Below are 115,343 nucleotides of genomic sequence, written 5' to 3' on the forward strand. Positions count from 1 at the left end.
GCATGTAGACGTGTCGATTCAGCAGGTTGCTTTCAGCCGCAATTTCAACGGCGTGCTGGTCTGGCAGTTCGATCAGCGCAAGCTGGTGCGGGTCGGCGGTGCGCTCGTCTATGGGAAGGCCACCGTGCGCGCGATCTGGAAGCTTGCCGATGGCTGGTGCTTCCATTCGCTGATGACCGGTCGCCTCGGCGCGCCCGCCAATCAGGCGCTGTCGGATTGGATTGACGAAGTGGGGATGCCCAACCCGCTGGCGGGCACCGACTGGCTTTCCTACAACCGCTCGACGCTCCCCGCTGAAGCCCGCGCCGTGTGGGAAGCGGCCATGGCGGCGTTCTTCCTTTCCCGCACCAAGCACGAAATCGCCACCGAAGGGTTGCGTCGAGGCATCAACGCCTGCGTGGCCAACGAACCGGCAGATGTGCTGGCCGACCCGATCTGGCGGCGCGCGGCTTCTTCAATACGGCAGACGGCTTGCCGACGCGCTTCGCTACGTTCCGTGAAGGAACAGCACAAGTCGCCGCGCCCGCGATTCACACCGGCACCCGCCCCGGCCCGCTTTCAGGCGTGAAAGTGCTCGATTTTGCTTGGGCACTGGTGGGTTCCATCACCACCAAGACGCTGGGCGATCTGGGCGCGGAGATCGTCAAGATCGAAACCCGCACCCGCCCCGATCTGGCCCGGCTCGATGTGCAGGTCTCGGCCTCAAAGCCCGGAAACTGGGACGACAAGCCTTGGTTCGCGCACCTCAACACCTCAAAGCGCAGCCTTTCGCTCAACATGAAGAAGCCAGAGGCGCGCGAACTGATCGATCCGCTCATTGATTGGGCCGATGTGGTGGTGGAGAATTTCTCCCCCGGCACGATGGCCAAGCTGGGGCTGGATTACGATAGCCTCGCCGCGCGCAATCCCGTCATCGTGATGTTATCGGGCAGCGTGTTCGGCCAGACCGGCCCGATGGCACAGGAATAGGGCGTCGACGGCACGGGCGGCGCGCTTTCGGGGCGCACGTTCCTCACTGGATGGGCGACCCGTGACCCGGTAATTCCCGGCGCGGTGCCGTTTGGCGATGTGATGGTGCCCTATGTCATGGCGGGGCGGGCGTGGCAGGCGCGTTGCAGCATCGGCGCGAAACCGGGCGCGGGTGCCATATCGACGCTTCTATGTATGAAATCTGCGTGCAGCAGATGCGCGATTATCTGGCGCAAGCCAAGCGCGGCGAACGCCCGCAGCGCATGGGCAATGGCGATGCACGCGTGTTCTGCCAGGACGTTTTGCCCGCCGCCGGGGATGACCGTTGGGTTGCCATTTCGTGCCCGACGCAGGCTGACCACGCAAAGCTGCTGGCGCTGAGGGGGCCAGACATCGCCGCGTGGACCGCCGTTCGGGAAGACCATGCCATCGCCGCCGAACTGCAGTCGCACGGGATCGCCTGCGAGGTTGTGCAGGATTGCGAAGATATGATCGATCGTGATGCTCAACTGATCGGGCGCGGGGCGCTGGTCACGCTCGATCATCCGCTGCTCGGTCCCTTCGGCCACATCGCCACGCCGACCCGCTTTTCGCGCGATCGGTTCACCCCGCTCGGCGCGCCCGGCATGGGTGAGCATGTATCTGAAATCGCACGCGATCTTTGTGGCCTGTCAGAGGCCCGGATTGCCGAGCTAGACCAGGCAGGAGTCTTCCAGTGAGCGCCGCTACCCCGAAAACATTGGGCACCCCATCGGGCCAGCGCAGCCGCAAGGATCTGGCCTGCACCCCCGCTGCCAGCGCCTATCAAAAGCAGTTCGGCGCGGACCTTCGCCGCCGCGTGGTGGATGAAGGCGAACCCTTTGCCATCGTGCAGGCCGATACCCCGCACGAGATTTTTCACGTGATGGGCATCCCCATCATCACCAACCAGTGGTGGTCGGCCTACATTTCCGCTAAGCAGCTTTCCAACCACTATTTCGAGGTGATGGCGCAGGCCGGTTACCCGAAGAACAGTTGCAAATACTGCTCACTGGGCCTTGCCTGCACGCTGGCCAATGACCCAAAAACCGCGCCGTGGGGCGGCTTGCCCAAACCTACCGTGCTGGTGGCGCGGATGACCTGCGACTGCATCCAGCACGTGTTCGGCCAGTGGGCCGATCCGCTGGGCAGCGAGTTTTTCCCGATGGAAGCGCTCGCGAGGGAACACAAGGATCCGCGCTGGTTCGCCCATTCGAAGGACCAGTTGGAACAGGTCTACGACCCAGAACGTATCGCGCTGGCCGTTAGCGAAATGCGCGATCTCATTGCGCTGCTGGAAAACCGCACGGGCCGCAAATTCGACGAGGCCAAGCTGCATTACCTGATGGAGCCGATCAACGAGCAGGAAGGCTATATTTGGGAAGCCGCGCAGGTCATCGGCGATGCGCAGCCTTCCCCGGTTTCCATTGCAGAACAGATACCTAACACGATGATTCCGCAATGGCATCTCGGTTCCGACTGGGCCGTGAACCACGGCAAACGCTTCCGCGACGAGGTGATGGAGCGCATCGCTTCCGGCGCGGGCAGCGCTGCGAACGAGAAGATCCGCCTGATGTGGATCGGTGCGGGCGTGTGGCACGAGCCCGTCTTTTATCAAGCACTTGAAGGGCGAATGGGCGCGGTCTTCGTCTGGTCGATGTACATGCCTTTCACCAGCCCGCAATACATCCGCGAAGTGCAGGGGCGCCCGATGGAAGCGCTGGCCAGCCGCGTCTGTTCGATGAACGAAGTGCTGCACCTTCCGCCGTGGATGAACGGTTGGATGACGAGCGAGGCGGAGCGGTGCGGGATTGATGCCTGCGTGGTGCTGCTGCCGCTGGAGAACCGCCTGTCGCAATCGAGGACGAAAATCACGGCCGAGGCGTTGGAAAAGGCGGGCGTGTCGGTGCTGATGATCGATGCCGATATGGTCGATGCGGGCAACTAGGACCATGACAGGATGGTTGGCACGGTAGCGGGCTTTCTGGTGCAGCGGGGGCTGGCTTGAGACGCCTTGGTATCATCTTGGTGCTTCTAGGTGCACTTCAGACAGTACTGCTGTCTGGCTGCGCGCGCCCGGTGGAAACGGGCGTGACCGAGCTGGTCTCTGCCTCGCCCTACAGCCCCAATCACCCGTTTTCCAAGGCCGATCAGTAATGGATGGCCTTCGTCGAAAATCAATCTGGCGGGCGGTTGAAGATCAAGCCGGTATGGTCTGGCGCGCTGCTTTCGTCCGACATGTCGATGGAGGAACTGCGCCACGGCGTGGCCGATATCAGGCTGGTCACGCCGATTTATATGCGCGGCGCCACGCACCCGGTCAAAAGTCTGGACGATATCAAGGGCCTGCGCATTCGCGCGCCGACCGAACTGCTGAGCGTGCTGGATTCGCTGGGCGTGGTGCAGCCACCCCAGTTTGCGGCATTAGCGCGGATCATGGTGCGCGAGGATTGGTTGAGCGATCCGCAATTTGCCGCGTCCGATGCCCGGCGCGTCAATTTCGATGCGATGCACGCACAGCTTTCGGCGGTGTTCGCCACAGATACCGCTTCGGCGTGGGAAAAGCGGCTGAGCGACGCGGGCATTCCATGCGGCATGGTGCGCCGGGTGGATGAGGCGGCGGACCTAGCCGGAGACGCAGCGCTGATCGAACTGGCCATTCCGGGATTGCTGGAGGAGAAGGTGCGCATTCCGGGCGCGGGCTATCGCGTGGCGGGGCAACCAACGGTCCAAATCGGTGCGCCGCCGCGCCTTGATGCTGACCGGGCGAGCATTCTGGCGTGGCTGGCGGAGGGGTGCGAAAAGCCCTAACCCTAGCCAGCACTATCGCGTGCATTATGAAGGACTTGAATAGCGCAAAACGCGCGGAGGCGTGAAAATGCAAGCGCTTGCTAAAGCTGTCTATACGCGCTAGCTTGCCTACTATCATCACAACGATCGATCAGGGGAGGGCGTCTTGCGCCACACCGTGCTGGCAACCGGCGATCTTGCTATGGATCGTGACGATTATGACGCCTGTTTTGCCGGAACCGCCGATGTGCTGCGCGGTGCCGAGGTGGTGTTCGGGCAGCTTGAAACCAGCTTTGCCGAAAAGGGCGTGCGGCTGCCGCAGGCCCGCCATGCGGTGCTGGCCAAGCCCGATGGCGCGGCGGCGCTGGGGCGGGCGGGGTTCGATGTGTTATCGATGGCCGGCAATCATGTGATGGATTGGGGGCACGATGCCTTTTTCGAAACGCGCACACATATCGAAGCGGCGGGGATGAGCGTGGTGGGTGCGGGCGCGAATATTGCCGAGGCGCGCCGCCCTGTGATCCGCACGCTGCCCGATGGCACGCGGGTGGCATTCCTTGCCTATTCCAGCATCCTGCCGCATTCCTATTGGGCGGACGAGCGCCGCCCCGGCTGCGCGCCGATGCGGGCGTTTACGGTTTACGAACAGATCGAGCACGATCAGCCCGGCACGCCCGCACGAGTGCACACATACCCGCATCGCGAAGACCTTGCCGCGATGGAAGCCGATATCCGCGCGGCCAAGGCTGAGGCGGACGTGGTGCTGGTTTCGCACCACTGGGGCATCCATTTCGTGCGTGCGGTGATTGCCGATTATCAGCGCGATGTGGCGCGTGCGGCGATTGCCGCTGGGGCCGATGCGATCTTTGGCGGGCACGCGCATATCCTGAAAGGCTGCGAACTGATCGACGGCAAGCCCGTGTTCTATTCGCTGTGCAACTTTGCCACCGATCTGGCGATGGACGAGGCGCACGCCAATTCGAAGAGTTTCAATGAGATCCGCGTGCTGGCCGAGGAATGGGAGCCGGACTTCGGCAGTCTTTACAACTTTCCCAAGGCGGCGCGGCTTTCGATGATCGCCAAGCTTGAGATTGCGGGGGGCAAAGTGCTGCGCGCAGGGGTACTGCCGCTGGTGATCGGGCGCGATGCCGTGCCGCGTCTGGCCGAGCCGGGCAGTGAAGATCACGCCGCCGTGGTCGATTACCTGAGCGCGGTAACGCAGGAAGCCGGATTGAACGCGCGCTATCGGAATGCGGATGACATGGTCGTGCTGGAAGCGGCGGCGTGAAGGGGCGGGGTGCAGGCTTTCCGCTGGAAGGGTTCGTTTTCCTTTATCTGCTGGCCTATTTGCCCAATGTGATCGTGACGAAGCTGGTCACGTCGATGCCTCACGCGGGGCTAGGTAGGCCGCTGACCGGGCTGGAAACGCTGCCCGCATCGCTGATCATCAACATGGTGCTGACCTGGGGGTTCATCTGGATTTCGGGTTGGCACCGGGACGCCAACAAGGTTTCGGTGGGGCCGGTGCGGGTGCCGTTCCCCACGCGCTATACCTTTCTTTCAGGCATTGGCACGGCGTTGGTGCTGTTCACGGTGCCGCTCAGCTTTACGATTCCCGATGTGAGCATTCCGTTCATCCAGTTGATCATGCGCGGCGATATCCTGATCATTGCGCCGCTGGTTGATGTGATGTTTGGCCGCCGTGTGCGCTGGTGGAGCTGGACCGCGCTCGGACTGGTGCTGTTCGGCCTTGTCATCGCGCTGTCCGACCGGGGTGGTTTGAAACTGCCGCCCATCGCGATCCTTACCGTGGTGCTTTACACCGTGGGCTATTTCCTGCGGCTCTATGTGATGACCAAGATTTCGAAGAGCGGCGATCCGGCATCGGTGCGGCGCTATTTCGTGGAAGAGAAGATGATCGCGCTGCCGCTGTCGGTGGTGATCTTGGGGATCATCTCGGCCAGCGGAATTGGCGGGCACCAGAGTGGGCAGGCCGGCGAACTTGCGTGGGGCTTTATCGGGGTGTGGAGCGATCCGGTGCTGCTGGACCTGTTCTGGATCGGCGCGACGCTGACGGTGATATCAGTGCTGGCGATCATCATCCTGCTGGACCCGCGCGAGAATGCCTATTGCGTGCCGCTGGAACGCGCGGCGAGCCTTGTGGCAGGGATTGGCGGATCGGTGTTGCTGGCGTGGTTCTGGGGCCTGCGGATGCCGCGCGATGCGGAACTGGTGGGTGCGGGTGTTCTGGTTGCGGCTATCGTGCTGCTATCGCTCGCCCCGCGCTTTGCCGCAAAGCGTGAAGCCTTGAGCGAGGGCGCATGATGGCGGGTGTGAGCGATATCGTCGCCGCGCATATTGCCACGGCCCGATGGGACACGTTGCCTGAAGCGGCGCGGGAAGGCGCGCGGCGGGTGCTGCTGGATGCCGTGGGCGTGACCTATGCCGCCAGCGGGCTTTCGCCCGAAGCCGCGCCGTTTCTTGCGCTGGCGCGGACAAACGGGGCGGGGCCTTGCGCGATATTGGGCACGGCGGAGCGGGTGCAGCCGCTGGGCGCGGCGCTGGCCAATGGCGCACTGGCCCATGCGGTGGATTATGAGGATGCGTTCGACCGCGCGCCTGCCCATCCCAATGCTTCGCTGGTGCCGGTGCTGCTGGCTTTGGCGCAGTCAGAGGGCACGGTGGATGGGCGGCGTTTCCTGACTGCGCTGGCGGTGGGTGGCGATGTGGCGTGCCGCATTGCGCTGTCGCTGCGGCAGCCGATGGAGCAGGGCGGGTGGTATCCGCCGCCGATTGTGGCCGCGTTTGGTGCGGTGGCGGGGGCGGCGAACCTGCTGGGGTTGAGCGCGCAGCAGGTGAAGGACGCGCTGTCGCTTACCCTGTGTCAGGTGACGATGCCCGGTGAAATCAAGCACAGCCGCCGCACCGTGCTACGCGCGGTGCGTGAGGCTTTTCCGGCGCAGGCGGCGTTGACGGCAGCGTTGCTGGCGCGCGAGGGCGTGGCAGGGTTCGAAACGCCGCTTGAGGGCCAGTCCGGCTTCTACGCGCTCTATGCCGGTGGGCAGTTCGCGGCGGAAGACCTGAGCGAGCGGTTGGGCGCTCACTATTGGGGTGCCGAGTTGACGTTCAAGCCGTGGCCGAGTTGCCGGGGCACGCATCCGTTCATCGAAATGGCGCTCGATCTGGCGGGGCGGCATGGGTTTGGCGCGGGGGATGTGGCATCGGTGGATGTCATGGTCGATGATGTGCAGGCTATGCTGGTGGAACCGCTGGAGCGCAAGCAGGCCCCGGCGGTGGCGATTGATGCCAAGTTCTCAATCCCGTTCACAACCGCGTTGGCACTGGTGCGCGGGGGCGTGCGGCTCGATTCCTTCGGGCCGGAAAGCCTTGGCGATCCCCAGATTCTGGGGCTGGCGGCCAAAGTGCGGCCTGTGGCGGTGGCAAAGCCCGATTGGCAGCGCGGCGTGGGTGGGGCCATGCGCATCACGCTGAACGATGGCACTGCACATGAGGCGTTCGTTGCCAATGCGCTGGGGTGCCCGGACTGTCCGCTTTCGGACATGGCGCAGCGTGAGAAGTTCGTCGATTGCCTGTCGCGCGCAGCCATGCCGGTGGCGCGGGGAGCGGCAGAGGTTCTGGCGAACCGCATCCTGTCATTGCAGGATTGCGCGGACGTGGGCCGGCTGTTCTAGAAGACCGCGCGTATTTCCGCGCGGCGCTGGCTTTGCCACGGCAGGCCATCGGCTTCGGGTTCGTCGGTAGGCTGCGCAGCGACTTCCCACTTTGTTTCCACCGCCGTGCCGGGGACCAGCCTGCGCATGGTTTCGGCAATCGTTTCGGCGCGCTCCTGCGCGGCTTCGGGGCGTTCTGCGATGGTCACGCCGCTGACGGTTTCCGGCGCGGTCGCGGCAAAGCCCGTCACGATCAGCTTCTTCGGCTTTGCGGCCTTGATCCACGTTACGGCATTGTCGATCAGCCAGTCGTCATACTGGTAGACGAGGAAATCCTTGTCGAATTCGAAGTATACCGGGAACACGCGCTCGGCATAGGGGCCGGGCGGAACGGCGCGTGCAACCGATAGCGGCGCGATGTTGCGCCTTGGCAAGGTATAGCGACGGCCCGGAAAGCCTTCAGCCGGGATCATGTGCCGCGTGCAGGGAATGTCGAGCCGCGATGTGCGCACCGGATCGAGCGCGGGCGCGCCACAGGGCTGCGCGGCATTGGCCGAGGGGCGGCCTTCGACCAGCACAGCGAAGTTCCAGTCGGGTTTGTAGGGGCTTTCGGTTACGTCCCAGCGCTTGCCATTTTCGCGGTCATCGGCCAGCCAGCAGCCCGATTTGCGCCCCGCGTCGGTATCGCGATAGACCGGGCAGGCCACGAAGCGCACCAACCCGGCGGTATCCTGCGCGGCTTGCGCCGATGTGGCGGCGCAGAGCGCGGCGAGGAGGGTGAGGCGCTTCACAGCGCGCTCATCAGGTTGACGAGATCCTGCTTCTCCTGCTCGGTATAGCCGATGGAATAGCGCCGCTCGTAATAGTCCACCACGCCGCGCAGATCCTTTGCCAGACCGTTGGAGAAATAGGGCGCGCGGGCCGAAAGGCCGCGCATCGATTGCAGGGTGATCTTGCCGACATCGGCGCATTTGCCCGATGTGAGGGCGAAGCCCGGATCATAGGTGTAGATCACCTTGCCGTAGTGCGGATGAGGCCGTCCGGTGCAGGTGACCTTGAACAGGGGCAGATCGTCCCACGGATCGGCAAAGGGCAGGGTGGTGGTGCCGAGATCGACCTGACCGGGGGCCACGTCGTTGCCCATCTGGCTCATATTATGGCAGAAAACGCAGGAGTTGCGCACGGGGTTGCCGAACCCGATCCGCGAATTGATGCCCGCCGTATCGGTGATCAGGAACATCTTTTCGCGGAACACCTTGGCCCCGCGCGCGATGGACTGGCGATGGGCGAGTTGTTCGGGCGTCAGCTTTGCGGCTTCGTCCTTGGGGATGCTCTCCCACGCCTTGAATTCGCTCCACACTGGTTCACCGATAGACCCCAGCGCCCCGGGCTGGCTGTCACGCAGCCGCACGGGGCCACCCCTTGCGCCCATGCTGTCGAGCGCGCCGCCAGCCTTGCTGGTTTGCATCGCGCTGTAGACGCGCAGTTCGAAGTCTTGCAGCGTCTTGCGCTGGGCGGGCGTCAGCGCTTTCAGCATCTGAAGGTGCGTTGCCGCAGCGTCTTCCATCTGGATGCGCAGGTTGCCGGCGCGGTTATCGGCCATCAGGTTGCCCGACTGCGGCTTTCCGTCATCGGGATCGAGCGGGAGCGCATAGCCCTGCTTGGGATCGTAGGGGAAACCCACGGCCAGCAGGTACTTCATGTTCGCCACCGGGCGCGGACGGCGATAGACCGAGATCTTGCCCGCCGCCGGGCCATAGGCTGGTCCAGAATTGCAGCCATTGGGGTCGCGCACGACCTCGATGGTAAAATCGGGCGTTACCGGGTTGCCGTTGAAGCTTTTGGTCGGCCAGGGGCGTTCGACGCGGATCAGTCCGCGATCAAGCAGCAGTGAGTGGCTCTCGCGCCGGTCTTGCGGCAGCGTGGGGCAGTTCGAACCGTCGTAAGCGGCAAAGAGCGGGTCTTTGCCGTCGGTCCGATCCCATTGTCGGCGTGCGCTTTTCACCGAAAGGCTCATCGCATCGGAGGGCTGATGGCAGGTCACACAGGCGCGGCCATCCTTGCCCAGCGGTTCGAAGAAGGGATGGCCTGCGGTTTTCAACGGTCCGCCCACGGTCAACGTGCGTAAGGTGCCGTGATCGTTATCATAGTCCAGCGCCGCTGGCAGCACCCGGCCTTCACCGGGCGCCCACCAGCGGTCTGGCACATCCCCACCGCGCGCGCCGACCGAAAGGGCCAGCACCAACGCGGCGATGGGTAGGGCGAACGCCTTCTGCGGGAGGAAGTGCATCAGCCGTTCGCCCTTTCTCTTGTGGCTCAGTTGCCGATTTCCACCCGCAGGCGCAGGCCATAGGTGCGCGGCGTGCCATAGATGATGCCGCCATCCGCGCTGGAGCTGTTCTGGATTTGCGAGGCGATGTAGGTCTTGTCGGTCAGGTTGTTGACGAAGGCTTCCAGCTTCCATGCCTTGCCCATGTCGAAGGTGAGGCGTGCGTCAAAGATGTTGCGGCCCGGCACCAGCGTGTTCACGCTGGGGAATGGCGTGGCATACTGTTCAGACAGGTACGACCACTGCACGCGCGGCGTCACGTCAACCGAACCGAAGCCCACTGTGTATTGCACGCCTGCGTTTACCGTCCATTCGGGCGAGAACGGCAACACGCGATCCTTGGGCACGAAGCGCAGGTTGGTGGCGCAGCCGACATCGGTGCCCGGAGCGTTGGTATCTGAAATGCAGGCCGAATTTGCGAACTTGGAATCGAGATAGCCAAGGCCAACGTTGGCAGCGAGGCCACCGAACTGTGCGGTCAGTTCCAGTTCGCCACCCCACGATTTGCCTGCCAGCGCGTTTTGCGTGACCGGCAAGCCGCCGACGAGGCTGGAAAGCTGGATGTCCTTGTAATCCGAATAGAACACGTCGCCGTTCACGCGCAGGTGGCGGTCGAGCAGTTCGGTCTTGAACCCGGCTTCGTAGACGAAGTTGCGCTCAGGCTTGAAATCGGGCGTGTTGGGCGTGAGGTTTACGCCGCCTGCCTTATAGCCCTTCGAGGCGGTCAGGTAGATCATGTTGTCACCACCGAAGTGGTAATTCACGCCGATCTTGCCGGTAAGCTGCTGCGAAGTGACCTGGCTGGTGAAAGGCAGGGTAAAGCCCGCGCCCGGAACGGCAAAGCGGGTGTAGACCTGCTTGTCCCACGAATAGCGCGCACCCGCGAGCACTTCGATCGCATCGGTGAGGTAGTAGTTCACCTGGCCGAAGACCGACTGCGAGGTGTTCTTCGCCTCGGTGATGATCGAGCTGTTTGATTGCAGCACATCGAGCGTATTGCGATTATCGCGCAGCAGGGTGACGGGGACGGTTTCGTCCATCACGAAGCCACCGACGACCCACTGCAGCGGACTCTTGCCAGTGGACAGCAGGTTGAATTCCCCGATCAGCGTCTTGAACTGCGTGTCGCCATTGCTGACGCGGCCGGGATAAGTGCGGGTATTTGCAGTGTTCGCCGGAAGGTTGGCTGGAACGGCCAGCGCGGTGGCGGTGCGATCCCCATCGGTCTGATCGTGGGTATAGCCATCCTGCCAAGAAACCAGCCCGCGCGCCTGCACGCTGTCGCTCACATCATAGCGCGCTTCGGCGGACAGGCGATAACCCTGCTGGTTCTGGAACGAGAGCGCATCTTCCTGAATCACGAAAGGATCGGTGCTGACAGTATCGCCCCGGCGCTTGACGGCGTTGTTGTCTGACTTGACGTTGAAGTACTCGCCACGGACGTTGACGTTGAGCCTGCCGTCTGCACCGCGCAGGCGCAGATTGGCGCGCACGGCTTCCATGTTCATGTTGCCGGGCTGGCTTTGCGCATTGGGCGCGATGTTGCGCGTGAAGCTGTCACGCTGTTCGTGAACGCCCGCGATGCGCAGCGCCACGTTTTCACCACCCACGTTGACAGCGGCGACCGCACGATAGCGATCATAGTTGGCCACCGTAAAATCGCCCACAGCAAAGGTGCTGTCGAATTCCGGTTCGGGCGTGCGGACATAGAGCGCGCCGCCGGTGGAGTTCTGCCCGGTCAGGGTGCCCTGCGGCCCGCGCAGCACTTCGATGGTGCCGATATCGAAGAACGACTGGCCGATGAACTGTTCGTGCGGAATCAACTGGCCGTCGATGTAATAGGCGACGCCGGGGTTCGATGTGGGGGCTGACTGCGCGATGCCCACGCCGCGAATGTTGATAAAGGTCGAACGGTTGAACGTGTTGATCGCCACCGAAGGCGCAACCTGCTGAATATCGTTGAGGTTGACCACACCTTTGCGCTGCAATTCCTCGCCCGAAAAGACCGAGGCGGAAATCGGCACGTCCTGAAGGCTCTGTTCGCGGCGTTCGGCGGTGACGATGATCGCGGTCAATCCGCCGTTGTCCTCAGCCTCGGTCGCTTGCGGTTCTGCGGTTTGCGCGAAGGCCGGAGTGATGACTGCGGTGCTGCCCAGCAGCGCGCCGAGCATGATGGCCCTGCGGGTATTGATGACAGGCATGGTAATCCCCTCAATGAATTTTGCTCTAACGGATAACAATGCCCTTACAGCCGATGTAAGGGCTTGCAAAGCCCTAATTCGCAGGTCGGCTTTTGCGCGCACCGACTGCGCAGGAAAATGCGATGGCGGTGGAAATGGTCAGCGCGCCGGCCACGCGCAGCTGATCGAGCGGCGAAAACAGGCCCAGCAAAGTCATGGCCGATCCGCTTCCAAGCATTTGCAAAGCGCCTGCAACGCTGGTGGCGGTGGCGGCAAGGCCATTTTCGGCAAAGGCCACGGCATTGAACGCTACCGGCCCAGCCATCCCGGCTCCAAGGCCCAGCAGCGTAATCGGAGCGATCAGCGGCACCACACCTTCGATGCCTGCCAAAGCCAGTGCAAGCGCTGTAATTCCGCCGATGGCCGCGCAAGCGGTGCCGACTACCAGTGCGCTGAAACGCCGCTCCACCGGCACCACAAGCCTTGTGCCGCCAATGCTGGCAGCGGCAATGGCCAGCAGCGCAAGCCCGGCTTCGCTCGACGAAAGGCCATAGCGATGGACCAGCAGGAACGGTGCGGCGCCCAGAAACATGTAAAGCCCGCTGCTTGCCGCGCAAAGTGCAGCCGTGGTCAGCACGAAGGCCCGATTGCGGGCGAGTTTGGCATATGCGCTGAACAAATTTCGCGCTTTTTCGCCCGATGCCCGCGTTGTGCCGGTTTCGGGCAGGCGGTGCCATGCGGTGATGAGTGCTAACAGGCCTGCCGCCGCGAGCAGCCCGAACACCGCGCGCCAGCCTGCGATATCGGCAATGGTTCCACCGACGACCGGGGCGACCGCCGGAGATATCAGCACGATCATCATCAGCGTTGCCTGCACGCCTGCGGCGCGCGCCGGGCCGAACACATCGCCCACCATCACGCGGGCGGTCACCACGCCGCAGGCCCCGCCGCTGGCCTGAACCAGACGTGCCAGCAGCAGCCATTCGGGCCTTGGTGCAAAGGCGGCCGCGGCAGCGCCAAGGATATAGAGCGCAAGCCCTGCCAGCATCACCGGTCTGCGTCCCAGTCTGTCAACCAGCGGTCCAGCCACGAGTTGCCCGCCCGCAAGCCCGGCCAGATAGACGCTGACCACCTGCTGCGCCCGCGCTTCGCCAATGCCGAAGTCTTGCGCGATCAGGGGCAGGGCCGGAACCAGCATGTGAATCGCCATCGATCCCATCGCCGCGATGGCCGCCAGCGTCAGGATCGTGGTGCGATAGTCAGGTTCGGGCTTGCCCTTGTTCATCGCGAACCGCGCGCCGCCATATGCCGCGCAACCATTGTCAGACTGGCGCAAATCACCGCGATTCCCACTAGCAGCAGGGTGGGCGGGGTGAACGACCCGGTCGTTTGCCGCAGCCAGCCCATCAGTGGCGGCACGCTTGCCCCGGCAAGGCTGCCGGTCATGTTGATCACCACGATGCCCATTGCCATGCTTCCCGGCTTCAATAAGCGCGTGGGGATGGCCCAGAACGCGGCAACCGTGCAGCCGGTGCAGGCACCGCCGATGATCAGCGCGATCAAGCCCGGCAGGCCTGCGCCAAACAGGTTTGCCGCCAGCAATCCCGTTCCGCCCAGCAGGGCCGGGATGGCAACGTGCAGGTATCGTTCGCCCGTGCGGTCAGAATGGCGGGCGTTCAGGATCAGGCCAAGGCCGCTGGCTGCCCAAGGCAGCGCCACGATCAGCCCGGTTTGGGCAGACGTGAGGCCCGACAGGCTCTTCACCACCTGCGGCAGCCAGAACATGATGCCATAGTTGGACGCCAGAATGCAGAACCAGATCGCGGCGCAGATCCAGCCCATCGGGCTGCGCAGCACGGCCCAGCGTTCGCCATCGCCTTGCGCGGCAGAGGTTTTGCCTGCGCCCTTGACGTTGTGTTCGATCCACTGACGCTCGCTTGCATCAAGCCAGCGGGCGTCGTCGGGCCTATCGGGAAACCACACCCACGCAAAAATGGCGAGCGCCAGCGCGGGCAGGGCTTCCACCAGAAACATGAAGCGCCAGCTTTCCATGCCGAAGGGCTGGTCCAGATCGATCAGCATCCCCGAAATCGGCGCGCCGATGACTTGCGCGACAGAGATCGACACAATCGGAATGGCCAGAATCGACGCGCGATAGCGTTCCGGCGCCCACTGGCTGAGATAGAGCATCAGCCCCGATGACAGGCCGCCTTCGGAAAAGCCGATGGCCACGCGCAGCGCATAGAGCTGCCATTCGTTGCTGATTCCCGCCATCAGGCAGGAACACATACCCCATGCGGCGGTCACTGTGGCCAGCCAGCGGCGCAGGCCGACGGCTTCATAGAACAGCACGCTGGGATACTTTGCGATCATGTATCCCACGAAGAGTACGCCCGCGCCGAACCCGTATTGCGTGGCCGAAAGGCCCAGCGCGCGGTTCATCTCTATCGCGGCAAATCCCACGTTGGTGCGGTCTATCGCGCCGACAAGAATGTAGAGCGCTGCTGGGATGACCAGCCTGCGGATCACCTTGCCGCCGATAGTGCGTTCCAGCGCTTGTTCCCGTGTCGCAAGTTCTGCTGTCACGGTCTCTCCCCTTGGGTCATATCGTAATGATAGCGCTTGCATGGCGCAGCGCGGCTGCTTATGCAACCGGTCATGACTGATCTCGCACAGGATTTCGACCCGGAAATTTCCGAGGATTTCGACAGCCCCCATATCGAATACGCGCGCCTGCGCCGCGAATGCCCGGTGGCGCACACCAATGGCCTCGGCGGATTCTGGGCGCTGACCCGTTATGAGGACGTGAAGCGCGCGGCTTCGGATTCGTCCATGTTCATCACCTCTGTGCAGAATGTCGTGCCCAAGGTTGCCTATACCGGGCGGCGGCCACCGCTGCACCTCGATCCGCCTGAACACACGCCCTATCGCAAGGCGCTGAACCCGCTGCTTTCGGTCGAACGGTCGGAAATGTTCGCAGACCGTGCGCGCGAACTTACGCGCCACCTGCTTGATCCGATGGTCGCCAAGGGCGGGGGCGATATCTGCGTTGAACTGTCGAGCTATCTGCCCGTCCACGTCTTTGGCGAATGGATGCGCATTCCCGAAGACTGGCTGGATACGCTGCACGATGCCGGGCGCGCCTTCATTCTTGCGGTGCATTCGAACACGCCTGAAACGATGAAGGAAACCTCGCTCCGGCTTTATGACATGGCCCGTGCCCTGATCGCGCTGCGCCATGAACAGCCCCAAGATCCGGCTATCGATCCCACCAGCGCTCTGCTGGAAGCCCGGCACGAAGGGCAGCCTTTGCCCGATGAACTGCTGGTCGGCACCGTGCGGCAGGTGCTGGTCGTGGGCATGGTCGCGCCGATGGTGATGATCGGCAATATCTGCGTCCACCTTTCGCGCGACAAGGCGCTGCAACAGCAGTTGCGCGCCGATCCATCGCTGATTCCGGCAGCAATTGAAGAATTCCTGCGCCTTTACACGCCCTATCGCGGCTTTGCCCGCACGGCGGTGTGCCCGGTCGAAATGGGTGGCCGCACGATCCCGCCGGATGAGGCGATTGCCCTGATCTATGCTTCGGCAAACCGGGATGAAGAGGTGTTCCCCGAACCCGACAAGTTCATCCTTGATCGCCCCAACATTGCGCAGCATCTGGCCTTCGGGCGCGGGCCACACAATTGCCCCGGCGTTCATCTTGGCCGGATGCAGTTGCGCGTGGCGCTGGAGGAAATCCTTGCCGCCACCACGGAGTTCGAACTCAACGGCCCGGTTACGGTCAGTCGCTGGCCCGAAGTCGGCGCGCTCTCCGTCCCTCTGCGGTTCAGCTAAGCGGCAAGAGAGCGATTGCATGTGATGGCGTGGAGCGGCTAGCATCCGCGCCATGACTGCATCCGACGGGCCAATTGATCTGGAAGACCTTACCGGCAAAGCCGCGACGCTTGACGATGTGGCCAACCGAGCGGGCGTCTCCACCGCAACGGTCAGCCGTTTCATCAACAACCCGACCGTGGTCGCCAAGGCGACGGCGGAACGCATCCGCGAGGCGATTGCCGAAACCGGCTATATTCCAAACCTGCTGGCGGGCGGTCTTGCTTCCAGCAAGTCCAAAATGGTTGCGGTGCTGATCCCCTATCTTACGGATTCGATCTTCAACGACACGATCCAGACGATGGTGGAAGAACTGTCATCCGCCGGAACCACGGTCATGCTGGGGCTTACCGGCGTGTCCGAAGCGCGCACAGAAGACCTGATCCGCGCCGCCATAAGCCGCCGCGTGGATGCCATCATCTTTACCGGTCCGGTCACGCCCAATGTCGAACAGATGGTGCGGCGCAGCCCGGCCCTGTTCATTCAGGTGTGGGACTTGCCCGAAGATCCTATCGGCATTGCGGTTGGCTTCTCGCATCATGCCGCGGGGCGCGATATTGCCCGCTTCCTGATGTCGCGCGGCTATCGTCGGCCCCACGTCGTTACCGCGCAGGGCGCGCGTGCGCAGATGCGGCGCAATGGCTTTGTCGATGAATGGACTGCCAGCGACGGCATCGCGCCGACCGAGGCGCACGTGGAAGTACCATCGCGCTTTGGCCATGCTCGCCGGATCTTTGCAGAGATACGGCGTCTGGATCATATGCCCGATGTGGTGGTCTGCGGGTCAGACTATCTGGCGCAGGGTGTGATCGTGGAAGCGCTTGCTGCGGGGCTGCGGGTCCCTGAAGACATTGCCGTGGTTGGCTTTGGCAACAGTTCGATCGCGGGCGAGATGCGCCCCACGATCACGTCGGTCGAGGTCGATGGCGCGCGCATCGCGCGTGAGGCCATCGCCGCCATCCGCAATCGCAAGGGCACGGCTCTTCCGCCAGACCGCTGGATTGACGTGGGTTTCCGCCTTGTCGCCCGCGAAAGCGCCTGACGGTCAGAGCCAGATGACATCAAGTTGCACCGTCGTGACGGAGCCAATTTTGGCCCAGCGCGAGGAAAGAGGAGGGAGCCATGCCATCGCATAGTGACCGACGATTGACGCTGCGATGGGCCAAAAGCGGCCCGCCGCAAAGCGGTTGTCTCAGGAAGCCCCTCGGACAGCGTCGCGTCGCTTGTCCGGGCAACCAGCCCGGCCTGCGCAACGCTCCTTGCCGAGAAGCTTCCTGAGACAATCCCGGCGATGCAACTTGATGTCATCTGGCTCTAACAAATCACCACGTTTAGTCCCGCCGCGCGCAGCGTTGCGGCCACGTCTGGCGCAATGTCTTTGTCGGTGATGATCGTGTCGATTTCGTCAAGTCCGCATACGATGGTGCCCGATTGCGTGCGGAACTTGCTGCTGTCCACCAGCAGAATCACTTCCTCGGCCCGGTCAATCAAGCGGCGTTCGGCGGCCACGAGCACCGGATCGGCCTGCATCGCGCCTTGCGGGCCAACGGCGGCCGCGCCCATGAACAGGCGCGGCGCATGGAAGCGTGGCATCGATTCCTCACCCGCCGGGGCAAGGATGATGTTCTGTTCGCGGAACACCGCGCCCGATGGCAGCACGATCCGCGTGCCGGTTTGCGGCAGCAGCGCATTCACGATGTGCAGCGAATTGGTCAGCACTTGCAGCCCCAGCCCATCCAGATGCGGGCACATCTGCAACGTGGTGGTGCCGCCATCGATCATCACGCCTTCGCCGGGAGAACACAGCGCCGCCGCCGCCTTGCCGATGGCCTGCTTGGCCGACAGGTGCTGCGTGATTGACTGGTCAAACGGCGTGCCCATCAGGCGGGGGGCGGCAGGCTCTTCGTCTTCGGGCAGTTTGGCCCCGCCGTGGACGCGCACGATCTGTCTGGCATCTTCAAGCCGTGCCAGATCGCGCCGGATGGTTGCGGGCGAGGCATCCAGCAACACCTCCAGATCACGATAGCTGACAAAGCCCGTCGGGCGCAGCGCTTCGAATATCCGTCGTTCCCGTTCCGCAGCGTGCATTGCGCCCTACCGTCTCCTTGCGGGGCGCTTATGCACCGGCATTGAGCATGTTGCCAGCGCCGATCACCACGGTCGCGCCCACCAGCAGGCCGATTCCGGTCCACACCAGACGGCGCGTGCGCTGCGATGCGCCAGCCCATTCCTTCAGCGCAAAGCCCCAAAGTGTTGAAAACAGGATGATAGAGGCCATGTGCAGCGTCCACGAAGAGAAGCCGTATTCGCCCATCTGGCTTTCACCCATCGTGTAGAAGAAAAACTGCCCGTACCACAGCGTGCCACCCAGTGCGGCCAGCAGCCAGTTGGCCAGCAGATTGGGACGCTCGCCGGGTTGTGCCTCGGGCGAAGGCGCGCCAAAGAATTGGCCGAAGCTGCGGTTCTTCCACAGCAGGTATCCGCACCACAGCGCATTGGTGGTAAGCCCGCCTGCCAGCACCACGCACAGCACCGGCAGACCTTGCGAGAGCGGATCGGTTCCGGCGGCCAGCGTCAGGTCACGAATGGGCTGGCCAGCGGCAAGGCCCCAAGCAAAGCAGCCCGACATCACGCCCGAAAATGTTGCGATAAACAGGCCTTTGCGCAAATTGAACTCAGCCACGCCTTCCGATGCTGCCCCGCCAAGGTCCGCCTCTTTGGCATTGCCTGCACGGGCGACGACGACGATGCCGACAAGCGTGATCAGAATACCCAGCAGCGTCAGCTTGCCGCTGGTCGTGGCGGCGATCTGGCCAATCGTGCCATCGAATATCGGCGGTCCCATCGTGCCGATCACGGTGGTCAGCCCCAGCGCCACCGCCATGCCGAGCGACAGGCCCAGATACCGCATGGTCAGGCCGAACGTCAGGCCGCCAAAGCCCCACATCGCACCCCAGAACCAGCACCACATAAGCGTTTCACGTGGGGTGGCGGACAATACGCCCAGCAGGTCTTTGGTCTGCACGCTGGCGAAGAACCACGGCGCTATGGCCCAGGAAAACAGACCGCCTGCCAGCCAGAACACTTCCCATGACCATAGCTTTATGCGCTTGTACGGCACATAGAAGCTGGCTGAGGAAAAGCCGCCAATCCAATGAAATATAACGCCCAATGCCGGGTTCGCGCCCATCGGTTCCTGTCCCTTTTCGTTATGGTTTTACGAGTATCGAGCGGTCGATCTCGCTGATGTTCTTCACGCCGGTCAGCGTCATGGCGACGCGCATTTCCGCTTCGATCAGGCGCAGCATGTGTTCGATGCCCGCTTGCCCCTGCGCGGCAAGGGCAAAGACCCATGCCCGGCCCAGCAGCACGCCCTTTGCGCCCAGCGCCAGCAGCCGCACCACATCGAGGCCAGACCGCACGCCACCATCGGCCAGCACGGTCAGGCGGTCACCCACCGCATCGGCAATGGCGGGCAGGGCGCACGCGGTGGAGGGCACGCCATCCAACTGACGCCCGCCGTGGTTGGACACCACGATGCCGTCCGCGCCAAGATTAGCCGCTTCCACCGCGTCTTCGGCATCGAGCAGGCCTTTGATGACCAGCGGGCCTTTCCATTCCGAGCGGATGAAATCGAGGTCTTTCCACGATATCGAACTGTCGAAATTCTCGCGCATCCACTTGAAGAAGTCTTCGATGCCGGTCTTGCCGTCCAGCTTGCGGATCACATTGCCAAGGCCGTGCGGACGCCCCATCACGCCCACGTCCCATGCCCATGCGGGCTTCATCGCGCCCTGCAAGGTGCGGCGGATTGCGCCCTTCATGCCCGCGGCACCGGCAAGGCCCGAATGGTAATCGCGATACCGGCTGCCCGGCACCGGCATGTCGACAGTGAAGACCAGCGTTGAACAGTTCAGTTCCACCGCTTCCTGCAACAGTTCACGCATGAAGCCCCGGTCGCGGGTCATATAAAGCTGGAACCAGAAGGGTTTGCTGGCTGCTTTTGCCACTTCTCCTAAGGAGCAGGCCGAAACGGTGGAGAGCGTAAACGGCACGCCCGCCGCCTCTGCCGCACGCACCGCCTGACATTCGCCGCGCCGCGCGTTCATGCCCGCAAGGCCGATGGGGGCAAGCGCGACCGGCAGGGCTTGTTTCTGGCCAAACAGTTCGGTCGAAAGGTCCAGCCCGGAAACATCGCGCAGCACCCGCTGGCGCAGGGCAATGTCGCGCAGGTCGTCCACGTTCCGCCGCAGCGTGGTTTCGCTATAGGAGCCGCCGTCGATATATTCGAACAGGAAGTGTGGCAGGCGGCGGCGGGCCAGTTCGCGAAAATCGGGAATGGAAGCGGCGATCATGCATCGGTTCCTAATGCAGCGGCTTGTACTTCGGCCTTCCAGCGATTGCGGTAGGTATCAAGGTCGGCGTCCAGCGGTTCGACCCGAACCAACGCGCCTTGCGGCCGCAGCGTGGGATCGATCAGCCGCAGCGCACCAAACGATACATCATTGTGGGCGTTGGCTGTGTAAACGGCAGTGTCGGGGCGCAGCGATGCCAGCGCGCGCACAAACACTTCCGCTTCGGCAAAGCGACCTTCCACCAGCAACCGGTCAGACGATCCGATCAGATCGAGCGACGTATCTGCCACCAGCGCGGCATAGAGACACGCAGCGGCGCGGCGTTCAAACCAGTCTTCGGGCCGATTGATCCATTCGAAACGGCTTTGCGGAAACGGCCCGAAGCCGCGCATCAGAGTGGGCAGGATCAGGCGGCCTTTGGCCAGCACTTCCGGCACGGCGGCCAGCAGTGCGGGTTGATCGGGCTTGATGTCTACGCGGCGCGTATCGATCTCGATCAGCGTCTCAATCTCGCGCCCGCCCATGAAACGGGCCGAAGGCACCGGGCGGCCATGCACGTCGATATTGACCAGGCAGTCACGCGCTTCGGGCAAGTCGCTCGTATCAACCGGCTTTGCAGGCAGGTGCATGGCGATGAACCATGTGCCCGTGGACAGCACCGTCGCTTCGTTATCGGCAATCTCGGCAAAGCCGCGCGCGGCCAACAGCGCCGCATTCGAATCGTGCAGGCCTGCCAGCACTTCCACATCGGGTGACAGGCCCGTTGCGGCGGCCACTTCCGGCTTCAGTGCGCCCACCACATCGCCAGCGCGCACCACCGGGGCAAACTGCGCCGCCCAGCCAAGCCGCTTCGCCATCGGTGAGAAATCGGCCTCCTGCGGGGACCACAGATCGGAATGACAGCCAAGGCTGGTCACCTCGCTCACCGCCTTGCCGGTGAGGAACCACGCCCAGTATTGCGCCCAGGGCAGCAGCGTGGCTCGACGCATCGCTTCACCATGAAGCTGCTCCATCCACCAGATCTGGCTGCCAAAGTTCAACCCATCGGGCAGGGCAGGCGATCCGGTAAGCGCAAAGGCATCCCGCTGCGCGCGATATTCGGCCATCACGTCATCAGGAATGGCCTGTTCGTAATCCAGCGGTGGGAACGCCATGCGCCCATCGGTCAGCGCCACGACGCCTGCACCATGCCCCACGGGAATGATCGTGCGCACGGGATGTTCGGCATAGGTCTTGATCGTTTCCAGCAGCCAGCGGCCCACGTCATCTGCATCAAGCCTGCGGGCGCCTGCCACTTCGACCGGCACGTTGGGGCGCACTTGCCGATCGATCATCCGGCCATCCAGATCCCACAGGCTGACCTTGCTCAGGGTCTTGCCCAGATCGATGACAATAGTGGTGCCTGTTGGCACGCCGCTCTCCCGTTCCTTAATTTTCCCAAATGCTCAATAACAATCATTATTGATCATTTCCAGTAGAAATGTTAGCAAGCTCCCCGAACGGCGCAATGCCGACGTGTTGATCCAAAGGGATGCCATGAACGCGCAAGTCTTGATTTCCTCCGCTGCCCTGCCGTTTGCCGTGCCGACGAGCCGGTGGGACGAATCGGTGGCTGCTACGCTTAGCCCTGCCGAACTGCTGCTCTATCGTTCGAACCTGCTAGGCAGCGACCTGACCGTGACCAATTTTGGCGGCGGCAACACGTCGGCCAAGCTGGAAGAGATTGACCCACTGACCGGTGAAAAGACCGAAGTGCTGTGGGTGAAGGGATCGGGCGGTGATATCGGTTCGATGAAGCTCGATGGCTTCGCCACGCTCTATCAGGCAAAGCTGCTCGGCCTTGAAGCGCACTATGCCGGGCCGGACGATGACGACAAGATGGTCGGCTTCCTGCCGCACTGTACGTTCAACCTGAACGGTCGCGCCGCCAGCATCGACACGCCGCTGCATTCGCTGCTGCCGTTTGCGCACGTCGACCACGTTCACCCCGATGCGATCATCGCGCTGGCCGCATCGTCGGGCGGTGAAGCGGCAACGCAGGAAATCTGGGGCGGCACGATTGGCTGGCTGCCGTGGAAGCGCCCCGGTTACACGCTGGGTGTGATGCTGCGCGATTACGTGAAGGCCAATCCGCACGTTCAGGGTGTCATGCTGGCCGGCCACGGGATCATCTGCTGGGCCGACAGCGCCAAGGCTTGCTACGAACACACGGTTGAACTGATTGCCGATGCCGCCAATTACCTGAACGCCAAGCTGGGCGGAAAGCCCGCTTTCGGCGGTCAGGCGGTTGCTCCCAACGCAGACCGCGCCGCCATTGCTGCCGATCTGATGCCTCGTCTGCGCGGTTTCATGACCGGTGCGCGCACCAAGCTGGGCCACTTTTCCGACGATGCCGAAGCGCTGGAATTTGTGGGCAGCGTCGATTTCGAACGCCTCGCCTCGCTGGGCACGTCCTGCCCAGATCACTTCCTGCGCACCAAGGTCGCGCCGCTGACGCTGGACCCGGCACGGCTGCAGGATGATGCCTATCTGGCGCAGAAGATTGCCGATTATCGCGATCTCTATGCCGCCTATTACGAACGCTGCAAGCGCGCCAACAGCCCGGCGATGCGCGATTCCAACCCGGTCGTCGTGCTGGTGCCCGGCGTTGGTCGCATCACCTTTGCCACTGACAAAACCACCGCGCGCCTTGCCGGTGAGTTTTATGGCAACGCCATCAACGTGATGCGCGGGGCCGAGGCGATTGGCGATTACATCGCGCTGGACGAACAGGAAGCGTTCGACATCGAATACTGGCTGCTTGAAGAAGCCAAGCTGCAGCGTATGCCCGCGCCCAAGCCGCTGGTCGGCAAGATCGCGCTGGTTACCGGCGGCGCTGGCGGCATCGGCGCGGCATCGGCTGCTCGCCTGCTCCGCGAAGGGGCCTGCGTGGTTCTGGCTGATCGTGCCGCTGATGCGGTGGAAGAAGTCCGAGCGGGCTTTGCCAAGCAGTTTGGCAAGGACGTGGTGCGCGCCGCCGTGTGCGACGTGACTGATGAAGCCCAGGTGCAGGCCGCCTTCGATGTGGCCGCGCGCGAATTTGGCGGGCTGGACATTCTGGTCGCCAACGCAGGCATCGCATCGTCCGCCCCGATTGAGGACACCACGGTTGAACTGTGGAGCCGCAATTATGACGTGCTGGCGCAGGGCTATTTCCTGACCGCGCGTTCGGCATGGCCGCTGATGAAGCGAATGAAGGATCAGGGCGGTTCGTCGGTGGTGTTCATCGGTTCGAAGAACGGCGTTGCCGCCGCCACCAATGCTAGCGCCTATGCCTCAGCCAAGGCGGCGGCGAACCATCTGGCGCGCTGCCTTGCGCTGGAAGGCGCGCCGTTCGGCATTCGCGTCAACACGGTGAACCCCGATGCGGTGATCAAGGGCAGCAAGATCTGGGACGGCGACTGGCGCAAGGAACGTGCAGGGGCACATGGCATCGACAGCGGCAAGGAACTGGAAGAGCACTACCGCCAGCGTTCGATGCTGAAGCGCGATGTTCTGCCCGAAGATATTGCCGAAGCCGTCTATTTCCTCGGCTCTGACATGTCGGCAAAGTCCACCGGCAACATGATCAACGTCGATGCGGGGAATGCGCAGGCCTTCACCCGCTGATCCGAACCGGGAGAGGATAATAATGAAAAAGACAGCACTGGTTGCCACGATGGCCCTGATGGTGGCCGCTCCTGCTTTTGCGCAGGGTGGCCCACCAGCTTCGGTTCCGGCGGCGGCTCCCGCTGAACCGGGGGCGATCCCGCTTTATGGCGACAAGACGCCAGGTGCGGCGGGCAGCGAGAACTGGATCAAGTTCGGCGGCAGTAGTCTTGCAGTGCGCAATGTCACCCGGCCCACGATCACCCCAGTCCTGCCCGATCCGGCCAAGGCCACGGGCGCGGCGGTGGTGGTTGCGCCGGGCGGTGCGTTCATGATGCTGGCGATGGACCACGAAGGCTGGGCCGTGGCCCGCGCGCTGGCCGACCGGGGCATTGCCGCGTTCATTCTGAAATACCGTCTGAACCCGACGCCCAAGGATGAAGCCGAAGCAGGCAAATACATGGGTGAACAACTCGCCAAGGAAGTCGGCCATCCGATGACCGGCGAACTGCTCGGCAAATCGATGGCCCCTGCCGACGGCAAGGCCGCGATTGAATGGGTGCGCGCCAATGCGGCCAGGTATGGCATCGATCCCGCGCGCGTTGGCATGATGGGCTTTTCCGCAGGCGCGATGACCGCGCGCCGCGTGGGGCTTGATGCCGATACGCCATCGCGCCCCGCATTCCTTGGCTACATCTATGGCCCGCAGGATGCCGAACCGGTCAGCGCCGATGCGCCGCCGATGTTCAATGCCATTGCGCTGAATGACAGCCTGTTTCCCAACAAGGGTTTCCCGATTGCGCAAGCTTATCTTGAAGCCAAGCGCCCGGTCGAAATTCACGGATACCAGACCGGCGACCACGGCTTCGGCCTTGGCGTGCCCGGCACCACGACCACTCTTCTGATCGATGAATTTACCGCGTGGCTCAAAATGCAGGGCTTCCTCACGCGAAAGGACAGCAAATGACTCTCCCTATTTCCGCCGACCTTATTGCAGAGCGCAACGCCGTCCACTCCGAAGCGATGGAGGAAGATTACGCTGCACTGGGTCGCAAACTGGCGCGCACCGGGATCGATATCGATGCGATTAAGGACCGCGTGGCGGGCTTTTCGGTGGCCGTGCCATCGTGGGGTGCCGGGCGTGGCGGCACGCGCTTTGCCAAGTTCCCCATTCCGGGTGAGCCAACCAATATCCATGAAAAGCTGGAAGACTGCGCCGTCATCCAGCAGCTTTCCCGCGTAACGCCGCGCGTATCGCCCCATTTCCCTTGGGATAAGGTCAGCGATTTCAAAGCGCTGCGTGAAGAAGCCGATGCCCTTGGCCTTGGCTGGGATGCGGTGAATTCCAACACCTTTCAGGATCAGGTCGGGCAGGCCCACACATATGCCAACGGCTCGCTTTCGGCGCAGGATGCCGCCACGCGCCAGCAGGCGGTGGACCACAACATCGAATGCATCGAAATCGGCCAGCAGCTTGGGTCTACCGACCTGACCGTGTGGGTGGGCGATGGCACCAACTTCCCCGGCCAGCAGGACTTGGGCCGCAGCCTTGACCGCTATCTGGAAGGCGCGGCCAAGATCTATGCCGCACTGCCCGATGACTGGCGGATGCTGCTGGAACACAAGATGTTCGAACCGGCGTTCTATTCGACCGTGATCAGCGACTGGGGTTCGTCGATCCTTGCCGCACAGGAACTGGGGCCAAAGGCCAAGTGCCTTGTCGATCTGGGCCACCACGCGCCCAACGTGAACATCGAACAGATCGTGGCGCGCCTGCACCGCTTCGGCAAGCTGGGCGGCTTCCACTTCAATGACAGCAAGTATGGCGATGACGATCTTGATTCCGGCTCGATCAACCCGCACCAGTTGTTCCTGGTGTTCAACGAACTGGTTGAGGCTGAACTGAACCCCCAAGGAAACAAGGGCGGTGACGGCTTCAACCCCAGCTACATGATCGACCAGTCGCACAACGTGACCGATCCGATTGAATCAATGCTGTCGAGCGCCGAAACCATCACCCAGTGCTTCGCCAAGGCACAACTGGTGGACCGTGCTGCATTGCACGGCGCACAAGACGCCAACGACACGATGATGGCGTTTCAGGCCCTGCGCCGCGCCTACAACGTCGATGTCGCGCCCATCCTTGCCAAGGCCCGCGCCGAAGCGGGCGGCGCCATCGACGTGCTCGAAGCCTATCGCCTCAGCCAATATCGCACCCGCAAAGCGCAGGAACGCAAGGCCGTGGGGCTGGGCGCGGGAATTGTCTGACCCTTAGGATGACATATAAAAACAAATAAAAACAAATAATTGATCTATCACTCATTGGGAGTTGAGCAGCATGAACCTTCGCCGGGGCCTTTCGGTCGTTTCCATCCTTGCCAGCACCACGCTGCTCACGCCTGCCGCCTTTGCCGATGAAGCGGCCCCGGCTTCCGGTCCTGCCGACGCCACGCTGGAACAACAGTTCGATAACCCACCGATGGAAGCGCGCCCGCGTGTGTGGTGGCACTGGATGAACGGCAATGTCACCAAGGATGGCATCGCCAAGGATATGGCGTGGATGAAGCGCGTCGGCATCGGCGGCTTGCAGAACTTCGATGCCGGTTTGGACACGCCGCAGATCGTGGACAAGCGGTTGGTCTATATGACGCCCGAATGGAAGGACGCCTTCCGCTTTGCCGCGACCGAGGCGGACAAGCACGGTCTTGAACTGGCCATTGCGGCATCGCCGGGCTGGTCTGAAACCGGCGGTCCGTGGGTCAAGGGCGAAGACGGGCTGAAGAAAGTCGTGTGGAGCGAAACCCGCCTGAAGGGGGGCAAGCGCTTTACCGGAAAGCTGGCCATGCCGCCGGTCAACACTGGCCCGTTCCTTGATATGCCCGATGCCGATCCGCTGGCCGCTGTAGTAGGCGATCATGGCTTTCATGCTCCCGAACTCTACAGCGACATTGCGGTTTTTGCGGTCGCTGATCTGGGCAGCATCGATCCGGTCCCGGCCTACAGCGCGGGCGGCAAAGCGCTTGACGCCGCTGCCCTGTCAGACGCCAGCCTCACGTCGGGCGTAACCCTACCACGCGGCAGCGCCGATGCGCCGACCACCATCGTCGCCAGCTATCCCAAAGCGCAGACCGTGCGTTCGGCCACGGTGTCGATCCCCGGTGCCAAGGGCACGTTCTCTGGCCCCACGGTCGACATGCGGCTTGAGGCGAGCGACGACGGGCGGGCATGGCGCACTGTGGGCACGTTCCCGGTCACCGCAGCTCCATCCACCATTTCGTTCGCGCCGGTCACAGCAAAGCATTTCCGTCTGGTGCTGGCTCCGCTGCCGTTCAACGGATCAAACATGGGCGATCCCATGCCTGGCCTTGCGCCCGCTGGCGGCTTCCTTGAAATGATGGCGGCGGCGGCCAAGGCTCCGTTCGATCTCAAGCAGTTCCGGCTGTCGTCCGAAGCCGCGGTGGACCAGTTCGAAAGCAAGGCCGGTTTCGCGGTCGTGCCCGATTACTACGCACTGGGCACGCCCGATGCTGCCACGGTGGGCGTCGATCCGGCCAAGGTCATCAATCTGACCGGCAAGATGAAGGCCGATGGCACGCTGGACTGGACCGCGCCAAAGGGCAACTGGCGGATCATCCGCCTCGGCTCCAGCCTGCTGGGCACCACGAACCACCCCGCGCCGCCCGAAGCCACGGGCCTTGAAGTGGACAAGTTCGATGGCGATGCCGTGCGCCGTTATCTGGAACACTACATCGGTATGTACAAGGACGCCGCCGGTCCCGAACTGGTCGGCAAACGCGGCGTCCGCGCGATCCTGACCGATTCCATTGAAGTGGGCGCGGCCAACTGGACGCCGAAGATGGTGGAACAGTTCAAGCGCCTGCGTGGCTATGATCCCACGCCGTTCATGCCTGCGCTGGCCGGAGTGCTGGTGGGCACGCGCGCGCAGTCCGATGCGTTCCTGCGCGATTATCGTCAGACGCTGGCCGATTTGATGTCGTCCGAACACTATGGCGTGGTCACCAAGGTGGCGCACGAACATGGGCTGAAGGTCTATGGCGAAGCGCTGGAGGACAACCGCCCGTCGCTGGGCGACGATATTGCCATGCGCAGCCATGCCGACGTGCCGATGTCGGCGCTCTGGACGTTCTCACGCAAGGCGGGGCCGAACCCCAGCTATCTTGCGGACATGAAGGGCGCGGCCTCCACCGCGCACATCTATGGCCAGAACCTTGTCGCGGCGGAATCGATGACCTCGGCGCTGGCGCCGTGGGCCTATGCGCCGAACGAGTTGCGCCGCATCATCGATCTGGAATTTGCCAACGGGGTCAATCGTCCGGTCGTTCATACCTCGGTCCATCAGCCGGTCGATGACAAGGTGCCCGGCATGTCGTTGATGATCTTCGGCCAGTTCTTCAACCGGCACGAGGCATGGGCGGAACTGGCGCGGCCGTGGGTGGATTACATGGCGCGTTCGTCGCTGCTGTTGCAGGCGGGCCGCAACGTGGCCGATGTCGCCTATTTCTATGGCGAAGAAGGCCCGTTGACCGCGCTTTACGGGCGCAAGCGCATTGCCGATGCGCCCACCGTCCACGCCTATGACTTCATCAACCGCGATGCGCTGTCCGATGCGGTCAAGGTCGAAGGCGGCGAAGTGGTGGCCAAGGGTGGCGCGCGCTACAAGGCGATCCAGCTTGGCGGTTCCAGCCATCGGATGACCCTGCCCACCCTGCGCCGCCTTGCTGCGCTGGTGGAAGCGGGCGCAACCGTGGTGGGCAAGGCCCCCAAAAGCTCGCCCGCGTTGAACGATGATCCGGCGGAATTTGCCGCGCTGGTGGCAAAGCTGTGGAGTAGTGCCGGCACGACAAAGGTCGGCGCGGGGCAGGTGATAGCCTCGTCCGATATCGACGCCGCGCTGGCTGGCGCGGGCGTTGCCCCCGATCTGGTGCTGGGCGGCAAGTCTGCCGATGGCGAAGTGCTGTTCGTCCACCGCGCGCTGGCCGATGGCGATGCGTGGTTCGTGAACAATCGCAAAAACGCACCCGAAACGCTGGAAGCCCGCTTCCGCGTGACCGGCAAGCAGCCCGAACTGTGGCACGCCGATACCGGTGAGGTAGAGGCGGTGTCCTATCGCATCGAAAATGGCCAGACCGTGGTGCCGCTCACTCTCGATGCCGAAGATTCGGTCTTCGTGGTGTTCCGCAAACCGGCCAAGGCCGATGCGCTGGCGATCAAGAAGCTGGCCCCGGTCCCAGTCGCCACGCTGAACGGCGCATGGAAGGTGGCGTTCCAGCCCGGTCGCGGCGCGCCTGCATCGATCAGCCTGCCAAAGCTGGCCTCGCTGACTGATTCCGCCGATGCCGGGGTGAAGTATTTCTCCGGCCTTGCGACCTACACCTCCAGCTTCACCCTGCCAAAGGGGGCGAAGCCGGGGCAGCCGCTGTGGATCGATCTGGGGCAGGTGGGTGAAATTGCCGAAGTTTCGGTCAACGGCAAACACGCCGGTTATGCCTGGCACAAGCCCTATCGCGTCAACATTGCGGACGCGGTGAAGCAGGGCGCCAACACCATCGAGGTGAAGGTGGCAAACCTGTGGGTCAACCGCCTGATCGGTGATGCGCAGGACGGTGCGACCAAGGTGACATGGACCGCCATCCCCACCTATTCCGCCACTGCCCCGCTGCGGCCTTCGGGCCTGATCGGGCCGGTCACGCTGCAGGCTGCGGGGAAGGATTGACCCTTCCCCCGGCACGCGCCAGACAAGACCGAATGACTGCCGCATCGCTCAACCGTCTCGATCCACGCGCCGTAGCCACCTTCTGGCGCGTGTGCGAGACGGGTTCGATCAGCGGCGCGGCGCGGGCGCTCAACCTCTCGCAGCCGTCCGTCTCGAACACGATTGCCCTCCTCGAACAGCGCCTTGGCGTCACGCTTTTCGCCCGTTCGCGCAGCGGCATCGTGCTCACCCGCGAGGGCGAAGTGCTGCGCGAACGCGCAGAGGCGATGGTGCGCCTGCTTGAAGCTGCCAGCATAGAGCTGGACCACGCAGCACGCGGCATATCCGGCCCCTTGCGCATCGGCGGCACGCCCGGCGCGCTGGTCAGCCTGCTGCCCGAAGCCGTATCGCGATTGGAAGAAGCGGTCGGCCCCTTTGCCCTCAGCGTGGTGGAACGGCCGGATTCGCAACTGTCCGACCTGCTGCGGTCAGGCGCGATAGACTTGGCGTTCGTCACCACAGAGATTGAGGCTTGCCCGCCCGATCTGGTAGAGATTACCGCCGCGCGCGATCCTTTCGCCCTCATCGTCGGCCGTCGTCACGATGATCTGGCCGATGCGGTGTCGCTGCGTGATGTAGCCAGCCTGCCGTGGGTTCTGCCCGAAGCGCAAGGCGCGTTCCGCCGTCAGGTCGATGCGCTGTTCCTCAACGCGGGCGTGCCGGTGCCCCAAGGCGTGATCCGCTGCGATTCCCTGCTGACGACCAAAGCGATGGTCCGCCTCAGCGACCGCGTAACCGTGCTGCCCCGCACCGTTGCCGGCGCGGAGCTTACCATCGGCGTGCTGCGCGCCATCACCATTGCCGAAGCCACGTTCGATCGCTCCATCGGCGTGCGCCATCTGGCCGACCGAAGGCTCCCGCCGTTGGGCCGCGCTCTGCTCCAGATTCTCGGCAATTTATAGCTTCAGGCTATAACGCTACAGCAATCGCATATTTTACGGCCCTGTCGGCACTCGCTACTCCTCGGATCAAGTATAGACCGGGAGAGAACGATGATTGACCGCCGCAGCCTGCTTGCCGCAGGCGTTGCCCTTGCTGCCACATCTGCCGCAACGCCAGCCTTCGCTGCGCGCAAATCGGCCAATCCCGCGTTCCCCAAAGGGTTCCTCTGGGGCGCTGCCACCGCCCCGCACCAGATCGAGGGGAACAACACCGCCGCCGATCTGTGGCTGCTCGAAAACCTGCAACCCACAATCTTTGCCGAACCGTCGGGCGATGCCGCCAACAGCCTGCTTCTATGGGAGCAAGACCTTGATCTGGCCAGCGACATCGGCCTGAACTCCTATCGCTTCGGCGTGGAATGGGCGCGGATCGAGCCGGAGAAGGGCCGCTTCAGCCAGGCCATGCTGGCCCATTACCGCCGCGTGGCCGAAGGCTGCCGCGCGCGCGGCCTTGCCCCTATCGTCACTTTCAGCCACTTCACCGCACCCCGCTGGTTCAGCGCGCAGGGTGGCTGGACCAACCCCGAAAGCGCCGAACTCTTCGCCCGCTATTGCACCCGCGTGGCAAAAGAACTTGGCGATCTTCCCCACGCCGCGATCACGCTGAACGAACCCAACATTCTCCTGATCCTGAAGCCCATGCTGCCCCCGCCCGTATGGGACATGCAGAAGCGCACCAACGAAGCGGCGGCAAAGCACCTCGGCGTCGAAAAGTTCGTCTGCGCCAACGTGGCCGGGATCGATGATCTGCCCGCGCTGCAAAAGGGCCTGCTCGCCGCGCACACCGCCGGTCGCAACGCGATCAAGGCTGTGCGGCCAGACCTGCCCGTGGGCGTCTCGCTCGCCATGCTCGATGATCAGGCGGTGGGCCGCAATTCGATCCGCGACAGCGTCCGTGCCGAACTTTACGGCGCATGGCTCGAACTCGCCAAGGCCGATGATTTCATCGGCGTGCAGAACTATGAACGCGCCATCTGGGGCGACAAGGGCCGGTTGCCTGCACCCGCTGGCAGCGCGGTCAACTGGTCGGGCGCGGAAGTCTGGCCGGGATCGCTGGCCGGTGCCGTCCGCTATGCCCATGCCGCCACGGGCCGCCCGGTTCTGGTATCCGAACATGGCGTCGGCAGCGATGACGATGCGGTGCGCGCCGCCTTCATTCCCCCCGCGCTCGCCGGGCTGAAAGCCGCGATGGACGATGGCGTGCCGGTTCTTGGCTATTGCCACTGGTCGCTGATCGACAATTTCGAATGGATCTTCGGCTACAAGCCCAAATTCGGCCTCGCCACGGTCGATCCCATCACCTTCGCCCGCACGCCCAAGCCCAGCGCTGCGGTCTATGGTGCCATTGCCAAGGCCAATGCCCTGAAATAGCGCGTAAGCCCTGCGTCACCCCGGCCTACCGGGGTGACGACCTGAAAATGTGTGGGCGTGGCTCAACAGCCCTCAACAAATCCCACAATCTCGTCCAGCAAACGCCGATCTTCACCGCCGATGTGCATTGCCAGCGTATAGTGGTTATGCCCCGGCACGATTGTGCCAACCGGCATCGTGCCGTGCAGCGCTAGCCGTTCCTGCATCAGGCCCAGAAACTCGGCCTGAAAGCGCTGTGGATCATATTGCGCGCAGGCCACGAACAGCGGAATTTCCGTCTGGGCCACGGCATCGCGCGGCATCCGCTGCGGATAATCGGCATCCGGTCCGTAATAAGGCTCATCGCGCTCATCCAGCGGGGTATAGCCATAAATGCCCGACAGCAGCACCGCGCCTGCAACCGGCAGATCGGGCCGCGACCGCAGCGCTGTGGCGATGTGGACCGACCCGGCTGAGGTGCCCACCACCACGATACGCGCCGGATCACCACCATGCGCCGTACAGTTCGCCCGCAGCCATTCCACGGCGGCAACCACATCCTCGCCGCCTTCGGGCCAGCGCGCATCGGGCAACAGGCGATAGCTCATCGCCGCGCCAACAAACCCGGCCTCAGCCATCGCACGCGCTACATTGGCCCCACCCGTCTTGTCGCCCATGCGAAAACCGCCGCCGTGGACGAACAGCACTACCGGAAGGCCATTTGCCTCGCTGGTTCGATAGAGATCGAGCTTCTGCCGCTCGTGCAGACCATAAGCGCAATCCGCCGCCAAAACTGGCACGCGCGCACCGATATCCGCATGGCTGTGCGCATAGAGCGCGCGGCAGGTTTCAACCACCTGCGGCCCCATTTCGCGGCCCATCTCGGCAATCTTCACTGCTGCGGCGTGGTCCATCGCTACGCTATCCTTGTCCATAAAGCCGCGTCAGCGCGCGGTGCGTGATCGCAAAGCCCAGCGCGCCACCATATACCAGTTTCACCGCAAACGCCTGTGCCCAGCCAATCGTCGCCCAAGGCCCGATCAGGCAGAGCGCCGCCAGCAGCACCGCGCTTACCAGCCCCAAGCCCACCATCCGCGCTACTTGTGCCAGAATTGAGCCTGTCGATGGCAGCCCCACCGTGCCGCACTTGCGCAGACCCTTGCGCACCAGCAACGCTGGAACCAGCGCCGCCATCAGCGAAATCGCCCCGCCTTGCGGCAGAAAATCCAGTGCGAAGCCATCGGGATCGGCAATCGTCAACGTGCGGTTCGTTGCACCGAACACGGCAAGAAAGAACGCCGCGCTCAACACCAGATTGATCCCCGTGCTGACCAGCCTTTCACGTTTGAGAACAGCGGCAAAGTCCACCACGTTTCCTCTCTGCTCGGCATCTCGAACCACGACGTTTAGCCCGTTGCCAACGTAAATACGCTGCCATCATCCTGAACTTGGTTCAGGATCCATTTTGCCAATCAAGCTGCCGTTGAGATGGAGAGATGGACCCTGAAACAAGGTCAGGGTGACGAACAAGGAATTGGCGTCAGCGGTCCCAAACCGATTGAGGACGCGGTCCCTCAGCATTCCTGCTTCCTGCCGCGTCCTCCCCGATCCCGAAATCAAGCCGAAGGTCAACCTTCGTCGATCACTGGGTTGGTCAATTTACCGATCACGCCGACAGACACTTCGCACACGTCGCCCGCCTTCATGTAAAGCGGCGGAGTGCGCTTGTCGCCCACGCCGCCGGGCGTGCCGGTGACGATGACATCGCCCGGAGCAAGCGGCGTAAAGGTGGAGCAGTATTCAATCACGAAGGCCACGTCCCAGATCATGTCGCTGATCGGCTGATCCTGCACCACTTCACCGTTAAGGCGGGTCTGCACGCGCTGGCTGGCAAGGTCGGGCACGGCGTCGGGCGTCACCAGCGCCGGGCCGAACGCGCCGGTGCCGGGAAAGGTCTTGCCCGGCGTGAACTGGATGTTGTGGCGCTGCCAATCGCGCACCGAACCATCGTTGAACACCGAATAGCCGGCAATGTGCTCCAACGCCTTTTCGCGCGGAATGCGGCGGCCACCCTTGCCGATCACCACGGCCAGTTCGCCTTCATAATCGAACCGCACCGATTCCTTCGGCCGCACCAGCGGTTCGCCATCGGCAATCAGGCTGTCGGCATAACGGGTGAAGATCGCGGGAAATTCCTTCTGCTCGCGCCCGGTTTCCTTGACGTGTGTGGCATAGTTCAGGCCCACGCACAGGATCTTGTCCGGGTTGGGCACCAGCGGCAGCAGGCTTACATCGGCGCGAGCATGGCTGGCCGTGGGCGTCAGTGCCGAAAGATCGCCGTCCAGCACATCCTTGAGCCAGGCAGGCGCACCCTGTGCGCCAAGATCGTGCACGGTATCGCCAACTATGCGGCCAAAGCTGGGCGTGCCGTCAGGGCGGCGGAAGCTGATATATTGCGTCATTCTCTTTTCTCCCCGTGGCCGTGTTGCCGCGCGTCCGCTAATCAAAAGTGTTGCGGACGCTGCGCCAACAAAGGCCCGTCGATCAAATTGCAAGGTCTTGGGGCTGCCAGTCGCGGCGGCAGCGGAACCGCTCTTCCGCCACGCGAAGTCCGGCAAAATCCTTGTCCGAAACGCCCCACTGGTCGATCCGCTGTTCGGGCCACGTCCAGTCGTCGGGTTCGCCCGCCGCGTAATCCAACGGCACCTTTTCAACGGCGGTCGAATATTCGATCACCGGGCCGAAAGGCGCGATATAATAGGCGTAAACATTGTCGCCCGGCCCGTGCCGCCCCGGTCCCCATGCGGGCGCAAAGCCGTTGTCGCGCATCCAGCCAATGCCGCGCATCACCGCGTCCAGATCTTCCATTTCGAACGCAACGTGGTTCAGGCTGGAAAAGCCCGCGCGCGCAAACGCAGTGGAATGGTGGCTGTCGTTGCAACGCACGAAGACCATGCCCTTGGTGCGGTCAGAAACCCGGAAATCCAGCACATCTTCTACCGCATGGCCCATCATTTCGGCATCGGCGGCGTTGAACACCACGTGCGTCAGCTTCACTGGCGACACGCGCTTGGTGGCCTTGGCAAAGCCTTCGATGGGCGCGACTTCGGTGGTTCCGGCCAGAAAACGCAGGATCGTGCCTTCGGGCAGCTCCACCAGCAGGCCCGCGCCGTCGCCCGGATCGGTTGAGGTTACCGGCTTTGCCGCCCAACCCTTTTCCGCCACGCGCGCGGTGATCGCTGCCAATTCCTCGTCCGAACAGACGAAGGTGGTGGACCGCACGAACTCATCGTCAGATTTTTCGAAGGCCATCAGATAGGTGAACGTGCCTGTTCCGCGCAGGTAATGCGTTTCGCCGCGCACGTCTGCCGCGGCAAGGCCCCAGATATCGACCATGAACGCCGCCGCGCCTGCGGGATCGGGCAGGGCCAGTTCGATGCTGCGCAGCTTCACTTTGCATTCTCCAGATTGAAACCTGCGGCGCGCAGGCCCGCCAGTGCGCACTCCTCATCGCAATCGCCGGTGTCGCCGCTTATGCCCACCGCACCGATAACTGCCGCGCCGTCGCGGATCAGCACGCCACCGGGCGAAAACGCAATGTTTCCGCCGACCACGGCCGTAACGCTTTGAAAGAACGCGGGGTTGCCTTTGGCGCGCTCGGCGATAACGCGGGTATCGTCACCCATGCCCAGCGCGCCGACGGCCTTTGCCCGCGCGATATCATGGCGGAACATCGTCGCGCCATCTTCGCGCGCAAAGGCAACCGGATGCCCGCCGGCGTCCAGCACGATCACCGCCAGCGGCTTGGCCCCGCGTGCGCGGGCTTCGGCAAGGGCCGCCGACGTGATCGTTTGCGCAGCGGAAAGGGTCAGGCTCATGCCGCAATCTCCTGCTTGAAACCCAGCAGCGCATCGCGCGCGGCGATCAGATCGGCGGGGTTGCCGGTCCCGAAAACGTAGTGATCCGGGCGCACCAGCACGGCATCAGCGCCGCGCGCTTCCAGCCACGCCAGAACCGCGCCGCCATCGGGAAGATCGCGCGCGCTGATCGCGCCATCCGGTCCCGCGTCACGCACGAACAGCCGCCAGCCTTGCCCCACCAGATCGTCCAGCTTGCGGCCATCGGCCAGCGCTGGCTGGATAAAGCGTTCGCCCGCAGCGGCAGTGCCTGGTGCGATGAAGCCGGTGGCGATTGCCGGGATCAGGTCCGCAGCCGTTTCCCCTGCCTTTTTCGCGGCTTGCTCCCGAATGTTCAGATCGCGTGCCAAGGCCTTTGCCAGATCGAGTTCGCAGATATAGCGCCCTGCCGCCACCGCCGCGCCGATCACGCCGCGCACATGCGGATCGCGTTCGGGCTGATAGGTATCAAGGATCGCCTCGTCCGCGCCATTGTTGGCAATCGCTGCCATTTTCCACGCAAGATTAGCCACATCGCGCAGGCCATGACACATGCCCTGCCCAAAAAACGGCGGCGTCTGGTGCGCAGCATCGCCTGCCAAAAACACCCGGCCCACCTGCCATTGTTCGGCCACCAGCCCATGAAAACGGTATGTCGCGGCGCGCACGATCTTGTGCGGCACATCCTTCATCCACGCACCGACCAGCGCGGAAACGTTTTCTTCGCGCATCATTTCGGCGTCATCTTCATGCGGCAGCAGCATGAATTCCCAGCGGCGGTGGTTGCGGCGGCCCGGCACGATCGTTGCGGGGCGGGCGGGATCGCACATCATCACCGAAAGGCGTTGCAGATCAGCGCCTTCGGGCACGCCGGTCAGCGGTGGGAAGGTGACGGGGCCGTCCACTTCGGCATCGACAACCAGCCACGGCTCTTCAAAATCGAGGTCGTCCAGCTTGACGCTCAGCGATTTGCGGACAGGGCTGCGCGAACCGTCTGCCGCGATGACCCAACGTGCGTTCAGGTGCTGCTCTGTGCGCTCTAGGTGCATCTTGGTGCTGTTCAGGAAATAGCGCACCGTAACGTGGCTATCATGCTGTTCCAGAGCGGAAAATTCGGCTCCCAACAGCAGGTTTATGTCGCCATTTTGCGCAAAGGCATCGCGCAGGTGCGCTTCGAATTCCGGCTGGCAAAAAAAGTAATCGTTCGACCATCCGAACGGCTTCGGCTTGCCCACGGTGCCCATGTAGCGGATGACGCCATGATCCGCGCCGATGTGCAGATGGCCATCGGTAGCGACCATATCGGGCGCAACGCGATCGATCACCCCCGCGCTCTGGAACAGGCGCATCATTTCATGGTCGAGATGGACCGCACGGGGGAGGGGGTAGTGTTCGACCTCTTTTTCCAGCACGACGACTGAAAGACCCTGCTTTCCCAGCAGGTTGGCTGCCAGCGCGCCCACCGGGCCGCAACCGATGATGGCAACGTCGATCATGCAGCAGGTGCCTTGTAAAGCGCGCCGCCCTTCATGATCATCCGAAGATTATCCTTGTTTTTCAGGGTCGAGATATCCTGCGTCGGATCACCATCGACCAGCAGTAGATCGGCAAGGAAGCCTTCCTTCACTTGCCCCAGTTCCATATCCATCAGCACACCGCCCAGCGCCGTGGCGGTGTGCAGCGCTTCGGCGGGGGTATAGCCGAACCATTCGACGAAAAGTTCCAGATCGCGGGCATTGAGGCCCACCGGATTCTGCGGAAAGCCATAGTCGCCGCCCGGCAGCGAGCGCACGCCGCGCTTGCGCAGCTCCTGACCCACGCGGATCTTGTGTTCCACGGCGGCGGCCTGTTCGGCCACCTGTTCTGGGCTGGCCATCATGCCGAACTTCGGCGCGCGATCACGGTCGGCTTCCTCGATGCCGGGGGCAAGGCCGACGAAAATGTCGCCCTTTGCCGCTTCGATCATGTCGAGCGCTTCATCATCGGCATAGTTGCAGTGATAGATCACGCGGAAGCCCGCCTTGATGGCGATCTTGATCGCATCGGCGGTGTAGCAATGCGCGGTGAGCCAGACGCCCGCCTTGCGCGCGGCTTCGCCGGCAGCGAGGATTTCGTCCTCATAGAACTGCTCGTTCATGTTCGAACCGGCGTCCATCGCGCTGACGCCGTTGAGCAGGAACTTCACCGCCTGAAGGCCAATGCCCGCCATTTCCTCGACAAAGTGGGTGACGGCGGCGGGATTGCTTTCGCGCACATCGCGTCCCGGAAACTTGAACAGCAGCCCCGGCATCCCGCCGGGCAGGCGTTCGAACGAGGAGGTGACAAGGCGTGGCCCTGGCACCTGTCCTTTATCAATCGCGGCCTTGAGCGCGATTTCCACACCGGGCGACGACGATCCGCCCGAATAGGCGCTGGTAAAGCCATGATCGAGCATCACCCGCGCACAATGGGCAGCGGTGAGGGCCAGCACATCGTCAGGGAAATTGCCCGGACGGCCCATGACTTCGACACTGGAGCCAAGGGCAAGGTGTGTGTGCGCATCGACAAGGCCGGGCATCAGCGTGCCGCCGTGCCCATCGATAACCCGCGCCGCATCGCAATCCGCCAGCGCACCTTCACCGGTGGCTATGCGGGCAATGCGATCACCCTCAATCAGCACGGCCCCGGTCTGGTCGGACAGGCTTGTGCCGTCGAAAATGCGCACATTGCGGATGAGAATTGTCATGCCCCGTTCCTCTCAGCTTGGCTGGCGGAGACGGGCAGGCGAATCCGGTCGATCATCTCCACTCCCCAACGTCTTCTGACTTGAAGCGGGTAATGGCGAAATGCGACCCTTATTGGAAATATGATTTCATTATAAATCCATAGTCACGCGCTATGACTCAGGGCGTATTGCCCGTAAAATCAGGCTCACATCGGGGCAGCAGGCAGCGGCGTGGCCGTGACGGTCATACGGCCAAGCTGCAAGGGCCGGTCTTCCCCGATGGTTGCATAAACCGCTGGCGCAGGCGTGGCGGCGCTCATCGTGCCGAGCGCCAGCGTGAGCACGGTGGTGGCGGCCAGTGCCAGACCCAGAAAGTTCCTCATGTCTATTCCCCTTGTCGTCATTACGCTGAAAGGGGAATAGTGCCGACCTGTCGCAGCACTTTGCCGCGCCTGCATTATAGCGTCCCGATTTGTATCCGCGCTGATGCAGGTTGGGGCAGGGTGGCTATTGCTTGCCGGCAATCCAGTCGTTCAGCACTTCGTGGAAGAAGCGGATGCGGGTTTCCTGATCGGAAAGGTAGGCATCGGTATAACCGCGCGAGTGCATACCGGCCTGCATGGCTTCGGCCAATTCCATATCCTGATAGACGATCTGGCCCGCCAGTTCGGGAATGCCGCGCCCGCCGTCGAACACGCGATGTTCGCATTCGGCCACTTCGCGCAGCGGCTTCATGCCCGCCATGATCGATTGCACTTCAGTTTGCCCTGCCACCGGGAAGGCCATGCACCACAGATCGAAATAGCACTTTTCCGGGTCGGTGGCGTGGGGTTCGCTGCGGAACAGGATCAGGTTATCGGGAAGGAAGCTGATGGTCACATTGGGGAACATCACCGTGTGCGGGCTGTCGGTGATTTCTTCATCGTCCATGTGTTCGTAATGCAGATAGCCCTTTTCGCGCCACAGTTTCTGCTTGGCGGCTTTCAGATCGAGCCAGCCCTGCATGGCGAACTCTTCATATGTGGCATAGCGCGCGGGATCGATGTCCCACTTGGCCATTTCGGCTTCGAACATGGCGTTGCCGCCGCCTTCGGGACGGTCTGACAGCGAGGGACGCATGGGCTGTACGGTGCGGCCATGTCCCTTGGGCCACATCTCGTGCCGGGCGGAATCGACGTCCTGATCGATCCACGGCGGCACTTGTGGGTGGGCAGTGCGGGTGTGGTAGCTTTCCGAAAAGTTGTCGGTCACGAACTTCCAGTTGGCGTTCAGTTCGATGCGATACCACGCCACGCGAACCGCCGTGTCCATTGGGTAATTCTTGTAGAGTTCGGGCATCGGATCGAGAAATTCGAGCAACGACGGGCTATCGTGCGACATCGAATACCACACGAAACCGCCCCACACATCGCAGCGCAGTTCCTTGAGCTTCAGTTTGCCGCAGGGGTTGCCCGCCTTGAAATCGACATCGGCATCCTGCGCATGGGCGAGCACGCCGTCGATGCCCCATTTCCACCCGTGGTAAGGGCAGTGAAACGCATCGACCGAGCTGGAATCGTGGACCATGCGCATCCCGCGATGGCCGCAGGAATTGTAGAACGCGCGGACCGAGCCATCGTCCTGACGGACGGCGATGACCGATTCCTTCATGAAATTGTGGACGAGGAAATCGCCCGCTTCGGGAATATCGGCGGTGCGCCCGGCGATGTGCCAGATGCGCGTCCACATATGATCCCATTCTTGCTGCGCAAAGTCGGCAGAGTAATAGCGGTCACCGGTGATCGCATCGCCGCGCAAGTGCGATGGATCGCGTCCATCCATCGGGGTGGGGATGGGGCCTCGCAGGCTCATGACGGAATCCTCTCCTCAGGGGTTTTATGGAATTGTGCGGCGGCCAGAAGCGCCAGCGAAAGCGCGAGCCACGCCGCCGAAAGCGTCCAGACAGCAGATACGCCCTGCGCGGTGACGACCGGCGCGGCCACCAGCGGGCCGATGACGGTGCCCGAAAGCTGCGCGGTGCCGACCAGCATCGCGCCCCGGCCCGATGGATCGACCGCCAGCACGGCGGGCATGTGGAACGGCGGCACGAATATCCAGACAAAGCCGAACAGCGCAGCGCCCGCCAGCATCAGGAAAGCAGAGCCGCCGCCGTTCATCAGTGCAATCGCGCCGATGGCGAGCGCTATGCCTGCGATCCACGCAGTGCGCGCGCCGATATGTGCGCCTACCAACGCGGCGAGCAATCCGCCCGCGATCTGTGCGGCAAGGCCCACCGACACGGCGCTGGCCGCTGTATCCGGGGCAAAGCCGCCTGCACCCAGCAGCGGCAGGAGATAGACCCACAGGCCCATGATCCCGGCAAGGAAGGCGGTCATCGCCAATAGCACGATCACGGCGCGAAGGCCCGGAAGCCCGCGCGATCCTTGTGCGGCAGCGTCGAAGCCATCGACCATCGCGGGCACCGCCAGCAGCATCAGCGCATTAAGGCCAAGCAGCAGGCCATAGGCCCCGACATGCCCGAAATCGGGCGCAACAAGGCCGCTGATCGCTTGGGACAGGCACAGGCCCAGCACCGATTGCGCGGTGACATAGATTGCGAAAAGCCGCGCCGGGTCTGGCGCGCGCGCGAGCATTCCCACCAGCACCCACAGCAGCACGCCCGCGCCAAGGCCGTTGAGAAAGCGCAAGGCAATGATCGCCCCGCCGCTGCCAAAAATCGTGCCGGTGTTGGCCAGCGCCATCGCGCAAAGCGCCAGCAGCGCCCATTTGCGCAAGTTTTGCAGTGGCAGGCACAGCGCGGCGAGCGTGACGGCAATCGCCATGCCCGCAGCCTCTGCCGTCGCGGCAAGACCCATTGCCGCGACATCGAGCTTGCCCGCCTTCAGCAGCAAATCCAGCAGCAGCGGCTGCAACCCCGATATGCAGCCCGCGCCCACGCCAAGGACGACGATGGGCAGCCATGCCGCCAGAGGCTGCCTGGGTGCCGCTGCGCTCACGTTCACTGAGCGGTCAGCCCGCCATCGACGGCGAGTTCCGCCCCGGTGATGTAACGCGCAGCGGGGGAGGCGAGGAAGGCCACAGCTTCGGCAATGTCGATGGGTTCGCCCATCTTGCCGGCAGGGATCGAAGCATTGATTGCTTCGTACTGATCCGGGTTATCCTTGATCGCCACTTGCTGCATATCGGTCCAGATCACGCCGGGGTGGACCGAGTTCACGCGGATGCCTTCGCCTGCGCATTCCATCGCCAGCGCCTTGGTATAAAGGCGCACGCCACCCTTGCTGGCGGCATAGGCCGAAGCGCCGGGAATGCCGACAAGCCCGGCAACGGATGAGATATTGACGATGGCGCCGCCGTTTCCGCGCGCGCGCATCCCGGCCAGCACGGCACGGCAGCCAAGATAGACGCTGGTCAGATTTACATCGATCTGACGCTGCCATTCGGCAGGCTCCAGATCAGGCGTCCAACGCAGCACCGCGATGCCCGCATTGTTGACAAGGATATCCGGCCCGGCACCATGCTGCGCCTCAATCGCGGCAAGTACCGCCTGCCAGCCATCGGCACTGGTCACATCATGGCCCATGCCGTGTGCGGCCAGGCCTTCTGCGGTGAGCTCTGCCGCCCGCGCTGCGGCTGCTGCCACATCGATATCGGTCAGCCAGACGTGTGCGTCGCGCTGCGCCAGAAGGCGTGCGGTGGCAAAACCCAGCCCTGCCGAAGAGGCAGCGCCGGTGACGAGTGCGATCTTTCCTGAGAGTGTCATGGGAATACTATGGGCGGCTTTTCGCCAGAGCACGCCCAGCCAAAATGTCAGGTCATTGCGCCATCGGCTGGGGCACCTCGATAGCCGCCAAGTTGAGCAGGCGTTCGGCGGCTCCGGCGAGATCCAGAACGGTGCAGGCGTGGCCATCGTTCAGCCGGATGGTGGGACCGGGCAAGCCGGGTGGCGTTGTGCGCGGGCGATCCGCCGTGCCTGTTTCCGTCTTGCCCGCAACGTCTTGCAAGACCTTGCGATCGACCGAATGCAACGCATCGACGCGATAGCCCGCACGGCGCAAGCCTTGCGGATGGTCGCTCCGCGTGACGATAATGTATGGCCCATTGCGCGTGGCGACATCGCCCAGAACATGCGTGAGGTCGAGCAACGGGACACAGTGCCCACGTGAGGTAAACAGGCCAATCATGCCGTTTTCCCCCGGCGGCATCGGCAGGATCGCCGTTTCGGCCAGAAGGATTTCCTCAACCATTTCCAGCGGCGTCGAAAAGCGCTGACCAGCGACCGAAAAGACAAGGAACGGCTTTTCGGCGGCTTGGGTGGCTACGCCATCGCCAGCGGCGCGGCGCGCAGTGGCGGCGATGGTTGCCGTTTCAGGCTGGTTGCGGATCACACCAAGGTTTCGCAGGCCTTCATGAGCGGCGATTTTTTCCGCATCGAGCAGCAGGCAGGCGCCTTCCGCCGTGTCCAGCAGGCCACGTGCAAGGCCTGCGCCGGTTATGGCGTCCTGAAGCAACGGGGCGAAGCAGCGTGCGGCAAATCGCCCGATATCGTCCACGCTATCGATCAGCAGCGCGACAAGGCCGAAAGGCTCGGCCCACTCGGAAGGCGGAGATGCGGGCAATTGCGTGCGAACCACGATGCTGGCGCCGCTGCGCCGCGCGGCAGGGAGCGTGCCGTGGCCAAGCAGGCGGAAAGTATCGATCACGGGAATTTCTGCGCCCTTGTATTCGCGTTGGGCGATCCACAGATCGGTTTCGGTGGGCGTGGGCAAAAGATCGGCGCGCGGCAGGCTGGCATCGACGCAACTGGCCGGTAGAGCAAGCCGCAGCCCGGCGATCGTGAAGACAAGGATAGGCTCATCGATCTGGCGTGCATCGTCCTTGCGAGCACTGCGACCGGTCGCGGTGACCATGCCGGGAAGCTCGGCTATCGCGGCCGGATCGAGCACCACGCCGTTGTGCGTTTCCACGCGGAAGGTGCGCGAAAACAGCCGACACTCCGTTTGTGTCCCGGTGTGGTTGAGGGGGCTGATTTCGCGCGTGGTAAGCGGCATGACGCCCACGATGCCATCAGCCTGAACGGCGAAGACATGCTGTTCGTGGCTCAGGATGACGATGATCGAAGGATCTTGTGCCTGCACTGCGCCGCGTTCCGCCGCAGTGCCGTTCAGGGCGCAGGACAGGTCGATCACAGGGATCACCTCGCCGCGGAGTTCCAGTGCGCCAAGGACATCGGCCCGCGCTGCCGGGAAAGGTTCAAGCCGGGCGGGGCACGGCACCACTTCGCGGATCGCGCCCACGGGCAGCGCGGCACATAGCCCGGCAAGGCGGATCAGGCCGAACAGCATATCGTGCGTGCCGGGTTGCAGAACCGCCGTCATCAAGGTCAGCTTGCGATGTTGGTGGCTGCAGAAAGCCGGGCGATCTGACCTGCGACGCTATCGGTCAATTGTGCCTGATTGGATGCGAGCCGCGTAATCGCCTCGATGGCCTGGTTCGTCTGCTGCACGCTCGATACGATGTCGGAGAAGGCGCTGCGTGCCATGCGTGAACGGTCGGTTCCTTCGCCAACTTGTGCGTTGGACTCATCGATCAGGCGCGAAATATCACGCGCAGCAGTGGAACTGCGCTCTGCCAGCTTGCGCACTTCGCCCGCGACAACCGAGAAGCCCACTCCGTGTTCGCCGGCGCGTGCCGCTTCGATCTCGGCATTAAAGGCGAGCAGGTTGGTTTGACCGGCGATCTCGCTGATGATGCGCACGATTTCCGAAATGGAGGCTGCCGATCTCTGGATCAGTTCGATGGATTCGATGGCCGAGCCAAGTGTTTCTTCACCCTGCTCGGCGTTGACGCGGGTTTGCAGCGACAGCGAAAGCGCCTGTTCGGTCGATCCGGTGATTTCGGAAATCGAGTTGCACAATTGTGTCGAGAGCTGGTTCATCTCACGTGCGCGTTCAGTGATTGCCGTCTCCATCTGCACCTGTTCTGTGATGTCGAAGGCATACTTCACGATCCGCACAGGATTGCCGAGAAGATCGAAGATCGGATTGTAGGTGGCCTGAATCCAGATATCGCGATCGTACTTGCCCACGCGATGAAACCGGCCCGAATGGAACCGACCGGCATTCAGCGTGATCCAGAAATCGCGATATTCGGAACTGCGGATGTAATCGGGTGAACAGAACATCGAATGATGCTGGCCGACGATTTCGCGCAACGAATAGCCGACCGTACGCAGGAAATTTTCGTTCGCGCTGATCACTTTGCCGTCGAGATCGAATTCGATCGTGGCAAGGCTGCGGCCGATAGCATCGATTTTGGCCGAAAACTCGTTGCTGCGCAGCTTTTCCTCGGTCACATCCGAAGCGAACTTCACCACTTTAACCGGTTTGCCGCTGGTATCGAAAATGGGGTTATAGGACGCCTGAATCCACACCTCCCGGCCGTCCTTGCGCACGCGCTTGTATTCGCCTGTATCGAATTCCCCCCGGCCCAGCTTGTCCCAAAATGCCCGATACTCTTCACCTTGGGTGGCGGCTACATCGCAGAAAATGCGATGGTGCCGCCCCCGGATTTCCTCGATGTGGTATCCCATCAGGTTGAGGAAGTTGGCATTGGCATCCAGCACATTGCCTTGCAGATCGAATTCGATCAGGGCTTGCGCGCGTTCAATCGCGCGGACTTTGCCTTCGAACTCGGCATCGCGACGGCGCTGATCGGTGATGTCATGCGCGTATTGCACGATCCGACGCGGCTTTCCGTCCAGGTTGAGGATCGCAGCATAAGACGCATGAATCCACACGTCCGCGCCGGAAAGGCTGCGGCGTTTGAATACCCCGGAAATGGCCTCACCCTTGATCAGGCGGTCCCAGAACACCGCATATTCCTCAGTCTGGGCAAAAGCCGGATCGCACAAGTCGCGATGGGTGAAATTGCATTCCTGACCCGGTTCAAAGCCTTTCATCGCACGGAACAGATCGTTGGCGGCGGTGATCTTTCCCGACAGGTCGAATTCCACCATCGCTTGCGCGTTCTCGATCGCCGCGAGTTTCCCGGCAGCGGCCAGTGCTGCAAGGCGCTGATCAGTGACGTCCATCGCAATTTTCACGATGCGTACGGTGGCCCCGCTTTCGTCCTTTACGGGGTTGTAGCTCGCCTGCAGCCAAACCTGGCTACCATCCTTGCGCCGACGGCAGAATTCGCCCTGCTGCACTTCGCCATCGGCAAGGTTCTTCCACAGTGTGCGATAGGACGCAGAGGCTGCGTATTGCTTGTCGCACAATTCGCTGTGATGCTGCCCAACGATTTCATCGACGGCATACCCCATCAGATCGAGGAAGCGGGTATTGGCACGCAGAATGGTGGCCGCGGGGTCGAACTCGATCATTGCAAAGGCGTGGTCGATCGCCTGGAGTGTCCGTCTGTCGTCTGTGTCTCCGGCAATGGCCGCAGCAACATCCACCTTTTCGATTTTCATCCCGATCAACCTTCTGCAGCGCTGAACTATGGTTGACGCATCGGCTCGCGCCGTGCGGCGCAACCCGTGCAGGCAGCGGTTAACATTGCCCCGGTTTGAAATTCGCGCCATTGCGCTCAGGGCGATTGCTTAGGCTGAGAAAAGGGTTCGCAATGAAGGCGCTTTTTCAGACCGCACTTCTGGCGGGGATGCTGCCGGGCGCTGTGATTGCAGCCCCGGTCGGCTCAGCCGCCGATGTGGCGCGGACAGCCGACGCCCGGTTCGAAGCGGTGTGGAAGGCCGAATACGAATGGCGCGAGGCGCAGCAGGGTCCGTTCGAGGATGTAACGGGCAAGGGTGCCAAAAGTTTGCCCGATCTTTCCGATGCGGCGCAGGCCGCAAGGCTGGCAAAGTGGGATGCCGTGCTGCGCGATCTGGCGGCCATCCCGGTTGATCGGCTATCGCCCGCGCGGCGGGTGGATTACGCGGTCTATAAGGGGCAGGTGGAAGCGCTGCGCAACGCGCAGTTCTATCGCGAATATGAAATGCCGTTCAATTCGGACAGCAGCTTCTGGGGCGAATTGATCGACCAGGCGCGCAGGCCGTTCAAGGACGAGAAGGCAGCGCGCATCTATCTGAAGTTGATGGGTGAACTGCCGCGCTATTACGATCAGCAGATTGCCCAGATGCGCGCCGGGCTGAAGCGCGGGTTCACCGTGCCGCGCGTGACCATGAAAGGCCGCGAAGTGGCGGTGGCGCAAGTGGCCGGGGCCAAGGACGCGGAAAGTTCAACCTTCTGGCAGCCCTTTGCCAAACTGCCTGCGTCGATTCCGGCAGCGGTGCAGGATGACCTGCGCAAGGAAGCGCGCGCAGCCATCGCGGGTGGGGTGACCCCGGCGCACCAGCGGTTGCTGGCGTTCCTGCAGAAGGAATACTTCACCAAAGCGCGCACCGGTATCGCGGCATCCGACTTGCCCGATGGCGGCGCCTATTACCAATCGAAGATCCGCGAATATGTGACGCTGGATCGCACGCCAGAGCAGATCCACCAGATCGGCCTTGCGGAAATGGCGCGTATCCGTGGCGAGATGGCAGACGTGATGCGCGAGGTGAAGTTCGAGGGCGATCTGAATGCCTTCCTGACACATCTGCGCACCGACCCACAGTTCTACCCGAAAAAGCCGGAGGAACTGCTCTATCGCGCGGCATGGATCGCCAAGCAGTTCGACGGAAAGGCCTCGCAATATTTCGGCCATCTGCCGCGCAGCCGCTTTGCGATAAAGCCGGTGCCCGATGACATCGCGCCGTTCTATACCAGCGGGCGCGGGGGGACGGGCGTCTATCTGGTCAACACCTATGACCTGCCATCGCGCCCGTTCTATGCACAAGTGGCGCTGACCCTGCACGAAAGCGCGCCGGGCCATGCCTTTCAGATGCCGCTGGCGGCAGAGAACAAGGATCTGCCCAAGTTCCGCCGTGACACCTATCTGTCCGCCTATGGTGAGGGCTGGGCGCTCTATTGCGAGACGCTGGGCGTGGAAATGGGCATGTACGAAACGCCCTATGACCGCTTCGGGATGCTCAGCTATCAGGCGTGGCGCGCATCGCGGCTGGTGGTCGACACTGGCATCCACGCCAAGGGCTGGACCCGCGAACAGGCCCAGGCCTATTTCCGCGAGAATACCGCGCTGTCTGACCACGAGATCGAGACGGAAGTGGACCGCTATATCTCATGGCCGGGGCAGGCGCTGTCATACTACATGGGGCAGCTTGCCATCCTTGAAGCACGGCGCAAGGCAGAGGCGGCGCTGGGCAGCAAGTTCGATATTCGCGCGTTCCACGATGCCGTGCTGGCGCTGGGCGGCGTGCCGCTGCCGGTGATCGACCAGCGCGTGGATCAGTTGATCGCGGACGGCGGCAAGGGGCCTTATCCGGGCGAGGAGTGATTAACGCTTAGCGCACATCCTCAAGGATCAGCTCTGCCGCGCGTTCGGCAACTGCCATTGCGGGGCCATTGGTGTTGCCTGAAACCGGCGTCGGCATGATCGAGCAATCGACCACGCGCAAGCTGCCCACACCATGCACGCGCGCGCGCGCATCGGTGACCGATGTAGCCCGATCGGTGCCCATTGAACAGGTGCCAGTGCCGTGCAGGCCAACTTCGACCATCTTGGCGAGTTCGGCGGTGATGGCCTCTTCGTCCTGCACGTCTGGTCCGGGCATTCGTTCGGTGCCGATGAAGGCTTTCAGCGGGTCCGAAGCGGCAATCGCGCGGAACAGGCGGAAGAGTTCGAGGCTCTTGGCCTTGTCATAGGGATCGGCCCAGATTGCCGGATCGACCACGGGCGCATCGCGGAAATCGGGCGAGGTCAGCCGGATGCTGCCCCGGCTGCGCGGGCGCAGGTGATAGCCTGAGAAGGTGAGGCCGGGATTGGGCGTCAGCGGACTGCCGGGCCGCGCGGCCATTTCGTTCACCGTGCGCATGGCAAAAGGCGCGGCGGCAACTTGCAGATCGGGCCAATCGGCATCCACGCCTTCGCTGGCGATCAGCCCCGTCAGCGGCATACCCACGCGGGCGAGGTGGCCGGTTCCGGTCAGGAAATACTGGATGGCATTGCGATAGAGCCGCCAGCCAAAGAATTCCCGATTGGTGCCGGGATGGTTGGCCAGATCGAACGAGACGCCGAACTTGGTATGATCGGCCAGTTGTCGCCCCACCATCGGCAGATCGCTGATCACCGGAAGCCCTAGCGCTTGCAAATCCGCACCCGCGCCGATGCCCGAAAGCTGGAGGAGTTGGGGCGAGCCATAGACGCCCGCAGAAACGATCACTTCGGCTGCGGCGGTGTGGATGCGCTCCTCACCGTGTGCCTCGGTCAACACGCCCGTTGCGCGGCCATTTTCGATCAGCACGCGCTTTACAGCCGTATGGGTGGCGATGGTCAGATTGCTGCGCGAAAGGATCGGCATGACGAAGGCCTTGTAGGCGCTTTCGCGCACGCCCTTGCGATCCACGGTATACTGGCTGCGCCCCACACCGTGCGTATTGGGCGTGGTGATATCGTCCAGCCACGGCATCCCTTGCGTGCCAAAGCCAGCGGCCAGCGCATCGAACACCGGCGATTCATAAGTCGACGCCGTTACCTGCAATTCGCCATCGCGCCCGCGCCCCGGATGCGCGCCGGGTTCGCGATAGCTTTCGAACCTGGCATAGCAGCGGGCGATTTCATCCCAGCCCCAGCCCGGCAGGCCGCGCTGCGTCCAGCCATCGAAATCCTTGGGCATTCCCGGCAGATACCAGGTGCCGTTGATGGCCGATGATCCTCCCAGCCCGCGCCCATAAGTATGGATGCCGGGGCGCATTCCCGGCCGCGCTTCCATCGGGAAGACGCGGAAGAATTCGGGGTTGCCCATGATCTTTACAAACCCGCCCGCCATCTTGATGAACGGGTGCTGGTTATCGCCCCCATCCTCGATCAGCAGAACGCGGTTGCGCGGATCGGCGGTGAGCCGGTTGGCCAGAACGCACCCGGCGGAACCTGCGCCCACGATGATATAATCGAATTCCGCCATGACCCCTTGGCACCTGTCCCGAAATTAAAATAGAACTAGAGTTCGTTTTTTATCTGCCGGGCGCTTGACCGCGTGTCAACCCACGATTAGAAAACATATTCTAATTGCAAAAGCGGGAGAGCAACGGTGCTGCCAGTCGAACGGGTTATCGGAGAAGAGGGGCTTGCCGCCACCAGCGGCGGGCTGAAACTGGCCATGCGCCTGCCGTGGTATCGCTCGCTGCCGTTCTCGGTGGTCGAGGTCGGATCGCTGGAGATTGACGGGAAAGCTGTGGATTTGTCGGACGCGCGCATCGAATACGATGGGGCGCAATGGCCGCTTTCCGAAAATGGCGAGAAGGTCGACACCTTCTGGTTCATTCGCGATTCGGCATTCCTGATCCTGCCTGCGCAGACCGCCGATGTTGGCAGCGACCATGAAGTGTCGCTCAACCTCTTCGTCAGCCCGCCCTACATTCCCGGCATGAAGCGGACCAATCCGCAGATGTCCACGCTCACTGTCGCTGCCTGAGAGAGGATCACCACGATGGCCACTACCTCAACCGGCCCGCAGGTCGGCGTTACGCTGTATTCTTTCACCAACGAATGGCTGACCCGCCAGTTCGAAGTCGATACCCTGCTGGCCGAAGTCGCCAAGCGCGGGCTTGGCCCGAACATCGAGATCATCGGCTTCCAGCAGTTCAAGGAATTCCCCGACGTTTCGGATGCCTATGCCGAAAAGTTCAAGGAAATGATCGCGGAAACCGGCCTGAACCCGGTGTCCTGCGCGATCAATTCGGACCGCTTCCTCAAGCCCGGCCAGCAGCCGATCGACGATGCCGCGCTGGTGGAATACCACAAGCGCCAGTTGCGCTCGGCCAAGAAGATGGGCTTCAGCCTCGTGCGTTATCAGTTCGCGCTGCCAGTGCATCTCCTGCCCGAAATCGCGCCCTATGCAGAGGAACTGGACATCCGCATGGGTGTGGAAGTCCACGCGCCGATGTGGGCGGGCCACCCTGCCGTGCAGGCCTATGGCGAGATGTACGACAAGCTGAACACGCCCTATCTTGGCTGGATTCCCGATTTCGGCGGCACCGCAAGCCGCATCCCTGAATCCATGCTCGATGCGGCGCGGGCAAAGGGTGCTTCGGAAGACCTGCTCGACAAGCTGAAAGAGGTCTGGCTGGAAGATGGCATGAGCCATGAAAAGGCCGGGCGCCTGCGTGAATGGGGCATGGCCCACGGCCACGCGCCGCTGCACATTCAGGCCGCGTGCCTCGCATTCTTCATTCTGTCCAACCACGATCCCAAAAGCTGGGCCGCGCTGGTGGATCGCACCATCCACATCCACGGCAAGTTCTATGGCGTGAGCGAGGATCTGGTCGAAGAAGCCATCGATTACGACACGATCCTGCCGCTGTTCAAGGACGGTGGCTTCACCGGCACGATGGTTTCCGAATGGGAAGGCCACGCCTATGACATGCGCGATGCCTTCGAACAGGTCCGCCGCCATCAGGCGATGGCCCGCCGCATCTGGGGGGCCTGATCGCGATGGCTTATGACCTTTCCGTCAATCTCGAATATGGCTTCACCGAAGCGGGCGAGAAGATCGAGGACCGCATCGCTGCCGCCGCAGCAGCAGGTTTCCGCAAGGTGGAACTGTTCCTGCTCAAGGGCCGCGATCTGACCGCGATCAAACGCGCGCTGGATGAAAACGGTGTCGAACTGATCAGCACCGTGGCCGATTACGTGACGCAACTGGTTGATCCAGCCACGCACGACGGCTTTTGCGATGTGTTCCACGATGCGGCCTCGGCGGCGAAGTTCCTCGGCTGTTCCAACGTGGTGGTCACATCGGGCCGAGGCGTGCCGTGGCTGAAGCGCCCGGTGCAGCTTGCCATCTTTGCCGATGCCTTGCGCAAGCTGGTACCGATTGCCGAAGAGCTTGACGTCACCATCCTGCTCGAATCCGCCAACACCCGCTTCGATCATCCGGGCGTGCTGTGTTCCACCACGCACGATAGCGTGGTGGTGGCCGATATGATCGATCACCCGCGCGTGAAGGTGCTCTACGATCTCTATCACTCGGTGGTTGAGGGCGAAGACCCTGAAACCGCACTGAAAGCGGCGATGCATCAGGTTGTTCACGTACAGGTGGCAGATGCACCGGGACGGGGCGAACCGGGTTCGGGCAAGATCGATTGGCCGGGTGCTTTGGCCATGTTCGAACGGCTCGGCTATGGCGGCGCGGTGGGGCTGGAACTGCAGCCCACCAAACCTTCGGCAGAGGCGCTGTCCTACATCCAGCAACTCTGCGCCGAATAACCGACCATTTGCACGGGGACCACGCTTGCGGTCCCCGTGTCATTTCCAGATCACACGGGTCGGCAAAGGCCTGGACATAAGGGAGCAGGACAATGAACAAAGGCATCGCGCTGGCTGGGGCCATCGTTCTTTCCGCAACCTCGCAAATCGCACTGGCACAAAGCGTGGTCACGACCGCCAATGGCGCGCTGCGCGGCGTGGACAAGGGCCTCGCCACAGCCTTCCTCGGCATCCCCTATGCCGCGCCGCCCATAGGTGAAAACCGCTGGCGCGAACCGCAGCCTGCCCCTTCGTGGCCGGGAGAACGCGATGCTTCTACATTCGGTGCAGTATGCCAGCAAGGCGTGCCCGCCCCTTGGGGACCATACACGGCGGAATTTCTGGCCGCCCCACCGATGAGCGAGGATTGCCTGACGCTCAATGTATGGAAGCCCAAAGGTGCGGCAAAGGCCCTGCCGGTGCTGGTGTTCATCCACGGTGGCGGCTTTGGCGGCGGGGCGGGTAGCCTGCCGATCTATGATGGCGCAAAGCTGGCAGCCAAGGGCGCGGTCGTGGTGACGATCAACTATCGCGTCGGCGTGCTGGGCTTCATGGCGCATCCGGCGCTGACGGCGGAATCGCCGCTTGGCTCATCGGGCAACTATGGCCTGCTCGATCAGATCGCCGCGCTCAAATGGGTAAAGGCAAACGCGGCCAGCTTCGGCGGCAATGCTGCCAATGTAACGGTATCGGGCGAAAGCGCGGGCGCGGCTTCCGTGGCGGACCTGATGGTTTCGCCGATGGCCAAGGGTCTGTTCGAAAAGGCCATCGCGTTCAGCGGGGCAAGCATGGCAGTGGATGTGCCGCCGCTTTCCGCAAACGAAAAGGTGGGCGCGGATCTGGCAGCAAAGCTCGGCACCAGCAACATCGCCGCGATGCGCGCGGTTTCGGCAGAAAAGCTGATCGAAGCCACCCGCTACGTCCCCGGCGCAACCAGCGGCCCGCCGCGTTTGATGTTCGTGCCCAATGTCGATGGCAAAGTGGTGCCGTTCGATCCGATCCGCGCCAGCGGCCCGGTGGCCAGCCCCGTTCCGCTTATCAGCGGATACAACAGCGCCGAAATGATCGACCCGTCGGTACGCACACCTGCCCAGTTCAAGGCCGCAGTGCAAGCCCGCTATGGCACGTTTGCCGAACGCCTGCTCGCGCTCTATCCCCACGCCACCGATGCCGAGGCCGTCGCCTCAAACGCACTGCTGGCGCGCGACCGCTATATGGCGGGCCTGCTGCTTTGGTCGCAGGAGCGCACCAGAACCGCACAGCAGCCGGTCTTCGCCTATCTCTATGACCATGCCTATCCGGTAGCCGACGGCGGGCAACCGTGGGGCGCGTTCCATTCGTCACACCTGCCTTATGTCTTCGGCAACATCGGCATTGGCGAACGCCGCTTCACCGCAGCCGATACCCGCGTGGTCCGCCAATGGCAGGACCTCCTGCTGGCCTTCATGCGCACCGGCACGCCGGGTAAGGGGTGGGCGCAAGTCACGAAAACCAGCGCGACGATCATGGGTCTCGGTGACCGTGAAGGTATGCGTCGCGCCGTCTCAACCCCCGCGCGGTTCGAAGCGTTCAAGGCCTATGCCGAAAGCGGAGGCAAATTGGGGTTGATGTAAGCGTTCTACGGGAGAATATCGGATGCTGACAATACGATGCGCCTGCATTGCACTGGCTTGTGGAACGCTTCCTTTGGCTTGGGGGGCAGCAAGCGCCCAACCTGCCTGGCGCGAGGCCTATCAATCCAGCCCGGCCACATATGAGGCTCCCTCGGAAGAATTCATCAAGTTTGCCAACCAGCATTGGAATGTTCCGGCAGAAAAGCTGCGCAGCGATCTCACGCCACAGCCTGTCAGCGGCACGATCCGCTACCGCGTCACATTGCAGGCATCCGGCTCCCAAATTCGAGTGCGGTTTTCGAATGAGGAAGTCGCCATTCCGTTGCGGATTGGCGCAGCCTCTGTTGCTCTTTCAGCGGGGGCATACGCCGCCAAACCAGATAGTCTCGTTGCACTGACGTTCGGTGGGGCCAAGGCCGTAACCGTGCCGGCGGGGGCACCGTTTCTCAGCGATCCGGTTACTTTGCCGGTAAAGTCTGGAACAGAACTTCTGGTCAGCATCGCCCTTGCATCACCGATCATGAATGAGGGGCGCGGCGGTGCAGGATTTTCCGTGGGGGCGGGCGATCAGGCGATGCAAGCCGTGCTGGACCGCCCAAGCGCACTTAACGGCAGACCGTTGGTGACAGGCGTCTCCGTTCTCAGCGATAAGCCGCCGCGTGTGATTGTCGCGTTTGGCGATTCAATTACCGACGGCAACCGGGTCAATCCGGGTGCGCTGCACGGCTGGCCTGAAGTGCTGGCCCAAAGGTTGGCTGCTCGCACCGGTGGGCAACGATATACCGTTGTCAATGCCGGGATCGCGGGCAACCGCGTGCTCGCGTCGGGGTGGGGCGCGGCCGCGCTATCCCGGCTTGATCGAGATGCTTTGCGTATTGATGGCATATCCCATCTGATATTGCTGGAGGGCGTCAACGACATCAACTTCTCAGGGAAAAGTCCCTTCGGCACCAACCCTGAGATAACGAGCGACGATCTTATCAATGGATACCGGCAGATCATCGCCCGGTGCCATGACCGGGGAGTCAAAGTCTACCTTGGAACGTTGACGCCAAATCCCGGCGATGCTGCCACGTCGACTGCAGCAAAGCGTGCGCTGCGGGATGACGTAAATCGCTGGATGCGCACGTCGGGCGAACCGGATGGCGTGATCGACTTCGATGCGATAGTGCGCGATCCTGCTGCGCCTTCACAATTCGCACCAGCTTTTGATTCAGGCGATCATCTTCACCCCAGCGATGCTGGCCACATGGCTATGGGCCAAGGAATAGATTTGGCGCTGTTTCCGTGATGCCGGATCACCATATCCGCCCCGGCTGCTGGCCAATGCAGCCGGGAGTGCAACATTGCTGCTCTATTTCGTCGGGTAATCCTTGGCCTCTTCCAGCACAGGCAGGGTGACCTTGCCCGTAGCCGCCCATTCGGTGCCGCGCAGGATCAGCGTTTGCAAGGGCTGGAAGTGCAGCGAAACCTCGTCGTGGCCCAGCGTGATCGAAAAGACGCGGCCTTTGCCATAATCGGCCGTCCAGACTTGCGGATGATCGCTATCTATCCCCTTCATCGCCTTCAGCTTTTCGGGTGTATAGGCGGCTGCGGGATACTTCGGCCCAGTCAGCTTCGGATCATAGGCCGCCGCCGCATCGTGCGCGGTGGCAAGGACGTGGATCTTCGCTTCCGGGTCCATCGCCATGTTGGTGTACATATCATCGTTATAAGTCCACACGAACTCGCGCATTCCCGCCGTGATCGGATGTGCGCGGTCAACGATGTGGACCGGGAAGGCTCCCGGCGGCGCGCGGCGGCTCGATCCCGGCTCCATCGCCGCGCCGATCAGGCGCTTGTATTCAGGAATATCGCGCCCCCAGGTAAAGCTGGAGTGATAGGCGACCAGCCCGCCGCCTTCGCGCACATATTGATACAGTGCCTTGAACGCGCCGTCCGACCAGACCTTCTGCACCGGATCGGCATAATTCCACCGGCTCGAATAGTTCAGCAGCACCACGTCATAGGCTTTGAGCGTTTCGAGCGTGCCATTGTCGAAATCTTCGGTCACGCGCACGTCGAAGCGTTTGGTGTCCTGCATCATGGTGCGCAGCATGTTGTTCACACCGGTCCAGTCGTGCTCGTAGGAATTGCGGCCCGATATGATCAGAACTTGCAGGCGCTTTTCCGCCGGGTTCACCGGAATGGCCACGCGCTGCACCGTTTCAGGCGGCCTATAGTCGATGGTGACGATCACCTGCGCGGCGGCAGGCACGGCGATGCAGGCCGCAAGCACCGCGGCGATGGCCTTCCTCATCATTCTCTCCTTATTCCGCCGGAGCAGGGCTGCGCCCGGCGATGTCATTGCGGATCGTTTCGCGCAGGCCATCCATCGGCCACATCAGCATGACCACGGTCTGCAGGCCCAGGAGCACAACCGCGCTACCATAATAGGCCCAGCGGATCGCATCGCGCGCGGTGTCGGTCACCGCATCAGGGGCATAACCTGCCGCGCTCAGCACAAAGGCAAAGCCCGCCGTGCCAATGGCCATGCCCACCTTGGTCGATAGGCTGATGCCCGCCGAAAGTAGGCCCTCACGGCGGGTGCCAAACTTCCATTCGTGGTAATCCACCGTTTCGGCAATCATCGCAAAGGCGGCGGTGATCGTGATCGACGTAGCAAGGCAGGCCGCGATATAAATCGACAGAAACAGCGGCACGCTGCTTTCTGCCAACGGCAGCAGTGCAAACAGCGCTGCCGAAAGTCCCAGCACGAATACGCAGCCGCGCCGGATGCCCGTGTGCGCCAGGATCGGCGGCGCGACGACCGAGGACAGCAGCAACATGCCCGATACCGCCGGCAGCATGATCGAAATCATCCACGGCTTGCCCAGCACGTCGATGGCGAAATAGGCCGTCGCGCTCATCATCAGGCCGAAGCGGATGAAATAGAGCAGGCACGATGCGAAGACGACCAGCCACGCCCGGTTGTGGAGCATCTCGCGCACGGCGGGCATGATCGCGAAATCGGGCGAGGACGAATCCTCGAACCGCTCGCGGCAGTTGCGAAACAGCGCCACGGTACAGACAAACCCGATGGCCGCAAACAGCATGGCCACCGACTGGAAGCCCTGCTTCTGGTCATTTCCGCCGAACAGGCCGACCAGCGGGAGCACCGCCGCCGTGCCCATCACCACCGAAATCGACGTGCCGATCCCGCGCATTCCTGAAAGCTTGAGCCGTTCGGACGAATCCAGCGTCATCATCGGCATCAGCGCGGTATAGGGGATCGCCTGCAACGACATCAGAATGCCTAGCGCCTTGAACGTGACGAAAGCATAGGCAAGCTGCGCCCCCTCGCTCCAGTCCGGCATATGGAACAGCGCCACGGTGACCAGCGCATAGGGCAGGGCGGTGAACAGGAAATAGCCGCGCGTACGGCCCCAGCGGCTGCGCGTCTTGTCCACAGCGATACCCACCACTACGTCGATCACTGCATCCAGCAATCGCGCAATCAGGAACACAGTGCCCACGGCGGCCGCAGGCAGCCCAACTACGTTGGTATAGTAGAACAGCAGGAACCCGCTCGCCATGTTATAGGCAAGGCTGGTGCCCATGTCGCCAAGGCCGTAGCTGAGGCGTTCAGTGAATTTGAGCTTGTTCGCCACATCCCTCTCCCGGATCGCAGCACAATTTTCTGTTAGAGCGCCAGCGTTTTGCGGGTCAGCTCAAGCGACTGGTCCATTGGCAGGGTCGGGAAATATTCCATCCCGATAGCGCCGGTATAGCCAAGGCTTTCCAGCGTGCGCATGACATGCGCCCAATCGACCGTCCCGGTGCCCGGCTCGTTCCGGTCGTCCATGTCGGCCACCTGCACATGGGCGACAAGGTGGACGCGGCCTTGCAGCACTTCGGCAATATCCTCGCCCATCACCGCGCTGTGCCACACATCGTAGAGCAGGCGCAGGTTGGGGCTGCCCACGGCCTCCACCAGATCAAGGCCCAGCGTGGTGCTGACCAGATACATGGCCGAGAACAGCCGCGTGTTCAGCGGCTCCAGCAGCAGCAGCACGCCTGCCTCTTCGGCCAGCGCGGCAGCGGCTTTTAGCGCAGCAACGGCATTGGCGAAGTGTTCCTCCTCGCTCATCCCCTCTACCCGAAAGCCCGATGCCACGATGAGCGGCGGCTTGCCGAGGCAGGCGGTGGCGGCAATCGTCTCACGCACCGCATCCACCATCTCGCCACGTTCGGCGGGGTCCACGATGGAACGGCGCGGATCGACGCACAGGCCGGTCAGTCCCACACCCGTATCGGCCAGCGCAGCAGCAATGGCATCAACCGGCTTGTCCCGCCACAAGTGGAACTCCACTGCCGCAAAACCCTCAGCCTTGGCGGCATGGATGCGCGCGGCAAGGTCTCCAGCTTCGGCAAACTGCCATTCGATGCACGATGAAAGCGTAAGGGCAGGCAACACGTCGATCTCCCAATCGGCGGCCCCGCGCAGCCCCAATGGCCGCGTTTGCCTGGCGACATCTGGCGTCGCTACTTTATTGGAATGTAGGTTCTCATTTATCCTGCCCCGCGTCAAGAGGGCTTGCCAGCCTCATCTTCACGCACCATGCGCGCCGCAACGGCAATGACGAAAGGCACCACGGCATGACACTGCGGCTCGAAACGGACGGCGCCATCGCCCGTCTGCTGATCGACCGCGCGGACAAGCGCAATGCCTTCACCTTTGCCATGTGGCAGCGCCTGCCCGAACTGCTGGCCGAAGCCGCCGCCGATCCGGCGTTGCGCGTCCTTGTCGTCAAATCGGCAAACGGCGGCGCATTCTGTGCAGGTGCAGACATTGCCGAACTGCTCGCTCGCAAGGACGATGCCCAGTGGCGCGCGGATAATCAGGCCGCGATCAACCGCGCGCAATACGAACTCACGCGCTTTCCCCTGCCAACCGTGGCAATGGTCGAAGGCGATTGCGTGGGTGGCGGCTGCGGCATCGCGCTCGCCTGCGATATCCGCGTGGCCGGACCGCAGGCCCGCTTTGGCATCACGCCGGCAAAGCTTGGCCTCGTCTATCCGCTGCACGATGTGAAGCTGCTGGTCGATCTCGTCGGGCCGGGGCAGGCGCGGCGGATGCTCTACACCGGGATGTTACTGGGCGCGGACGAGGCGCAGGCCATCGGCCTTGTCGAGGAACAGGCGCCAAGCGAAGACGCGTTGGTCACGCAAATCCTTGCCGCATCGCCCTTTTCCGCCCGCGCGCTGAAGCAGTTCGTCCGGCAGGTGCTAGATGGCCAAGTGGCCGAAGACGCGCAATCGCTGGATATCTTCGCGTCAGCCTTCACGGCTGCGGATTTCCACGAAGGCACCACCGCCTTCGTGGAAAAGCGCAAACCGCGTTTTTAAAACTCGGACCAATCGTTATCGAGCGCAAGGTTCCCGCTCACAACCGGCGGCGGCGGTGCCGTCCGCGGTGCCGATGCGGCAACCGGCAGCGGTGCCACCGGCGCGTTGCGACGGACAGGCGCAACAGCGCCACCACCAAATGCACGCGGCCGCTCGTCCCCGATCTTGAAGCTTGCAAAGGCGCTGGAAAGCTGACCCGCCTCCTGCGTCAGGTTCTTGGTCGCGGCATTGGTTTCTTCCACCATTGCGGCGTTCTGCTGGGTCATCTGGTCCATCGCGCCGATGGCCTGATTGATCTTGCGCAGCGCGACGCTCTGCTCACCCGCCGTTTCGGCAATGGTGGAGATCGATGCGGTCACCGTGCCAACCCGGCTGATGATCGTCTCCAGCGCCGATCCGGTTTCGTTCACCAAGGAAACACCCGAACGCACATGGCTGGTCACCGCTTCCACGCGCTGCTTGATCGCGTTGGCAGCCTCGGTCGCACGCTGGGCGAGCGCACGCACTTCGGAGGCGACCACGGCAAAGCCCTTGCCCGCTTCACCGGCACGGGCCGCTTCCACGCCCGCATTGAGCGCCAGCAGGTTGGTCTGGAAGGCGATGCCGTCGATCATCGTGGTGATGTCGGAAATTTCGGCGCTGGCCCGCGCCACGTTGTCCATCGCTTCGATGGCTTTGCCCACAACCTTGCCGCCATTCTCGGCCTCGCTGCGCGCTTCGACCATCGATCCGCTCACATCTGCGGCGATCTGGGCATAATCCTCGATCTGCGTGGTCAGGTGATCCATTGCCGATGACGATGCCTGCAGGCTCGATGCCTGCTGTTCGCTGCGATTGGCAAGGTCGGTGGTGGCCTGCTGGATTTCGCCAGATGTCAGGTTGATCGCCATGATGCTGTCCTGCACCAGCCCCATCGCCTGACACAGCCGCTCCATCGCTTCGTTGAAATCGCGCGCAACGGTCTGGAATGCAGGCGGCACATCGGTCAACCGCACCGAAAGATCGGCATTGGCCACCGCGTGCAGATGCGCGCCGATCTTGGCCATCGCCTGTTCGCGGTCCGCCACGGCCCGCGCGCGTTCCAGCGCGGCATCGCGGAAGAACCGCACGGCCTGCGCCATCGCGCCCAGTTCGTCGCTGCGATCCGTGCCGGGAATGGCGATATCGTTGTTGCCATCGGCAAGAGCCGACATCGTATGGGTAAGATCCGCAATCGGCGTTGCGATGGAATGCGAAAGCTTGCGTGAAAGCATCAGCGCCAGCCCGATCAGCAGCGCACCGCCCACGCCAAGCGCAATCCACGCAAACAGGACAGCGCTTTCCTGCCGTGCCGTATCAGCGGCAATTGCGTCGTGCTGCGCATCGCGAACCGCGCGCAGTGGCAGCACTGCATCGCTTACCAGCACCGCCTTGCCTGCGGCGCGGATGGCTTCCTGCGCGGCATCGCGCTGGCCGGATTTGACCACTGCGATGTATTTGTCGCCCCAGTTCTCACGCCATTTCAGCGTTTCATTGCGCGATGTGCGCACCAATTCCTGCAAGGCAGGGTCGTTCAGCCGAGCCTCCAGTGCAGCCGAAGCCTTGTCGTAATCGTCGCGCCCTTCGTAATAGGACTTGAGGTAGCTTTCATCGGCCGTCACCAGAAATCCGCGCAACTGGCTGTTCTGCCGCAGCAATGCGGTTTCCAGCGTCAGCGTATCAGCCAGCACGGCCTGACTTTCGGTATTGCGCGCGGTTACGCTCGATACCATCGCCAGACTTACGCCGAACACGATCATCATGATCGCGGCCGTAACGTTGAGCGCCACGAACGAAAGGCCGAGGCGGCGGGGAATGTTCATGCGTTCCAGCGCAGAATTGCTCAGCACGGTCAGGTTTCCTCGAACTTGAGGGCGCAGCCCGCCCCCCGCAGGGGTGGGGAGACGGGCCACTTGGGGATCAGAAAGCGTAACGAAGCGATGCGGTCACCGTGCGGCCATTCATGACCTGCGCGTTGGTAAGCCCGCCTGCGGGAATGGCCGCCGATGCGATCTGCACGATGGCCAGCTTGTCGAACACGTTGAAGGCATTCACGCCCAAGGTCACGCGGTCCACGGGGTGGAATTGCACGAACGGGCTGACCAGCACATAACCCGGTTGCTTCAGCACATTGCTGTCCTGCGCAAAGCTGCTGGTCGTGCCGTTCAGCACGGTGCCAAACGTAACCTTGTCCAGATTCACTTCAGGCCGCGCCTGAAACGAGAACGTCGGGATATGGCGTGGGCGATTGCCTTCCAGCGCCGGATCGGTGAAATCCTTGGTGATCGATGCATTGGTCCAGGTGGCACCCAGCGTGAGCGCGAACGGCCCTTCGCGAACCTCGCCTTCAAACTCGATGCCCTTGGCGCTGTAGGTGCGATTGATCGGGATCACCACCACCTGCCCGCTGGCATCCGCGCCGATCTGATAGTTCCGCTCACCGGTCGATGCCCAGAACCCGGTGACATAGGCGGTCAGCCCGGCCTTGCGGAACTTCAGGCCCACTTCGGCCTGCTTGACCACGTTATAGGCGGTCGATGGATCGATCAGCGCGCCGCTGTTGGGATCGAGCGAGCCTGCGCCCAGAATGCGCTCGGCATTGGCGCGCGCCCCCCGGCTGTAGCGGGCAAAGACCGAAAACGGCTCTGCCACGCGATAGTTCACGCCGGTCGAATAGGAAACGTAGTCATAGTCGTAATCCACCGCCGCAGGCTGCGTCAGCGGAAGGATCGCCACCTTGGTTTCCGCAACAGAGATCGTGCCATTGCGATTGATGTCGAGCGCCGTCTCTCCGATGCGCCCGCCACCAAGGCTGGATGAAAACACCCGGCCCTTCACCGAACCGCGATCCCAGCGCAGACTACCACCGATGGCCAGCTTGCCGATCTGGTAATTGGCCGAAGCATAGGGTGCCAGAACCTTGTAGTTCACATCATACCGCGTGTGATAGGCCGCCAGCGGCACGCCAAAGCCAAAGCCATAGGCATAGGTTCCACCATCGGTTAGCGGCACGCCGCCCGCGCTGGTCAGGTTGACCGGCGCATTGGCTCCGCCGCCTGCCAGATCGTTGATCGCATTGGCAAAGTTCCAGTACATGTCGACCGTCTGCGAAGCGTTATAGACGCCTGCCGTGGTCGTCAGCTTGCCTTCGCCCACCGTCCACACGCGGCTTGCGCGCAGGTCGTTCGTCGCGTTGTCCAACTGGTTTTGCTTCGCGTTGATGCGGATCGAATAAGCCAGCAGCCGCGCATCGCTGATCGCCTGCCCTGCCGATGGTCCGCCAGCATAAGCCAGCGTTGCACCCGGCCCGCCAAAAAGCCCGGCAACCATAGGGGCAGGGGCAGTGATCATCGGAATGCTTTCGTTGTACTCGCCGCCGATATCGGCAAAACGAAAGCGATTGCTGACCGTCCACCCTGCCACGTCGAACTGCGCTTCCAGCCCCACCGATTTCGTCACGCCGCGCAAACCGTTCTGCGCATCGAAGGTGGTCGGGTTGTTGTTCTGGTCCACGCCCAGATAACGTGGGGTATAGTGCGATTCAAAGGCATCGCTGCGGATGTCGTTACCCGGCAGATCGCTCACCTTGGGCGCATCGTTGGTGCCCGTCAGCAGGATCGGGAACAGCGAATAGTTGGGCTGCCGGTCGTCCATGTATTTGGCATAGAAACGGATGAAACCGCCCTCGAACGCCTTGGTCACGTTGGCCTTGATCTGGCCGCCTTTGAACCCGTCGTAGCCGATGGCGCGCGGCCCTTCGCCCTGCCGATAGAAACCACCCACATGGAACCGCCAGCCATCCCCCAGCGGGCTGCCATAGGCAAAATCGATGCGCTTCAGATCGTGGCCAATGCCGCTTGAAACCTGCAAAAGTCCGCCCGCCGTTTCACCGGTGCGCGAAATCAGGTTCACCACGCCGCCGGGCGAATTGGAGGCAAAGGTCGATGCCGAACCGCCCCGGATCGCCTGCACTTGCGAAAGCGTAAGGTCCGCGCGCAGGAACTGGTCGGCCGATGCGAAGTGCAGATCGCCAAACTCCAGAACCGGCAGCCCATCTTCCTGCAATTGCAGGAACTTCGATCCATCAGCCGAAAGCGGAAGGCCGCGCACGGTAATCGCGGAAAAGCCGTCAGTATCCGACGTTTCGGACCGGATGCCGGGGATGTTCTGCATGATGCCAGCGACCGAGCTGACCGAAAGCTTGGCAAGGTCTGCCTCGTCGATCACGCTGGCGGAAATCGCGGTGTCCAGCAGGTCACGCCCTTTCGCGACGCCCGTGCTGAAGGCTTTTTTGGCTGGAGCTGCCGAAGCTGCCTTTTCGTTTGCGCCACCATCAGGGGCAGGAACCCCATCGCCAGCCCACGCGGTGTGCGGCATGGTCGTGCCAAGCAGGGTGGCAGCAAGAAGCGAAAATTTGCGCATCGATATCCTCATGTCGACTTGAACGGGTCGATTTCTCGTCGAGGATCACCGATAGTCACCGGCCATTAACCCTGATGTTGTGCGGGGCTATGTAAAACTACCGATATTACAGATATTTGCATCACCTTACGCGCGATCTACGGACTTACCCCTATCCTGCATTGGCACCCTGTTCGGCATGAACGCCTATTTTCGGTCTAAGCATAATTATCGGTTTCAGCGAAAGTATCCGTTTTGCCCCTGTCCGCGCTACTTCCCACAGTTGATGAAACCTTGCGCGGGCCTGCGCCCTTCGGCACGGGTCGCGCCGAAGCGCAATTGCGGATCGAGGCAGAAAAAGCAGAAGGGTTCGGCAAGACCTTCATCGCCGCGCTCATGGAAAGCCTTGCCCGCGTTTTGCCCAATGCCCCGCAAATGCGCCAATGTATCGAACGCTGGCCCGGCGATATTGCTGGGGCAGGCGTGATCTTCCGCCTCAACGCCGGGCTGCACGCATTGGCGCGTTCGGGCAGGCACGGCGCATTGCAGCGGCTCTATCGCTCCGCCACCGCCGATACCCGGCCTGCACCCGGCTTGCTCGATCTTCTGCTGGCCGATGTGCTGGCGCACCATAGCGGCGAACTCATGGAATGGATGGCCGGTCCCACCCAGACCAACGAGGTGGCCCGCGTTGCCGGTTTCGTTGCGGCCCTGCTCGAACTGAACGCCGTTTCACCGTTGCCTTGCGAACTCCTCGAACTTGGCAGCAGTGCCGGGCTGAACCTCAATCTTGCGCGCTATGGCTGCGTGATGGGCAGGACGTTCAGCGGTGATGTTCACAATTCCGTGCAGATTGCGCCGCGCTGGCATGGCAGTTCCCCGCCGCCGGGGCCGCTGGCGATCGAACGCGCGGTAGGCGTCGATCTCAGCCCGCTTGATGCGCTTGACGATGCCGATTGTGAGCGGCTCCACGCCTATATCTGGGCGGGTGAGCGCGCCCGCAGCGTGCGCCTTCGCGCGGCCATCGCGGTTGCGCGGTCACACCCGCCGCAAGTCGCCGCCGGTCTTGCCAGTCGCTGGCTTGCCGCGCAGCTTGCCCGCCCGCAGCGTCAGGGCACGCGGCGGGTGGTGGTCCATTCGATGGTCGTGCAATATATGCCCGAAGTCGAACGCGCCGCCGTGGATGCGGCAATCAGCTTTGCCGCTCAGGCTGCCACCCCTTCGCGCCCGCTGGCCCGCATCGGCATGGAATGGAGCGCGGATCGCAGCGCTGTGGAGCTTCAGGTCACGCAGTGGGACGGCAGCAGTGCTTCTGGCCGCACGGTGGTGGCGGCGCACTGCCATCCCTATGCCGAATGGTTCGAATGGCACGGCCTGAACGGCGCTTTCTGAACTGCACCTAGATGCACCTACGCGCACCTAACCCCGTCTAAACCGCCACAAACACGGCCCAAGCCAGCAGCGGACCCACCCCTACGATCAGCGCGGCATAGCCCAGGAGCTTGCGCAGCATTGCCGGCCGTTCCGACTCTGGCGAATTGCCGACGATCAGCGCGCCGTTGGTTGAGAAGGGCGATGTGTCGACAATGGTGTTGGCAATGCACAATGCCGATATCACCGCCATGACCGAAAGCTGCGATCCCGCCAGCAGCGGCACCGCCAGCGGGATCATCACGCCCAGCAATGCGGTGGACGAAGCGAAAGCCGATACGACTCCTGCCAGATAGCACAGCAGCAACACCGCCAGCGCGGGCGAGCCGACTTGCCCGATCATGTCGCTGACAGCAGCCAGCGTGCCCAGCTTTTCCATCAGGCCGACATAGATGACGATGCCCGAAATCAGCAGGATTGTGGACCAATCCACCTGTTTGAGTGCACCCTCCTGCGTGCGCGGCGCAACTATGGCAAGCGCGAGGATCACCAGCAGCGCCATGAACCCGATGTCGATCTTGAACAGCAATGCTCCGATGGCGAGCGCAGCAAGACCTGCCAGCGTCCATGCACCATCGCGGCCCAGAACGGGCGGCGCTTCGGCCACGCCTTCGTGCGTGATGCCGCTGGCAGCTTCACGGCGCGCATAGAACGCCCAGATCACCAGCGCGAGAGCGGCGTTGAACGCGGCGCTGGCGAGAAACAGATACATTGGATCAGGCTCTATCCCGCTAGAGGCCAGAACCTTGTTGGTAATGCCGCCATAGATCGAGATGGGGGAAAACGCCCCGGCCTGCGCGCCGTGGACGACCAGCAGCCCCATCATCAGCGACGAAAATCCATGACTGCGGGCAAAGCGCAACGCAATTGGCGCGACCACGGCAACGGCGGCGGGCCCGACTGCGCCCAGCGCCGTCAGCACGCCCGCGACCGCAAAGACCAGCAAGGGCAGGAACGCCGTGTGCCGCCCCAGCATCCCGGCGGCGCGCGCCACCAGCCAGTCTATCGCGCCGTTGCGACTGGCGATGCCGAACAGATAAGTGATGCCCAGCAGCGTCAGGAACAGATCGGTAGGAAAGCCCGCGAGCACGTCCTTCACCGATAGTCCGCCAACGAAAACGCCAAGGCCCAGCGCGGCGGCAAGGCCGATCAGCCCCATGTTGACCGGCAGCCACACGGCGGCGGCAAAGATGACGATCAGGATCGCCATCGATAGCAGGATCATTGTTCTTATCCCCTCCCGACTTCGATCACTCGCTGAAGAGTTTCCCGTAAGTCTCCCGTAGCAGGGCTTTTTGCACCTTGCCCATCGTATTGCGCGGCAGTTCTTCGACAAAGACGACCGCGCGCGGCTGCTTGAAGCGGGCGAGGCTGTCTTTCAGCGCGGCCAGCACAGCAGCCTGATCAAGCGCTTCATTGGTGGATTTGACCACCGCGACCACCGCTTCGCCCATATCGGCGTGCGGCACGCCGATCACCGCGCTTTCGGCAATGCCGGGAAGTTCATCCAGCGCGGCCTCGACTTCGGCGGGGTAGATATTGAACCCGCCCGCGATGATCAGATCCTTGGCCCGGCCAACGATGTGGACATAGCCTTCAGCATCGATGAAACCGAGATCGCCGGTGATGAAGAACCCATCGGCGCGAAATTCCTGCGCGGTTTTTTCCGGCATCTGCCAGTAACCGCCGAACACATTGGGGCCTTTCACCTCGATCCCGCCAATCTCGCCCTGCGGCAGAACGGTGGCGGTTTCAGGATCAGCAATCCGGACGGCCACACCGGGCAGCGGGAAGCCGACACTGCCGGGCTTGCGCAAGCCGTCATAAGGATTTGACGTGTTCATGTTGGTTTCGGTCATGCCATAACGTTCAAGAATGGCGTGGCCGGTCAAAGCGCTGAATTCCTTGTGCGTTTCGGCAGAAAGCGGCGCAGAGCCGGAGACGAACAGGCGCATCCCGGCGGCGAGGTCACGTGTGAAGCCGGTGTGGGCGAGGAGCCGCGTGTAAAACGTGGGCACGCCCATCAATACCGAGGCTTGGGGCATCAGGCGAACCAGCGCATCGGCATCGAACTTCGGCAGGAAGATCATTGCCGCGCCTGCCGCAATCGTCACGTTGGTCGCCACGAACAGCCCGTGGGTGTGAAAGATCGGCAGCGCGTGGAGCAGGCGGTCCTGCGCGGTAAAACGCCAATATTCGCGCAGGGTCAGCGCGTTTGAGGCAAGGTTCGCGTGGCTGAGCATCGCGCCCTTGCTGCGCCCCGTGGTGCCGGAGGTGTAGAGGATGGCGGCGAGGCCATCGGCCTTTGCAGGTTCGGCGTCAAAAATTTCGGGCTGGCCCGCAGCGGCATCGATCAGCGTTCCGCCGGTGCCGTCAGCATCCAGCGTGAGCCATGCCGGCACCCCAAGATCGGCGCAGAGCGCAACCATCGCCGGTTCGTCATCCGGGCGGCACAGAACCAGCGCGGGTTTCGCATCTCCAAGGAAATAGCGCACTTCGCCAATCGTGTAGGCGGTGTTCAGCGGCAAGTAGACCGCGCCTGCCTGCAATGCGGCAAGATAGGTGAGCAGCGCGGTTTGCGACTTTTCCACTTGCACGGCGATCCGGTCGCCCGGCTGCACGCCCGATGCGCGGAAAGCGTGGGCAAGCTGCGCAGAACGGGCACGCGCTGCGGCATAGGTCAGCACGCTGCCGTTCTCGGCAATAAGGAACGGTGCCTCTGGCGATGCCCTGCAAGTGGCAAGGAACAGGGACAGGATAGAATGCGCGGCAGATTCGGCCAAAGGGGCACCCATGTTGATTGTGGTGAGCGACTGATGTGGTGACACCGGTTGTTTCCGGCCATCGTGTATGCAAGATTCGCGTATCCGCACATTTGGGAATGCAACACCTGTGAATGCAGAGCAAGACCCCTCAACCGTTCCGCTGCTGTCCGAACGCATCAGAATGGCGCTGGCCGACGAGATTACCGCAGGCTTGATCGCGCCCGGAACGCAGTTGGACGAACAACAGCTTGGGACGCGATTCGGGGCATCACGAACCCCGGTGCGCGAGGCTTTGCGCCAGCTTTCCGCATCGGGTCTGGTTGAAATGCGCCCGCGCCGCGGGGCCGTTGTGGCCGCGATGACCGCCGAACGCATCTTTGAAATGTTCGAGCTTTCCGCCGAGATCGAAGCGCTGTGCGTGCGCCTTGCAGCGTGGCGGATGACGCCGCTGGAACGCAACCGACTGCGGCGAATCCACGAAGAATCCGCCGATGCCGTGGCGCGCGGGGATATCGACGAATACGACCGGCTGAACTGGCGTTTCCACGATTCGATCTATGAAGGCACGCACAATGCCTTCATCGTGGAACAGGCCAAGGCCCTGCGCGAACGCATGGCCGCGTTCCGGCGGGCACAACTTCGTGAAGACGGACGCCCCGCCCTTTCACGCGAAGAGCATGGCGCACTGCTGGAAGCCATCATGCGCGGGGATGGCGAGGAGGCAGCCAAGCAGATGCGCGCGCACATGTTCAACGCATCGGGCGCGCTCGAACGGTTCGCATCGTTTGTGAACAGTGATCACAGGTAGCAAGCCGTGCATACCGAACTGTGATTTTCAATAGTTCTGGTATGCCGACATCCAAATTCGTTACACTTTGCCACATTTCTGGCTTGCGCTGTCAAAAGTGGTGTGTAAGACCGTGACCATAACGATCGGTGGCGAGCAAGGCCGCGGACGGGGAGGAGCCAGAATCGCTGCGCGGAAGCATACTTCCGGCGAATCTCTCTCCTTGGTGCCAACTTTGTTGGCAGCGCTGTCCACCGATCAACGCAGGTTGTTTCGAGGGAGAGAGTGCTATGAGGAAACTGCAATTTGCCTGCCTGGTGTCTGCGTTCGCGCTGACAGCAAGCCCGGTTATGGCGCAAGAAGCGCAGGATGCCGCAGAAAACCAGATCGCTGATGGCGATATTGTGGTGACGGCCAACCGCACATCATCATTGCTGTCGAAGACGCCGATCGCGATGTCGGCCGTGGCCGGTGACGATCTTATCGCATCGGGCATCACCAACCCGACCCAGCTTGAAGAAACCGTCCCCAACCTTTCGATCGTGCGCGGCAACGGCCTGCAGATCACGATTCGCGGCGTGACCAGCACCGACGGCACCGAAAAGGGCGATCCTTCGGCAGCCTTCATGGTCAACGGCATCTACATCGCCCGCCCGCAGGCGCAGGAAGTTTCCTTCTTTGACATCGAACGTATCGAAGTGCTGCGCGGCCCGCAGGGCACGCTTTATGGTCGCAACTCGACCGCCGGTGTGGTCAACATCATCACCGCACAGCCGAAGTTCGAATTCGGCGCACGCGCTGACGTTGTCTACGGCAACTTCGACGCAATCAACGCCACCGCATCGATCAACGTTCCGCTGAGCGACACCATCGCTTTCCGCGTGGCTGGCAACATGGACCAGCGTGACAGCTACCTGATCGACGGCAATGCCGCTGACGGCATCGGCATCGGCAAGTTCAAGAACAACAAGGCCGTCCGCGTTTCGGCCCTGTTCAAGCCGTCGCCCGATCTCAGCCTGCTGCTCATGGGCGACTATAGCTGGCAGAAGGGCAGCCCGAGCAACGGCGTGCCGGTTTCGAACTTCTACACCAACGTGGTGAGCGGTGCGCGCACGACCTTCGAACGCCCGACATATGTCGAACCCGATACCACTGCCGGGCGCACTCTTTCCGCACGTCAGGGCCAGTACGCCTTCCGCGACAACACCGATCGCGGCGTGATGGGCGAACTGAACTACACGATGGGCAACGTCACGCTGACCTACCTTGGGTCGTACCGTGAATCGGACCGCAAGGAGTTTAGCAACCTCGGTGCGACGGCAACGACGGCAGACTTCTACGGTTCGTACTGGCAGACCTCGCAGGAAGTGCGTCTTGCCTACGGCGGTGACGGTCCGCTGCAAGTGCAGGTTGGCGGTTATTACTTCAAGGAGAAGTCGGGCATCGCCTTCTTCATCAACAACCTGCTCGGCCCCAACACGCGCTTTGGTTTTCCGCAGAAGCCGACCATCGCCGAGAACAAGTCAGCCTTTGGGCAGGCCACACTTGAGGTCGCGCCAGATCTTCGCGTGACCGGCGGCGTGCGTTATTCCCACGATCTTAAATCGCGCGTGGGTGCAACTGTGCTCGATGCCTATTCGTTTGTTGGTGACTCGGCCAACATTGGCACTTTCCTTGGCCGCACCACGTTCCAGACCAACAATGCGAGCCGCACCTTCAGCAAGGTGACCTGGCGCGCTGGCGTGGATTACGACAGTGCATTGGGCCTGATCTATGCCTCGGTATCGACCGGATACAAGGCTGGCGGCTTCAACGACGGTTGCGAAGCTGGCACCGGACCGGGCTGCGCGCTGCCTGCCGCAGCGCTTTACTACGATCCTGAAACGCTGACCGCCTACGAAGCAGGCTTCAAGTTCAAGATCAGCCCCGAATTCCGCCTGAACGGCACTGTCTTCCATTACGACTATTCGGGCCTGCAGCTTTCGCAGGTTGCGAACGTCTGCGGCGGCCCCTGCCAGGTGACGACCAACGCGGCGAAGGCGAAAGTCGATGGCGTCGAACTGGATGCAACGCTGCAGCCGGTTGACAACTTCACCGTACGTCTTGCGCTGAACTATCTCGATGCGCGCTATGACCAGTTCAATCCGCAGCCCACCATCAGCTTTGCTGGTCGTGCGCTCAATCGCAGCCCGAAGTGGAGCTGGCTCGCGGGCGTGAACTACACGATCCCGGTCGGCGAAGGTAAGGTCGTTCTTGATGCGCAGACTTCGGCTCGTGGACAGTATGAAGTGACCGATCTCGCGAACTTCGTGTACTTCCAGCAGCCGGGCTACTCGAAGACCGACGCTTCGATCACCTACAACGCGCCGAATGACCGCTTCTACATCGCGGGCTTCGTCGAAAACCTTGAGGACAATCTCGTGGTGACGGGCGCAGGCGTAGGCGCGTTCGGCGCGATCAACTTCTCCGATCCGCGCACTTATGGCGTGCGCGCTGGCGTGAAGTTCTAAACACCTCTCCCTCGCCGGCCTGCTCGCTTCCTATCGGCAGGTCGGCAATCGGGCGGGCGGAATCCTTTCGGATCCCGCTCGCCTTTTTTTGGTTACGCCACTGAACGGTTGAGTTCGGTCACGGTACCGTCCGCCGACACATCAGCTTCCAGACATTCGCGGAAGCTTTCCAGCCACCACATCACATCGCGCTGGCGCACGTCTTCGATCATCGCGCTCCAGCGCATCTTGCGCTCGGTCAGCGACATGCGCAGCGCGCGCTGCAGCGCGTCCGATAACTCCTCGGCGCTATAGGGGTTGACGAGCAGGGCTTCCGGCATCTGCTCTGCTGCCCCTGCAAAGCGCGAAAGGATCAGCACGCCGGGATCGTCCGGGTCTTGGGCCGCGACATATTCCTTGGCGACAAGGTTCATTCCATCGCGCAAAGGCGTGACAAGGCCAATCTTCGCTGCGCGATAGACGCCTGCCAGCACATCGCGTGGATAGCCTTGGTTGACATAGCGGATCGGCACCCAATCCAGCTCGGCATGGGCGCCGTTGATCCGGCCCGCCAGCCCTTCCAGCGTCGACCGAATGCGCTGGTAGCTTTCCACCGCCCCCCGCGATGGCGGCGCGATCTGGAGCAGAACCAGACTGTTCCGCTCTTCCGGGTGCTCCTCCAAAAAGCGTTCGTAGCCCAGAAACCGCTCTTCCAGCCCCTTGGAATAGTCGAGCCGATCGACGCCCACGATCAGCGCCCGCCCGACAAGGCTGGCGCGCACTTTTTCATAGGTGCGGCGAGCAGTCAGGCCGCGGGCCATCTCTTCGAACGCGCTTGCATCGATCCCGATGGGACAGGCGACGAGGCGAACGCTGCGGCCGTTGCAGCGGACGACGCCACTTTCGTCCACCGTCGCGCCCATCTCTGCCTTGACGAAATCGACGAAGGAATCGAGCCATTCCTGCGTGTGGAAACCGATCACATCATAGCCGAACAGCGTCTCCACCAGCGCGGCAGCTTCGGGCAGCGTACCCAGCAGGCGGCGCGGGGGCCAGGGGATGTGCAGGAAAAAGCCAATGCGGTTCTTGATGCCCCGGTTGCGCAATTCGCGGCCCAGCGGGATCATGTGATAATCCTGTACCCACACCACATCTTCGGGTTCGATCAGCGGCAACACCGTTTCGGCAAAGCGCTGGTTCGCGCGCTCGTATCCCCCGGCAAAGCTGCGTTCGTATTCGGCCAGATCGATGCGATAGTGAAACAGCGGCCACAGGGTGCGGTTGGCATAGCCGTTGTAGTACTCCTCGACGTCCTGTTCTTCGAGATCCACCGTTGCGGTGGCCACGCCATCGGTGCGCTGGAAATTGATGTGGCCGGTGAAATGATCGGTCACTTCCCCCGACCAGCCAAACCAGATGCCGCCATTGGCACGTAGCGCGGCAGACAACGCCACCGCTAGTCCACCCTGCGCCCCGCCGCCCGCGCTGACACGGTTCGATATGACGATAAGGCGGCTCATCGTATCGACGTCCACGGTTTACTCAGCAAGCCAGCGCAATTGATGATGCCCACAAGCGAATAGGTCTGCGGAAAGTTGCCCCAAAGCTCGCCGGAAACGGGATCGATATCCTCCGAAAGGAGGCCGGATTTGGTGCGTCGCATCAGCATTTCCTCAAACAGGGCGCGCGCTTCGTCCGACCGTCCGGTCAGGTGGAGCGCTTCGATGAGCCAGAAGGTGCAGACATTGAAGGCCGTCTGCGGCAGGCCAAAATCGTCCTCGGTGGCATAGCGGAGCATGTGCGAACCGCGCCGCAGCCCTTCCTCGATGGCGGTGAGGGTGGAAAGAAAGCGCCGATCGTCGGGCGCAAGGAACCGCAAGTCGAGCAATTGCAGAACGCTGGCGTCAAGATCGTCGCCCGCGAACGTGGCCGAGAGGCGCTGCGTTTCCTCACGCCATGCCGAAGTCTCGATGGTTGCGCGGATTGTCGCCGCACGGTCGTTCCACAGCGCGGCACGGTCCTGCAGCCCCAGCGTGGTGGCGATATTGCCCAGCCGGTCACATGCTGCCCAGCACATGGCCGACGAGTAAGTGTGCACCGATTGCCGCGTGCGCAGTTCCCACAGGCCTGCGTCAGCCTGATCGTGGCTGGCCCAAGCGCGCTCGCCCACTTTTTCCAGCGCTTCGAAATCCTCGATACCCGCCGGGCGCAACAGGCGCTGATCGAAAAAGGCCTGCGCGCTCGACAGCACGATCTGGCCATATGCGTCGTACTGGATCTGCTCATAGGCCTGATTGCCCACCCGCACCGGACCCATGCCGCGATAGCCGGGTAGATCCGGCGCAAAGCCCTCTTCCAGCCGTGCTTCGCCCAGCACGCCATATAGCGGCTGAATATGCCCGCCTTTGGCACCGTCCACGATATTGCGCAGATATGAGAGATAGTTCTCCAGCACATCAAGCGCGCCCAGCCGGTTCAGCGCCTGTACCGTGTAATAGGCGTCGCGTATCCAGCAATAACGATAGTCCCAGTTGCGTTCGGACCCTGCGTGTTCAGGGATCGATGTCGTCAGCGCGGCCACGATGGCCCCGGTTTCTGCGTGCTGGCACAGCCGCAGCGTGATGGCAGAGCGGATCACCGCGTCCTGCCATTCCAGCGGGATGGCCAGTCCACGCACCCAGCCGCGCCATTCCACGCAGGTCCGCTCCAGCATCTCGTCCAGCGTGTGCGCGATATTGCCTGTAAAGCTTTCGTCCGGGCCAAGATAGAAATGAAGCGGCCGCTCCAGCCGGAACGTGCGCTCCTCAGCCACCATGCCCACCGGCGCGCTCGTGGTCAGGCGCATGGTCATGGCGGGGCCGGGATAGCGGATGTGGCTGGTGCCGCCGATCACGCCGGGCGAGGGGCGGCCCCAATCGCGCGTGGCACGAAGGCGCACGGTGATGCGGGGGCTTCCGCTGATGGGGCGCACGATTCGGGCGAAGGCCACCGGGCGGAACGTGCGCCCGGAATGGCCATAGAACGGGCAGAAGTCGGTCACTTCGATGGCGTTGCCGTGATCGTCCTCATGCCGCGTGACAAGGATCGGCGTATTGCGGACATAGTGCTGCGCGGTGCGGACCACACCATCCAGCGCAATATCCCAAAACCCGCTTTCCGGCACTTCTCCACCCAGCAGCGCACTGAACAGCGGATCGCCATCGACGCGCGGCACGCAGGCCCAGACAAAGCGCCCGGCTTCGTCCACCAGTGCGGATACGTGGCAGTTGCCAATGGGCCAAAGTTCCATGCTCATTTGGCCAGCGCCCCTTCCAGCCACGCCAGCACGTGTTGCACGCCTTCAAGGCGATAGCGCGCAGCGGTCTGTCGCTCCGGCCCCACCAGCACACCCCAGCCATTGTGCGCTGATACGGCGGCAAAGCCCGGCTCGTCGGTCAGATCGTCGCCCAGCATGATCGGCGTGGTGCCGGCAAAGGGTGGGGTATCAAGGAATTGCGCCACGGCGCCGCCTTTGTCGCCACCGGGCGCGCGCAGCTCCACCATCATCTTTCCGGGCTGCAAGTGCAGGCCGTGCGCGACTGCCATCTCTGTCGCCAGCGCGTGGCTCCACCCTTCAAGCTGGGGGGCCATCCGATAGTGCAGCGCGACACCCAGCGGCTTGCGCTCTACCAACACGCCTTCATGCGATTGCACCGCCAGCGCGATGGCATCTGCCACATCGGCCAGCCCGGCCGGAGGTTCGGTAATATTCTTCGTGCCGTCAGCAAAATGGATTTCCTGCCCGTGGCTTCCGGCAATGCCCACACCGTGCAGCCCAAGGCGCTGGCGCACGAAGGCCACCTCTCGGCCGGTGACGATCGCAAGTCTGCCGTCCAGCCGCATACACAGGGCTGCAATCAGCGCGCGCACGCGATCTGTCACCTGCACGGCATCGGGCCGGTCGACCAGATCTACTAGTGTGCCGTCGAAGTCCAGAAACAGGCTCGCCCGTGCTGGCAGGCGGGCTGGTGGCAGATCAAGGGCGCGTTCAATAACGGCATGGGGGCCTTGCGGGTCCAATGCGGATTCCATTTGTGGCTGGCTGACATGAATTCAAACGCCAACCTGCCTCACCGGTTCCCCCTAATCTCCCGCAGTGCAACATGGCGCTACAGCTTTGCCAACCAGCGCCAAGCTGGTCCGGCGGGCCCAAAGCAGCCGCATTCCGCCGACCAGTGCAAAGAGGTCACCGCCGCGAATCAGCCACTGTTGGCCCAAAGAACCTGAACACGCCGTTTTTGGCGCATGGCGGCAATTGTCATCGCTGTCGTGCGCTTTCGCGCGTGCGAAGTGTGAAAACGCGCACATCGTGATCCGCCCGTTTTGGATATTCCCCTCACTGCGACCCGAAGGGCTCTGCAGATGCAGGGTTCTTTCACTTCAGGGGCGGCGATCCTTCGCCGCCCCTTTTTTCGCATTTGCCTCATTTTTGACAGATCGTGTGCGGCAAGGGCTTTGGCGCTTCCCCCGGCCCATTGTTTTCGTCAGGTGCAGTCAGCGAAGTTTCCGCCGAAACGCTACGGCAAACCAACGGACAAGGATGAGGATCGTGACGATCAGCAGCGAAGCACTGGAAATGGCCGCCCGCGTAGAGGCTTTCGTGCGCGAGAAGGTGTTTCCTTATGAGCAGGATCCCCGTCGCGATCATCACGGCGCACCGACCGACGAACTGGTGATGGAACTGCGCGAACTGGCGCGCGAAGCTGGCGTGCTCACCCCGCACATCCGCAATGACGGCGGCCACTTCAACCAGCGCGAAACGGCGGTGATCCTGATCAAGTCCGGCCTCACCCCATTGGGCATGCTGGCATGCAACACGCAGGCCCCCGACGAAGGCAACATGTATCTGATCGGCAAGGTCGGCAGCCCGGACCTGAAAAAGCGCTTCCTCGAACCGCTGGTTTCGGGCCGTGCACGCTCGGCCTTTTTCATGACTGAACCGGCAGAGCTTCAGGGCGCGGGCGCGGACCCATCGATGATGATCACCACTTGCCGCAAGGACGGCAACCACTGGATAATCAACGGCAAGAAGGCGTTCATCACCGGAGCGCAAGGGGCCAAGGTCGGCATCGTCATGGCCAAGTCGGAAGACCCGGACAGCGCGGGCGGGGCCTGCATGTTCCTGGTCGATCTGCCCGATCCCGCCATCCAGATCACCGCAGTGCCCAACACCATCGACAGTTCAATGCCCGGCTGCCACGCCGAAGTGACAATCGATAACTTGCGCGTGCCCGCCGACCAGATGCTGGGCGATGCGGGCGAAGGCTTCAAATACGCGCAGATTCGCCTGTCCCCGGCGCGGCTTTCGCACTGTATGCGCTGGCTGGGCGGCTGCATCCGTGCGCAGGAAATCGCGGTCGATTATGCCAACCGCCGCATGGCCTTTGGCAAGCAACTCATTGATCACGAAGGCGTCGGCTTCATGCTGGCGGAAAACATGATCGATCTGAAGCAGTGCGAACTGATGATCGACTGGTGCGCAAGCGTGCTCGACACCGGATCGCTCGGCACGGTGGAAAGCAGCATGACCAAGGTCGCCGTCTCCGAAGCGCTGATGCGCGTGGCAGACAAGTGCGTGCAGGTGATGGGCGGCACGGGCGTGACCGACAAGACCATCGTTGAAACGATGTTCCGCGAAGTCCGCGCCTTCCGCATTTATGACGGCCCGACCGAAGTCCACAAGTGGAGCCTTGCCAAAAAGCTGCGCCGCGATTGGAAGCACGCGCAATGAGCGGTAATCTGGCAGAAGCGAACACAGGCGCGGGCAAGGTCCGCGTTGCATTCGATGAAGCGGCGCTTGAGGGCTGGCTGGCGGCGAATGTCGATGGCTTTGCCGGGCCGCTCACCGTCGAGCAGTTCAACGGCGGGCAATCCAACCCGACCTACAAGCTGACCACGCCGACCGCGCGCTATGTGCTGCGCCGCAAACCGCCGGGGCCTTTGCTGAAAGGCGCGCACGACGTGCTGCGCGAAGCCCGCGTGCAGACCGCGCTTTACGGCACCCAAGTTCCCGTCGCCCGGATTTTCGGGACGTGCGAGGACGAAAGCGTGATCGGCAGCGCGTTCTATGTGATGGACATGGTTGAAGGGCGCGTGTTCTGGGACGCGGCCTTCAGTGACGTTCCAAAGGACCACCGCGCCGCCTATTTCGACGAGATGAACCGCGTGATCGCGGCGCTGCATTCGGTCGACCACGAAAGTGTTGGCCTTGGCGATTTTGGCCGCCCCGGGAATTACTTCGCCCGCCAGATCGGCCGCTGGTCGAAGCAGTATCTGGAAGATGATCTGGCGGGTCGCCTGCCCGATATGGATGCGCTGGTCGAATGGTTGCCCACGGCCATTCCCGATGGCGATGAAACCACCGTGGTCCACGGCGATTTTCGCTGTGATAACATGATCTTCCATCCAACCGAGCCGCGCGTACTGGCCGTGCTGGACTGGGAACTTTCCACTCTCGGCCATCCGCTCGCGGACTTTGCCTACCACGCGATGATGTACCGGATGCCGGGCGATATTGTGGCGGGTCTCGGCGGGGCGGACCCGGCGCCGCTCGGCCTGCCGACGGAAGCGGAATATATTGCCGCTTACTGCGCGCGGACGGGGCGGACGGAGATTGCCAACTGGGATTTCTACCTCGCCTTCAACTTCTTCCGCCTCGCCGCGATCTTTCACGGGATCAAGGGGCGGGTGCTGCGTGGCACCGCTTCCAACGCGCAGGCGAAGGAACGGGCCGAGGCGCTGCCAAGGCTTGCCGCATTGGCGCGTGAGGCGATGGAAAGCTGCCGTCTGGGGTGAGTTTGGTGCGCCTAGGTGCGCCTAGGTGCATCTAGGTGCAGTTCAGAGACGCAGTTGTTCCCGGTCCGCCAAGGCCGCCACAAGCTCTGCCTGCGCGGCGGCGTGGCGGTAGTTTGCGTCGATTTCGCGGATCGTGGCATCAGCCAACGATTCCTCGCGCAGGTTGACCAGCAGGAAGTCGCTCGCTCCCAAAGTGAACCGCCGCCGCTCCGCCTCGGCCATGCGGCGGGCGAGGGCGGCCTCTGCCGTTGCCAGCCCGGCCAGCTTTTCCGCACCGCCCACCTGCGTGCGCAGATTGGCGATTTCCACGCCGATTTGTTCCTCCAGAAAGCGAAGGCGCACTTGCAGCGCATCCTGCTCTGCCGCCACTTCGGCAATCCGGCCTTTTGCCGCGCGTTGTTCCAGCGGCACCGAAAAGCGCAGGCCCACCGCGCCTTCCAGCGGGCGGCGGACGGGCGATCCGGGGCCGAAGTCCTTTGAAGCCTCTGCCCGAACATCAAGCCGCGGCTTCAGTTCGTTGGCGGCAAGGCTGGCGCGGATGCCCGCCTGTTCGATCCGCGTGACCAGCGCCTGCAAATCAGGCCGCCCGGCAATCGCCGCGCTTTGATCAACAAGGCGCGGGGTGACGCCATCGGTCAGGCGTGGGGGCAGACGGTCTGCGGTGGGGATCACCGGCTGCCCCAGACCATCGCGCAGGAACAGCGACAGCGCATTGGCTTGCAATTGCAGGTTCTGTTCGGCCTGCACCATCAGCGATTTGCGCCGCATGATGTTCTGCTGGTTTTCCACGCCAAGGATAGCAGGGCGCGCGCCGAGCTTGATCTGCTCCTCTATCGAGGCTTGCCGCGCTTCGGCCAGCTCGAACAGTTCGCGATAGATGCGCACGCGCAGGCCCGCCGCCACCCATTGCTGATAGGCCTCTATGGCGCGCCGCTGCACGCCGATGGCCACGAGATCGCGGTCCAGCGCGGCGAGTTCGATATCGCCCTCGGCAATGGCAACCCGCCCGCGCCGTTCGTCGATCATGCGATCGCGCAGCAGCGAGAACACTGCGCCCGCTTTCAGTTCGCCAAGCTGGTTGGTGATCTGCTTTCCGTCATAGCTGGCAAAGCTGCCCGTCGAGACGCGATACCCGCCATAAAGTTGCCCGCCGTTGTTCTGCATCGGCCGATAGGCGGAAACCTCGGCGGTAGAGCCGTCGTAATAGCCCAGCGGGCGGGTGTTGGCTTCGGCATTGAACACGAGGTCGAACGCGCCTTGCGCCGTAAGCGCGCGGGCATCGGCCTGCCGCTGGCGGGCCATCGCCTCGATGATCTGCGGGGCGTGGGTGGCCGACGATTCCAGCACATCGGCCAGCGTCAGTTCGCGCGCGGCTGGCGTGGCGGCGACGGGCTTTTCCTGTGCTCTTACGGGCACAGCGATACACGCCGCGCTGACCAAAAGCGCCAGCATGGTCCCTTTCGTCAGGGCGCGGATCATTTGCCGTCCTCGCTCCCGTATTCGCTGTCATAGCCGGCGGACTTGCTGCCCTTGGCCTTGGTTCCCGCCTTGTCGGACAGGGCCTTGGCCGCCGTGCCCTTGTAGGGGCCGGGATCGACCGGGGTGGGGAATTCAAGCGGAAAGTCATTGAGTTGCCGCCACAATTCATAACCGATGGTCACGGTTTCCATCTGAATCCAGCCGCGCACCTTTGAACCGAGGCGGACAAAGTTGTTGTCAGGCCAGGCGGGCTTTCCGGGCATCGGCTCCACCAGAACGCGGAACAGCCCGCTGGTCTGCGCCGAAGGATCGATGGTCAGGACGCGGCCATCGAACATGCCCTGCGCCACGGAAGGCCAACCGCTGAACTGGATGGCGGGCCAGCCTTCGAAGTGCAGGCGCACCGGCTGCCCCTTGCGCACCAGCGCCACATCGCGGCCATCGACCAGCAGTTCGACCACGCGCTGCGCATTGTCGGGCGCGAGCGTTGCCAGCATGTCTCCGGCGCTGACCAGCGTGGCCCCGGCAGCGGTGTTGAGCGACTGGATGCGGCCATCGTGCGGCGCGCGGACAAGCTGCGCCGATTGCCGCCCCAGCGCGATGTCTACCTTGCTGAGCTTGGCGCGGGTTTCGGCCAGCTTGGCGTTGAGTTCGGCCACCTTGATCTGCGCGCCTTCGTAATCGCGCCGCGCCGCAAGGCCTTCGGCGTAAAGTTGCGAGTAGCGGTTCACATCAAGCCGGGCCGTAGCCATCGCCTGCTCTGCGGCGGCAATCTGCGCAATCACCTGTTCGCGTTCAGCGCCAAGGCGCACGAGCAGATCGGGATCGTTATCGATGATGCGGGCTATAGGATCGCCCTTTTTCACCTGCTGGCCATCAACCACGAACCACTTTTCCACGCGCCCCGGCACCAGCGCCGTCACCTGCTGCACCCGGTCTTCGGGATTGAGCGCGATAACCTCACCCCGTCCCGGCGCAGTCTGCACCCAGTTGACGAGAAACAGCAAGACCAGCAGCAAAGGAATGGTAACCGCGATCATCCGCCCCAGCACGCGCGTGGTGCGCGGCACTTTGAGGCCGGAGAACGTGCGGAATGCGCCAAGATCGTGATGCCCGGCGCGATTGGCGAGCGGTTTGTTATCCGAAGCCATATCTCAACGCTCCCCTGCGGCGAGTGGGACAATTTCCGCAAGGTCGGTCGCTTCGCGCTGAACGTCGGTGCCGATCCACAGCCATGAATCGCGGTGCAAGCCTTCGGGACGCTCGGTAAATTGCAGCACGGTGGTGCCGTGTTCGCGCAGGGCGGCCAGCACGCGATCAAGCCGGGCAGGAGGAATCATGTCATAAAGCGGGGACAGCATCAGCACGCGCGGGCGGACCAGCACGGCGCCTGCCAGTTTCAACGCCATCGTTTCTCCCACCGAAAGCGGCCAGCCAGTGCCTGAAAGCTTGGCATCCAGACCGCCTTCAAGCGCGCCGACGCGGCGATCCAGCCCGACGAGTTCCAGTGCCTCGATCATCGTTTCCGAGCGGCCCGGCGCGCTGAGACCAAGGTATTCACGCACGGTCATTTCCACGATTGTCGGACGATCCAGCACAATGACGTCGGATCGCAGGCGATACATGTCGAACGTGCCAAGATCGGCGCCGCCGACCGAAACGAACCCGCTTTCCGGCACGTCGAGCCGCTTGAGCAGGGTAACGAGGCAGCGTTCCACACCCGGCGCGGCCAGCACGCCCACTTGCGCACCTGCGGGCACGGCAAAATCGAAGCGTTGCCCGGCATGGCGCACATCGCGCAGGCGGATCGCGCCATCGGGCGGCGAAGGCGCATCGGCATGAACCGGCGCTTCCTGCGGGATTTCCCAGAACAGGTGCAGTTCTTCAAGGCTGGCAGACAGATCGTAGAACACTTCCAGATAAGTGCCGAGTTGCGCAATGCCGTAGAACACGCCCGACAGGATCAGTTCGGCAGCCACGAGTTGCCCGATGGACAGTTCGCCCTGCAGGATCAGCCATCCCCCCATCGCCAGCAGGCTCGCGCTGGCAAAGGCATAAAGCAGCAGCAAAGCGATGGTCTGGCTGAAGGTTGAGCGGAAATGCCGGCGATGTGCGGCAACATACCCTGCGGTCGCCTCTTCGGATCGTTCGATGGCATAGGCCATATGGCGACTGGATTTGTAGATGCCGTTGGAATTGCCGACCGTGCCCAGCCAATGCGCGGTGGCGTGCTTGGCGTGGCTTTTGGCCACGGCGCTGGCGATGGAGGCATTGGCCCAGATGCGCCAGATCACCAGCACGGTCAGCACCAGCACCAGATTGAAGGCGAGGAAGAAGGGGTGATAGAAGCTCGTCACCACCAGACCGACGATGCTTTGCAGCACGATGGTGAACCCGGCGATGAGCAGGCTGGTAAGCGATTTCTGCACCAGCCCCATATCGAAGAATCGGTTGAACAGATCGCCGCGCCGCGAATCCACAAAGAACGGGTTCTGCGCATGAACCGCCCGCAGCGTGATTTCCCCCACGAGCCGGGCAAAGAAGCGCCGTTCGAACATGGCGAGCAAGTGGACCCGGAACGCGCTGAGCACGCCTGCCAGCAGCAGCAGCGCCAGCAGAATCGCCGCCAGCGTGAGCAATGGCGCGGGCAGGGCGGTGTTGGCCACCGAATTGATCAGCAATTGCACCGAAATCGGCGTTGCCAGCGACAGCAGCGATATCGCCACGCCATAGAGCAAGGCCAACCGCACGAATCCTGCATCAGGGCCAAGCACCTGCCGCGCCCAGCGCAGAAAATCGCGGAAACGCGGGGGATTGTGATGCGTCGCGCCAGTTGCGGCGTGGGCATTCGGGGAGGCCATCGGTTATCGCAATTCCCTTTTTCGCAGATGCAGCATAAATGGAGCGCATTCGGTATCTTTGTAGAAACCGTTTGTGATCTTTTTTTGCTGGAATGCAGTTGGTGCCACAGATGCACTTTGTCGCAAATACGTGCGATTGGGGGGCTAACTGGGGACCGTTGCGGTGGCAAATGCGTTCAGAAGCGGGCGGCTGGAACAGTCGAAGCAGGCAAGTGACAGTAGGAACTGATTGACGATGAACGATAATGGCGGAGCAACCGTGGCCGAACTGATGGCGCAGAGCGGCGTGCCCTTTGGCACCAGCGGTGTGCGCGGACTGGCCAGCGCGATGACCGACAAGCTGTGCCACGCCTATGCCACGGCGTTTTTGCAGTATCTGCGCCAGATCGGTGAGTTCTCTGCCGGAGACAGCGTGGCAATTGCAGGCGACTTGCGCGACAGCACACCGCGCATCATCGCCGCCTGCGTCACCGCTGTGCGCGATTGCGGGGGTGAGGTGGTCTATTGCGGCAAAGTGCCAACGCCTGCGCTGGCGCTGCACGCAATGGGAAATGCGATGCCATCGATCATGGTCACCGGCAGCCACATTCCGGCAGACCGCAATGGCATCAAATTCTATCGTCCGCATGGCGAAGTGCTGAAAAGCGACGAAGCGGGGATCGTTTCGCAGCGCGTGACGGTCGATCCCGCACGGTTCGGCAATGATGACAGTCTGCTGGCACCGGTGGACCTGCCAGAAGTGACCGATGTGGTGCCGGCCTATATTCACCGCTATGTTGAGCATTTCGGCGCGGATGCGCTGGAAGGGCTGACGGTGGGAATTTATCAGCACACCGCCGTGGGGCGCGATGTGCTGGCACGCGCGGTTGCGGCCCTGGGCGGCACAGCGGTTCCTTTCGGGCGCGAAACGGTGTTTGTGCCGGTTGATACCGAAGCCATCCGGGCGGAGGATATCGCGCTGGCGGCGGAATGGGCGGCGGCGAACAAGGTCGATGCGATCATTTCCACCGATGGCGATTCAGACCGCCCTCTCGTATCGGACGCGCAGGGCGTGTGGCTGCGCGGCGACGTGGTGGGCCTGCTTTGCGCGCGCGCGGTGGGGGCGGACGTGGCGGTGACGCCGGTCAGTTCCAACACCGTGCTGGAAATGAGCGGCGCGGTTCCGAAGGTGGTGCGCACGCGCATCGGATCGCCCTATGTGATCGCGGCGATGATGGATGCGGCTGAGGCTGATCCTGCGGCTTGCGTTTGCGGGTATGAGGCGAACGGCGGCTTCCTGCTTGGATCAGCGGTGGGCGCACTGGCGGCGTTGCCGACGCGCGATGCCCTGCTCCCCATCGTGGCGGTAGTGCAGGCGGCAAAGGAGAAGCCGATTGCCGATGTGGTGGCAGAACTGCCGCCGCGCTACACCTTTAGTGATCGCGTGGCGGACTTTCCGCAGGCGCATAGCGCGGCGCTGATCGCGCTGCTTTCCAGCGGCGAGGAGGACGAGCAGCTGGCCCGGATCGCGCGGCTGTTTGGCGAAATTGCGGGCTTCCCCACCGGGATCGACACGACCGACGGATACCGCATGAGCTTTGCCGATGGCGCGGTGGTCCACTTCCGCCCATCAGGCAACGCGCCCGAACTGCGCTGCTATACCGAAGCGGAAAGCGAGGCCAAGGCGCGTGACCTGAATGCGCGGGCGCTGGCCCACGTTCTGGCCGATGTCGTGCCCGAAGCGGTGTCTGCCTAAAAGACCGATTGATATATTTGTATGCAACACATACAATATCATCGGTTGAGAGGGTGAGGTAACAGGCAATGGCCGAGATTATCGATGGCAAGGCGCTGGCCGCGCAAGTGCTTGCGCGAACCGCCGCGGATGTGGCGGATATGGTTGCAGCGGGCGCACCTGCGCCGGGGCTGGCGGTGATCCTCGTCGGCAATGATCCGGCCAGCGAGGTCTATGTCGGGCGCAAGATCGCGCAGTGCCGCAAGGCGGGGATCAATTCCATCGAACATCGCCTGCCCGCCGATACACCGCAGGCCGATGTTCTCGCGCTGATCGATACGCTGAACGCCGATGCGGGCGTGCATGGCATTCTGGTGCAGTTGCCACTGCCCAAGCACATCGACGCGGCGCTGGTGCTTGACCGGATCGATCCGGGCAAGGATGTGGACGGGTTCCATCCGGTAAACGTCGGGCGGCTATCCACAGGAACGGGTGGGCTGGTGCCCTGCACCCCGCTGGGGATCATGATGCTGCTCGATAGCGTGATCGACGACTATCGCGGTCTGAACGTAGTGGTGATCGGGAAGTCGAACATCGTGGGCAAACCGGTTTCGATGCTGCTGCTGGAGCGTGAGGCGACGGTGACCGTCACCCACATCGAAACGCGCGATCTGCCCGATGTGGCACGCAAGGCCGATGTGATCGTGGCGGCTGCGGGCGCGCCGCATCTGGTGCGCGGCTATTGGGTAAAGCCCGGAGCGGTGGTGATCGACGTGGGTATTACCCGCGTGGTCGATCACGATGGCACCACGAAGATCGTGGGCGATTGCGCGACGCACGAACTTGACCATGCCAAGGCGGTCACGCCGGTTCCGGGCGGCGTGGGGCCGATGACCATCGCCTGCCTGCTCAGCAATACAGTGACGGCGGCGAAGCGATCATCAGTTGCGTGAAATGCAATTGCGATAGCGCGGTTCGCACTTGCGGAAACCGGTGTCACAATGGATAAGGAGCCTGCCTTTCAGGCATCCTCTCCCAAACTTTCCACGGGGGCCAGCGCAAGCCGGCCCCCATTTTTTTGGTTTGGTGAAACAGCGTTCAGATCAGCCAGATATCGCCAGCGGCAAGCGCGGGCAGGCCGCTGAGTATGGCGATCTGGATCTGTGCCGCACCGCCTTTGCCATCAGCGTCATAAAGCAGCGCGCCGGTTGCGGGATTGTCGATCAGGTGGTGATCGACGCTGGCCACAGCGGTGCCGACATAGAATGCTTGCCCGCGCACGAACACGTCGGTGCTTTCCACTGATTGATCGCTTCTGGTCCATGCCGCGATAAAGCCGCCGCCGGGTAGCGCGCTGATAAGCGGATGGTCTTCCAAGCCTGCCTCAGTCGTATCCAACTGAATTTCTGCGCCGTCACCGAATTGAGAGCACTGTCTTCCTCAGCGCTGTGTCTTGGCGATACGCACGAAGAACAGCAGCGGAATGGCAACAAGGCAGGCCAGCGCAATTGCATAGAAATCGTTGATATAGGCGATCATCGCCGCCTGCTGGTTCACCATGCCATCGGCAACGCGCAACGCGGCTTCGCCTGCCGTGCCATAGGCGCCAAGCTGGTCGAGATTGAATGGCACCGCCGCCTGCGTCACGTGTGCGCCAAGTTCTGCGTGGTTGATCTGGATATTGCGCGCCAGTTCGACCGAAGCGGCCGATATGCCGATGGAAGACCCGATATTGCGCATCAGATTGCCAAGGCTGGACGCATCTGTGCGATATTGCGGTGAAAGCGTGGCGAACGAGATCAGGTTGAGCGGCATGAACGTGAAGCTGAGGCCAAGTCCTTGCAGCAGCCCCGCCGCGATGATCGGCCCGCGTGGCATCTCTATCGACCACCCTGTCATCGTCCACATCGATGCGCCCAGTAGCAGCAAGCCAAGCGCCAGCAGCAGCCGCGCATCGACCTTGGCCATGAAGCGACCGAACAGCGTGATCGACGCCAACATGCCAATCCCGCGTGGAGCCAGCAGCAGCCCCGCCTGAAAGGGTGTATAGCCATAGATCTGCTGCAATAGTCCCGGCAGCAATGCCATGACCGACATCATGACAAGGCCGACCAGAAACATGAAGGCCAGCCCGACGGTAAAATTGCGATCACGGAACAGCGCGGTGGGGAACAGTGGCTCTGCCGTGCCCGAAAGATGGAACAGCGCCAGCCAGCCCGCGCCAAAGGCCAGCACCGCATACGTCACGATCTCTGCCGAAGCGAACCAATCGAGCGTCAGCCCGCGATCAAGGATCAATTGCACCGATGAAACCGCGATGGCCACCAGCAGCCAGCCCCGAAAATCGACCCGGCGTTCGCGCGTGGGCGTTTTGGGCAGGTAAAGCAGCAGCAGCAAAAAGCACAGGATGCCGACCGGCAGGTTCACATAAAAAACCCAGCGCCAATCGAAATTGTCGGTCAGATAGCCACCGATGATCGGGCCGGTGATCGGCCCCAGCATCACGCCCTGCGTATAAAGACCCATCATCCGGGGACGTTCCGCCGCCGTGCTGGAATCGAGCGTAACGGTCTGCGCCAATGGCGAAAGGAACGCCCCTGCCAGCCCTTGCAGCATGCGAAACAGCACCATCTGTTCAAGGCTTTGCGCCACCCCGCACAGCATGGATGCCACGGTGAACAGCAGGACCGATGCCAGCATCATCATGCGAATGCCAAGCCGGTCCACCAGCCAACCCGCCAGCGGTAGCGCCACGGCTGAGGCCAGTACATAGCTCGTCAGCACCCAGGTAATCGTATCCTGCGTGGCCCCCAGCGATGCGGTCATATGCGGCAGAGCCACGTTGGCGATGGTCGTATCGAGCGCATACATGACCATCGCGGCCATCGTGCCGATCAGCATCAGCGGACGATTGCGCGAAACGATTGGCGGCGTATCCGCCGCACCGCTCGCGTTATTTGCCGACATATACGGTGACGTCGGAACTCAGACCTGCGATCAGCGGCCTTTCCGATTTGCCATCAATGGCAATGCGAACAGGCACGCGCTGAATCACTTTCACCCAGTTGCCTGTGGCGTTCTGCGCCGGAAGGACCGAGAACTCCGACCCGGTGCCCGCGCCAATGGATTCGACGCGGCCCTTCAGCTTCAGGCCGGGATAGGCATTGATGCGAATATCCGCGCTTTGTCCGGGGCGCATGTGATTGAGGTCGGTTTCCTTGAAGTTCGCTTCCACCCGTGCGCTGCCATCGCGCACCAGCGAAACCAGCGGGACACCGGGAAACACCATCTGTCCCACCTGCAACCGCGTGATCTGCGTGACGACGCCATCGGCAGGCGCACGCACAACGGTGCGTTCGACATCGAGCGATGCCTTGGCCCGACCGGCCTGTGCAGCGGCGATGGCGGGATTGACGCCGGGCACTTGCGCCCCATTGGCCAGTTCCGCGCGCGCCTGCGCCACGCTTGCCTCAATCGCCACGATCCGGTCCCGCGCCACGGCAACGGCATGGCGCGCGGCATCCATTCGGGCGCGGGTGTTGAAACCCTTGTCCATCAGCGCTTTTTCACGGTCGTGGTTGGCCTGCGCCAGCGCCAGATCGTCGCGCGCAGCGGCAAGATCGGCGGCCTTTGCCGTCACATCCGCAGATAGCGCAGTGACTCGCGCCTGCGCCGTCGCGATCTGCGCATCGGCTTGCCGGATCGCGGCGTTGAAGGTGGACGGATCAATGGTGAACAGCACGTCACCCGCTTTCACATGCTGGTTCTCACGCACGTTGACCTTGGTGATCAGGCCCGAAACTTCGCCCGCCACGCCGACGATATCCTGCTTGATATAGGCGTTATCCGTTTCCACCACGCCGGGCTGCCCGAACCAGTACCACAGTCCGGCACCCACCGCGAGCAACGGCCCTGCCAGCATCAGCACCGAACGCAGGCGGCGCTTCTTCTGCGGCACGGCACCGCCCGCGCTGCTTTGCACTTCCGAAGGGGGAAAGGGGTCTGCTTCAGCCATTATTCACTTCCAGTGAAGGATCGTCCGAAAGATTGGTGCGCACCCGATCAAGCAGGGCGAGCAATTGGGCGTGTTCGGCATCCGAAAAGCCCGATACGGCATCGGCCAGCGTGGCCTGCGCGCAAGTTGCCATGCGCTGCATCAGGTCTTCCCCCTTTGCCGTAAGGTATAGCAGCCACCGCCGCCGATCAGCCGGATCATCGCGCCGCTCGACCAGTTCCAGCTTTTCGAGCCGGTCGATCATGCGGCCTGCGGTGATCGGTTCCACTTCCAGCCAGCTTGCCAATGCGCCCTGATTACTGCCCGGATCGCGCTGGATTGCAGCCAACATCCGCCACTGCGGCCCGGTGACGCCAAAATGCCGCGCGGCCACGCCAAAACGCTTGCGGAACAGCCGCCCGACATCAGATGACAAGAAGGCCACGTTGACTCGCATGTTGTGGCGATAATAGCAGTGCTTATGTTCGGCAATGCATAAAAGGATGAGGATGTTTTCGCACGAACTCGATGCCGCCCGCACCTTCAGGGACGCGGCAAGGGCCGCTCTGGAGCAGCGAGTTGGCGATGGCCGCATCGATCGGCACCAGCGCGCCGCCCACGGCTTTGCCTGGGTAGCAACCAGCGTTGCCGCGCTTGAGGCCGTGGCGGATTGGGCGGCGCGTTCAAACACCACGCTCGATGCCGATGTGGCGCGGCTCGCCTTTGCGGAAACGCTGGCGCAACTCGTCGGCGGATTACCGATGGGCCAGAACGAACTTTTCCGCCCCGCAGACCTTGGCCTTGGCGCGGCGGCGAGCACGCTGGCAGCAGCTTGCGCCGGGATGATCGATGCGGATCACGCCGCAACCCGCGGCGCCGTAGTCAATGCGCTGGCGGCAGGGCAGTGGCCTTCTGACGGGTTGGGCGAAAGCGATCTCGATGTGATCCGCGACCAGTTCCGCCGCTTCACCGATGCCGCTATTCTGCCCGACGCGCACAAGTGGCACCTTGCCAATGCGCTGATCCCCGATGAAACCGTGCAGGCAATGGCCGATCTTGGCACGTTCGGCGTGTGCATCCCCGAAGCGTTCGGCGGCCTTGGGATGGGCAAGCTAGTAATGTGCGTGGTGACCGAAGAGCTTTCGCGCGGGTGGATCGGCGCCGGCTCGCTCGGCACGCGGTCAGAGATTGCGGGCGAGCTGATCGTGCTGGGCGGCACGGCAGAGCAGAAGGCGCACTGGCTACCCCGCATTGCCAGCGGCGAAGTGCTGCCGACCGCCGTGTTCACCGAACCCGATACCGGGTCAGACCTTGGTTCGCTGCAAACCCGCGCGCGACGCGATGGACAAGGCTGGGTGATCGATGGCGCGAAAACGTGGATCACCCACGCCGCGCGTTCCGATATGATGACGCTGCTGGCGCGCACGCTGCCCGATGCGAAGGGCTATGCCGGTCTTTCCATGCTGCTGGTGCCCAAACCGCGCGGCACGGATGCGCAACCGTTCCCGGCTGAGGGAATGAGCGGGAGCGAGATCGAAGTGCTGGGCTATCGCGGAATGCGCGAATATGCGCTGCAGTTCGATGGGATGCGCGCGCCCGCCGATGCCCTGCTGGGCGGTGAGGAAGGGCAGGGCTTCAAGCAACTGATGCGCACGTTCGAAGGCGCGCGCATCCAGACCGCCGCACGCGCCGTGGGTGTGGCGCGCCGCGCGCTGGAACTGGGGCTAGACTATGCGCTGGGGCGCAAGCAGTTCGGCAAGGCCATCGTCCACTTCCCCCGCGTGGCCGACAAGCTGGCAATGAGCCTTGTCGACACGATCATGGCGCGCGAACTGACGTATGCCGCCGCACGCGCCAAGGATTCGGGCAAGCGCTGTGATATCGAAGCAGGCATGGCCAAGCTGCTGGCGGCGCGCGCGGCATGGACGAATGCGGACAGCGCGTTGCAGATTCACGGCGGCAATGGCTATGCGCTGGAATACGAAATCAGCCGCGTGTTGTGCGATGCGCGCATCCTCAACATCTTCGAAGGCGCGGCCGAAATTCAGGCGCAAGTCATCGCGCGCGGGCTGCTGGAAGGGCGCAACTGATGGCGCAGTGGGACCGCTGGATCGGGCGAAGCGAACGGCGCGAAGACCGTGTGGATGCGGGGCAGATCAGACGGTGGCTGGCCACTCTGGATCGCGATGAGGCCCGGAATCGCGCCGTGCCCCAAGGCGTGCATTGGTGCCTGTGCCTGCCCGATGCGCCGAACGCTCTGCTCGGTGCCGATGGCCATCCTTTGCGCGACGATACGCCGGAAAGCTTTCTGCCCCCGGTGCCTCTGCCGCGCCGGATGTGGGCGTCGAGCAAGGTCGAATTTGCCGCGCCCCTGCATGTAGATGACCGGATCGAGCGCATCTCGACCATCGCGGCGATCACCGAGAAATCGGGCAACAGTGGCACACTGGTCTTCGTCGATATCGCGCACGAAACGTTCTGCGGTGAGGCGCTTGCGGTGAGTGAGGTGCAGACCGTCGTCTATCGCGATGCCGCGCCAGCGGGCACGCCGCTGGTCCCCCCTGGGCCGGGTGAGGGGGCGTTCGATCCTGCACCTTGGGCCTCGCATCGCGCCGTCACGCCTACAGAAGCCCTGTTGTTCCGCTTCTCCGCACTTACCTTCAACAGCCACCGCATCCACTACGACTTGCCCTACGCGCAAGGCGTCGAAGGCTATCGCGGACTGGTTGTCCACGGCCCGTTAACGGCAACGCTGCTGCTGGATCTTGCGCGGCGAACGCTGGGGGAAAACGCGCTGAAACGCTTCGCCTTCAAGGGCCTTTCCCCCGCAATCTGCGGTGAACCGCTGCACCTTGTCCTGCGCGGCAGCGGCGAGGCTATCGAACTGGGCGCTTTTGCCGAAGACGGGCGTCAGATCATGGCCGCCACGGCTGGGGTCTGACATCACGCCAGGGGGCAGGGACCGCTCAACACCAGTCGCACCAGATCGGCCTGCCCACCGGTGCCGGTCTTGCTGTAGATGCGCTTGGAATAATTACGCGCGGTTTCTGCCGTCAGGCCCAGTGCAAGGCCCGCCGCCACCAGCGGTTCCCCACGCGAAAGCGCCTGCGCAAGCGCGGCTTCCTGCGCGGACAGGCCATAGAGCGCCCGCAGCGCGATGACCCCGGCCTCTGCATCCTCGCGCCGGTCAAGCCGCACCGCGCCGACCACGGCGGGGCGGGCCGCCGGATCATCAAGCGAAAGCTCCGCCCGGCGCAGCAGCAGGTCAAGCTGTCGGCGTGGATCGATGCGCAGCACTTGCACCGGCGCGCCATCGCCGCTGGCCAGAGCGGCGCAGGCACTTTCAAGCTGGCGCGCCACATCTGGCAGCAGTTGCAGCCGCCGCCCTTCGCGCGCGCCGGGTTCGGGCAGAAAGGTCAGCAGGCTTTCAGCCAGCGGGTCTGCCGCCATGACCCGTCCTTCGGCATCGAGCGCGATCTGGCCCACGCCCATCCGCTCCAGCGTGGCCTGCGCAAGGCTGGTCTGCAATCGCTGGCCGATCAGCGCCACCAGCGTGCGCAGGGCCGATGCGATATGCGGCGCGATGGCCGATAGCAGCGATACAGCGGCGGCCGAAAAATCCTCGCGCAGACGCACCAGCACCAGCCAGCCATCCGCCGCGCCGCCCGCGCTGACCCGCAACCAGCGGGCATAGCGAATGCCCATGTCTTCCAGCGCCTCACGCTGCAGGGCAAGCTGGGCGGGATTATCGTAATCGAGCATCTCTTCCAGCGCATAGACCCGTTCCGGGCGCAGCGCGTGGTGGGGGTGAAGGCGCAAGGCATCGAGCCTGCGGAAATCGAGCGGCGGTTCATGCGCGGCGCGCGGCGCGCTGACGGGGATCACCACAGGCGCCTGATCGGGCGCGGCATTGGCCAGGGTCAGGATCAGAAATGCGTGGCGCGCGCCCGTTCGCGCCACCAGATTGCGCATGAACAGGCCAAACGGCGGCGTTTCATGAATGCCCTCGATCAGGGGCAGATAGAGTTCGCGCTGGTCAGCGGGCGTAAAGGCCATGCGCTTCGCTCCCATATGGGAGCGAAGGCGTCAAGCTGTTGGATGTTTCCCCGGTGAAACCATATTGGTTAGTGCAGGGTCAGAAACCCTCGCCGCTACGACTAACTTCACTACGTTCAGCAAGTCTCGCTCCCCTGCCACAGGCGGGAGAGGTTGGGGGTGGGCTTCGCGCCACCTATGCTTTCGGCGCAACCTTGGCGATCTCTGCCAGCACCATGTCCGCGTGTTCCTTCCGGCAGATCAGCAGGTCAGGCATGTAGGTGTCTGCTTGATTGTAAACCAGCGGGCTGCCGTCGATGCGTGAACAATGCAGGCCATGCGCCAGCGCCACGGCGACCGGTGCGCAGGAATCCCATTCGAACTGGCCGCCCGAATGCAGGTAAACATCGGCGTCGCCAAGAATCACCGCCATCGCCTTGGCTCCGGCGCTGCCCATCGGAACGAGTTCGGCGCCGATGGCTTCGGCCACAGCCACCGCTTCATGCGCCGGGCGCGTGCGGCTGACGACCATGCGCAAAGTGGCGGGGGCAGGTGGAACCTCGCGCGGCTGATCGGTGCGCAGTACGATTTCCGCTCCCGGCAACGCCACCGCACCAACGGTTGCCACACCATCCACTGCAAGGCCGACATGCACGGCCCAATCGGCCCGCGCTTCGCCATATTCCCGCGTGCCGTCCACCGGATCGACGATCCAGGTGCGCGAAATGGCCAACCGATCAAGGTTGTCCTTTTCCTCTTCAGACAGCAGCCCGTCATCCGGGCGCTGTTCGCGCAGCGCATGGACAAGGAACTGGTTGGCGGTGGCATCGCCCGCCTTGCCCAGCTTCTTGAGGCTGAGCATCCCGCTTTCGCGCACGGTCAGCAGCAGCTTGCCTGCCACCTCGGCAAGGTGCGCGGCAAGTTCGGCGTCGGTCAGAGTGGTCATTGCGCGCTCCCTCAGCCGATCAGCATGGCGACGATGCGTTCCGCCGCGTCTTCAGGCGATTCCGCCGTGGTATCGACCCGCACTTCGGCGCTTTCCGGCGCCTCATAAGGGCTGTCGATACCGGTAAAGTTCTTCAGTTCACCCGAACGCGCCTTCTTGTAGAGACCTTTCACGTCGCGACTTTCGGCCACTTCTAGCGGAGTGTCGATAAACACTTCCACGAACTCGCCATCGGCCATCAGGCTGCGCACCATTTCGCGCTCGGCGCGGAACGGGCTGATGAAGGCGGTGAGGACGATTAGGCCAGCATCGGTCATCAGCTTGGCCACTTCGCCCACGCGGCGGATGTTCTCGATGCGGTCCGCCTCGGTAAAGCCCAGATCCTTGTTCAGCCCGTGGCGCACGTTATCACCATCCAGCAGGAAGGTGTGCTTGCCGATGGCGTGCAGCTTCTTTTCGACAAGGTTGGCGATAGTCGATTTGCCCGAACCCGAAAGGCCAGTGAACCACAGCACCTTGGGCCGCTGGTTCTTGAGCGCGGCGTGTGCTTCGCGGCTGACGTCAAGCGCCTGCCAGTGCACGTTCTGCGCGCGGCGGAGCGAGAAGTTGAGCATCCCTGCCGCCACGGTGGCGTTGGTAATCTTGTCGATCAGCACGAAACCGCCGAGCGTACGGTTGTCAGCATAGGCTTCGAACACCAGCGGCTTGTCGGTGGCAAGCTCGGCCACACCGATGGCATTGAGTTCCAGCGTCTTGGCTGCCAGATGTTCCATCGTGTTGACGTTCACGACGTATTTAGGCTGCTGCACGGTGGCCGAAACGGTCTGCGTCGCCAGCTTCAGCCAATAGGCGCGGCCGGGGATCATCGCTTCGTCGTTCAGCCACACCAGCGTGCTTTCGAACTGGTCGGCGGCCTGCGGCGGATTGTCGGCAAGGCTGATGACGTCGCCGCGCGAACAATCGACCTCATCGGCAAGGCAGATGGTAACCGACTGGCCCGCAACCGCCTGCTCCAGATCGCCATCGAGCGTGACGACGCGCGTGACCTTGCTGGTCTTGCCCGAAGGCAGCACGCGGATATCGTCGCCCGGCTTTACGCTGCCCGTGGCGACAAGGCCGGAGAAGCCCCGGAAATCGAGGTTGGGGCGATTGACCCACTGCACCGGCATACGGAACGGCTTGTCAGCATCGACCGACGACAGCACTTCCACCGTTTCAAGGTGTTCGACCAGCGTCGGGCCGGAATACCACGGGGTGTTGGCCGAACGGGTGGTGATGTTGTCGCCCTTGAAGCCGGAAATCGGCATCGCGGTAAAGTTTTCGATCCCGATGCCGCGCGCGAACTCGGCATAGTCCTTGACGATGGCGTCGAAGACTTGCTGATCGTAGTCAACCAGATCCATCTTGTTCACCGCAAGCACGATGTTGCGGATGCCGATCAGGTGGCACAGGTAGGAGTGGCGGCGCGTCTGCACCAGCACGCCCTTGCGCGCATCGATCAGGATCACGGCAAGATCGGCGGTGGACGCGCCGGTGATCATGTTGCGGGTGTACTGTTCGTGGCCGGGGCAATCGGCCACGATGAACTTGCGCTTTTCAGTGTTGAAGAAGCGATAGGCCACGTCAATCGTGATGCCCTGTTCGCGCTCTGCCGCAAGGCCATCGACCAGCAGCGCGAAGTCGATCTCCTGCCCCTGCGTGCCCACCTTCTTGCTGTCGTTCTCCAGCGCGGCGAGCTGGTCTTCGAAGATCATCTTCGAATCATACAGCAGGCGTCCGATCAGCGTGGACTTGCCATCGTCCACCGACCCGCAAGTGATGAAGCGCAGCATGGTCTTGTGCTGGTGCTGATCGAGATAGGCGTCGATGTCCTCTGCAATCAGGGCATCGGTGACGTAGACGGGTTCGGCGTTTGCAACTTCAGACATGTTCTATCTCCCGTTCCCCCGTGTAGGCGGAGGTCGCAGGTCGGAAAGGGGCGCAGCTCAGGCGGGAAGCGTCAGAAGTAGCCCTGCTGCTTCTTCACTTCCATGCCGGCACCGCCCGCATCCTTGTCGATGGCGCGGCCCTGGCGTTCGCTAGTGGTGGTCAGCAGCGTTTCCTGAATGACCTGCGGCAGCGTCTTCGCCTCGCTCTCAACCGCGCCGGTCAGCGGGTAGCAGCCCAGCGTGCGGAAACGGATCGAGCGCATCACCGGTTCTTCACCGGGCAGGAGCGGGAAGCGTTCGTCATCGACCATCAGCAGCATGCCGTCACGCTCAACCGTGGGGCGCTTGTCCGCGAAATAGAGCGGCACGATGGGCACATTGTTGAGGTGGATGTACTGCCAGATGTCCAGTTCGGTCCAGTTCGAGATCGGAAACACGCGGATCGATTCGCCCTTGTTTTTTCGGGCGTTGTACAGGTTCCACAGTTCCGGGCGCTGGTTCTTGGGATCCCAACCGTGGCTGGCGGTGCGGAAGCTGAAGATGCGCTCCTTGGCGCGGCTCTTCTCCTCGTCACGACGCGCGCCGCCGAAAGCTGCGTCGAAGCCATACTTGTCGAGCGCCTGCTTCAACCCTTCGGTCTTCCACATGTCGGTGTGGAGCGCGCCGTGATCGAACGGGTTGATCCCGCGTTCCTGCGCTTCGGGGTTCTGGTAGACCAGCAGGTCCATGCCGCTTGTTTGCGCCATCTTGTCGCGCAGTTCGTACATCGCCTTGAACTTCCACGTGGTGTCCACGTGGAGCAGCGGGAACGGCGGCGGCGAGGGATAGAACGCCTTGCGCGCCAGATGCAGCATCACCGCGCTATCCTTGCCCACGGAATAGAGCATGACCGGGTTCGTCGCCTCGGCCACGACCTCCCGCATGATGTGGATCGCCTCGGATTCGAGACGTTCAAGATGGGTAAGCGTCTGGCGATCAAGCAATTGTGACATGGCCGGGAACTTCGCTGTTGCGGACGATGCCAGCGGGATGCCGCACCGCAACACAACGCGAAGTTCCCATATGGGAGCAACGCTCTATTCTTTTTCTTTCGGCCCTGAAAGTCGGCTTTATCGGGCCATCGCCGGGCAGGCAGCCTTATCGGTCGCCGCCCAGGTAATCGCGTTTTCCAGCAGATGCAGATGGTTTGCATCGCTATAGGTTTCAGGCCGGTGGCCGATGGCGGAATAGAACATGCGGCCCTTGCCGATGCAGTTGGTCCATGCCAGCGGATGATCCGCGCCCATGACCAGACCCGGCATCTGCGGATCGTTGGGTTCATAGGTGCTTTCATCCAGCATCAGCACCGGCGTAGCCCCTGCAAGGCGCGGGCTGGAGCGGAACGAGTACCATTCGTCGGTCATGCGCCATTCTGCGGGCAGCCCCTTGGCCAGAGGGTGCGCCGATTCCACCGCGATGCGCGCTTCCTGAAACTGCTTGCCGCGCGGGTGGCCGACAAAGCGGGCGCCGAGCAGGGTATCGGGATACCAATCCCAGAAATAGACCGGATCGCCCGCCGAACCGTGAATGCCGACATAGGCACCGCCTGCTTCGAGCCAGCCCTTGAATGCGGCGCGTTGCGAAACGGTCAGCACATCGCCCGAAATGTTGTTCCACAACACCGCATCGAACTCGCCCAGCGTCTTGGGATTGAACGCCCCGCCCTTGTCGGTGAAGGCCAGTGCCCAGCCCTTGCGCTTGGCCATATCGATCAGCGCGGCGTGCGCGGCATCGACCGAAGGTGTGTCCTTGAAACCGTTGATCTTTTCGAAGACCAGCACGTTCAGCTTGCCCTTAACGCGCGACAGGGCAGGCACTTCGTTGTCAAAACGGGCGCAGCGCTTTACGCGATCAGCATCGGTGACGGCCACCGTGCGCAATCCGGCATCGATTTCAGCGATTTTTGCTGCGTCCGTTCCGAGAAACATAGCCGCCGATTTCACATCGAGAATTGCGGCGAACGTCGGCGGTGTGGTGCCCGAAAACAGCGGCGGCATGGCACCGATCTTGCCGGGAATGACCTTTTCGACCACGGCTTTCGCCTGATGGCTCAGCAGCACGTCAACCAGCGGGGACGCCGCCGAAAACGGCGTATCCCGATTGCCGCAATCAGTTACCGGAGCAGCAGCAAACGCCGCCCCGGAACCGAGTAGAACGACCGGCGCAATCGCCGTCGCCAAAAGTTTGCGCAGCATCACAGCTTGCCTGCCTTCAACCATTCCGCCGCATGGTGCGCGGCGCGGGCCGACATCGCCATGTACGTGAGCGAGGGGTTCTGGCAGCCCGACGAGGCCATCACCGCGCCATCGGTGCAGAACAGGTTCGGCGCTTCGTGGGCCTGATTGTAGCCATTGAACACCGAAGTCATCGGATCGCGGCCCATGCGCGCGGTGCCCATTTCGTGAATGCCAAGTCCCGGAGGCCCCGGCTGCGTCGATTGTGAGACGACCGTGCCGCCTGCGGCCTCGATCATCGCCTTGCCGTCGGCAAGGATCTGCTTGGCCATCTTGCGTTCGTTCTCGCTGAAGCCGACGCTGATGTTGAGCAGCGGGATGCCCCACTTGTCCTTGCGCGTTTCATCCTGAACCACGCGGTTTTCGGGGTTCGGCAGCATTTCACCGAAGCCCGAAATGAACGCCACCCACGGACCGAATTCGCGCCCGCGCTGCTTGATGTCTTGACCGATGCCGGGAACGTCTGCGCTGGGCTTTCCACCCTGACGGATGACCGCGCCCTGATAGCCATAGCCGCGCACGTAATCGCCGCCGTCTTCGGTGACATTGCGATAGCGCGGAATGTAGATGCCGGTGGGACGCCGGCCGCGATAGTAGCTGTCCTTCGGGTATTCGGGCATTACGCCCACGGTGCTGAGCGCATACATGTGGTCCATGATATTGCGCCCGACCTGATCGGACTTGTTGCACAATCCGCGCGGGTTCGCTTCGCTGCGCGAATTGAGCAGGATCTGCGCGGTGCCGATGGTGGAGGCATTGAGGAAGAAGACCTTGGCTTCGTAGGTCTTGCCTTCCTTCGTCTTGGCATCGATCACCCGGACCGAGGTGATGCGCCCGGTCTTTGGATCCTGCACAAGACTGTGCACGATGGCATCGGTCACGATGGTCAGGTTGCCAGTACGCTCTGCCGCCGGAAGGGACGACGAAAGGCTGGTGTGGTTTGCGCCAAAGCTGCAACCGCGTTCACAGATCGAACGGTTCTGACAGCTCGTGCGCCCCAGTTCTTCGTGATGGGGCTGCGCGACGGAAAGGTTCGCGTTGCGCCCGATGATCACCTTGCGACCGGGGAAGTTCTGTTCGACCGAAGCCTTGAACAGCTTTTCGGCGTCGTTCATTTCCCACGGCGGCAGGAATTCCCCATCGGGAAGCTGCGGCAGATTTTCCTTGCTGCCCGAAACGCCAATGAACTTTTCGATGTGGCTGTACCACGGGGCCAGATCGTCATAGCGGATCGGCCAGTCAACGCCGTGACCGTCCTTGGCATTCGCTTCGAAATCCATTGGCGACAGGCGATAGGACTGGCGACCCCACATGATCGAACGTCCGCCAAGGTGATAGCCGCGAATCCACGTGAAGGGGCGTTCGTCCGGCGTGATATAGGGGTGATCGCTGTCCTTCACCCAGAACTGCTTGGTTGCGGCGTTCATCGCATAGCACTGCCTCTGCACGGGGTAGTCGCGCGCCAGTTCCTCTTCGGGAACGGCGTTGTTGTTGGGCAGCTCCCACGGGGATTGGGTGTCGTTGTAGTCGGTAACGTGTTCAACCTTGCGGCCACGTTCCAGCAGCAGCACTTTCAGGCCCCGCTCGGCAAGTTCCTTGGCGGAAATACCGCCGCTCATCCCCGAACCGATCACGATTGCATCAAACATGGGTCTTACTCGCTTCAGAAGGGGCCAACGCCGAGGAACGGGCGCGATTTCGGCGTGAGTTTGAGCGATGGCTCATACTTGCCGGGCACGTGTTCGTAGACCAGCTCGGTCGCGGTCGCTTCGGGGCTGTAGTAATAGAGATCGACGATCAGATCCTTGAGCCGCAGATATCCCGGATCGACCACCGCCACCGTCTTGGTGAAGGGGAACTTGCCCGAAGCGACGGTCTGCCCGGTCTTGGCCAGAGCGGCGGCATCGTGGGTGCGCAATACAGCTTCGCGATCCTTGACTGAAAGCGCGGCAAAGCCCTTTCCCTTGGCAGTGCGGGCTGCATCGTCAATGCGCTTCAGCCCGCCAAGAATTGCCTCGCGCGTGGCGGGCGCGGCCCATCCGCCCAGCATCACGTCAAGACGCTGCGGCACCTTTGCAGCCAGCGCGCCCGGCGTATCGGTCTTGGGCAGAATGGTATCGGCCACAGCCGAAAGCAGTGCCATCTGACCTGCCGGAAGATAGGGCTTTGCACCTTCGAGCGCCTGCGCAAAAACGTTGGCTGGCAGCGCGGAGGCACCCAGCAGCAGCGCGATGCGCGCAATGGCTCCGCGCCGGTTCACGTGCGCGTCCGTGGCTTCGATCATCGGATGTATATTCCTCTCGCTCCACCGGATGACATTCCCCCATGCGACTCTGCGCAGTTAAGAGATTCCCACCAGTGATTGCGGGAACCTAGCCAATTGGCAGCGCTGGTCAAGTTAACGGTCACAGAAATTGACAGCGTTGCCTGAATTTTCTGTCAGACGCTGCAAAAGCCGCATTCCTGAGGCCGTCTGTCAGGTCTGTGAGGTTGCGAGAGGAGGGCCATGCTGCAACTGTGCGGCAACAACAGGAACGACCTGAGGGGAGGAACATGGCCATCAAGACGCGCATCACCGAAATGCTCGGCATCGAACATCCTATCGTGCAGGGCGGGATGATGAACGTGGGCTATGCCGAACTTGCCAGTGCGGTATCAAACGCAGGCGGGCTTGGCATCATCACCGCGCTGACCCAGCCCACGCCTGATGCGCTGCGCGACGAGATCGAGCGCACGAAAGCCATGACGGCCAAGCCCTTTGGCGTGAACATGACGATATTCCCGACGGTCAATTCCCCCGATTACAGGGCCTATGCCCAGGCGATCATCGATGGCGGGGTGAAAATCGTTGAAACGGCGGGCACGCAGGCTGTGCGCGAAATCTGGGAAATGCTCAAACCGCACGGCGTGACGATCCTGCACAAATGCACCGCTGTGCGCCACGCGCTGTCTGCCGAACGCGCCGGGTGTGACGTCATTTCCATCGATGGCTTCGAATGTGCCGGGCACCCCGGGGAGGACGACATTCCCGGCCTGATCCTGATCCCGGCGGCGGCGGACAAGGTGAAAATCCCGCTGCTGGCCAGCGGCGGCTTTGGCGATGGGCGCGGACTAGTGGCGGCGCTATCGCTCGGCGCGGAAGGCATCAACATGGGCACCCGCTTTTGCGCCACGCAGGAAGCGCCGATCCACGATAATGTGAAACAGGCCTATATCGACAATGACGAACGCGGCAGCTTCCTGATCTTCCGCAATTTCAAGAACACCGCGCGCGTGGGCCGCAGCGACGTGTCCGAAGAAGTGGTGCGCCGCCTGTCAAAACCCGATGCGAAGTTCGAAGACGTTCAGGAACTCGTCAATGGCCGCGCGGGCAAGGCCCTGCTGGAAACGGGTGACCTGTCCAAAGGCGTGTTCTGGGCCGGTATGGTGCAGGGCCTGATCCACGATGTGCCCACCTGCCAGCAATTGATCGACCGCATCATGGGCGATGCGGAAAGCATCATTCGCGGACGACTGGGCGGGTTGCTGGTTTAAGGTGCGATGCCGGGGTGAAATTATCGCCCCGGCAAGGCTTTCACGCCTGATAGGGCAGAGAGCGAACACGCTTTCCGGTCAGGCTGCTGATCGCATTGGCCACCGCCGCCACCACCGGGGGCAGGGCGGGTTCGCCAAGGCCAGTGGGCGGATTGTCGGTGCGGACCATCGCGATTTCGATAGGCGGCACCACATCAATGCGCGGCAGCGGATAGGCATCGAAGTTCGCCACTTGCACCTGTCCGCCTTCGACCGGCACTTTCAGCCCGCCGATGACATGGCCGATGCCTTCGATCATCGAACCCCGGATTTGCTGTTCGGCGTTCATCGGGTTGATCACGGTGCTGCCGATATCGCCCGCGACCCACATCTTCGTGACCCGCAGCGCGCCATCGGCTTCGGCCACATCGGCCACCACGGCGAAGTATCCCAAGTGGCTGAAATAGAAGCCGAAGCCGCGCCCCTTTGCGGGCTTTTCCTGCCACGCGGCGTTTTTCATTACCTCGCGGATGACGCCTGCGGCGCGGCCGGTATCGAACGGCGGCGGCTGAAAGATATCCGGCACGCCGGGAATCTTTGGCGGAACCACGGCACGGGCCTCGCCCAGCACGTCCAGCATGAAGGCAGGCAGCGTCTTGCCCGCAGCGGCGGCCACTTCGTCAAGGAAGGCCTGCGTGGCATAGGCCAGCGCGTTCGATCCCGGCGCGCGCAGCCAGCCTAGCGGCACGTTGCTATCGAGCACGGTCATGCCAAGATCGGCGTTGGGCACCAGATTGGCCGGGACCAGATCATTGGGCAGTTCGCCCCCGCGCCCCGGCTGACCCTTTGCGCCGAAGGTGACGAGGTGGGTGCGGAACGCGGTCAGCTTGCCTTGCGCATCCAGCGCCGCATCGAACTTGTGGAAGCCTGCCGGGCGGAAGAAATCGAGCCGGAAATCCTCTTCACGCTCAAGGATCAGTTTGACCGGAACGCCCGGAACCTCGCGCGCGATCATGGCGACCAGCACCATGAAATCGCTTTGCAGACGCCGCCCGAAACCGCCGCCGATGCGGGTCAGGTTGACCGTGACGGCATCGGGCGCAACGCCAAGTGCCTTGGCCACCATGCCCTTGCCTTCGTCGGGCATCTGGCTGGGCGCCCAAAGCTCTGCCTTGCCGTCCTTGACCTGCGCGGTGCAGTTCTGCGGCTCCAGCGTGGCGTGGGCGAGGAAGGGGTAGGAATATTCCGCGCTAACGACTTTTGCCGCCTTGGCCAGCGCGGCGGCAGCATCGCCTTCCTTGCGCACGGACGCTGCGGGTGCGCCCGCAAACGCGGCCTTGGCGGCAGCGGCAAACGTGGCGTCGGAATGCTTTTCGCGCCCGCCGTTGTCCCATTGCGCATCCAGCAGCTTGCGCGCTTCGCTGGCGGTCCACCAGCTGTCGGCCATCACCGCCAGAGCATCGACCGGCGCGTCATCGTGCCCAAGCTGGCGCAGCGGCACGACCTTGCGCACGCCGGGCAGAGCCAGCGCCTTGGCCGCATCGTGGCTTTTCAGCGTGGCACCGCGCACCGGCGCGGTCAGCAGCGCGGCGTGAACCATGCCAGGCAGGACCGTATCGACACCAAACAGCGGCTTGCCCGCGACGATGGCTGGCGTGTCCGGCCCCGGCACCGGCTTGCCGATGATCGTAAAGCTGGCAGGGTCTTTCAGCTTGAGCGACGCCACATCGGGCACTGCTTCCTTTGCCGCAGCAGCCGCCAGCGCGGCATAGGGCGCGCGGCGTTTGCTGGCGGCGTGGATCACTTCGCCCGCGCTGGTGGTGATATCGGCAGCGGGCACGCCCCATTGCTTTGCCGCTGCCGCAACAATCATAGCGCGCGCAGTTGCGCCCGCCTGCCGCATCGGCATCCAGTTCATCGGGGTGGACATGGACCCGCCCGCAAACTGTTCGCCAAAGCGGGACTGGTCGGCCACCGCTTGTTCCACTTTCACAGAACCCCACGCGACGTCGAGTTCTTCGGCAATGAGCATCGGCAGCATGGCCTTTACGCCCTGGCCGATTTCCGGGTTCTTTGACGTGATCGTCACCGTATTGTCGGCGGCGATGGCCACATAGGCGTTGATCCGGGCCGATGCCGCGCCGCCGGGCTTTGCCCCTTGCGCGCCCGCAATCTGGATATCGAAGGCAAGCGTGCCACCCGCGGCGAGCATGGCCTTCAGCGCAAGACGACGATCAGCGAGCATTTGCGCCTCCTGCGGCCTGCTTTATCGCATCGCGGATGCGGTGGTAGGTGCCGCAGCGGCACAGGTTGCCTGCCATTGCCGCATCGATATCGGAATCGCTGGGCGCGGGATTGCTTTCCAGCAGCGCCACCGCGCTCATGATCTGGCCTGCCTGGCAGTATCCGCACTGCGGCACGTCGATATCCACCCACGCATCGCTCACGCGCTTGCCAACCGCGCTGGCTGCAACGCCTTCGATCGTGGTGATCGCGCCTTCGCCCACGGCGTTGATCGGGGTGATGCAGGACCGGATTGCCTGCCCATCAAGGTGCACCGTGCAGGCCCCGCACAGCCCCGCGCCACAGCCAAACTTCGGCCCCAGATAGCCCAGATCTTCGCGCAAGACCCACAACAGCGGTTTTTCGCCGGGAACGTCAACCTGCCTTGAGGTTCCGTTCACTTTCAGCATTGTCGGCATTGGATCACCCCGGACGGTCTTGTTCATTTGCATCTGCACTATGCGCATGACGCGCTGCTGACAAATGCCTTTTCGCTGTGGTTGAAGTGCCGGTTGCAGGATGCCAAAGAGGTTACAAAGGAGATTACCGAAATGGCAGGCATGGTTCCGTTCGACTGGGAAGACGCGCTGGGGTTGGATGGGCTGCTGACCGATGACGAACGCATGATCCGCGATGCCGCGCGCGCCTTTGCGCAGGACCGGCTTGCCCCGCGCGTGATCGATGCTTTCGCCAACGAACATACCGACCCCGAAATCTTCCGCGAAATGGGGGCGCAAGGGCTGCTGGGCGTGACGCTGCCCGAAGACTACGGCTGCACCGGCGCGGGCTATGTCTCCTACGGCCTCATCGCGCGCGAGGTTGAGCGGGTGGATTCGGGCTATCGTTCGATGATGAGCGTGCAGTCCAGCCTCGTGATGTTCCCGATCTTCGAATACGGGAGCGAGGAGCAGCGCCGCAAATACCTGCCAAAGCTGGCGACCGGCGAGTGGATCGGCTGCTTCGGCCTTACCGAACCGGACGCCGGATCAGACCCCGGCGGAATGCGCACTCACGCGCGCAAGGTCGATGGCGGCTATGTGATCAACGGCGCGAAAACGTGGATTTCCAACGCCCCGATTGCCGACGTGTTCGTCGTCTGGGCCAAGAGCGACGCGCACGGCGGCGGCATTCGCGGCTTCGTGCTGGAAAAGGGCATGAAGGGCCTGTCCGCGCCGAAGATCGAAAACAAGATTTCGCTGCGCGCCTCGATCACCGGCATGGTGGTGATGGACGATGTGTTCGTGCCCGAAGACGCGCTGCTGCCCAACGTGCAAGGGCTGAAAGCGCCGTTCGGTTGCCTTAATCGCGCGCGCTATGGCATTTCGTGGGGGGCGCTGGGCGCGGCGGAGTTCTGCTATCACGCGGCGCGGCAATATGGGCTGGACCGGCACCAGTTCGGCCGCCCGCTGGCCGGAACGCAGCTTTACCAGAAGAAGTTGGCCGACATGCTGACCGAAATCACGCTGGGTCTGCACGCATCGCTGCAAGTGGGCCGATTGATGGACGCCGGGAAATTCGCGCCCGAAATGATCTCCATCGTAAAGCGCAACAACGTGGGCAAGGCGCTGGATATCGCCCGGATGGCGCGCGACATGCACGGTGGCAATGGCATTTCGGGCGAATATCAGGTGATCCGCCACATGGTGAACCTTGAAACGGTGAACACCTATGAAGGCACGCACGATGTCCATGCGCTGATCCTGGGCCGCGCGATCACGGGCATTGCGGCGTTCTGACGGGGCGGGCTACTCCTTCACCGTCTCCATCGCCACGAAAGTCGACGTGCTGGCCACGTGGGGCAGGGCGGAGATTTTCTCCCCCAGCACCGTGCGGTAGCGGCGGATATCGGACGTTCGCACCTTCAGTAGATAGTCGAAGCTGCTGGCGATCATGTGGCACTCCTCGATTTCGGGGATCTGCCGCACGCCTGCGTTGAATTCGGCCAGCGCGCGGTCGCGCGTGTCGGACAGCTTCACTTCGGTGAAGGCCACGTGATCGATGCCCAGCTTGGCAAAATCGACCAGCGCGGCGAACCCGGTGATCACCCCTGCATCCAGCAGACGCTTCAGCCGCACCTGACACGGCGTTTTGGAAAGCCCGACCTTTTCGGCCAGCGCCGTCATTGCCATCCGGCCATCGATCTGCAACGCGGCGATGATCTTGCGGTCATAATCGTCAAGATGGACTGCATTACGGTGTTCTGTGGGCAATTCCGCCTCCAAATTGCCAGATCAAAAGTTCATTCGAACCATTCAGGCAGCGCGTTTGGTCAGATTGACCCGGCGATCCGTGCTATGTCAATGGCATGACCGCCGCACCCGCCCCCTTCGCCCACTTTGCGCCCCCCATCCGCCCCGCCACGCCGCTGCGGCAGGCCATCACCGCCGCGTGCCGCACGGATGAAGCGCAAGCGCTCGCGCCACTGATCGAACAAGCCAGCCTGCCCGCCGATGCGCGCAGCGCCATTCGAAGCACGGCAAGCCGCCTCGTCACCGCGCTCCGCGGCGAAAGCCGGGGCAGCGGCGTGGAAGGGCTGGTGCAGGAATACTCGCTGTCGAGCGAAGAGGGCGTCGCACTGATGTGCCTTGCCGAAGCCCTGCTGCGCATCCCCGATACCGCCACCCGCGATGCGCTGATCCGTGACAAGATTGCCGATGGCGATTGGACCGCACATCTGGGCGGCGGGCGCTCGTTGTTCGTCAACGCCGCTTCTTGGGGGCTGGCGATCACCGGAAAGCTGGTAGGCAGCGTGGATGATCGCGGCCTTGGCGCCGCGCTGACACGGCTGGTGGCGCGCGCGGGCGAACCGGTGATCCGGCGCGGGGTTGACCTTGCCATGCGCATGATGGGCGAACAGTTCGTCACCGGCGAGACGATTGCCGAAGCGCTGGAGCGCGCCAAGGAACTGGAATCCAAAGGCTTTCGCTACAGCTACGACATGCTGGGCGAAGCGGCCACCACCGCGCAGGATGCCGCGCGGTATTACAAGGATTACGAGAACGCGATCCACGCCATTGGTGCCGCCTCTGCCGGGCGCGGCATTAATGAAGGGCCGGGCATCTCGATCAAGCTGTCCGCGCTTCACCCGCGCTATTCCCGCGCGCAGGCCGAACGAGTCACGGCCGAACTGCTGCCCCGCGTGAAAGCGCTGGCCACGCTGTGCATGGGCTATGACATCGGGCTGAACATCGATGCGGAAGAGGCCGACCGCCTCGAACTCTCGCTCGACCTTCTCGAAAGTCTCGCGCTCGATCCCACGCTGGCCGGGTGGAACGGCCTCGGCTTCGTCATTCAGGCCTATGGCAAGCGGTGCCCGGCGGTGATCGACTGGATCATCGATCTTTCCCGCCGTGCAGGGCGGCGCATGATGGTGCGTCTGGTCAAGGGGGCCTATTGGGACGCCGAGATCAAGCGAGCGCAAGTGGACGGGCTGGCCGACTTTCCGGTCTATACGCGCAAAGTCCATACCGACGTTGCCTATATCGCCTGCGCCCGCAAATTGCTGGCCGCGCCCGATGCGGTGTTCCCGCAGTTCGCCACGCACAATGCGCAGACAGTGGCCACGATCTATCATCTGGCAGGGGCTGATTTCAGCACCGGCCAGTACGAATTTCAGTGCCTGCACGGCATGGGTGAACCGCTCTACCGGCAGGTCGTGGGTGCGGACAAGCTGAACCGCCCCTGCCGCATCTATGCGCCGGTGGGCACGCACGAAACGCTGCTCGCCTATCTCGTGCGCCGCCTGCTGGAAAACGGCGCGAACAGCAGCTTCGTCAACCGAATCGGCGATCCTGCCGTGCCGGTGGACGATCTGGTGGCTGATCCGGCAGAGGTGGTGAAAGCCATGCCGCAGCCCGGCGCGCGGCACGATGGCATTGCCCTGCCATCGGCGCTTTACCCGGACCGGCGCAATTCAACAGGCCTTGATCTTGCAAGCGAAGCCATGCTGGCCATGCTGACCGAAGCCTTGCAGGAAAGCGCGGCAATGACATGGCACGCCGGTCCGCCAGAAACACAAGGCACGGCGCGCCCCGTGCTGAACCCTGCCGACCACCGCGATGTGGTGGGCCATGTCGTAGAAGTCGATCCGGCCTTTGCGACTGCGGCAGTAGAGCGCGCGGGCGCTTCCCGCTGGCGTGACGAACCCGTGGCAAGCCGCGCCGCCATCCTCGAACGTGCCGCCAGCGCCATGCAGGCGCGGATGCCAATCCTGCTTGGCCTGATCATGCGCGAGGCGGGCAAATCCTTGCCCAATGCCATTGCCGAAGTGCGCGAAGCCATCGATTTCCTGCGCTATTACGCCACCCAGGCCCGGCAGACCTTTGGCGCGGCGCAAGTGCCGCTCGGCCCGGTCGTCTGCATCAGCCCGTGGAACTTCCCGCTGGCGATCTTCACCGGGCAAGTCGCCGCAGCGCTCGTCGCCGGCAATCCGGTGCTGGCCAAACCGGCAGAGGAAACCCCGCTGATCGCCGCCGAAGCCGTGCGCCTGCTGCACGAAGCGGGCGTGCCCGAAGATGCGTTGCAACTGTTGACCGGCGATGGCCGCATCGGCGCGGCGCTGGTGGATGCGCCGCAAACTGCTGCCGTGATGTTCACCGGCTCCACCGAAGTCGCACGGCTGATTCAGCGCCAGCTTGCCAAGCGCCTGTCACCAAGAGGCCGCCCCATCCCGCTGATCGCGGAAACCGGCGGACAGAACGCGATGATCGTCGATTCCTCGGCGCTGGCCGAACAGGTCGTGGCCGATGTGATCGCCTCGGCCTTCGACAGCGCGGGCCAGCGCTGTTCGGCCTTGCGCGTGCTGTGCCTGCAAGAGGAAGTGGCCGACCGTACGCTGGCCATGCTGAAAGGCGCGCTGCGCGAACTGTCCATCGGGCGCACCGATGCGCTGAACGTCGATATCGGGCCGGTCATCACGGCTGAGGCGCGCGACAACATCGAAAGCCACATCGCTGCCATGCGCGCCAAGGGCCTGCGCGTGGACCAGCAACCGCTGCCGGACGAGGCCGTCCACGGCACGTTCGTTGCGCCCACGATCATCGAAATCAATCGCATGGCCGATGTGGGCCGCGAAGTTTTCGGCCCGGTGCTCCACATTCGGCGCTTCCGCCGTGAACGGCTCGGCCAGTTGATCGATGATATCAACGCGACCGGCTATGGCCTTACCTTCGGCCTGCACACGCGGTTGGACGAGACGGTTTCGCACGTCACCTCGCGGATCAGGGTTGGGAACATCTATATCAACCGCAACGTGATTGGCGCGATCGTTGGCGTGCAGCCGTTCGGCGGTTGCGGCCTTTCGGGCACAGGGCCAAAAGCGGGTGGGCCGCTCTATCTGGGACGGCTGGTGGAACGGCCACCGGTCTTCGCCGCCCGCGCCGCGCATGTGCCAACGCCCATCCACGAATTTGCCGAATGGCTTGATACGCAAGGAGAGCGCGATACGGCGGCGAAGGCGCGCCGCTATGCCGATGCCTCACCGCTGGGAGTTGAACTGGAACTGCCGGGGCCAGTGGGCGAACGCAATCTCTATGCCCTGCACGCGCGCGGCACGATCCTGTTGCGCCCCTCTACGCAGGCGGGTCTGTTCGAACAGATGGCCGCCGTCCTCGCCACCGGCAATCGCGGCGTGGTGCAGGGGATGGCGTTGCCTGAAGGCTTGCCCGCACCTGTTGCCGCCGCGTTTGCGCCGCGCCCCGCCGAACCCGTCGCCGCCGTTTTGGTGGAAGGCGATGCAGCATTCATCGAAAGCACGCTGGCAGACGTTGCCGCGATGCCCGGCGCGGTGCTTTCCGTCCACGCCGCCAACCCTTCCACACCCTGCGCCTACGTCTGCGAATGGCTGGTTGAGGAAGTTTCGACTTCGATCAACACCACCGCAGCAGGTGGCAACGCCAGCCTGATGATGATAGGCTGAGCAGGACCGACCCCGGTCAAGGCCGGGGTCAACTCCTACGTTTAGACGTAATGCGCAGTCGTCTTTTCGCGCACTTCTTCCGGCGTAACTCCCGGCGCACATTCAACCAGACGGAACGGGGAATCGTGGTCCGGGCGCTGGAACACGGCAAGGTCGGTCACGATCATGTCCACTACGCCACGGCCCGTCAGCGGCAGGGTGCAGGCGGGGATGAACTTGGGGCTACCGTCCTTGGCGCAGTGTTCCATCACCACGATGATCTTCTTGACGCCAGCGACAAGGTCCATCGCCCCGCCCATGCCCTTGATCATCTTGCCGGGGATCATCCAGTTGGCGATGTCGCCGTTTTCGGCCACTTCCATCGCGCCCAGCACGGTCAGGTCGATCTTGCCGCCACGGATCATGGCGAATGACTGCGCGCTATCGAAATAGGCCGAATGCGCCAGTTCGCTGATCGTCTGCTTGCCCGCGTTGATCAGGTCGGCGTCTTCATCGCCTTCATAGGGGAACGGACCGATGCCCAGCATTCCGTTTTCGGATTGCAGCGTCACGGTCATCCCCGCAGGCACGTGGTTGGCCACCAGCGTCGGTATGCCGATGCCAAGGTTCACATAGAACCCGTCCTGCAGTTCCTTTGCGGCGCGGGCGGCCATTTCGTCGCGGCTCCAGCCCTTGGTCAGGCCATCATGCGTGGTCATCAGACGGTCTCCCTCTTGCGGGTGGTGCGGAATTCGATCTGCTTGTCATAGGGCGCGCCCACGACAATGCGCTGCACATAGACGCCGGGCAGGTGGATCGCATCGGGATTGAGCGCGCCGGGTTCGACGAGTTCCTCAACCTCTACCACGCAGACCTTGCCGCAAGTGGCGGCGGGCACGTTGAAATTGCGCGCTGTCTTGCGGAACACCACGTTGCCGGTGGTATCGGCCTTCCACGCCTTCACGATGGCCAGATCGGCAAAGATGCCCTGTTCAAGAACGAACTCTTGCCCGCCGAACTCCTTGATTTCCTTGCCTTCGGCTACCAGTGTGCCAACGCCGGTCTTGGTGTAGAAGCCCGGAATGCCTGCGCCGCCAGCGCGCATCCGTTCGGCCAGCGTGCCCTGCGGCGAAAACTCGACCTCAAGTTCCCCTGCAAGATACTGGCGTTCGAACTCCTTGTTTTCGCCAACATAGGACGAAATCATCTTGGCGATCTGGCGCGTGCGCAGCAGCTTGCCCAGGCCCTGATTGTCGATCCCGGCGTTATTGCTGGCCACGGTCAGCCCCTTGACGCCGCTTTCCACAATGGCATCGATCAGCCTTTCGGGAATGCCGCAAAGGCCAAAGCCGCCGCTGGCGATCAGCATTCCATCGTGCAGCAACCCGTCAAGCGCTGCGCGGGCATCGGGATAGATTTTGCCTGCCATGAATCCTCCATGTTTGGACGAAGATTAGGGCTTGATTGCCTTTCGATCCAATGATTAATTTTATCTCTGATTGATAAGAGTTGCTGATGCACAAGCTGGCGATCTACCATCTCGAAACGCTGCTGTGGATCGCCCGCCTCGGCACGTTTCGCGCTGCGGCCGAGCGGCTGCACACCACGCAGCCCGCCATTTCCGCCCGCGTGCGCGAAATCGAAGGCCAGCTTGGCGTCGCCATCTTCCGGCGCGAAGGGCGCGGCGTCGTCCTCACCGCGCGGGGGCGGCAGCTTGTGCAGGATTGCGAACCGCTGTTGGCGGGGCTGGAAAGCGCGCTGCTCGAAGCGGGAAACCACGCGGGCGCGGCGGGGATCGTGCGGATTGCAGCGGGAGAAATCGCGGCGGCCACCTGCCTCCCGCAATTTGCCAGCGCCATCGGCAAAGACCTGCCGGGCGTGACGCTGCACATCGATTTGGACCTTACCGCGCGAATGCTGCAAAACGTGCTGGCAGGCACGCGCGACATTGCATTTCTGGCAGGGCCGGTCGCCAGCCCCGGCCTGCGCACCGCACCCATTGGGGCGGTGGACCTCACGTGGCTGGCAAGTCCTTCAATTGCCAAGGAAAATCGCCTGCACAGTGACATCCCGATCTGGTCGGTGGGGGAACATTCCCCGATCCACCGCGTGACCTGCGAAAGCCTGAAAGCGGCAGGCCTGCCGGTGCGGGCGATCAACACCTGCAACAATGTCGAGGCGATGCTCGGCATCGTTGCAAGTGGCGCGGGGGCGGCGGTCTTTCCAAAAGTGATGGCGCGGCGGCTGATCGAAACCGGGCAACTGGCCGAATTTCACACCCGCCCGAAATCGCAACTTCGGTTCGAAGTGGCGATCCGGTCCAACGAGACGGACCCCGTTGTGCTGGAGCTTTTCCGGCGCGCCGCGCACCTGTCTGTCGCCGGTTAAGGCCAGCTTAGGTGCGCCTAGGTGCATCTAGGTGCACTTCAGGAATGCCCTTATCCCAGCGGCGGTCCTGGGGGCATCGGGAAGCGCGAACGCGGCCCTTCACCCCATTCGGGTGACAGCTTTTTCGGAGCGTGAGCCGCCGGATCATCAAGGTAGGTGGCGATATCGGCAGCGGCGCGGCTGCTCCAAGCGGCGGCCAGCTTGTCTGCACTGCGGCGCTTAGCCAGTGTGCCCGAAAGCGTGCGCAAGGTTTCCAGCACATAGCTGCGCACTTCCGGCGCAGCATCGGGATTGGCGCCCAGCATCATCAGCGCATCGAGCGTGATCGATTCCACCGCGCCCTGCAGCGCAAGTCCGCTCGCTGAACCTTCGCGCGGAGCGCCGAAGGTGCGCGCGACGACAGCGTCGATCATTTCAGGGAAAGTCAGCGTATCGCGCTGCCTTGCAGCAAGCGATATCATGCGGTTAGCGCGCGCCGCATCGGTCAGCGGTTCAAGCACGAGCGACGCGGCGATGCGCGCGGCCTGCACCTGATCGAAAGCGGCATCGCCCGAAAGATCCTCCTTGTTCGATCCGGGTGAGGCGACGAGTTGCGCCAGCAGGCTTTCCGGCATGGCGAGCGCCGATGACTGCACCGCGTCGAGCATCAGCCCGAGCACTTCGCGCTGCAAGGCGGCGGGGACGAACTCGGTCGGTGGCACGGTATCGCCCTTCACCACGAAGTTCTGATAGAGGCCGCCGATATATTTCGATCCGCTTTCAAGCGCATAGCGGTGGTGGAGATAGACCATCCACAACCGCGCATCGCGCAAGGCCCCCACCGGCTCCCCCGCCGTGAGCGCGTTCTGGCCATAAGTGTTCAGCAGGATGTCGCGCGCGGCATATGTCTCACGCAAGTATTCGGTCGGCGTGGCGCGATCATCGTACCACGTCCAGCGCGGATCGGTTTCGGGCACATAGTGCAAGCCTGCCGCGCGCATATCGGCCACGACCTTTTCCAGCCCCGCCTTTTCCGCTGCCGGTGAGAACGTGGAATAGGCATAGCGGACCATCATCGCGTCGTAGGCACCGATCTGCTTCTGGAAGGATTCAGACAGATCGATCTTGCCGCCCACCACTTTCACGCGCGGAGTGGGATATTCCATCACCGACTGCCGATCATCGAGGCTGGAGGCGAAGTTGTGCTGAAAGCCGATGGCGTGGCCCAGTTCGTGCGCGGTCAGCAGAGCCTGACGCAGTAGCACCATATCGCGCTGGCCCGCAGGCATCGTGGCAAAAGCGCCGGGTGTGACCAGCGCCGGATCGGCCACGGTCACGCCGCTGCCATCGGCGGGAAGGGCGGCGCTATAGGCGTCCCAATAGTTCGCGATGGTGCGAATGCGGTGCGTATCCATTCGCGTTTTCGATCCGATGATTTCGCCAGTGCGCGGATCGCGATAAGTGCCGCCGCTGGAAAAACCGCGCTCATCCCGGTTGATCCACAGGACATAGGCATAGCGGATGTCCATCGGGTCCATATCGGCAGGCGCATCTTCCGCGCGCACCGCGTTGATGAAACCGGCCTGTTCGAAGGCCTTGTTCCACCACAGCGTACCCTGCTTCATCGCGGTGCGGATGGGCGCGGGGATGGCGGGATCGAAATAGAAAGTGATCGGCTTTACCGGTTCGCTCATTGCGGCGGCGGGGTCTTTCTTTTCAAGCCGCCAGCGCGTGATCCACGCGGTTTCAGTGGGTTCGCTGACTTCCTTGGCATAATCGCGGAAGCGCATTTCGCTCACCCCGATACGCGGATCGCCAAGGCGCGGGACATAGCCGGTGGGCGCTTTCAGGAAGCTGTGATGGATGCGCAGGGTTACGCTGCGGGCATCGGGCGTGACATTGCGCACCAGCGCGCCGGGGGCATCGCCCGCGAATGTGGCGATGGTTTCCACTTCCGAATTTTCGGGAAAGGCCTTGGTCGCAGGCAGGTGGAAGGCACTGCGGGCGGGATCGAATTTGTAGGTGCCCTGATTGGCACGCTTGAGCATGGCTTCGATGCCCGCCGCATCGCGCATGAACAGCGCGGTGCCATCGACCAACACCTTACCGCCGCTGGCAGATTCTATGGGCAGGCTGGCAAGGACCGATGTGGGAAAGGAATCGACAACCCCGCCGGCGGTCTGCGCCGTGCCGGTGGTGGCACGGTATCCGGTGTTGACCTTTACAACCAGCACGCGCTGGCCGACGCGCTGAAAACGGATAACCGCGCTTTCCAGAATACCGCGATCAAGCGGCAGTTCGACCGAGCCGCCGCCGCTGGCCGCCGATACGTAATAGAGAATGTCGGTATCGAAAGCGGGCACTTCGATCAGCACGCGTCCCTTTGCGGCGTCCCATGTGAGCGGCACGAAGCCGTCCATGCGGGTGGGCGCGCTGGCCGTTGCGGACGCGGATTGGGCCATGACCGACGGTGCGCAGAGCGCGATCAGGGCGATGGACGTGGCGGACGCGAGCGCGCGATTGCGAAGGCGGGGAAGGGTCATGGTGCAGTTGCTCCGTTTGGAATCAGCGCGGACGGCGGGGCTTGCCGGTGCGGCCCCGTTCGAAAATGATTGGAATGGTCGAGCGTTGGGCCACTTCGCGCAGGATGAAGCTGCTGCGAATCTTGGCGACGTGGGGAAGGTTCGACAGTTCCTTGCGGTAGATCGTGTCGTATTCATCCAGCGAACTGACGTGGACGATCAGGATGAAATCCGTGTCACCCGAAATGAACCCGCAATAGGACATCGACGGGCATTTGATCACTTCCTGTTCAAATTCGTTGAGGATCTGTTCGGCCTGGCTGCGCAGTTCGATCATCACCACGACCACGCCTGAAAAGCCCAGCGCCTCCAGCGAAAGCTGCGCGCGATAGCCGGTGATGATCCCCGCTTCCTCCATGATTCGCCGCCTGCGGGCCACCGCCGTGCTCGACAGGCCAAGCTCTTCGCCCAGTGCCACATCGGTGCTGCGGCCATCGGCCGACAGGAATTCGAGGATTCGAAAATCCACCTCATCAAGGTCGATCGTTGGAGAATTCATCGAAAAATCCTGATTTCGGTTTCGGGATGAAAATTCAGGCAGCGGGAAACCGCTCATTCATTCAAATTTCCAATATCGCGATACAAGATATCTCCATACCTCAAGAATCCATGAGGCCAGCAGGGCACCCACCCTGTCAACGCCCAAATCCACCCTTTTGCAAAAAGGGTTTTGCTAATCCGGTATTTCTTGAATAGCCCTTGGCATCGGGGATGCACAAAGCCTTTTGCGATAAAAATCGCATGAATAAATAATGGCAAATGAAAGGAGCAGGTTTTTATTTAAAAATGGGGGCAGATATGCAGCATTCTTCAGGCAAACAGACGTTTCGCAACTTGGCCTTTTCAAGAATGCTGCTGTGCAGCGCATCACTGGCTTGCATTGCCCTGCCATCGATGGCCGCCGCGCAATCTACCGAGATGGCGCCGCAGCCGGTTGACGAGCCGCTGCTGGAAGACGCACCAGGCGACCAGATCACCGTTACCGGATCGCGCATCGTGCGCGATGGCTATGATGCGCCAACCCCGGTCAGCGTGGTCAGCACCAAGGAATTGAAATCCGAAGCACCGGCCAACATTTCCGATTTCGTCAACACGCTGCCCGCTGTGCGCGGATCGACCACCGCCGCCAGCACAAACGGTTCGCTTTCGAACGGGGCGGCAGGCGTGAACAGCGTGAACTTGCGCGCACTGGGGGCGGCGCGCACGCTGGTGCTATTCGATGGGCAACGCTCCGTCGCTTCGACCACGACCGGTTCGGTTGACGTGAATACGTTCCCGCAAGCGCTGATCCAGCGGGTGGAAGTGGTGACCGGCGGTGCATCGTCCGCCTATGGTTCGGACGCTGTGTCGGGCGTGGTGAACTTTATCCTCAACAAGGAATTCAAAGGCCTCGCTGCCGAATACGAATATGGCGTCACCACATATGGCGATGGCCCGAACCACAAGATTTCGGTTACCGCTGGCCAGGAATTTGCCGAAGGGCGCGGCCACATCATCGTATCGGGCGAACACTTCACACAAACGGGCATCCAGTCCATCGACCGCGACTGGAACGACAGCGGATTTTTCCTTGCCAACAACCCTGCCTACAACGCAGCAGGCTGCCGTGATACGCTGGCATCAACGCCCTGCGTCAATGAATTTCTAATAGCGTCAGGCATCGGCACCGGCCAGTTCACGCCGGGCGGCTTGATCAGCACCGGCCCTTTGCGCGGCACCTATTTCGGATCGATCAATCCGGCCACGGGCAAGGCGACCGTCAACCAGCTCGTGTTCGGCACCACCAGTGGACAGTGGATGGTCGGTGGCGATCTGGACATCACCACAGCAGGGCATCGCGGCAGTGCCACGTTGCTGCCTTCGGAAAAGCGCACGTCGGCCTTCGGGCGGCTCAGCTAT

At 62.8% G+C, this 115,343-nt stretch carries 92 protein-coding genes (2 of these 92 cut by a window edge); 38 read left to right on the top strand and 54 right to left on the bottom strand.

What is annotated here, in order from left to right; genetic code table 11:
• The 9 genes from HGI47_RS22585 to HGI47_RS06565 form a co-directional block, all read left to right on the top strand.
• A protein-coding gene (locus HGI47_RS22585; protein WP_168852001.1) for a CoA transferase crosses the window boundary here: on the top strand, positions 1–568 show its 3' portion. Its footprint begins 401 nt before the window's first position; 568 of the gene's 969 nt are visible here — the last part of the coding sequence; its start codon lies off the left edge, out of view; its stop codon occupies positions 566–568.
• A 2-nt stretch (positions 569–570) separates the two neighbouring features.
• Entirely contained in the window at positions 571–969 is a 399-nt protein-coding gene (locus tag HGI47_RS22590; protein WP_370521646.1) for a CoA transferase, read from the top strand.
• A gap of 131 nt (positions 970–1,100) precedes the next feature.
• Positions 1,101–1,688 carry a CoA transferase gene (locus HGI47_RS22595; protein ID WP_168852003.1) on the top strand — a complete coding sequence of 196 codons (588 nt, stop codon included), beginning with the start codon at positions 1,101–1,103 and terminating at the stop codon, positions 1,686–1,688.
• Entirely contained in the window at positions 1,685–2,935 is a 1,251-nt protein-coding gene (locus HGI47_RS06545) for a 2-hydroxyacyl-CoA dehydratase (protein WP_370521647.1), read from the top strand. The genes HGI47_RS22595 and HGI47_RS06545 overlap by 4 nt, the downstream gene beginning before the upstream one ends.
• A gap of 80 nt (positions 2,936–3,015) precedes the next feature.
• A complete protein-coding gene (locus HGI47_RS22880) occupies positions 3,016–3,144 on the top strand; it encodes a hypothetical protein (RefSeq protein ID WP_255460674.1) in 129 nt (42 codons plus the stop codon).
• Positions 3,145–3,147: 3 nt separating this feature from the next.
• On the top strand, positions 3,148–3,798 hold the full coding sequence (locus HGI47_RS06550; RefSeq protein WP_206066038.1) for a CoA transferase: 651 nt from the start codon (positions 3,148–3,150) through the stop codon (positions 3,796–3,798).
• Between the two features lie 145 nt (positions 3,799–3,943).
• The gene (locus HGI47_RS06555; protein ID WP_168852004.1) at positions 3,944–5,065 is read left to right on the top strand and encodes a CapA family protein; all 1,122 of its coding nucleotides are present in this window, start codon (positions 3,944–3,946) and stop codon (positions 5,063–5,065) included.
• A complete protein-coding gene (locus tag HGI47_RS06560; RefSeq protein ID WP_168852005.1) occupies positions 5,062–6,102 on the top strand; it encodes a hypothetical protein in 1,041 nt (346 codons plus the stop codon). The genes HGI47_RS06555 and HGI47_RS06560 overlap by 4 nt, the downstream gene beginning before the upstream one ends.
• Positions 6,099–7,469, top strand: coding sequence for an MmgE/PrpD family protein (locus HGI47_RS06565; RefSeq protein ID WP_240950031.1), 1,371 nt, complete (start codon positions 6,099–6,101; stop codon positions 7,467–7,469). Before HGI47_RS06560 ends, HGI47_RS06565 begins: the two co-directional genes overlap by 4 nt.
• Here the strand turns inward: HGI47_RS06565 and HGI47_RS06570 are convergent.
• From HGI47_RS06570 to HGI47_RS06590, 5 genes are all read right to left on the bottom strand, one after another.
• Positions 7,466–8,239 (bottom strand): hypothetical protein, encoded by a 774-nt coding sequence (locus tag HGI47_RS06570; RefSeq protein WP_168852007.1) that lies wholly within the window; start codon positions 8,237–8,239, stop codon positions 7,466–7,468. The genes HGI47_RS06565 and HGI47_RS06570 overlap by 4 nt on opposite strands.
• Positions 8,236–9,738 carry a hypothetical protein gene (locus HGI47_RS06575; RefSeq protein ID WP_168852008.1) on the bottom strand — a complete coding sequence of 501 codons (1,503 nt, stop codon included), beginning with the start codon at positions 9,736–9,738 and terminating at the stop codon, positions 8,236–8,238. The genes HGI47_RS06570 and HGI47_RS06575 overlap by 4 nt, the downstream gene beginning before the upstream one ends.
• 26 nt (positions 9,739–9,764) lie before the next feature.
• Positions 9,765–11,978, bottom strand: coding sequence for a TonB-dependent receptor (locus HGI47_RS06580; protein WP_168852009.1), 2,214 nt, complete (start codon positions 11,976–11,978; stop codon positions 9,765–9,767).
• A gap of 73 nt (positions 11,979–12,051) precedes the next feature.
• On the bottom strand, positions 12,052–13,242 hold the full coding sequence (locus HGI47_RS06585) for a multidrug effflux MFS transporter (protein WP_168852161.1): 1,191 nt from the start codon (positions 13,240–13,242) through the stop codon (positions 12,052–12,054).
• Positions 13,239–14,543, bottom strand: a complete 1,305-nt coding sequence (locus tag HGI47_RS06590; protein WP_370521648.1) for an MFS transporter — start codon at positions 14,541–14,543, stop codon at positions 13,239–13,241. Before HGI47_RS06590 ends, HGI47_RS06585 begins: the two co-directional genes overlap by 4 nt.
• 72 nt (positions 14,544–14,615) lie before the next feature.
• Between HGI47_RS06590 and HGI47_RS06595 the strand changes: the two genes are divergently transcribed.
• Positions 14,616–15,794: a cytochrome P450 gene (locus HGI47_RS06595; RefSeq protein ID WP_168852011.1), complete on the top strand. Its 1,179-nt coding sequence runs from the start codon at positions 14,616–14,618 to the stop codon at positions 15,792–15,794.
• A 52-nt stretch (positions 15,795–15,846) separates the two neighbouring features.
• The gene (locus tag HGI47_RS06600; RefSeq protein WP_168852012.1) at positions 15,847–16,875 is read left to right on the top strand and encodes a LacI family DNA-binding transcriptional regulator; all 1,029 of its coding nucleotides are present in this window, start codon (positions 15,847–15,849) and stop codon (positions 16,873–16,875) included.
• Positions 16,876–17,147: 272 nt separating this feature from the next.
• Here the strand turns inward: HGI47_RS06600 and HGI47_RS06605 are convergent, their stop codons facing one another.
• Genes HGI47_RS06605 through HGI47_RS06620 form a run of 4 tightly spaced genes read right to left on the bottom strand, consistent with a single transcriptional unit; the run spans position 17,148 to position 21,600 of the window.
• Entirely contained in the window at positions 17,148–17,921 is a 774-nt protein-coding gene (locus HGI47_RS06605) for a DeoR/GlpR family DNA-binding transcription regulator (protein ID WP_168852013.1), read from the bottom strand.
• A 28-nt stretch (positions 17,922–17,949) separates the two neighbouring features.
• Positions 17,950–19,023 carry an L-rhamnose/proton symporter RhaT gene (gene rhaT / locus HGI47_RS06610; protein ID WP_168852014.1) on the bottom strand — a complete coding sequence of 358 codons (1,074 nt, stop codon included), beginning with the start codon at positions 19,021–19,023 and terminating at the stop codon, positions 17,950–17,952.
• Between the two features lie 19 nt (positions 19,024–19,042).
• Positions 19,043–20,188 (bottom strand): FMN-dependent L-lactate dehydrogenase LldD, encoded by a 1,146-nt coding sequence (lldD, locus tag HGI47_RS06615; RefSeq protein ID WP_168852015.1) that lies wholly within the window; start codon positions 20,186–20,188, stop codon positions 19,043–19,045.
• Positions 20,185–21,600, bottom strand: coding sequence for an FGGY-family carbohydrate kinase (locus HGI47_RS06620; protein WP_168852016.1), 1,416 nt, complete (start codon positions 21,598–21,600; stop codon positions 20,185–20,187). The genes lldD and HGI47_RS06620 overlap by 4 nt, the downstream gene beginning before the upstream one ends.
• 124 nt (positions 21,601–21,724) lie before the next feature.
• Between HGI47_RS06620 and HGI47_RS06625 the strand changes: the two genes are divergently transcribed.
• From HGI47_RS06625 to HGI47_RS06650, 6 genes are all read left to right on the top strand, one after another.
• Positions 21,725–23,836 carry a bifunctional rhamnulose-1-phosphate aldolase/short-chain dehydrogenase gene (locus HGI47_RS06625; RefSeq protein WP_168852017.1) on the top strand — a complete coding sequence of 704 codons (2,112 nt, stop codon included), beginning with the start codon at positions 21,725–21,727 and terminating at the stop codon, positions 23,834–23,836.
• A 22-nt stretch (positions 23,837–23,858) separates the two neighbouring features.
• Positions 23,859–24,782 (top strand): alpha/beta hydrolase, encoded by a 924-nt coding sequence (locus HGI47_RS06630; RefSeq protein WP_168852018.1) that lies wholly within the window; start codon positions 23,859–23,861, stop codon positions 24,780–24,782.
• Entirely contained in the window at positions 24,779–26,083 is a 1,305-nt protein-coding gene (locus HGI47_RS06635; protein WP_168852019.1) for a TIM barrel protein, read from the top strand. The genes HGI47_RS06630 and HGI47_RS06635 overlap by 4 nt, the downstream gene beginning before the upstream one ends.
• 70 nt (positions 26,084–26,153) lie before the next feature.
• On the top strand, positions 26,154–29,549 hold the full coding sequence (locus HGI47_RS06640) for a glycosyl hydrolase (protein WP_168852020.1): 3,396 nt from the start codon (positions 26,154–26,156) through the stop codon (positions 29,547–29,549).
• A gap of 32 nt (positions 29,550–29,581) precedes the next feature.
• On the top strand, positions 29,582–30,490 hold the full coding sequence (locus tag HGI47_RS06645) for a LysR family transcriptional regulator (RefSeq protein ID WP_168852021.1): 909 nt from the start codon (positions 29,582–29,584) through the stop codon (positions 30,488–30,490).
• A 90-nt stretch (positions 30,491–30,580) separates the two neighbouring features.
• Positions 30,581–31,900, top strand: a complete 1,320-nt coding sequence (locus HGI47_RS06650; protein ID WP_168852022.1) for a family 1 glycosylhydrolase — start codon at positions 30,581–30,583, stop codon at positions 31,898–31,900.
• A 62-nt stretch (positions 31,901–31,962) separates the two neighbouring features.
• Here HGI47_RS06650 and HGI47_RS06655 read toward each other — a convergent pair whose 3' ends face one another.
• The 13 genes from HGI47_RS06655 to HGI47_RS22600 all read right to left on the bottom strand — a co-directional run bounded on the left by HGI47_RS06655 (position 31,963) and on the right by HGI47_RS22600 (position 45,953).
• Positions 31,963–32,814, bottom strand: a complete 852-nt coding sequence (locus HGI47_RS06655) for an alpha/beta hydrolase (protein ID WP_240950032.1) — start codon at positions 32,812–32,814, stop codon at positions 31,963–31,965.
• A complete protein-coding gene (locus tag HGI47_RS06660; RefSeq protein WP_240950064.1) occupies positions 32,801–33,280 on the bottom strand; it encodes a hypothetical protein in 480 nt (159 codons plus the stop codon). Before HGI47_RS06660 ends, HGI47_RS06655 begins: the two co-directional genes overlap by 14 nt.
• 227 nt (positions 33,281–33,507) lie before the next feature.
• Positions 33,508–34,341, bottom strand: a complete 834-nt coding sequence (locus HGI47_RS06665; RefSeq protein ID WP_168852023.1) for a fumarylacetoacetate hydrolase family protein — start codon at positions 34,339–34,341, stop codon at positions 33,508–33,510.
• An 82-nt stretch (positions 34,342–34,423) separates the two neighbouring features.
• Positions 34,424–35,332: a VOC family protein gene (locus tag HGI47_RS06670; RefSeq protein WP_168852024.1), complete on the bottom strand. Its 909-nt coding sequence runs from the start codon at positions 35,330–35,332 to the stop codon at positions 34,424–34,426.
• Positions 35,329–35,757, bottom strand: a complete 429-nt coding sequence (locus HGI47_RS06675) for a heme-binding protein (RefSeq protein ID WP_168852025.1) — start codon at positions 35,755–35,757, stop codon at positions 35,329–35,331. The genes HGI47_RS06670 and HGI47_RS06675 overlap by 4 nt, the downstream gene beginning before the upstream one ends.
• Positions 35,754–37,271, bottom strand: coding sequence for a bifunctional 3-(3-hydroxy-phenyl)propionate/3-hydroxycinnamic acid hydroxylase (locus HGI47_RS06680; protein ID WP_168852026.1), 1,518 nt, complete (start codon positions 37,269–37,271; stop codon positions 35,754–35,756). Before HGI47_RS06680 ends, HGI47_RS06675 begins: the two co-directional genes overlap by 4 nt.
• Positions 37,268–38,500 carry an amidohydrolase family protein gene (locus HGI47_RS06685; RefSeq protein ID WP_168852027.1) on the bottom strand — a complete coding sequence of 411 codons (1,233 nt, stop codon included), beginning with the start codon at positions 38,498–38,500 and terminating at the stop codon, positions 37,268–37,270. The genes HGI47_RS06680 and HGI47_RS06685 overlap by 4 nt, the downstream gene beginning before the upstream one ends.
• A 185-nt stretch (positions 38,501–38,685) precedes the next feature.
• The gene (locus tag HGI47_RS06690) at positions 38,686–38,862 is read right to left on the bottom strand and encodes a hypothetical protein (RefSeq protein WP_168852028.1); all 177 of its coding nucleotides are present in this window, start codon (positions 38,860–38,862) and stop codon (positions 38,686–38,688) included.
• A gap of 124 nt (positions 38,863–38,986) precedes the next feature.
• Entirely contained in the window at positions 38,987–40,330 is a 1,344-nt protein-coding gene (locus HGI47_RS06695) for an SRPBCC family protein (RefSeq protein WP_168852029.1), read from the bottom strand.
• A complete protein-coding gene (locus HGI47_RS06700; protein ID WP_370521649.1) occupies positions 40,327–41,475 on the bottom strand; it encodes a hypothetical protein in 1,149 nt (382 codons plus the stop codon). The genes HGI47_RS06695 and HGI47_RS06700 overlap by 4 nt, the downstream gene beginning before the upstream one ends.
• Positions 41,476–41,477: 2 nt before the next feature.
• Positions 41,478–42,242, bottom strand: a complete 765-nt coding sequence (locus HGI47_RS06705; RefSeq protein WP_168852031.1) for an SDR family NAD(P)-dependent oxidoreductase — start codon at positions 42,240–42,242, stop codon at positions 41,478–41,480.
• A gap of 52 nt (positions 42,243–42,294) precedes the next feature.
• The gene (locus tag HGI47_RS06710; RefSeq protein WP_168852032.1) at positions 42,295–43,857 is read right to left on the bottom strand and encodes a chemotaxis protein CheW; all 1,563 of its coding nucleotides are present in this window, start codon (positions 43,855–43,857) and stop codon (positions 42,295–42,297) included.
• A 5-nt stretch (positions 43,858–43,862) separates the two neighbouring features.
• Positions 43,863–45,953 (bottom strand): PAS domain S-box protein, encoded by a 2,091-nt coding sequence (locus tag HGI47_RS22600; RefSeq protein ID WP_168852033.1) that lies wholly within the window; start codon positions 45,951–45,953, stop codon positions 43,863–43,865.
• A 152-nt stretch (positions 45,954–46,105) separates the two neighbouring features.
• Between HGI47_RS22600 and HGI47_RS06720 the strand changes: the two genes are divergently transcribed.
• Positions 46,106–47,878 (top strand): DUF885 family protein, encoded by a 1,773-nt coding sequence (locus HGI47_RS06720; protein WP_168852034.1) that lies wholly within the window; start codon positions 46,106–46,108, stop codon positions 47,876–47,878.
• A 7-nt stretch (positions 47,879–47,885) separates the two neighbouring features.
• On the opposite strand, the gene HGI47_RS06725 is transcribed toward HGI47_RS06720, so the two are convergent.
• The gene (locus HGI47_RS06725) at positions 47,886–49,505 is read right to left on the bottom strand and encodes a GMC family oxidoreductase (protein WP_168852035.1); all 1,620 of its coding nucleotides are present in this window, start codon (positions 49,503–49,505) and stop codon (positions 47,886–47,888) included.
• 126 nt (positions 49,506–49,631) lie between these two features.
• Here HGI47_RS06725 and HGI47_RS06730 point away from each other — a divergent pair, with 126 nt between their 5' ends.
• The 5 genes from HGI47_RS06730 to HGI47_RS06750 all read left to right on the top strand — a co-directional run bounded on the left by HGI47_RS06730 (position 49,632) and on the right by HGI47_RS06750 (position 54,751).
• Positions 49,632–50,015 carry a DUF6379 domain-containing protein gene (locus tag HGI47_RS06730; protein ID WP_168852036.1) on the top strand — a complete coding sequence of 128 codons (384 nt, stop codon included), beginning with the start codon at positions 49,632–49,634 and terminating at the stop codon, positions 50,013–50,015.
• A gap of 15 nt (positions 50,016–50,030) precedes the next feature.
• Positions 50,031–51,029, top strand: a complete 999-nt coding sequence (locus tag HGI47_RS06735) for a sugar phosphate isomerase/epimerase (RefSeq protein ID WP_168852037.1) — start codon at positions 50,031–50,033, stop codon at positions 51,027–51,029.
• A 5-nt stretch (positions 51,030–51,034) separates the two neighbouring features.
• Positions 51,035–51,808, top strand: a complete 774-nt coding sequence (locus HGI47_RS06740; RefSeq protein WP_168852038.1) for a TIM barrel protein — start codon at positions 51,035–51,037, stop codon at positions 51,806–51,808.
• 92 nt (positions 51,809–51,900) lie between these two features.
• Complete coding sequence (locus tag HGI47_RS06745) at positions 51,901–53,460, top strand: carboxylesterase/lipase family protein (RefSeq protein ID WP_168852039.1); 1,560 nt, start codon at positions 51,901–51,903, stop codon at positions 53,458–53,460.
• A gap of 22 nt (positions 53,461–53,482) precedes the next feature.
• Positions 53,483–54,751: an SGNH/GDSL hydrolase family protein gene (locus tag HGI47_RS06750; protein WP_168852040.1), complete on the top strand. Its 1,269-nt coding sequence runs from the start codon at positions 53,483–53,485 to the stop codon at positions 54,749–54,751.
• A gap of 63 nt (positions 54,752–54,814) precedes the next feature.
• On the opposite strand, the gene HGI47_RS06755 is transcribed toward HGI47_RS06750, so the two are convergent.
• From HGI47_RS06755 to HGI47_RS06765, 3 genes are read right to left on the bottom strand one after another with little or no spacing between them, the layout of a single operon-like run.
• The gene (locus HGI47_RS06755) at positions 54,815–55,759 is read right to left on the bottom strand and encodes a ThuA domain-containing protein (RefSeq protein WP_168852041.1); all 945 of its coding nucleotides are present in this window, start codon (positions 55,757–55,759) and stop codon (positions 54,815–54,817) included.
• Positions 55,760–55,769: 10 nt separating this feature from the next.
• Positions 55,770–57,110 (bottom strand): MFS transporter, encoded by a 1,341-nt coding sequence (locus HGI47_RS06760; protein WP_370521650.1) that lies wholly within the window; start codon positions 57,108–57,110, stop codon positions 55,770–55,772.
• A 32-nt stretch (positions 57,111–57,142) separates the two neighbouring features.
• Complete coding sequence (locus tag HGI47_RS06765) at positions 57,143–57,916, bottom strand: TIM barrel protein (protein WP_370521651.1); 774 nt, start codon at positions 57,914–57,916, stop codon at positions 57,143–57,145.
• A gap of 182 nt (positions 57,917–58,098) precedes the next feature.
• On the opposite strand from HGI47_RS06765, the gene HGI47_RS06770 reads away from it, so the two are divergent.
• Positions 58,099–58,848: an enoyl-CoA hydratase/isomerase family protein gene (locus HGI47_RS06770; RefSeq protein ID WP_168852042.1), complete on the top strand. Its 750-nt coding sequence runs from the start codon at positions 58,099–58,101 to the stop codon at positions 58,846–58,848.
• On the opposite strand, the gene HGI47_RS06775 is transcribed toward HGI47_RS06770, so the two are convergent.
• Positions 58,845–60,716, bottom strand: coding sequence for a methyl-accepting chemotaxis protein (locus HGI47_RS06775; protein ID WP_168852043.1), 1,872 nt, complete (start codon positions 60,714–60,716; stop codon positions 58,845–58,847). The genes HGI47_RS06770 and HGI47_RS06775 overlap by 4 nt on opposite strands.
• 70 nt (positions 60,717–60,786) lie before the next feature.
• Positions 60,787–63,288 (bottom strand): TonB-dependent receptor domain-containing protein, encoded by a 2,502-nt coding sequence (locus HGI47_RS06780; RefSeq protein WP_240950033.1) that lies wholly within the window; start codon positions 63,286–63,288, stop codon positions 60,787–60,789.
• Between the two features lie 273 nt (positions 63,289–63,561).
• Between HGI47_RS06780 and HGI47_RS06785 the strand changes: the two genes are divergently transcribed.
• Positions 63,562–64,659: a DUF2332 domain-containing protein gene (locus tag HGI47_RS06785; protein ID WP_168852044.1), complete on the top strand. Its 1,098-nt coding sequence runs from the start codon at positions 63,562–63,564 to the stop codon at positions 64,657–64,659.
• Positions 64,660–64,696: 37 nt separating this feature from the next.
• Here HGI47_RS06785 and HGI47_RS06790 read toward each other — a convergent pair whose 3' ends face one another.
• A complete protein-coding gene (locus tag HGI47_RS06790) occupies positions 64,697–65,923 on the bottom strand; it encodes an SLC13 family permease (protein WP_168852045.1) in 1,227 nt (408 codons plus the stop codon).
• 25 nt (positions 65,924–65,948) lie between these two features.
• Positions 65,949–67,481, bottom strand: a complete 1,533-nt coding sequence (locus HGI47_RS06795; protein ID WP_240950034.1) for a malonyl-CoA synthase — start codon at positions 67,479–67,481, stop codon at positions 65,949–65,951.
• A 109-nt stretch (positions 67,482–67,590) separates the two neighbouring features.
• Here HGI47_RS06795 and HGI47_RS06800 point away from each other — a divergent pair, with 109 nt between their 5' ends.
• Together HGI47_RS06800 and HGI47_RS06805 are read left to right on the top strand one after the other, a co-directional pair.
• Positions 67,591–68,271 carry a GntR family transcriptional regulator gene (locus HGI47_RS06800; RefSeq protein ID WP_370521652.1) on the top strand — a complete coding sequence of 227 codons (681 nt, stop codon included), beginning with the start codon at positions 67,591–67,593 and terminating at the stop codon, positions 68,269–68,271.
• A 269-nt stretch (positions 68,272–68,540) separates the two neighbouring features.
• Positions 68,541–70,760 carry a TonB-dependent receptor gene (locus HGI47_RS06805; RefSeq protein ID WP_168852047.1) on the top strand — a complete coding sequence of 740 codons (2,220 nt, stop codon included), beginning with the start codon at positions 68,541–68,543 and terminating at the stop codon, positions 70,758–70,760.
• A gap of 92 nt (positions 70,761–70,852) precedes the next feature.
• Here HGI47_RS06805 and HGI47_RS06810 read toward each other — a convergent pair whose 3' ends face one another.
• The 3 genes from HGI47_RS06810 to otsB are packed head-to-tail and all read right to left on the bottom strand — an operon-like array spanning position 70,853 to position 74,810.
• The gene (locus tag HGI47_RS06810; protein ID WP_168852048.1) at positions 70,853–72,259 is read right to left on the bottom strand and encodes a trehalose-6-phosphate synthase; all 1,407 of its coding nucleotides are present in this window, start codon (positions 72,257–72,259) and stop codon (positions 70,853–70,855) included.
• The gene (locus tag HGI47_RS06815; protein ID WP_168852049.1) at positions 72,256–74,034 is read right to left on the bottom strand and encodes a glycoside hydrolase family 15 protein; all 1,779 of its coding nucleotides are present in this window, start codon (positions 74,032–74,034) and stop codon (positions 72,256–72,258) included. The genes HGI47_RS06810 and HGI47_RS06815 overlap by 4 nt, the downstream gene beginning before the upstream one ends.
• Complete coding sequence (otsB, locus tag HGI47_RS06820; RefSeq protein WP_168852050.1) at positions 74,031–74,810, bottom strand: trehalose-phosphatase; 780 nt, start codon at positions 74,808–74,810, stop codon at positions 74,031–74,033. Before otsB ends, HGI47_RS06815 begins: the two co-directional genes overlap by 4 nt.
• 517 nt (positions 74,811–75,327) lie before the next feature.
• Between otsB and HGI47_RS06825 the strand changes: the two genes are divergently transcribed.
• Positions 75,328–76,509 (top strand): acyl-CoA dehydrogenase family protein, encoded by a 1,182-nt coding sequence (locus tag HGI47_RS06825; protein WP_370521653.1) that lies wholly within the window; start codon positions 75,328–75,330, stop codon positions 76,507–76,509.
• Positions 76,506–77,573 (top strand): phosphotransferase, encoded by a 1,068-nt coding sequence (locus tag HGI47_RS06830; protein ID WP_168852052.1) that lies wholly within the window; start codon positions 76,506–76,508, stop codon positions 77,571–77,573. The genes HGI47_RS06825 and HGI47_RS06830 overlap by 4 nt, the downstream gene beginning before the upstream one ends.
• A gap of 42 nt (positions 77,574–77,615) precedes the next feature.
• On the opposite strand, the gene HGI47_RS06835 is transcribed toward HGI47_RS06830, so the two are convergent.
• The 3 genes from HGI47_RS06835 to HGI47_RS06845 are packed head-to-tail and all read right to left on the bottom strand — an operon-like array spanning position 77,616 to position 81,913.
• Entirely contained in the window at positions 77,616–79,052 is a 1,437-nt protein-coding gene (locus HGI47_RS06835) for a TolC family protein (RefSeq protein ID WP_240950035.1), read from the bottom strand.
• Positions 79,049–80,203, bottom strand: coding sequence for an efflux RND transporter periplasmic adaptor subunit (locus HGI47_RS06840; protein ID WP_206066039.1), 1,155 nt, complete (start codon positions 80,201–80,203; stop codon positions 79,049–79,051). The genes HGI47_RS06835 and HGI47_RS06840 overlap by 4 nt, the downstream gene beginning before the upstream one ends.
• Before the next feature lie 3 nt (positions 80,204–80,206).
• Positions 80,207–81,913 (bottom strand): ABC transporter ATP-binding protein, encoded by a 1,707-nt coding sequence (locus tag HGI47_RS06845; protein WP_168852053.1) that lies wholly within the window; start codon positions 81,911–81,913, stop codon positions 80,207–80,209.
• Positions 81,914–82,148: 235 nt separating this feature from the next.
• Between HGI47_RS06845 and HGI47_RS06850 the strand changes: the two genes are divergently transcribed.
• Complete coding sequence (locus tag HGI47_RS06850; RefSeq protein WP_240950036.1) at positions 82,149–83,648, top strand: phosphomannomutase; 1,500 nt, start codon at positions 82,149–82,151, stop codon at positions 83,646–83,648.
• Positions 83,649–83,716: 68 nt separating this feature from the next.
• Entirely contained in the window at positions 83,717–84,580 is an 864-nt protein-coding gene (locus HGI47_RS06855; RefSeq protein WP_168852054.1) for a bifunctional 5,10-methylenetetrahydrofolate dehydrogenase/5,10-methenyltetrahydrofolate cyclohydrolase, read from the top strand.
• Between the two features lie 145 nt (positions 84,581–84,725).
• Here the strand turns inward: HGI47_RS06855 and HGI47_RS06860 are convergent, their stop codons facing one another.
• From HGI47_RS06860 to HGI47_RS06875, 4 genes are read right to left on the bottom strand one after another with little or no spacing between them, the layout of a single operon-like run.
• On the bottom strand, positions 84,726–85,025 hold the full coding sequence (locus tag HGI47_RS06860; RefSeq protein WP_168852055.1) for a hypothetical protein: 300 nt from the start codon (positions 85,023–85,025) through the stop codon (positions 84,726–84,728).
• 42 nt (positions 85,026–85,067) lie between these two features.
• Complete coding sequence (locus tag HGI47_RS06865) at positions 85,068–86,594, bottom strand: DHA2 family efflux MFS transporter permease subunit (RefSeq protein WP_168852056.1); 1,527 nt, start codon at positions 86,592–86,594, stop codon at positions 85,068–85,070.
• Entirely contained in the window at positions 86,581–87,642 is a 1,062-nt protein-coding gene (locus tag HGI47_RS06870; RefSeq protein ID WP_168852057.1) for an HlyD family secretion protein, read from the bottom strand. Before HGI47_RS06870 ends, HGI47_RS06865 begins: the two co-directional genes overlap by 14 nt.
• The gene (locus HGI47_RS06875; protein WP_168852058.1) at positions 87,635–88,078 is read right to left on the bottom strand and encodes a MarR family winged helix-turn-helix transcriptional regulator; all 444 of its coding nucleotides are present in this window, start codon (positions 88,076–88,078) and stop codon (positions 87,635–87,637) included. The genes HGI47_RS06870 and HGI47_RS06875 overlap by 8 nt, the downstream gene beginning before the upstream one ends.
• Positions 88,079–88,130: 52 nt before the next feature.
• On the opposite strand from HGI47_RS06875, the gene HGI47_RS06880 reads away from it, so the two are divergent.
• Both HGI47_RS06880 and HGI47_RS06885 read left to right on the top strand, forming a co-directional pair.
• On the top strand, positions 88,131–89,711 hold the full coding sequence (locus HGI47_RS06880) for an acyl-CoA dehydrogenase family protein (protein ID WP_370521654.1): 1,581 nt from the start codon (positions 88,131–88,133) through the stop codon (positions 89,709–89,711).
• The gene (locus tag HGI47_RS06885) at positions 89,711–90,562 is read left to right on the top strand and encodes a MaoC family dehydratase N-terminal domain-containing protein (RefSeq protein ID WP_168852060.1); all 852 of its coding nucleotides are present in this window, start codon (positions 89,711–89,713) and stop codon (positions 90,560–90,562) included. The genes HGI47_RS06880 and HGI47_RS06885 overlap by 1 nt, the downstream gene beginning before the upstream one ends.
• A gap of 2 nt (positions 90,563–90,564) precedes the next feature.
• Here the strand turns inward: HGI47_RS06885 and HGI47_RS06890 are convergent, their stop codons facing one another.
• The 7 genes from HGI47_RS06890 to HGI47_RS06920 form a co-directional block, all read right to left on the bottom strand.
• Positions 90,565–91,677, bottom strand: a complete 1,113-nt coding sequence (locus tag HGI47_RS06890) for a LuxR family transcriptional regulator (protein WP_168852061.1) — start codon at positions 91,675–91,677, stop codon at positions 90,565–90,567.
• A 175-nt stretch (positions 91,678–91,852) separates the two neighbouring features.
• A complete protein-coding gene (locus HGI47_RS06895) occupies positions 91,853–92,602 on the bottom strand; it encodes a 3'(2'),5'-bisphosphate nucleotidase CysQ (RefSeq protein WP_168852062.1) in 750 nt (249 codons plus the stop codon).
• An 11-nt stretch (positions 92,603–92,613) separates the two neighbouring features.
• Positions 92,614–94,530 (bottom strand): sulfate adenylyltransferase subunit CysN, encoded by a 1,917-nt coding sequence (gene cysN, locus HGI47_RS06900; protein WP_168852063.1) that lies wholly within the window; start codon positions 94,528–94,530, stop codon positions 92,614–92,616.
• A gap of 71 nt (positions 94,531–94,601) precedes the next feature.
• Complete coding sequence (cysD, locus tag HGI47_RS06905) at positions 94,602–95,522, bottom strand: sulfate adenylyltransferase subunit CysD (protein ID WP_168852064.1); 921 nt, start codon at positions 95,520–95,522, stop codon at positions 94,602–94,604.
• 117 nt (positions 95,523–95,639) lie between these two features.
• Positions 95,640–96,764: a ThuA domain-containing protein gene (locus HGI47_RS06910; RefSeq protein ID WP_168852065.1), complete on the bottom strand. Its 1,125-nt coding sequence runs from the start codon at positions 96,762–96,764 to the stop codon at positions 95,640–95,642.
• Positions 96,764–98,452: a GMC oxidoreductase gene (locus tag HGI47_RS06915; protein WP_168852066.1), complete on the bottom strand. Its 1,689-nt coding sequence runs from the start codon at positions 98,450–98,452 to the stop codon at positions 96,764–96,766. Before HGI47_RS06915 ends, HGI47_RS06910 begins: the two co-directional genes overlap by 1 nt.
• Positions 98,453–98,466: 14 nt before the next feature.
• Positions 98,467–99,087 (bottom strand): gluconate 2-dehydrogenase subunit 3 family protein, encoded by a 621-nt coding sequence (locus HGI47_RS06920; protein ID WP_168852067.1) that lies wholly within the window; start codon positions 99,085–99,087, stop codon positions 98,467–98,469.
• A 269-nt stretch (positions 99,088–99,356) separates the two neighbouring features.
• Here HGI47_RS06920 and HGI47_RS06925 point away from each other — a divergent pair, with 269 nt between their 5' ends.
• The gene (locus tag HGI47_RS06925; RefSeq protein WP_168852068.1) at positions 99,357–100,337 is read left to right on the top strand and encodes a nitronate monooxygenase family protein; all 981 of its coding nucleotides are present in this window, start codon (positions 99,357–99,359) and stop codon (positions 100,335–100,337) included.
• Between the two features lie 40 nt (positions 100,338–100,377).
• On the opposite strand, the gene HGI47_RS06930 is transcribed toward HGI47_RS06925, so the two are convergent.
• On the bottom strand, positions 100,378–102,561 hold the full coding sequence (locus tag HGI47_RS06930) for a xanthine dehydrogenase family protein molybdopterin-binding subunit (RefSeq protein WP_168852069.1): 2,184 nt from the start codon (positions 102,559–102,561) through the stop codon (positions 100,378–100,380).
• Positions 102,551–103,018, bottom strand: coding sequence for a (2Fe-2S)-binding protein (locus HGI47_RS06935; protein ID WP_168852171.1), 468 nt, complete (start codon positions 103,016–103,018; stop codon positions 102,551–102,553). Before HGI47_RS06935 ends, HGI47_RS06930 begins: the two co-directional genes overlap by 11 nt.
• A 132-nt stretch (positions 103,019–103,150) precedes the next feature.
• Here HGI47_RS06935 and HGI47_RS06940 point away from each other — a divergent pair, with 132 nt between their 5' ends.
• Entirely contained in the window at positions 103,151–104,335 is a 1,185-nt protein-coding gene (locus HGI47_RS06940) for an acyl-CoA dehydrogenase (protein ID WP_168852070.1), read from the top strand.
• A 9-nt stretch (positions 104,336–104,344) separates the two neighbouring features.
• On the opposite strand, the gene HGI47_RS06945 is transcribed toward HGI47_RS06940, so the two are convergent.
• Positions 104,345–104,809, bottom strand: a complete 465-nt coding sequence (locus HGI47_RS06945) for an Lrp/AsnC family transcriptional regulator (RefSeq protein ID WP_255460680.1) — start codon at positions 104,807–104,809, stop codon at positions 104,345–104,347.
• 95 nt (positions 104,810–104,904) lie between these two features.
• On the opposite strand from HGI47_RS06945, the gene putA reads away from it, so the two are divergent.
• Positions 104,905–108,516, top strand: coding sequence for a trifunctional transcriptional regulator/proline dehydrogenase/L-glutamate gamma-semialdehyde dehydrogenase (gene putA, locus HGI47_RS06950; RefSeq protein ID WP_168852071.1), 3,612 nt, complete (start codon positions 104,905–104,907; stop codon positions 108,514–108,516).
• 41 nt (positions 108,517–108,557) lie between these two features.
• Here putA and HGI47_RS06955 read toward each other — a convergent pair whose 3' ends face one another.
• Complete coding sequence (locus HGI47_RS06955) at positions 108,558–109,214, bottom strand: CoA transferase subunit B (RefSeq protein ID WP_168852072.1); 657 nt, start codon at positions 109,212–109,214, stop codon at positions 108,558–108,560.
• The gene (locus HGI47_RS06960) at positions 109,214–109,924 is read right to left on the bottom strand and encodes a CoA transferase subunit A (protein ID WP_168852073.1); all 711 of its coding nucleotides are present in this window, start codon (positions 109,922–109,924) and stop codon (positions 109,214–109,216) included. Before HGI47_RS06960 ends, HGI47_RS06955 begins: the two co-directional genes overlap by 1 nt.
• 86 nt (positions 109,925–110,010) lie before the next feature.
• On the opposite strand from HGI47_RS06960, the gene HGI47_RS06965 reads away from it, so the two are divergent.
• Positions 110,011–110,883 (top strand): LysR family transcriptional regulator, encoded by an 873-nt coding sequence (locus HGI47_RS06965; RefSeq protein WP_168852074.1) that lies wholly within the window; start codon positions 110,011–110,013, stop codon positions 110,881–110,883.
• Between the two features lie 50 nt (positions 110,884–110,933).
• Here the strand turns inward: HGI47_RS06965 and HGI47_RS06970 are convergent, their stop codons facing one another.
• Together HGI47_RS06970 and HGI47_RS06975 are read right to left on the bottom strand one after the other, a co-directional pair.
• Entirely contained in the window at positions 110,934–113,405 is a 2,472-nt protein-coding gene (locus tag HGI47_RS06970) for a zinc-dependent metalloprotease (protein ID WP_168852075.1), read from the bottom strand.
• 22 nt (positions 113,406–113,427) lie between these two features.
• A complete protein-coding gene (locus HGI47_RS06975) occupies positions 113,428–113,943 on the bottom strand; it encodes an Lrp/AsnC family transcriptional regulator (RefSeq protein ID WP_168852076.1) in 516 nt (171 codons plus the stop codon).
• Positions 113,944–114,338: 395 nt separating this feature from the next.
• Between HGI47_RS06975 and HGI47_RS06980 the strand changes: the two genes are divergently transcribed.
• Positions 114,339–115,343, top strand: partial view of a TonB-dependent siderophore receptor gene (locus tag HGI47_RS06980; RefSeq protein ID WP_240950037.1) — the start only. The gene runs 1,899 nt beyond the window's last position; the window shows 1,005 of its 2,904 coding nt (coding positions 1–1,005); the start codon lies at positions 114,339–114,341; its stop codon lies off the right edge, out of view.

It is taken from the genome of Novosphingobium sp. ERN07 (assembly GCF_012641335.1).
GTDB lineage: Bacteria > Pseudomonadota > Alphaproteobacteria > Sphingomonadales > Sphingomonadaceae > Novosphingobium.

Excerpts from the sequence above, each read along its gene's own strand:
- HGI47_RS06550 (WP_206066038.1), top strand. The coding sequence starts at position 3,148 with ATGGCCTTCGTCGAAAATCAATCTGGCGGGCGGTTGAAGATCAAGCCG.
- HGI47_RS06565 (WP_240950031.1), top strand. The coding sequence starts at position 6,099 with ATGATGGCGGGTGTGAGCGATATCGTCGCCGCGCATATTGCCACGGCC.
- HGI47_RS06575 (WP_168852008.1), bottom strand. The coding sequence starts at position 9,738 with ATGCACTTCCTCCCGCAGAAGGCGTTCGCCCTACCCATCGCCGCGTTG.
- HGI47_RS06580 (WP_168852009.1), bottom strand. The coding sequence starts at position 11,978 with ATGCCTGTCATCAATACCCGCAGGGCCATCATGCTCGGCGCGCTGCTG.
- HGI47_RS06585 (WP_168852161.1), bottom strand. The coding sequence starts at position 13,242 with ATGAACAAGGGCAAGCCCGAACCTGACTATCGCACCACGATCCTGACG.
- HGI47_RS06595 (WP_168852011.1), top strand. The coding sequence starts at position 14,616 with ATGACTGATCTCGCACAGGATTTCGACCCGGAAATTTCCGAGGATTTC.
- HGI47_RS06600 (WP_168852012.1), top strand. The coding sequence starts at position 15,847 with ATGACTGCATCCGACGGGCCAATTGATCTGGAAGACCTTACCGGCAAA.
- HGI47_RS06605 (WP_168852013.1), bottom strand. The coding sequence starts at position 17,921 with ATGCACGCTGCGGAACGGGAACGACGGATATTCGAAGCGCTGCGCCCG.
- rhaT (WP_168852014.1), bottom strand. The coding sequence starts at position 19,023 with ATGGGCGCGAACCCGGCATTGGGCGTTATATTTCATTGGATTGGCGGC.
- lldD (WP_168852015.1), bottom strand. The coding sequence starts at position 20,188 with ATGATCGCCGCTTCCATTCCCGATTTTCGCGAACTGGCCCGCCGCCGC.
- HGI47_RS06625 (WP_168852017.1), top strand. The coding sequence starts at position 21,725 with ATGAACGCGCAAGTCTTGATTTCCTCCGCTGCCCTGCCGTTTGCCGTG.
- HGI47_RS06630 (WP_168852018.1), top strand. The coding sequence starts at position 23,859 with ATGAAAAAGACAGCACTGGTTGCCACGATGGCCCTGATGGTGGCCGCT.
- HGI47_RS06635 (WP_168852019.1), top strand. The coding sequence starts at position 24,779 with ATGACTCTCCCTATTTCCGCCGACCTTATTGCAGAGCGCAACGCCGTC.
- HGI47_RS06640 (WP_168852020.1), top strand. The coding sequence starts at position 26,154 with ATGAACCTTCGCCGGGGCCTTTCGGTCGTTTCCATCCTTGCCAGCACC.
- HGI47_RS06645 (WP_168852021.1), top strand. The coding sequence starts at position 29,582 with ATGACTGCCGCATCGCTCAACCGTCTCGATCCACGCGCCGTAGCCACC.
- HGI47_RS06650 (WP_168852022.1), top strand. The coding sequence starts at position 30,581 with ATGATTGACCGCCGCAGCCTGCTTGCCGCAGGCGTTGCCCTTGCTGCC.
- HGI47_RS06655 (WP_240950032.1), bottom strand. The coding sequence starts at position 32,814 with ATGGACAAGGATAGCGTAGCGATGGACCACGCCGCAGCAGTGAAGATT.
- HGI47_RS06665 (WP_168852023.1), bottom strand. The coding sequence starts at position 34,341 with ATGACGCAATATATCAGCTTCCGCCGCCCTGACGGCACGCCCAGCTTT.
- HGI47_RS06675 (WP_168852025.1), bottom strand. The coding sequence starts at position 35,757 with ATGAGCCTGACCCTTTCCGCTGCGCAAACGATCACGTCGGCGGCCCTT.
- HGI47_RS06680 (WP_168852026.1), bottom strand. The coding sequence starts at position 37,271 with ATGATCGACGTTGCCATCATCGGTTGCGGCCCGGTGGGCGCGCTGGCA.
- HGI47_RS06685 (WP_168852027.1), bottom strand. The coding sequence starts at position 38,500 with ATGACAATTCTCATCCGCAATGTGCGCATTTTCGACGGCACAAGCCTG.
- HGI47_RS06690 (WP_168852028.1), bottom strand. The coding sequence starts at position 38,862 with ATGAGGAACTTTCTGGGTCTGGCACTGGCCGCCACCACCGTGCTCACG.
- HGI47_RS06695 (WP_168852029.1), bottom strand. The coding sequence starts at position 40,330 with ATGAGCCTGCGAGGCCCCATCCCCACCCCGATGGATGGACGCGATCCA.
- HGI47_RS06705 (WP_168852031.1), bottom strand. The coding sequence starts at position 42,242 with ATGACACTCTCAGGAAAGATCGCACTCGTCACCGGCGCTGCCTCTTCG.
- HGI47_RS06710 (WP_168852032.1), bottom strand. The coding sequence starts at position 43,857 with ATGACGGCGGTTCTGCAACCCGGCACGCACGATATGCTGTTCGGCCTG.
- HGI47_RS22600 (WP_168852033.1), bottom strand. The coding sequence starts at position 45,953 with ATGAAAATCGAAAAGGTGGATGTTGCTGCGGCCATTGCCGGAGACACA.
- HGI47_RS06720 (WP_168852034.1), top strand. The coding sequence starts at position 46,106 with ATGAAGGCGCTTTTTCAGACCGCACTTCTGGCGGGGATGCTGCCGGGC.
- HGI47_RS06725 (WP_168852035.1), bottom strand. The coding sequence starts at position 49,505 with ATGGCGGAATTCGATTATATCATCGTGGGCGCAGGTTCCGCCGGGTGC.
- HGI47_RS06735 (WP_168852037.1), top strand. The coding sequence starts at position 50,031 with ATGGCCACTACCTCAACCGGCCCGCAGGTCGGCGTTACGCTGTATTCT.
- HGI47_RS06740 (WP_168852038.1), top strand. The coding sequence starts at position 51,035 with ATGGCTTATGACCTTTCCGTCAATCTCGAATATGGCTTCACCGAAGCG.
- HGI47_RS06745 (WP_168852039.1), top strand. The coding sequence starts at position 51,901 with ATGAACAAAGGCATCGCGCTGGCTGGGGCCATCGTTCTTTCCGCAACC.
- HGI47_RS06750 (WP_168852040.1), top strand. The coding sequence starts at position 53,483 with ATGCTGACAATACGATGCGCCTGCATTGCACTGGCTTGTGGAACGCTT.
- HGI47_RS06755 (WP_168852041.1), bottom strand. The coding sequence starts at position 55,759 with ATGAGGAAGGCCATCGCCGCGGTGCTTGCGGCCTGCATCGCCGTGCCT.
- HGI47_RS06770 (WP_168852042.1), top strand. The coding sequence starts at position 58,099 with ATGACACTGCGGCTCGAAACGGACGGCGCCATCGCCCGTCTGCTGATC.
- HGI47_RS06780 (WP_240950033.1), bottom strand. The coding sequence starts at position 63,288 with ATGCGCAAATTTTCGCTTCTTGCTGCCACCCTGCTTGGCACGACCATG.
- HGI47_RS06790 (WP_168852045.1), bottom strand. The coding sequence starts at position 65,923 with ATGATCCTGCTATCGATGGCGATCCTGATCGTCATCTTTGCCGCCGCC.
- HGI47_RS06805 (WP_168852047.1), top strand. The coding sequence starts at position 68,541 with ATGAGGAAACTGCAATTTGCCTGCCTGGTGTCTGCGTTCGCGCTGACA.
- HGI47_RS06810 (WP_168852048.1), bottom strand. The coding sequence starts at position 72,259 with ATGAGCCGCCTTATCGTCATATCGAACCGTGTCAGCGCGGGCGGCGGG.
- HGI47_RS06815 (WP_168852049.1), bottom strand. The coding sequence starts at position 74,034 with ATGAGCATGGAACTTTGGCCCATTGGCAACTGCCACGTATCCGCACTG.
- otsB (WP_168852050.1), bottom strand. The coding sequence starts at position 74,810 with ATGGAATCCGCATTGGACCCGCAAGGCCCCCATGCCGTTATTGAACGC.
- HGI47_RS06830 (WP_168852052.1), top strand. The coding sequence starts at position 76,506 with ATGAGCGGTAATCTGGCAGAAGCGAACACAGGCGCGGGCAAGGTCCGC.
- HGI47_RS06835 (WP_240950035.1), bottom strand. The coding sequence starts at position 79,052 with ATGATCCGCGCCCTGACGAAAGGGACCATGCTGGCGCTTTTGGTCAGC.
- HGI47_RS06840 (WP_206066039.1), bottom strand. The coding sequence starts at position 80,203 with ATGGCTTCGGATAACAAACCGCTCGCCAATCGCGCCGGGCATCACGAT.
- HGI47_RS06845 (WP_168852053.1), bottom strand. The coding sequence starts at position 81,913 with ATGGCCTCCCCGAATGCCCACGCCGCAACTGGCGCGACGCATCACAAT.
- HGI47_RS06850 (WP_240950036.1), top strand. The coding sequence starts at position 82,149 with ATGAACGATAATGGCGGAGCAACCGTGGCCGAACTGATGGCGCAGAGC.
- HGI47_RS06855 (WP_168852054.1), top strand. The coding sequence starts at position 83,717 with ATGGCCGAGATTATCGATGGCAAGGCGCTGGCCGCGCAAGTGCTTGCG.
- HGI47_RS06865 (WP_168852056.1), bottom strand. The coding sequence starts at position 86,594 with ATGTCGGCAAATAACGCGAGCGGTGCGGCGGATACGCCGCCAATCGTT.
- HGI47_RS06870 (WP_168852057.1), bottom strand. The coding sequence starts at position 87,642 with ATGGCTGAAGCAGACCCCTTTCCCCCTTCGGAAGTGCAAAGCAGCGCG.
- HGI47_RS06875 (WP_168852058.1), bottom strand. The coding sequence starts at position 88,078 with ATGCGAGTCAACGTGGCCTTCTTGTCATCTGATGTCGGGCGGCTGTTC.
- HGI47_RS06880 (WP_370521654.1), top strand. The coding sequence starts at position 88,131 with ATGTTTTCGCACGAACTCGATGCCGCCCGCACCTTCAGGGACGCGGCA.
- HGI47_RS06885 (WP_168852060.1), top strand. The coding sequence starts at position 89,711 with ATGGCGCAGTGGGACCGCTGGATCGGGCGAAGCGAACGGCGCGAAGAC.
- HGI47_RS06890 (WP_168852061.1), bottom strand. The coding sequence starts at position 91,677 with ATGGCCTTTACGCCCGCTGACCAGCGCGAACTCTATCTGCCCCTGATC.
- HGI47_RS06895 (WP_168852062.1), bottom strand. The coding sequence starts at position 92,602 with ATGACCACTCTGACCGACGCCGAACTTGCCGCGCACCTTGCCGAGGTG.
- cysN (WP_168852063.1), bottom strand. The coding sequence starts at position 94,530 with ATGTCTGAAGTTGCAAACGCCGAACCCGTCTACGTCACCGATGCCCTG.
- cysD (WP_168852064.1), bottom strand. The coding sequence starts at position 95,522 with ATGTCACAATTGCTTGATCGCCAGACGCTTACCCATCTTGAACGTCTC.
- HGI47_RS06910 (WP_168852065.1), bottom strand. The coding sequence starts at position 96,764 with ATGCTGCGCAAACTTTTGGCGACGGCGATTGCGCCGGTCGTTCTACTC.
- HGI47_RS06915 (WP_168852066.1), bottom strand. The coding sequence starts at position 98,452 with ATGTTTGATGCAATCGTGATCGGTTCGGGGATGAGCGGCGGTATTTCC.
- HGI47_RS06920 (WP_168852067.1), bottom strand. The coding sequence starts at position 99,087 with ATGATCGAAGCCACGGACGCGCACGTGAACCGGCGCGGAGCCATTGCG.
- HGI47_RS06925 (WP_168852068.1), top strand. The coding sequence starts at position 99,357 with ATGGCCATCAAGACGCGCATCACCGAAATGCTCGGCATCGAACATCCT.
- HGI47_RS06930 (WP_168852069.1), bottom strand. The coding sequence starts at position 102,561 with ATGCTCGCTGATCGTCGTCTTGCGCTGAAGGCCATGCTCGCCGCGGGT.
- HGI47_RS06935 (WP_168852171.1), bottom strand. The coding sequence starts at position 103,018 with ATGCCGACAATGCTGAAAGTGAACGGAACCTCAAGGCAGGTTGACGTT.
- HGI47_RS06940 (WP_168852070.1), top strand. The coding sequence starts at position 103,151 with ATGGCAGGCATGGTTCCGTTCGACTGGGAAGACGCGCTGGGGTTGGAT.
- putA (WP_168852071.1), top strand. The coding sequence starts at position 104,905 with ATGACCGCCGCACCCGCCCCCTTCGCCCACTTTGCGCCCCCCATCCGC.
- HGI47_RS06955 (WP_168852072.1), bottom strand. The coding sequence starts at position 109,214 with ATGACCACGCATGATGGCCTGACCAAGGGCTGGAGCCGCGACGAAATG.
- HGI47_RS06960 (WP_168852073.1), bottom strand. The coding sequence starts at position 109,924 with ATGGCAGGCAAAATCTATCCCGATGCCCGCGCAGCGCTTGACGGGTTG.
- HGI47_RS06965 (WP_168852074.1), top strand. The coding sequence starts at position 110,011 with ATGCACAAGCTGGCGATCTACCATCTCGAAACGCTGCTGTGGATCGCC.
- HGI47_RS06970 (WP_168852075.1), bottom strand. The coding sequence starts at position 113,405 with ATGACCCTTCCCCGCCTTCGCAATCGCGCGCTCGCGTCCGCCACGTCC.
- HGI47_RS06975 (WP_168852076.1), bottom strand. The coding sequence starts at position 113,943 with ATGAATTCTCCAACGATCGACCTTGATGAGGTGGATTTTCGAATCCTC.